This window comes from Saccharopolyspora halophila (genome assembly GCF_039531955.1).
GTDB lineage: Bacteria > Actinomycetota > Actinomycetes > Mycobacteriales > Pseudonocardiaceae > Saccharopolyspora > Saccharopolyspora halophila.
Map to the genome: position 1 here is coordinate 339,119 of NZ_BAAARA010000010.1, position 111,205 is coordinate 450,323.

Annotated in this window: 100 protein-coding genes and 1 pseudogene (1 of these 101 only partly in view); 51 read left to right on the plus strand and 50 right to left on the minus strand. The window is 70.4% G+C overall.

Annotation, left to right across the window (positions count from 1 at the left end; genetic code table 11):
- A protein-coding gene (locus ABD289_RS17290; RefSeq protein WP_344133340.1) for an acyl-CoA dehydrogenase family protein crosses the window boundary here: on the plus strand, positions 1-901 show its 3' portion. Its footprint begins 266 nt before the window's first position; only the last 901 of its 1,167 coding nucleotides appear in the window; the start codon falls outside the window, past its left edge; it ends in the stop codon at positions 899-901.
- 297 nt (positions 902-1,198) lie between these two features.
- Positions 1,199-1,411: a hypothetical protein gene (locus ABD289_RS17295; protein ID WP_344133343.1), complete on the plus strand. Its 213-nt coding sequence runs from the start codon at positions 1,199-1,201 to the stop codon at positions 1,409-1,411.
- Positions 1,412-1,517: 106 nt separating this feature from the next.
- Here ABD289_RS17295 and ABD289_RS25360 read toward each other — a convergent pair whose 3' ends face one another.
- Positions 1,518-1,883 (minus strand): zinc ribbon domain-containing protein, encoded by a 366-nt coding sequence (locus ABD289_RS25360; RefSeq protein ID WP_425564707.1) that lies wholly within the window; start codon positions 1,881-1,883, stop codon positions 1,518-1,520.
- A gap of 216 nt (positions 1,884-2,099) precedes the next feature.
- On the opposite strand from ABD289_RS25360, the gene ABD289_RS17300 reads away from it, so the two are divergent.
- Complete coding sequence (locus ABD289_RS17300; RefSeq protein WP_344133346.1) at positions 2,100-3,971, plus strand: ABC transporter ATP-binding protein; 1,872 nt, start codon at positions 2,100-2,102, stop codon at positions 3,969-3,971.
- A gap of 201 nt (positions 3,972-4,172) precedes the next feature.
- Here the strand turns inward: ABD289_RS17300 and ABD289_RS17305 are convergent, their stop codons facing one another.
- From ABD289_RS17305 to ABD289_RS17325, 5 genes are all read right to left on the minus strand, one after another.
- Positions 4,173-4,664 carry a MarR family winged helix-turn-helix transcriptional regulator gene (locus ABD289_RS17305; RefSeq protein ID WP_344133349.1) on the minus strand — a complete coding sequence of 164 codons (492 nt, stop codon included), beginning with the start codon at positions 4,662-4,664 and terminating at the stop codon, positions 4,173-4,175.
- Positions 4,665-4,691: 27 nt separating this feature from the next.
- Positions 4,692-5,678, minus strand: a complete 987-nt coding sequence (locus ABD289_RS17310; protein ID WP_344133353.1) for an NsdA family TPR-like regulatory protein — start codon at positions 5,676-5,678, stop codon at positions 4,692-4,694.
- Positions 5,679-5,871: 193 nt separating this feature from the next.
- On the minus strand, positions 5,872-6,867 hold the full coding sequence (locus ABD289_RS17315; RefSeq protein WP_344133356.1) for a PHP domain-containing protein: 996 nt from the start codon (positions 6,865-6,867) through the stop codon (positions 5,872-5,874).
- Between the two features lie 16 nt (positions 6,868-6,883).
- Positions 6,884-8,248, minus strand: a complete 1,365-nt coding sequence (locus ABD289_RS17320) for an amidase (RefSeq protein WP_344133359.1) — start codon at positions 8,246-8,248, stop codon at positions 6,884-6,886.
- Positions 8,249-8,312: 64 nt separating this feature from the next.
- Positions 8,313-8,939, minus strand: coding sequence for a hypothetical protein (locus ABD289_RS17325; protein ID WP_344133362.1), 627 nt, complete (start codon positions 8,937-8,939; stop codon positions 8,313-8,315).
- 252 nt (positions 8,940-9,191) lie between these two features.
- Here ABD289_RS17325 and ABD289_RS17330 point away from each other — a divergent pair, with 252 nt between their 5' ends.
- Entirely contained in the window at positions 9,192-9,893 is a 702-nt protein-coding gene (locus ABD289_RS17330) for a GntR family transcriptional regulator (RefSeq protein ID WP_344133365.1), read from the plus strand.
- Positions 9,894-10,059: 166 nt separating this feature from the next.
- Here ABD289_RS17330 and ABD289_RS17335 read toward each other — a convergent pair whose 3' ends face one another.
- Together ABD289_RS17335 and ABD289_RS17340 are read right to left on the minus strand one after the other, a co-directional pair.
- A complete protein-coding gene (locus ABD289_RS17335; protein WP_344133368.1) occupies positions 10,060-11,178 on the minus strand; it encodes an acyl-CoA dehydrogenase family protein in 1,119 nt (372 codons plus the stop codon).
- An 80-nt stretch (positions 11,179-11,258) separates the two neighbouring features.
- Positions 11,259-12,251: a 2-dehydropantoate 2-reductase gene (locus tag ABD289_RS17340; protein WP_344133371.1), complete on the minus strand. Its 993-nt coding sequence runs from the start codon at positions 12,249-12,251 to the stop codon at positions 11,259-11,261.
- Positions 12,252-12,584: 333 nt separating this feature from the next.
- On the opposite strand from ABD289_RS17340, the gene ABD289_RS17345 reads away from it, so the two are divergent.
- The 5 genes from ABD289_RS17345 (at position 12,585) to ABD289_RS17365 (ending at position 19,983) form a co-directional block, all read left to right on the plus strand.
- Positions 12,585-14,279: a thiamine pyrophosphate-binding protein gene (locus ABD289_RS17345; RefSeq protein ID WP_344133374.1), complete on the plus strand. Its 1,695-nt coding sequence runs from the start codon at positions 12,585-12,587 to the stop codon at positions 14,277-14,279.
- A 176-nt stretch (positions 14,280-14,455) separates the two neighbouring features.
- A complete protein-coding gene (gene frc, locus ABD289_RS17350) occupies positions 14,456-15,682 on the plus strand; it encodes a formyl-CoA transferase (RefSeq protein ID WP_344133377.1) in 1,227 nt (408 codons plus the stop codon).
- A gap of 4 nt (positions 15,683-15,686) precedes the next feature.
- Entirely contained in the window at positions 15,687-17,816 is a 2,130-nt protein-coding gene (locus tag ABD289_RS17355; RefSeq protein WP_344133380.1) for an acetate--CoA ligase family protein, read from the plus strand.
- A 332-nt stretch (positions 17,817-18,148) separates the two neighbouring features.
- Positions 18,149-19,555 carry an Nramp family divalent metal transporter gene (locus tag ABD289_RS17360; RefSeq protein ID WP_344133383.1) on the plus strand — a complete coding sequence of 469 codons (1,407 nt, stop codon included), beginning with the start codon at positions 18,149-18,151 and terminating at the stop codon, positions 19,553-19,555.
- Complete coding sequence (locus ABD289_RS17365) at positions 19,555-19,983, plus strand: hypothetical protein (RefSeq protein WP_344133386.1); 429 nt, start codon at positions 19,555-19,557, stop codon at positions 19,981-19,983. Before ABD289_RS17360 ends, ABD289_RS17365 begins: the two co-directional genes overlap by 1 nt.
- Before the next feature lie 25 nt (positions 19,984-20,008).
- On the opposite strand, the gene ABD289_RS17370 is transcribed toward ABD289_RS17365, so the two are convergent.
- Positions 20,009-20,200, minus strand: coding sequence for a hypothetical protein (locus ABD289_RS17370; protein ID WP_344133389.1), 192 nt, complete (start codon positions 20,198-20,200; stop codon positions 20,009-20,011).
- Between the two features lie 99 nt (positions 20,201-20,299).
- Here ABD289_RS17370 and ABD289_RS17375 point away from each other — a divergent pair, with 99 nt between their 5' ends.
- The 5 genes from ABD289_RS17375 (at position 20,300) to ABD289_RS17395 (ending at position 26,543) form a co-directional block, all read left to right on the plus strand.
- Positions 20,300-21,619, plus strand: coding sequence for an MFS transporter (locus ABD289_RS17375; RefSeq protein ID WP_344133392.1), 1,320 nt, complete (start codon positions 20,300-20,302; stop codon positions 21,617-21,619).
- An 83-nt stretch (positions 21,620-21,702) separates the two neighbouring features.
- Positions 21,703-23,283 (plus strand): phytoene desaturase family protein, encoded by a 1,581-nt coding sequence (locus tag ABD289_RS17380; protein ID WP_344133395.1) that lies wholly within the window; start codon positions 21,703-21,705, stop codon positions 23,281-23,283.
- A gap of 310 nt (positions 23,284-23,593) precedes the next feature.
- A complete protein-coding gene (locus ABD289_RS17385; RefSeq protein ID WP_344133398.1) occupies positions 23,594-24,112 on the plus strand; it encodes a lytic polysaccharide monooxygenase auxiliary activity family 9 protein in 519 nt (172 codons plus the stop codon).
- Between the two features lie 175 nt (positions 24,113-24,287).
- Positions 24,288-25,874: an alkaline phosphatase D family protein gene (locus tag ABD289_RS17390; protein ID WP_344133401.1), complete on the plus strand. Its 1,587-nt coding sequence runs from the start codon at positions 24,288-24,290 to the stop codon at positions 25,872-25,874.
- Positions 25,875-26,081: 207 nt separating this feature from the next.
- Complete coding sequence (locus ABD289_RS17395) at positions 26,082-26,543, plus strand: nuclear transport factor 2 family protein (RefSeq protein ID WP_344133404.1); 462 nt, start codon at positions 26,082-26,084, stop codon at positions 26,541-26,543.
- Between the two features lie 35 nt (positions 26,544-26,578).
- Here the strand turns inward: ABD289_RS17395 and ilvA are convergent, their stop codons facing one another.
- Together ilvA and ABD289_RS17405 are read right to left on the minus strand one after the other, a co-directional pair.
- Positions 26,579-27,826: a threonine ammonia-lyase IlvA gene (gene ilvA / locus ABD289_RS17400; protein WP_344133408.1), complete on the minus strand. Its 1,248-nt coding sequence runs from the start codon at positions 27,824-27,826 to the stop codon at positions 26,579-26,581.
- Positions 27,827-27,877: 51 nt separating this feature from the next.
- Positions 27,878-28,273 (minus strand): DUF5313 family protein, encoded by a 396-nt coding sequence (locus ABD289_RS17405; protein ID WP_344133411.1) that lies wholly within the window; start codon positions 28,271-28,273, stop codon positions 27,878-27,880.
- A 305-nt stretch (positions 28,274-28,578) separates the two neighbouring features.
- Here ABD289_RS17405 and ABD289_RS17410 point away from each other — a divergent pair, with 305 nt between their 5' ends.
- From ABD289_RS17410 to ABD289_RS17440, 7 genes are all read left to right on the plus strand, one after another.
- A complete protein-coding gene (locus tag ABD289_RS17410) occupies positions 28,579-29,895 on the plus strand; it encodes a nickel pincer cofactor-dependent isomerase, group 22 (RefSeq protein WP_344133414.1) in 1,317 nt (438 codons plus the stop codon).
- A gap of 202 nt (positions 29,896-30,097) precedes the next feature.
- The gene (locus tag ABD289_RS17415) at positions 30,098-30,664 is read left to right on the plus strand and encodes a GNAT family N-acetyltransferase (protein ID WP_344133417.1); all 567 of its coding nucleotides are present in this window, start codon (positions 30,098-30,100) and stop codon (positions 30,662-30,664) included.
- A gap of 135 nt (positions 30,665-30,799) precedes the next feature.
- The gene (locus ABD289_RS17420; protein ID WP_344133420.1) at positions 30,800-32,341 is read left to right on the plus strand and encodes an LCP family protein; all 1,542 of its coding nucleotides are present in this window, start codon (positions 30,800-30,802) and stop codon (positions 32,339-32,341) included.
- A 94-nt stretch (positions 32,342-32,435) separates the two neighbouring features.
- Positions 32,436-33,056, plus strand: a complete 621-nt coding sequence (locus tag ABD289_RS17425; protein WP_344133423.1) for a carbonic anhydrase — start codon at positions 32,436-32,438, stop codon at positions 33,054-33,056.
- Positions 33,057-33,211: 155 nt separating this feature from the next.
- Complete coding sequence (locus tag ABD289_RS17430) at positions 33,212-35,563, plus strand: wax ester/triacylglycerol synthase domain-containing protein (RefSeq protein WP_344133427.1); 2,352 nt, start codon at positions 33,212-33,214, stop codon at positions 35,561-35,563.
- A complete protein-coding gene (locus tag ABD289_RS17435; RefSeq protein WP_344133430.1) occupies positions 35,560-36,471 on the plus strand; it encodes a DMT family transporter in 912 nt (303 codons plus the stop codon). Before ABD289_RS17430 ends, ABD289_RS17435 begins: the two co-directional genes overlap by 4 nt.
- A complete protein-coding gene (locus tag ABD289_RS17440) occupies positions 36,462-37,196 on the plus strand; it encodes an SDR family NAD(P)-dependent oxidoreductase (RefSeq protein ID WP_425564708.1) in 735 nt (244 codons plus the stop codon). The genes ABD289_RS17435 and ABD289_RS17440 overlap by 10 nt, the downstream gene beginning before the upstream one ends.
- A 26-nt stretch (positions 37,197-37,222) precedes the next feature.
- Here ABD289_RS17440 and hpnH read toward each other — a convergent pair whose 3' ends face one another.
- From hpnH to ABD289_RS17480, 8 genes are all read right to left on the minus strand, one after another.
- Positions 37,223-38,227: an adenosyl-hopene transferase HpnH gene (gene hpnH / locus ABD289_RS17445; protein WP_344133433.1), complete on the minus strand. Its 1,005-nt coding sequence runs from the start codon at positions 38,225-38,227 to the stop codon at positions 37,223-37,225.
- A gap of 3 nt (positions 38,228-38,230) precedes the next feature.
- Entirely contained in the window at positions 38,231-38,890 is a 660-nt protein-coding gene (locus ABD289_RS17450) for a 5'-methylthioadenosine/S-adenosylhomocysteine nucleosidase family protein (RefSeq protein WP_344133435.1), read from the minus strand.
- Positions 38,887-40,815 (minus strand): squalene--hopene cyclase, encoded by a 1,929-nt coding sequence (gene shc / locus ABD289_RS17455; protein ID WP_425564709.1) that lies wholly within the window; start codon positions 40,813-40,815, stop codon positions 38,887-38,889. Before shc ends, ABD289_RS17450 begins: the two co-directional genes overlap by 4 nt.
- The gene (locus tag ABD289_RS17460) at positions 40,812-41,834 is read right to left on the minus strand and encodes a polyprenyl synthetase family protein (protein WP_344133438.1); all 1,023 of its coding nucleotides are present in this window, start codon (positions 41,832-41,834) and stop codon (positions 40,812-40,814) included. The genes shc and ABD289_RS17460 overlap by 4 nt, the downstream gene beginning before the upstream one ends.
- On the minus strand, positions 41,831-43,192 hold the full coding sequence (gene hpnE / locus ABD289_RS17465) for a hydroxysqualene dehydroxylase HpnE (RefSeq protein WP_344133441.1): 1,362 nt from the start codon (positions 43,190-43,192) through the stop codon (positions 41,831-41,833). Before hpnE ends, ABD289_RS17460 begins: the two co-directional genes overlap by 4 nt.
- Positions 43,189-44,052, minus strand: coding sequence for a presqualene diphosphate synthase HpnD (gene hpnD / locus ABD289_RS17470; protein ID WP_344133445.1), 864 nt, complete (start codon positions 44,050-44,052; stop codon positions 43,189-43,191). The genes hpnE and hpnD overlap by 4 nt, the downstream gene beginning before the upstream one ends.
- Positions 44,049-44,957, minus strand: a complete 909-nt coding sequence (gene hpnC, locus ABD289_RS17475) for a squalene synthase HpnC (protein ID WP_344133448.1) — start codon at positions 44,955-44,957, stop codon at positions 44,049-44,051. The genes hpnD and hpnC overlap by 4 nt, the downstream gene beginning before the upstream one ends.
- Before the next feature lie 768 nt (positions 44,958-45,725).
- Positions 45,726-46,913: a dipeptidase gene (locus tag ABD289_RS17480; protein WP_344133451.1), complete on the minus strand. Its 1,188-nt coding sequence runs from the start codon at positions 46,911-46,913 to the stop codon at positions 45,726-45,728.
- A 127-nt stretch (positions 46,914-47,040) separates the two neighbouring features.
- Here ABD289_RS17480 and ABD289_RS17485 point away from each other — a divergent pair, with 127 nt between their 5' ends.
- The 4 genes from ABD289_RS17485 (at position 47,041) to rox (ending at position 50,881) form a co-directional block, all read left to right on the plus strand.
- Positions 47,041-47,238: a hypothetical protein gene (locus ABD289_RS17485; RefSeq protein WP_344133454.1), complete on the plus strand. Its 198-nt coding sequence runs from the start codon at positions 47,041-47,043 to the stop codon at positions 47,236-47,238.
- 157 nt (positions 47,239-47,395) lie between these two features.
- A complete protein-coding gene (locus ABD289_RS17490; RefSeq protein ID WP_344133457.1) occupies positions 47,396-48,490 on the plus strand; it encodes a sensor histidine kinase in 1,095 nt (364 codons plus the stop codon).
- Entirely contained in the window at positions 48,487-49,140 is a 654-nt protein-coding gene (locus tag ABD289_RS17495) for a response regulator (RefSeq protein ID WP_344133460.1), read from the plus strand. Before ABD289_RS17490 ends, ABD289_RS17495 begins: the two co-directional genes overlap by 4 nt.
- A gap of 298 nt (positions 49,141-49,438) precedes the next feature.
- Entirely contained in the window at positions 49,439-50,881 is a 1,443-nt protein-coding gene (rox, locus tag ABD289_RS17500; protein ID WP_344133464.1) for a rifampin monooxygenase, read from the plus strand.
- Between the two features lie 38 nt (positions 50,882-50,919).
- Here rox and ABD289_RS17505 read toward each other — a convergent pair whose 3' ends face one another.
- From ABD289_RS17505 to ABD289_RS17510, 3 genes and pseudogenes are all read right to left on the minus strand, one after another.
- The gene (locus ABD289_RS17505) at positions 50,920-52,254 is read right to left on the minus strand and encodes a multicopper oxidase family protein (protein WP_344133467.1); all 1,335 of its coding nucleotides are present in this window, start codon (positions 52,252-52,254) and stop codon (positions 50,920-50,922) included.
- A pseudogene (locus ABD289_RS25365) lies at positions 52,212-52,553 on the minus strand (multicopper oxidase domain-containing protein); the annotation flags it as partial. The gene ABD289_RS17505 and the pseudogene ABD289_RS25365, both read right to left, overlap by 43 nt.
- Positions 52,554-52,692: 139 nt before the next feature.
- Positions 52,693-54,180 (minus strand): serine/threonine-protein kinase, encoded by a 1,488-nt coding sequence (locus ABD289_RS17510; RefSeq protein ID WP_344133676.1) that lies wholly within the window; start codon positions 54,178-54,180, stop codon positions 52,693-52,695.
- A gap of 210 nt (positions 54,181-54,390) precedes the next feature.
- Between ABD289_RS17510 and ABD289_RS17515 the strand changes: the two genes are divergently transcribed.
- Positions 54,391-55,581, plus strand: coding sequence for a cytochrome P450 (locus tag ABD289_RS17515; RefSeq protein WP_344133470.1), 1,191 nt, complete (start codon positions 54,391-54,393; stop codon positions 55,579-55,581).
- A gap of 64 nt (positions 55,582-55,645) precedes the next feature.
- Here ABD289_RS17515 and ABD289_RS17520 read toward each other — a convergent pair whose 3' ends face one another.
- Entirely contained in the window at positions 55,646-57,073 is a 1,428-nt protein-coding gene (locus ABD289_RS17520) for a glycoside hydrolase family 30 protein (protein ID WP_344133679.1), read from the minus strand.
- Positions 57,074-57,416: 343 nt separating this feature from the next.
- On the opposite strand from ABD289_RS17520, the gene ABD289_RS17525 reads away from it, so the two are divergent.
- A complete protein-coding gene (locus tag ABD289_RS17525; RefSeq protein WP_344133473.1) occupies positions 57,417-59,252 on the plus strand; it encodes a glycoside hydrolase family 3 protein in 1,836 nt (611 codons plus the stop codon).
- A gap of 44 nt (positions 59,253-59,296) precedes the next feature.
- Here the strand turns inward: ABD289_RS17525 and ABD289_RS17530 are convergent, their stop codons facing one another.
- Positions 59,297-59,878 carry a GNAT family N-acetyltransferase gene (locus ABD289_RS17530; RefSeq protein WP_344133476.1) on the minus strand — a complete coding sequence of 194 codons (582 nt, stop codon included), beginning with the start codon at positions 59,876-59,878 and terminating at the stop codon, positions 59,297-59,299.
- A gap of 555 nt (positions 59,879-60,433) precedes the next feature.
- Between ABD289_RS17530 and ABD289_RS17535 the strand changes: the two genes are divergently transcribed.
- The 3 genes from ABD289_RS17535 (at position 60,434) to ABD289_RS17545 (ending at position 64,429) form a co-directional block, all read left to right on the plus strand.
- Entirely contained in the window at positions 60,434-61,435 is a 1,002-nt protein-coding gene (locus ABD289_RS17535) for an aldo/keto reductase family protein (RefSeq protein WP_344133479.1), read from the plus strand.
- 112 nt (positions 61,436-61,547) lie between these two features.
- The gene (locus ABD289_RS17540) at positions 61,548-63,143 is read left to right on the plus strand and encodes a flavin-containing monooxygenase (RefSeq protein ID WP_344133482.1); all 1,596 of its coding nucleotides are present in this window, start codon (positions 61,548-61,550) and stop codon (positions 63,141-63,143) included.
- 35 nt (positions 63,144-63,178) lie between these two features.
- On the plus strand, positions 63,179-64,429 hold the full coding sequence (locus tag ABD289_RS17545; protein WP_425564717.1) for an APC family permease: 1,251 nt from the start codon (positions 63,179-63,181) through the stop codon (positions 64,427-64,429).
- 38 nt (positions 64,430-64,467) lie between these two features.
- Here the strand turns inward: ABD289_RS17545 and arfA are convergent, their stop codons facing one another.
- From arfA to ABD289_RS17565, 4 genes are read right to left on the minus strand one after another with little or no spacing between them, the layout of a single operon-like run.
- A complete protein-coding gene (gene arfA, locus ABD289_RS17550; protein WP_344133487.1) occupies positions 64,468-65,964 on the minus strand; it encodes an arabinosylfuranosidase ArfA in 1,497 nt (498 codons plus the stop codon).
- A gap of 14 nt (positions 65,965-65,978) precedes the next feature.
- Complete coding sequence (locus tag ABD289_RS17555) at positions 65,979-66,812, minus strand: carbohydrate ABC transporter permease (RefSeq protein ID WP_344133489.1); 834 nt, start codon at positions 66,810-66,812, stop codon at positions 65,979-65,981.
- The gene (locus tag ABD289_RS17560) at positions 66,805-67,695 is read right to left on the minus strand and encodes a carbohydrate ABC transporter permease (protein ID WP_344133491.1); all 891 of its coding nucleotides are present in this window, start codon (positions 67,693-67,695) and stop codon (positions 66,805-66,807) included. Before ABD289_RS17560 ends, ABD289_RS17555 begins: the two co-directional genes overlap by 8 nt.
- 15 nt (positions 67,696-67,710) lie before the next feature.
- On the minus strand, positions 67,711-69,060 hold the full coding sequence (locus ABD289_RS17565) for an extracellular solute-binding protein (protein ID WP_344133494.1): 1,350 nt from the start codon (positions 69,058-69,060) through the stop codon (positions 67,711-67,713).
- 274 nt (positions 69,061-69,334) lie between these two features.
- Between ABD289_RS17565 and ABD289_RS17570 the strand changes: the two genes are divergently transcribed.
- The 5 genes from ABD289_RS17570 to ABD289_RS17590 all read left to right on the plus strand — a co-directional run bounded on the left by ABD289_RS17570 (position 69,335) and on the right by ABD289_RS17590 (position 75,007).
- Positions 69,335-70,249, plus strand: a complete 915-nt coding sequence (locus ABD289_RS17570; protein ID WP_344133498.1) for a hypothetical protein — start codon at positions 69,335-69,337, stop codon at positions 70,247-70,249.
- 422 nt (positions 70,250-70,671) lie between these two features.
- A complete protein-coding gene (locus ABD289_RS17575) occupies positions 70,672-71,370 on the plus strand; it encodes a hypothetical protein (RefSeq protein ID WP_344133501.1) in 699 nt (232 codons plus the stop codon).
- A 102-nt stretch (positions 71,371-71,472) separates the two neighbouring features.
- Entirely contained in the window at positions 71,473-71,964 is a 492-nt protein-coding gene (locus ABD289_RS17580) for a hypothetical protein (protein ID WP_344133504.1), read from the plus strand.
- A gap of 13 nt (positions 71,965-71,977) precedes the next feature.
- Positions 71,978-74,026 (plus strand): hypothetical protein, encoded by a 2,049-nt coding sequence (locus tag ABD289_RS17585; RefSeq protein WP_344133507.1) that lies wholly within the window; start codon positions 71,978-71,980, stop codon positions 74,024-74,026.
- Between the two features lie 39 nt (positions 74,027-74,065).
- Positions 74,066-75,007 (plus strand): AraC family transcriptional regulator, encoded by a 942-nt coding sequence (locus ABD289_RS17590; RefSeq protein WP_344133510.1) that lies wholly within the window; start codon positions 74,066-74,068, stop codon positions 75,005-75,007.
- 11 nt (positions 75,008-75,018) lie between these two features.
- On the opposite strand, the gene ABD289_RS17595 is transcribed toward ABD289_RS17590, so the two are convergent.
- Positions 75,019-75,381: a hypothetical protein gene (locus ABD289_RS17595; RefSeq protein ID WP_344133513.1), complete on the minus strand. Its 363-nt coding sequence runs from the start codon at positions 75,379-75,381 to the stop codon at positions 75,019-75,021.
- Entirely contained in the window at positions 75,324-76,442 is a 1,119-nt protein-coding gene (locus ABD289_RS17600; RefSeq protein ID WP_344133516.1) for an APC family permease, read from the minus strand. The genes ABD289_RS17595 and ABD289_RS17600 overlap by 58 nt, the downstream gene beginning before the upstream one ends.
- A gap of 768 nt (positions 76,443-77,210) precedes the next feature.
- Between ABD289_RS17600 and ABD289_RS17605 the strand changes: the two genes are divergently transcribed.
- From ABD289_RS17605 to ABD289_RS17615, 3 genes are read left to right on the plus strand one after another with little or no spacing between them, the layout of a single operon-like run.
- Complete coding sequence (locus ABD289_RS17605) at positions 77,211-79,019, plus strand: FAD-dependent oxidoreductase (RefSeq protein ID WP_344133519.1); 1,809 nt, start codon at positions 77,211-77,213, stop codon at positions 79,017-79,019.
- The gene (locus ABD289_RS17610; protein WP_344133523.1) at positions 79,016-80,086 is read left to right on the plus strand and encodes a maleylacetate reductase; all 1,071 of its coding nucleotides are present in this window, start codon (positions 79,016-79,018) and stop codon (positions 80,084-80,086) included. Before ABD289_RS17605 ends, ABD289_RS17610 begins: the two co-directional genes overlap by 4 nt.
- A complete protein-coding gene (locus ABD289_RS17615) occupies positions 80,083-80,982 on the plus strand; it encodes a dioxygenase family protein (protein WP_344133526.1) in 900 nt (299 codons plus the stop codon). Before ABD289_RS17610 ends, ABD289_RS17615 begins: the two co-directional genes overlap by 4 nt.
- Here the strand turns inward: ABD289_RS17615 and ABD289_RS17620 are convergent.
- Positions 80,976-81,317 (minus strand): CAP domain-containing protein, encoded by a 342-nt coding sequence (locus tag ABD289_RS17620; protein WP_344133530.1) that lies wholly within the window; start codon positions 81,315-81,317, stop codon positions 80,976-80,978. The two genes, ABD289_RS17615 and ABD289_RS17620, sit on opposite strands and share 7 nt — an antisense overlap.
- Positions 81,318-81,630: 313 nt before the next feature.
- Here ABD289_RS17620 and ABD289_RS17625 point away from each other — a divergent pair, with 313 nt between their 5' ends.
- Entirely contained in the window at positions 81,631-82,086 is a 456-nt protein-coding gene (locus tag ABD289_RS17625; RefSeq protein ID WP_344133533.1) for an acyl-CoA thioesterase, read from the plus strand.
- Here the strand turns inward: ABD289_RS17625 and ABD289_RS17630 are convergent.
- The 4 genes from ABD289_RS17630 to ABD289_RS17645 form a co-directional block, all read right to left on the minus strand.
- Positions 82,052-83,287, minus strand: coding sequence for a cytochrome P450 (locus ABD289_RS17630; protein ID WP_344133536.1), 1,236 nt, complete (start codon positions 83,285-83,287; stop codon positions 82,052-82,054). The two genes, ABD289_RS17625 and ABD289_RS17630, sit on opposite strands and share 35 nt — an antisense overlap.
- A gap of 214 nt (positions 83,288-83,501) precedes the next feature.
- Positions 83,502-85,550, minus strand: a complete 2,049-nt coding sequence (locus ABD289_RS17635; RefSeq protein ID WP_344133539.1) for a HelD family protein — start codon at positions 85,548-85,550, stop codon at positions 83,502-83,504.
- A 113-nt stretch (positions 85,551-85,663) separates the two neighbouring features.
- A complete protein-coding gene (locus ABD289_RS17640; protein ID WP_344133542.1) occupies positions 85,664-86,149 on the minus strand; it encodes an SRPBCC family protein in 486 nt (161 codons plus the stop codon).
- Between the two features lie 74 nt (positions 86,150-86,223).
- A complete protein-coding gene (locus ABD289_RS17645; protein ID WP_344133545.1) occupies positions 86,224-86,688 on the minus strand; it encodes a MarR family winged helix-turn-helix transcriptional regulator in 465 nt (154 codons plus the stop codon).
- Between the two features lie 104 nt (positions 86,689-86,792).
- Here ABD289_RS17645 and ABD289_RS17650 point away from each other — a divergent pair, with 104 nt between their 5' ends.
- Positions 86,793-87,530 carry a siderophore-interacting protein gene (locus ABD289_RS17650; RefSeq protein ID WP_344133548.1) on the plus strand — a complete coding sequence of 246 codons (738 nt, stop codon included), beginning with the start codon at positions 86,793-86,795 and terminating at the stop codon, positions 87,528-87,530.
- Between the two features lie 151 nt (positions 87,531-87,681).
- A complete protein-coding gene (locus tag ABD289_RS17655) occupies positions 87,682-88,440 on the plus strand; it encodes a dienelactone hydrolase family protein (protein ID WP_344133551.1) in 759 nt (252 codons plus the stop codon).
- A gap of 18 nt (positions 88,441-88,458) precedes the next feature.
- Here the strand turns inward: ABD289_RS17655 and ABD289_RS17660 are convergent, their stop codons facing one another.
- On the minus strand, positions 88,459-88,707 hold the full coding sequence (locus tag ABD289_RS17660) for an HC3 family zinc finger protein (RefSeq protein WP_344133554.1): 249 nt from the start codon (positions 88,705-88,707) through the stop codon (positions 88,459-88,461).
- A gap of 203 nt (positions 88,708-88,910) precedes the next feature.
- Positions 88,911-89,675 (minus strand): type I methionyl aminopeptidase, encoded by a 765-nt coding sequence (map, locus tag ABD289_RS17665; RefSeq protein WP_344133557.1) that lies wholly within the window; start codon positions 89,673-89,675, stop codon positions 88,911-88,913.
- A gap of 85 nt (positions 89,676-89,760) precedes the next feature.
- Between map and ABD289_RS17670 the strand changes: the two genes are divergently transcribed.
- Complete coding sequence (locus tag ABD289_RS17670) at positions 89,761-90,027, plus strand: helix-turn-helix transcriptional regulator (RefSeq protein ID WP_344133561.1); 267 nt, start codon at positions 89,761-89,763, stop codon at positions 90,025-90,027.
- Between the two features lie 24 nt (positions 90,028-90,051).
- Here the strand turns inward: ABD289_RS17670 and ABD289_RS17675 are convergent, their stop codons facing one another.
- From ABD289_RS17675 to ABD289_RS17695, 5 genes are all read right to left on the minus strand, one after another.
- A complete protein-coding gene (locus ABD289_RS17675) occupies positions 90,052-90,660 on the minus strand; it encodes a class I SAM-dependent methyltransferase (protein WP_344133564.1) in 609 nt (202 codons plus the stop codon).
- Positions 90,661-90,676: 16 nt separating this feature from the next.
- On the minus strand, positions 90,677-91,681 hold the full coding sequence (locus ABD289_RS17680; RefSeq protein ID WP_344133567.1) for an NAD(P)/FAD-dependent oxidoreductase: 1,005 nt from the start codon (positions 91,679-91,681) through the stop codon (positions 90,677-90,679).
- Between the two features lie 119 nt (positions 91,682-91,800).
- A complete protein-coding gene (locus ABD289_RS17685) occupies positions 91,801-92,094 on the minus strand; it encodes an STAS domain-containing protein (RefSeq protein WP_344133570.1) in 294 nt (97 codons plus the stop codon).
- Between the two features lie 514 nt (positions 92,095-92,608).
- A complete protein-coding gene (locus tag ABD289_RS17690; RefSeq protein WP_344133573.1) occupies positions 92,609-93,004 on the minus strand; it encodes a VOC family protein in 396 nt (131 codons plus the stop codon).
- A gap of 113 nt (positions 93,005-93,117) precedes the next feature.
- Positions 93,118-93,600: a MarR family winged helix-turn-helix transcriptional regulator gene (locus ABD289_RS17695; protein ID WP_344133576.1), complete on the minus strand. Its 483-nt coding sequence runs from the start codon at positions 93,598-93,600 to the stop codon at positions 93,118-93,120.
- 74 nt (positions 93,601-93,674) lie between these two features.
- Here ABD289_RS17695 and ABD289_RS17700 point away from each other — a divergent pair, with 74 nt between their 5' ends.
- Positions 93,675-94,253 (plus strand): quercetin 2,3-dioxygenase, encoded by a 579-nt coding sequence (locus ABD289_RS17700; RefSeq protein ID WP_344133579.1) that lies wholly within the window; start codon positions 93,675-93,677, stop codon positions 94,251-94,253.
- Positions 94,250-95,107 (plus strand): alpha/beta hydrolase fold domain-containing protein, encoded by an 858-nt coding sequence (locus ABD289_RS17705; protein WP_344133582.1) that lies wholly within the window; start codon positions 94,250-94,252, stop codon positions 95,105-95,107. The genes ABD289_RS17700 and ABD289_RS17705 overlap by 4 nt, the downstream gene beginning before the upstream one ends.
- 52 nt (positions 95,108-95,159) lie before the next feature.
- Here ABD289_RS17705 and ABD289_RS17710 read toward each other — a convergent pair whose 3' ends face one another.
- On the minus strand, positions 95,160-95,939 hold the full coding sequence (locus ABD289_RS17710; protein ID WP_344133585.1) for an alpha/beta fold hydrolase: 780 nt from the start codon (positions 95,937-95,939) through the stop codon (positions 95,160-95,162).
- A 166-nt stretch (positions 95,940-96,105) separates the two neighbouring features.
- On the opposite strand from ABD289_RS17710, the gene ABD289_RS17715 reads away from it, so the two are divergent.
- Complete coding sequence (locus ABD289_RS17715; RefSeq protein ID WP_344133588.1) at positions 96,106-96,540, plus strand: helix-turn-helix domain-containing protein; 435 nt, start codon at positions 96,106-96,108, stop codon at positions 96,538-96,540.
- 30 nt (positions 96,541-96,570) lie between these two features.
- On the opposite strand, the gene ABD289_RS17720 is transcribed toward ABD289_RS17715, so the two are convergent.
- On the minus strand, positions 96,571-97,647 hold the full coding sequence (locus tag ABD289_RS17720; protein WP_344133591.1) for a tartrate dehydrogenase: 1,077 nt from the start codon (positions 97,645-97,647) through the stop codon (positions 96,571-96,573).
- A 94-nt stretch (positions 97,648-97,741) separates the two neighbouring features.
- Between ABD289_RS17720 and ABD289_RS17725 the strand changes: the two genes are divergently transcribed.
- From ABD289_RS17725 to ABD289_RS17735, 3 genes are all read left to right on the plus strand, one after another.
- Positions 97,742-98,236 carry an NUDIX domain-containing protein gene (locus tag ABD289_RS17725; protein WP_344133594.1) on the plus strand — a complete coding sequence of 165 codons (495 nt, stop codon included), beginning with the start codon at positions 97,742-97,744 and terminating at the stop codon, positions 98,234-98,236.
- Between the two features lie 220 nt (positions 98,237-98,456).
- Positions 98,457-99,227 carry an NPP1 family protein gene (locus ABD289_RS17730; protein WP_425564712.1) on the plus strand — a complete coding sequence of 257 codons (771 nt, stop codon included), beginning with the start codon at positions 98,457-98,459 and terminating at the stop codon, positions 99,225-99,227.
- Positions 99,228-100,524: 1,297 nt separating this feature from the next.
- Entirely contained in the window at positions 100,525-100,983 is a 459-nt protein-coding gene (locus tag ABD289_RS17735; RefSeq protein ID WP_344133597.1) for a hypothetical protein, read from the plus strand.
- Positions 100,984-101,018: 35 nt separating this feature from the next.
- Here ABD289_RS17735 and ABD289_RS17740 read toward each other — a convergent pair whose 3' ends face one another.
- The 3 genes from ABD289_RS17740 to ABD289_RS17750 all read right to left on the minus strand — a co-directional run bounded on the left by ABD289_RS17740 (position 101,019) and on the right by ABD289_RS17750 (position 104,111).
- The gene (locus ABD289_RS17740; protein WP_344133600.1) at positions 101,019-101,867 is read right to left on the minus strand and encodes an SMP-30/gluconolactonase/LRE family protein; all 849 of its coding nucleotides are present in this window, start codon (positions 101,865-101,867) and stop codon (positions 101,019-101,021) included.
- Between the two features lie 95 nt (positions 101,868-101,962).
- Positions 101,963-102,985, minus strand: a complete 1,023-nt coding sequence (locus ABD289_RS17745) for a zinc-dependent alcohol dehydrogenase (RefSeq protein ID WP_344133603.1) — start codon at positions 102,983-102,985, stop codon at positions 101,963-101,965.
- Between the two features lie 160 nt (positions 102,986-103,145).
- Positions 103,146-104,111: an iron-siderophore ABC transporter substrate-binding protein gene (locus ABD289_RS17750; protein WP_344133605.1), complete on the minus strand. Its 966-nt coding sequence runs from the start codon at positions 104,109-104,111 to the stop codon at positions 103,146-103,148.
- A 425-nt stretch (positions 104,112-104,536) separates the two neighbouring features.
- Between ABD289_RS17750 and ABD289_RS17755 the strand changes: the two genes are divergently transcribed.
- The 3 genes from ABD289_RS17755 (at position 104,537) to ABD289_RS17765 (ending at position 109,238) form a co-directional block, all read left to right on the plus strand.
- Complete coding sequence (locus ABD289_RS17755; RefSeq protein WP_344133608.1) at positions 104,537-106,141, plus strand: BCCT family transporter; 1,605 nt, start codon at positions 104,537-104,539, stop codon at positions 106,139-106,141.
- 299 nt (positions 106,142-106,440) lie between these two features.
- Positions 106,441-107,652 (plus strand): cytochrome P450, encoded by a 1,212-nt coding sequence (locus ABD289_RS17760; RefSeq protein WP_344133611.1) that lies wholly within the window; start codon positions 106,441-106,443, stop codon positions 107,650-107,652.
- On the plus strand, positions 107,646-109,238 hold the full coding sequence (locus tag ABD289_RS17765; protein WP_344133614.1) for a hypothetical protein: 1,593 nt from the start codon (positions 107,646-107,648) through the stop codon (positions 109,236-109,238). Before ABD289_RS17760 ends, ABD289_RS17765 begins: the two co-directional genes overlap by 7 nt.
- Before the next feature lie 295 nt (positions 109,239-109,533).
- On the opposite strand, the gene ABD289_RS17770 is transcribed toward ABD289_RS17765, so the two are convergent.
- Genes ABD289_RS17770 through ABD289_RS17780 form a run of 3 tightly spaced genes read right to left on the minus strand, consistent with a single transcriptional unit; the run spans position 109,534 to position 111,114 of the window.
- Entirely contained in the window at positions 109,534-109,947 is a 414-nt protein-coding gene (locus tag ABD289_RS17770; RefSeq protein WP_344133617.1) for a VOC family protein, read from the minus strand.
- A complete protein-coding gene (locus ABD289_RS17775) occupies positions 109,944-110,819 on the minus strand; it encodes an AraC family transcriptional regulator (protein WP_344133619.1) in 876 nt (291 codons plus the stop codon). Before ABD289_RS17775 ends, ABD289_RS17770 begins: the two co-directional genes overlap by 4 nt.
- A gap of 37 nt (positions 110,820-110,856) precedes the next feature.
- Complete coding sequence (locus ABD289_RS17780; RefSeq protein WP_344133621.1) at positions 110,857-111,114, minus strand: hypothetical protein; 258 nt, start codon at positions 111,112-111,114, stop codon at positions 110,857-110,859.
- Positions 111,115-111,205 lie beyond the last annotated feature (91 nt).

Below are 111,205 nucleotides of genomic sequence, written 5' to 3' on the forward strand. Positions count from 1 at the left end.
CAGCGGGGACTGGCTGACCGGGCTGTTCCCGGACGCCGCGCAGGAGGAGGTCTTCGCAGGCGGCGCGGAAACCCGGATCTGCCAGGTGCTCACTCCCAAGGCCGAGGCCGCCCAGGTCGAGGGCGGCTGGCGGGTCAGCGGCCGGTGGGCGCCGGCCTCGGGCTGCTTGCACTCGCAGTGGGCGATGCTCGGCGTGACGTTGCCCGACGACGCCGCGTTCGTGCTGGTGCCGATGGAGGAGCTCGCGGTGCACGACACGTGGTTCACCCTCGGGATGCGGGCCACCGGCAGCAACCTGCTGACCGGAGTGGACCTGTTCGTGCCCGAGCACCGCGTGCTGCGCCGGGAACCCGCGCTGCGCGGGGCGTTCCCGCGCGAGCGCAACGACTCCCCGCGCTATCGGACGGCGCTGGTACCGACCCTGATCACGTTCCTGATCGCGCCGATGCTGGCGATGGCCGAGCAAGCCCTCGAGCACGTCGTCGCGCGCTCCTCCGAACGCGGAATTCCGTTCACCACCTACCAGGAGCAGCGCAACTCCACCGCGTTCCAGCTCGCGGTGGCCGATGCCGCCACGAAGATCGATGTCGCCCGGCTGATCGCCAGGGACAACACCGCGGTGCTGGACGAGCACGCGCACGCGGGCACCCAGCCGGACACCTTGGAACGCGCGCGATTACGCAGGAACGCGGCGCACGCGGTGCAGCAGTGCCGCCAGTCCGTCGACGTGCTGGTATCCGCAGTCGGAGCCAGCGCCACCGCCGAGGCCGATCCCCTGGAGTCGCTGCTGCGCGACATCCAGACCGCCAGCAGGCACGCCATCGCACAACCGGACGCCAACGCCGAGCTCTGGGCCCGGCAACTGCTGGGGATCGAGCCCAACATCAGCCCGATGATCTAGGGAGATGCTTCAGGTTGGGGCTTGCGTGGCGGTGCGGTTGGCGGAACCTCGGACGCCGCCGGGCTGCGGGATCCGCGACTCGAGCAGCGAAGCAGCCGCCGCGTTCCGGAACAGCAACCGGCCGGAATCACCTCCGTCGAACCGCTCGACACGTGCTAGGTTCACGTCGCATCCCGCCGAATCGCCGCGGCATCGTCCGTGGCCACACGATCAAGTGACTACGGGAACCGCACCCGCCCGGCCTCGGTCTCAGCGGTGTCGTTGTCCAGAGGCGTTCGGTCGAAGGAAGGGGTCGCCGTGCCAGACATCCGAGTCCGGCTCCGTGGCGGACCGCAGGACGGTCACGAGGTCACCGTGTCCGCCGACTCATCCGGGAAGCCCGTCCCGCGCATCTCGCTGACGGCACGGGTCCCGAACCCGGAGGCCGTGCCACCGCAACTCATCTACGAACGAGCGAGCCGGAATCGGGAAGGCACCTGGGAGTTCCGCTACGTCGGAGCCGAGACGTAAACAACTCGGACCCAAAGGACCGAGCTTTTAGGCGGCTCAGTCCGTAAGTCCGGGCTTGCACTCCCGTCTCACTGCTGGCTGCGGTGAGACGGGTCGCATCGCCCGCTTATGCGGGTTGGGGCATGTTTACGAATACCCACGCCGAGCGTGCACGGTCGCGCACGTTGACCCCGGCGACGACGTCAGCGGGTCCAGCGAGACCGCACCGACGACAACAAAATTGGTCGCGAGCGGGACGGTTGGCCCGCTCGGTGTTGCCGCAACGCGGGCAGCGTTGCGACGTGTAGGCCGCGTCCACCTGCACAGCCGGTACACCGGCACGCTGCGCCTTGTAGGTGATGAACGTCCCGAGCTGGTGGAACGGCCAAGAGGATCGTGTGGCCCGCTGGTCGCGTCGAACCGTGACCCGCTCGCGGATGCCGCCGAGTTCTTCCAGGGCGATCCCGCGTTCGGTGCGTTGGGCGACGGCCACAACATCCTTGGCCGACCGCAGCGTCAAGCGTCCGCCGCGAACGCGGCTCGCTCATCGCACTCCCGGCCAGCACCGGAGCCAGCCCTGCGCGGACGGGTCAGTCACCGCGCGGGGTGATCGAGGGAACGATTGTGCGATCCCATTGACTTCCACCTAGCGCGAAGTCCGAGGATAAGGGTCCCGAACCTCACCACCACGACGACGAGGACCTTCAGGATGAACGCGAACTGGGCGACGATGCGATCCTTCGCCCGCGACGAGTCCGTCACCCGACAGCGCCTCTCGCGCGGCCTGCTGCAACGCATCGCGGGCTACGCCCGCCCGTACCTGCGCGACATCGTTCCGTTCCTGGTGCTGGTGTCGCTGACCGCGGTGCTGGGCGTGGTCACCCCGCTGCTGTTCAAGGCGATCATCGACAACGGCATCGTGCCCGGCAACATGACCCTGGTCGTGTGGCTGGCGCTGGCGGTGGCCGCGGTGGCCCTGCTCGAGGCGATCATGAGCCTGGCCCAGCGCTGGTACTCGGCGCGGCTGGGCGAGGGCCTGATCTACGACCTGCGGCGCGAGGTCTTCGACCACGTGCAGCGGATGCCGGTGGCGTTCTTCGTGCGCGCCCAGACCGGGGCGCTGGTCAGCAGGCTCAACAACGACGTCATCGGCGCGCAGCGGGCGTTGACCAGCACGCTGTCCTCGGTGGTGTCCAACGTGCTGAGCCTGGTGCTCGTGCTGGCCACCATGTTCACGCTGTCCTGGCAGATCACCCTCATCGCGCTGCTGCTGCTCCCGCTGTTCCTGCTGCCGGTGCGCTGGGTGGGACGACGGCTGCAGCGCATCACCCGCGAGCAGATGAAGCTCGACGCGGAGATGAGCTCGGTGATGACCGAGCGCTTCGGCGTCGCGGGGGCGATGCTCGCCAAGCTCTACGGCCGCGCCGACGAGGAGTCCGGTCAGTTCGCCCAGCGCGCCGAGCGGGTCCGGGACATGGGCGTGATCTCGGCGATGTACAGCCGCGTGTTCACCGTGGCGCTGACGCTGCTGGCCGCGCTGGCGACCGCGATCGTCTACGGCCTCGGAGGTGGCCTGGTGGTCTCCGGGGCCTTCCAGCTGGGCACGTTGGTGGCCCTGGCCACGCTGCTCAACCGGCTCTACGGGCCGCTGACCGCGCTGTCCAACGTGCACGTCGACGTGATGACCGCGCTGGTCAGCTTCGACCGGGTCTTCGAGGTGCTCGACCTCAAGCCGATGATCACCGAGAAGCCCGACGCGCGTCCGCTGCCCGCCGACGCCTCGGAGATCGAGTTCGATCACGTGTCGTTCCGCTACCCGGCCTCGCACGAGATCTCGCTGGCCTCCCTGGAATCGGTGGCCCGGCAGGACAACGCGCCAGCCAACCACGTGCTCCACGACATCACCTTCCGCGCGGCACGAGGCGAGACGATCGCGCTGGTCGGGCACTCCGGTGCGGGCAAGACGACCATCACCAACCTCGCGGGCCGGCTCTACGACGTCGATTCCGGCGCGGTGCGCATCGGCGGCGTGGACGTGCGCGAGGCCTCCCTCGACTCGCTCTACGACACGGTGGGCGTGGTCACCCAGGAGGCGCACCTGTTCCACGACTCCATCCGCGCCAACCTCGCCTTCGCCCGCCCCGAGGTCACCGAGGAGGAGATCCTGGAGGCGCTGCGTACCGCACAGCTGTCGCACCTGGTCGAGTCGCTGCCCGACGGGCTCGACACGGTCGTCGGCGACCGCGGGCACCGGCTCTCCGGTGGCGAGAAGCAGCGGCTGGCCATCGCGCGGCTGCTGCTGAAGGCACCGCCGATCGTGGTCCTGGACGAGGCCACCGCGCACCTGGACTCCGAGTCCGAGGCGGCCGTGCAGCGGGCGCTGTCGACCGCGCTGTCCGGGCGAACGGCGCTGGTGATCGCCCACCGGTTGGCCACCATCCGGGAAGCGGACCGGATCCTGGTGATCAACGACGGAACCATCGCCGAGTCCGGCACGCACGCGCAACTGCTCGCCCGCGACGGCCACTACGCCGAGCTCTACCGCACCCAGTTCGCCCAGCAGGCCGACGAAGCCGCCTGAGGAGAGGTTCCGTTCGCGGCGCAGCGTGCGGCTACCGCCGCGCGAGCCGCGAGTCCCGAGAACCAGGCACCTCGGCAGAGCAGCCGCTCCGCCGAGGTGGTTTCGTTCTGGACGCAGCGCTCGGAGCTGCGGGAGTGCGGCGGAGCCGCTGTTTCAGGGGTGGAACTCAGCTCGCAGCGCCGAGCTCGGCGATTCCCCGGCCTATCCGGACTCGGGTGGGGCCACCGACAACGTCCCGCCCGGGTCGACCTGGGCCAGCATCGCCGTGCACAGGTCGTCGAGGGCGTCGATCTGGTCCGCGTCGAGCCCGTCGAGCAGCAGGGCGCGCACCTGTTCGACGTGCCCGGGGGCCGAGGCCACCACCTTGCCCAACCCTTCGGCGGTGAGCTCGGCGACGCTGCCGCGCGCGTCGTCCTCGGCCCGCCTGCGCCGGACGTACCCCTGCTTCTCCAACCGGGCGACCACGTGCGAGACGCGGGACGGCGACGCGTTGGACTGGTGCGCCAGGTGGCTCATCCGCAGTTCGTGGTCGGGTGCCTCGGAGAGCATGGACAGCACCCAGTAGCCGAACATGGTCAGTCCGGCATCGCGCTGCAACTGGGCGTCGAGCTGCGCGGGCAACACCGACATCAGTGCGGCGAGCTTGCGCCACGCCCGCTGCTCGCGGTCACTAAGCCAACGGGGTTCGGTCACGCCCGAACACTAGCAGTGGTTGAACCTTCATACGGGGAGGTTGACCAGCGGTGAGACACCCCGCGCCGCGCAGAAGGCCCCGATGCGCTCGCGCAGTTCGATGGCCTCGGGGGCCGACTGGTGACGAGTGCGGTGCAGCGCGCGGACCAGCTGCCGCAACCGCCGCACCACTTCCTCGGTGCGGCGTCCCGCGGCTGCGGTGAGCACCTCGCCGATCTGCTCGCCCGCGCCGTCGAGGTCGTCCCGGGCGATGCGCACCGCCGCCAGGTCCAGCCGGGCCAAGCACAGCTCCCCGATCCGCCGCTTGTCGGCGGGTGCCCGCAGGTAGCCGCCGATGGCCTCGGCGGCGGCTCGCTCGGCACGGGCCACCCGCTCTCGCCCGCCCAGCCAGAGCTCGGTGGTCGCCGCGTAGGCCTGCTGCTTGGGCAGCGGGAACTCCAGCAGGCCGCCCGGCTCGTCGGGCCCGCCGACCTCGGCGCGGGCCACGGCGGCGCGCGCCAGTGCCTGCTCGGCCGCGGCCGCGTCACCCAGGTGCGCGTGCGCGCGGGCCTCCACGGCGGCCAGCCGGACGAGCGCGGTCCCGCTGCCGGGGACGAACCGGCGCCCGTCGGCGGCGAGGTCGACCGCGTCCTGGTAGCGCTCGTCCCAGTAGGCGATCAACGCCTCGGTGCCGCGGATCCAGCAGCGCAGCGCCTGGTCCCCGGCCAGCTCGGCGCAGCGGTGCGCGGTGCGGGCCTGGCCTTCGGCCGCGGACGACTGCCCCTGGTCGAACGCGGCGTTGGTCATCGCCGCGCAGATCAGTCCGGTGGTGTGCAACAGCTGCTGGGATCGTTCCTCAGGGTTGCGCCGCTCGAGCGCCTTCAGCGCCCGTTCCCGCAACTCCCGCAGCTGCACGAACAGCGGGAACACCGGCTGGTGCGGGTACGCCTCGATGATGCGCAGGACATCGGTGCGGAAGCCCTCGACGGTGTGCGGTCCGCCCTGGGCGGGGATGCGCGATTCGGTAGCCGGCATTGCGTGCCTCGCTCTCGATGTGACCGTGTTGCCTCGAAAGCCGAACCGGCACCCTCGTGCCGCTTCGTTGCGCCGGGGCTATGACCATCACGGTGACAACGCACTCACCGCCGCGCAACGCCGCAGCACCCGTGTTTTTCCTGCTCGCAGGCAATTCGAGACAGATGACCTAGGCGCTCGGCGACGGCTGTCGTCAGCGTCGTGCCCGCAGTCGCGCCGCCGGCCGGGTGTTGATCACGCGCTCCCGGTCGATCCCGCACTCCTCGGCGCGGGCGCACCCGTTGTCCAGCCAGTCGAGCTGGCCCGGAGCGTGCGCATCGGAGTCGATGGCGAAGTCGCAACCGAGCTCCGCGGCCAGGCGCACGAGTTCGCGGGGCGGATCGAGGCGGTCCGGACGGGAGTTGAGCTCCACGGCGACGCCGTGCTCGCGGCACGCGGTGAAGACCTCGCGGGCGTCGAAAGTGGACTGGGCGCGCTTGCGCTCGCCGATGAGCCGACCGGTGCAGTGCCCGAGCACGTCGACCTTCCCGGAACTCGCGGCCGCGACCAACCGCCGCGTCATCGGCGCCGAGGACATCCGCAGCTCGGAGTGCGCGCTGGCCACCACCAGGTCCAGCTCGCCGAGCAGCTCCGGGTCCTGGTCCAGGGCACCGTCGCCGAGGATGTCCACCTCGATGCCGGTGAGGACGCGGAACGGGGCGAGCTCCCGGTTGAGCTCGGCGACCACGCCGAGCTGTTCGCGCAACCGTTCGGCGGACAGGCCGCGCGCCACCTTCAGCCGCGGCGAGTGGTCCGTGAGCGCGACCCACTCGTGCCCGAGCGAGCGGGCGGCCTCGGCCATCTCGGCGATCGGGCTGCCGCCGTCGGACCAGTCGGAATGCGTGTGGCAGTCCCCGCGCAATGCCTCGCGCACCGCCCTGCCCCGCTCCGGCACCCGGGCTTCGGCGCGGAGCCTGGCGAGATAACCCGGGGTTTCACCGCGATGCGCCTCGGCGATGACATCTGCGGTGGTGCGGCCGATGCCCTCCAGGTCGGTGAGCGTGCCCGCCGCGACGCGCTGATCGAGGTCGGCGCGGTCGTCGACCACGGCGGCGGCCCGCCGGAACGCGCGCACCCGGTAGGTGGGGGCGTTCTGCCGCTCCAGCAGGAAGGCGATCTCGCGCAGCGTCGCGGTGACGTCTCGGCTCACCGATCCTTGGTATCGGTCACCGGCCCATCGCGCCAGCCGGTGCGGCGAGCCGGTCGGCCAGGGCGAGCAACCGGTCCTCGTGACCTGGCCTGCCCACCAGCTGCAACCCGACGGGCAGCTCCTCGCACATCCCGGCGGGAACCGTCACCGCCGGAACACCCGCGAGGTTGAAGGGACTGGTCAGGCCGATCAGCGCGGCGCGCACCCCGACGGCGGAACCGTCGATGCGCACCTCGCGCTGGCCGATCTCCGGGGCCACCACGCACGTGGTGGGCAGGGCCAGGACCTCGACCTCGTCGAGCAGTTCGGCGATCGCGGCCCGCCAGCTGTCGCGGTGGCTCAGCGCGCGCACGTACTGCCAGCCCGCGGTCTCGCCCGCCTGGCGCAGCAGGGCGAGCACGTCGTCGGTGTACAGCTGCGGCGTCTCGGTGACGCGCTCGGCATGCACCGCGTGGGCTTCGCTGAACTGGATCGCGACGAATCCGCGCCGCATGGCCTCGATGTCGCGCGGGCGCAGTTCGCGCACGTCCTCGGTGGCGAGCGCGTCGCGAGCGGTGCGCGCCACCGCCGGGCTGGTCGGGTGCAGCACATCCGGGGGAATCCAGCCGATGCGGGCATCGGCGCCGTGCTCGCGGTTGGGCATCGGACGTAGCCCGGCCAGCACCCGGTAGGCCAGGCGAGCGTCGGCCGCGGTACCCGCGAGCACTCCGACGTGATCCAGCGAGCTCGACAGCGGGAACACGCCGTCGACCGGGATCGCGCCGTAGGCGGGTTTGAATCCCGCGACACCGCACAGCGCGGCCGGGATGCGCACCGATCCGCCGGTGTCGGTCCCGAGCGCGACCGGCACCACTCCCGCCGCGACGGCGGCGCCGCTTCCCGCGCTGGAGCCGCCGGTCATCCGCCCGAGGCGGTGCGGATTGCGCGCGGCACCGTTGTGCGCGCGGTCGCCGGTGGGGCCGAAGGCGAACTCCTGGGTGGTGGTCTTGCCGACCAGCACCGCTCCCCCGTCGCGCAGCCTGCGCACGCACTCGGCGTCCGATGTGGACACGTGCTCGGCGAAGTGCGCCGATCCCATCGTGGTGGGCAGGCCCGCGACCTCGATGATGTCCTTGATCGCGACCGGGATGCCCTGCAGCGGACCGCGATCGATCCCGGCGGAGAGATCCGCATCGGCGGCGCGCGCCGCGCGAAGGGCCCCTTCACGGTCCACGCTGACGAAGGCGTTGAGCTCGCCGTCGAACCGGTCGATCGCCTGCAGGGCCGCTTCGGCGAGCTCGACCGCCGACAGGCCGCCCGTCCGCAGCCCGTCGCCGAGCTCGGCCAGGGTGCGGCCGTGGAAGTACCCGGTGGCGCGCAGGGTCCGCATCGATTCGGTCACGCGTTTCGCACCTCCGAGCCCGGCACCGGCGAGCCGTGATGATCCTCCGCGCGCCCGGGTACCGTCAACGGCGGATCCGCGCCGCCGTGATCGCGCACAACGCCAGCACCACGGCGGTCGTTCCCAGCGATAGCGCCACCACCGAAGCGTCCTGCGCGGGGGATTGCCCGACCAGTCCCGCCACCACCGACCGCGCACCGAGGAAGGCCAGCACCACCGCCAAGCCCACCCGCACGTCCGGAACGCGGGCCGCCCAGCGGTGGATGATCCGCACCAGCCACGGCACGCCGATCAGGGCGGCGAGGCTCGCACTCAGCACCGGCGGCGCGGCTCCCCCGGTGGCCGAAACGGCGAACGCGCCGAGGACCGCTCCGGCTCCCGCTGCGGCGAGGTCCACGATCCGGCCGGGTGCCCGCGTCGAGCCGCGGCCACCGAGCATGTGCCACCCGGCCAGCAGCACCAGCAACCCGAAGACGACGGAAACCAGTGACAGCCCGGCGATTCCGGTGAACGCCACGACCACGCGGCTCACCGCGGTGGCAGCCACCGCCAGCAGCACGGGGCGCCGCGCGTCGGCTGTGCGGCCGGTCAGCGCCGCCAGCACGATCACGAGGTCGATGGTGATGGCCATCGCGGCGACCCAGGCGACGAGGAAATCCACCGCGAACTGCGATAATGCGGGCACGCTCATCAGCGCCTCCGGATCGGGGAGCGATCGTTGGTCCCCGCTGGCCCCGGCTTCGGGCCGGCAACGTGGTTGTAGACCGGCGATCGCGGCGGTGTCCACCACCCGGGCGGCGATCCATCCGATCAGCCCAGCGGCCGATCGGGCGCGCGGGTTGCCCGCACTCGACCCGGTGGCCGCCCCGTCGGCGAGACGAGCCGGACAGGCTCGCATACTGTATGCTAAAGCCAACGCTGTAGGGTCAAGAGGAGTCACCGCATGTCGCTGACCTCGAAACTGTCATCGGAGGGCATCGCCGCGCGCCAGGTCGCGCGCCCTGTCCCGCTGCGCGAGACGGTCTACGAGGCCATCCTCGAGCTGATCATCACCGGCGAGCTCAAACCCGGTCAGCACCTGGTGGAGAAGGAGCTGGCCGAGGCGCTGGGCGTGTCCCGCCAGCCGGTCCGCGAGGCGTTGCAATGGCTGCAGAAGGACGAGTGGGTCGATCTGCGTCCGGGCTACGGCGCGTTCGTGCACAGCCCCACCCAGGAGGAGGCCGACCAGCTGCTCGGCGTGCGCACCCTGCTGGAGACCGAGTCCGCGCGGCTCGCGGCGCTGCACGCCACCGAGGAGGGCATCGCCGAGCTCAGGCGGATCTACGACACGGGTGTGCAGGCCCTCCACGACGACGACATCGAGGCCGTGGTCGCGGCCAACGCGCAGCTGCACGGCCAGATCACCGAGCTGTCCGGCAACAAGGTCCTCAACGAGCTCGCTGCCCAGATCAACCGCCGCGTGCGCTGGTACCACACCCCGGTCGCCAAGACCCGCGGCCAGCAGGCCTGGGACGAGCACGCCGCGCTCATCGAGGCCATCGAGCGCGGTGACGCCGACCGCGCTCAGCAGCTGATGCGCGAGCACACCGAGCAGACCCGGCAGAGCTACCTGCGGCGAACCGACGAGGAAGCCGAGCAGGATTGATCGGTCGGGCCGCGTGAAAGCCCCGAGAAAGCCGCTTCGGAAAGGATGAGGATCACCTGCCTGGAGCACGGAGAGGCTCGATTGCGGACCCGGCCGGGCAGCGCGTGGTCGTGCGTCGGCGCGGTGGAACTGGGGGTCCGTCGCGCCGGCGCCGACGTCGCCGCGATCAGCCCAGCAGCGCCGCTCCGCAGATCGCCCTGCCGAGCAGGTCGAGGGCTTCGTCGACCGGCAGCTGGCCGTAGCCCGCGGTGTGCGCGTCGCGGAAGCGGCGCTCCAGCCCCAGATCCTTGCGGAACGCGTACTGACCGCAGACCTTCATGCCGAGTTCGGCGGTCTGGATCGCGGCTTCTCCCGCGGTGGCCCGGGCCTGCAGCACTCGGTTCCGGTCGGCTTCGCCGAAGCAGCTTTCGCCGACGGCATCGGTCAGCACCAGCCGGGCCGCGTCGACCTTGGTGCGCATGCGGGCCAGGTCGGCTCGGACCTCCGGTTGCCGCGCGGGCGGGTCCTGCCAGCGCGCCCAGGACGGCTGCGGTCCGGTCACGCACTCCACCGACCGCTCCAGCACGGCTTCGGCGACCCCCACCGCAAGCCCGGCCTGCAGCGCGCAGGTCCACGGCAACGCGGTTTCGACGAGGATCTCGGCGCCGCGCCCGTCCCCTCCCAGCACCGCGGACTCCGGTATCCGCACCGGGTCGGCGGTCACGGCCGCAGCGGCACTGCCCCGCAGGCCCACGCCGTCGACCAGCGCGGGCACGCACATCCCCGGAGCTTGAGCGGGCACCAGCCACAGGCTCATCCCGCCGTCGTCCCGCGCGGGCAGGCTGGACCACACGTAGCTGTCGGCCTCACCGGCGGCCGTGACCCAGTTCTTGCGAGCCGACAGATCGACCACTCCCCCGTGCGCCCGCGCTCGCCCGGAGGGGATCAGGGGCCGGTTGCCGACCTCGGCCAGCGCCAGCGAGCTCAGGTGCTCGCCGGCGGCGATCTCCTCCAGCAGACCCGCGGGGGCGTGCCGGACGAGCACCGCGGTGGCCGCGTAGTGCCCGGCCAGCACCGCCGCCGTGGAACCGCACGCCCGCGCGATCTCGGTGACCACCTCCACCGCCTCCACCAGCCCGCGCCCGGCCCCACCGCGCCGCGAGGGCACGGTCAGCCCCAGCAGGCCGCTCCGCCCGGCCTGCCGGACGAACTCGCGGGGAAATCGGCCGTGATCGTCCGTGTCGCGGGCCGCCGGTTCGATCGCGGTGCGCAGGAGCCTGCCGACGGTGTCGCGGTGGTTGTGCATGCACGCACTCCTTCGGACCGGTGCTGGAACGGTCCGGGCCCGCAGCGCGCGAGGTGCGACGGGCCCGTGCCGTGCGGTGCTCAGCCCACCCCTGCCGGGGTAGGTTCAGCGGTGCGGCGTTCGAGCAGATCACCGAGCGAACCGACGGTGCGCAGGGTCGGCGCCTCGACGCCCGCGAGGTCGGCGAGCTCCACGACAGCGGCGAGCATCGCCGCCAGCTCCAGGGGCTTGCCCTTCTCCAGGTCCTGCAACGTCGAGGTCTTGTGCTCGCCGGTGCGCTCGGCGCCCGCGATGCGGCGTTCGACCTCGATCTCCGGGTGGCATCCCAAAGCAGCCGCCACCTCGAGGGTTTCGTTCATCATGTTGGTCACCAACCCGCGCACGCCGTCGTGCCGGCAGATACCGGCCAGCGTGGCGCCGGTGAGCGCGCTGATCGGGTTGAACGCGGTGTTGCCCATGAGCTTGATCCAGATGTCGCGCCGGACATCGGATTCCACCGGGCACTTCAGGCCACCGGCGATCATGGCGTCGCTGAACTCGCGGCAGCGCGCCGATTCGCTGCCGTCGGGTTCGCCGATGGCGAAGCGGGTGCCTTCCATGTGCCGCACCACCCCGGGCGCGGCGAGTTCGGTGGCGGGGTAAACCACGCAGCCGATGGCGCGCCGGGGCGGCAACACCCGGCTGACCGCTCCGCCCGGGTCCACCGCTTCGATGCGCTGGCCCTCGTGGGGGCCGGTCAGCCCGTGGAAGTACCACCACGGAATGCCGTTCTGCGCGGGGATGATCGAAGTGTCCTCCTTCAACAGCGGGTTCACGAGTGGTCCGCAGGTGGCGTAGGAATACGCCTTGAGCCCGAGCAGGACGTGATCCACCGGCCCGATCTCTTCGGGATCGTCGGTGGCGTGCGGCCGGGCCTGGAAATCACCGCGCGGGCTGAACACGCGCACGCCGTCGGCGCGCAGCGCGGCCAGGTTCTCCCCTCTCGCGATCAGGCTGACGTCCGCTCCCGCCCGATGCAGGCAGGCACCCACGTACGCGCCGATGGCACCGGCGCCGACAACAGCAACTCTCACTTTTCGTTCTCCGCTCTGGTCTGGCGGCCAAGCGAAGGTGTCGGTGCATCGTGTATACAGTATGTGCTCTTGGCTGGGCAAGCGCTGCCAGCTGCGGAGAACGCGGAGCGCGGCGAACGTCGCCCCGGACACCGGATCCCGCAAATCCGATCCACCGTGGACGGTCTTCCGCTCGATGAATGGGCAGTTCGCGCCTCTGGACACCCGCCCCACCACTGCGGTATTCCTGAATGAACCTCATACGGTATGCAGTATGGAGGCGACCGTAGGCACAACCGGGTTCGAGAGCGGACCGGTACAGGTACGGCTGCAAAAAAGGGGATGAGAGCGCTTATGGCCCAGACGTCACCCGAGAACGAATCCGAGCAGATCTCCGGCGGTCATCTGGTCGCCAAAGCGCTGCGAGCCGAGGGCGTGGACACCATCTTCACCCTCTGCGGTGGGCACATCATCGACATCTACGACGGCTGCGTGGACGAGGGCATCGATGTGATCGACGTGCGCCACGAGCAGGTCGCCGCGCACGCGGCCGACGGTTACGCGCGGATCACCGGCAAGCCCGGTTGCGCGGTGGTCACCGCGGGCCCCGGCACCACCGACGCGGTCACCGGCGTCGCCAACGCGTTCCGCGCCGAGAGCCCGATGCTGCTCATCGGCGGCCAGGGCGCGCTCTCGCAGCACAAGATGGGATCGCTGCAAGACCTCCCGCACGTGGACATGATGACCCCGATCACCAAGTTCGCCGCGACCGTGCCGCACACCGAACGGGTCGCCGACATGGTCTCGATGGCCTTCCGCGAAGCCCACCACGGCTCCCCCGGGCCCGCGTTCCTGGAGATCCCGCGCGACATCCTGGACGCCGACGTCCCGGCCGAGAGCGCGCGCATCCCGCGAGCGGGCGGCTACCGCGCCTCCACCCGTTCGGCCGGCGACCCGGAAACCGTTCAGAAGCTGGCCGATCTGCTGGTCGAGGCGGAGAAGCCGTGCATCCTGCTGGGCAGCCAGACCTGGACCTGCCGAGCGACCGACTCGGCGGTGAAGCTGATCCGCGAGCTCAACGTGCCCGCGTTCTGCAACGGTGCCGGGAGAGGCACGCTCGCGCCCGCGGACCCGCTGCACTTCCAGCTCGCGCGCCGCTACGCCTTCCAGAACTCCGACCTGATCATCATCCTGGGCACTCCGTTCGACTTCCGGATGGGATACGGCAAGCGGCTCTCGCCCGAGGCCACCGTGGTGCAGATCGACCTGGACTACCGCACCGTCGGCCGCAACCGCGACATCGACCTGGGCATCGTCGGCGATGCCGACGCGGTGCTGGACGCCGTCGCGCAGGCCACCAGCGGCCGCACCGACAACGGAGCCAGCGGCCGCAAGGCCTGGGTGCAGGAGCTGCGCGAGGTCGAGAACGCCGCTTACCGGAAACGCCTGCCGCGCCAGCTCTCCGACGCCTCCCCCATCGACCCCTACCGGCTGGTGCACGAGATCAACGAGTTCCTCACCGAGGATTCGATCTACATCGGCGACGGCGGCGACATCGTCACCTTCTCCGGCCAGGTCATCCAGCCCAAGTCTCCCGGGCACTGGATGGACCCGGGACCGCTGGGCACCCTCGGCGTCGGCATGCCGTTCGCGATGGCCGCCAAGCACGCGCTGCCGAACAAGGAGATCGTCTGCCTGTTCGGCGACGGCGCGCTGAGCCTGACCGGCTGGGACTTCGAGACCATGGTGCGCTTCGGTCTGCCGTTCATCGGCATCGTCGGCAACAACTCCTCGATGAACCAGATCCGCTACGGCCAGATCGCCAAGTACGGCGACGACCGCGGGCGGGTCGGCAACACCCTCGGCGACGTCGAGTACAGCAAGTTCGCGCAGATGCTGGGCGGATACGGCGAAGAGGTGCACGACCCGGCCGACATCGCGCCCGCGCTGCAGCGGGCTCGCGAGTCCGGCAAGCCGAGCCTGATCAACGTCTGGGTCGATCCCGAGGTCTACGCCCCGGGAACGATGAACCAGACCATGTACAAGTGACCGGCCCGTTTCCAGGAAACCGCCGCATTGGCGGAGCCCGGAGCCGGAAGCCGACACGTCGTCCGTCCCCGGGTTCCGCGACCCGCTCGACGTGCACGGCTGCGGCCGTCCTCCCCGGACGTGTCAGTACCCGCGGCGGTGCCGGCTACGCCGGACCATCGAAATGAGGTGTGGAAATGACTGCCCTGGAAGGAATTCGGGTCCTGGACATGACCCACGTCCAATCAGGACCTTCGGCTACCCAGATCCTGGCCTGGTTGGGCGCCGACGTGGTCAAGCTCGAGGCGCCGACCGGTGACATCACCCGCAAGCAGCTGCGCGACGTCGAGGACGCCGACAGCCTCTACTTCACGATGCTCAACTGCAACAAGCGCAGCATCACGCTGAACATGAAGTCCGACAAGGGCAAGGAGCTCTTCACCCGGCTGGTGGCCTCGTCCGACGTTCTGGTGGAGAACTTCGGTCCCGGCACGGTTGATCGGATGGGATTCACCTGGGACAAGCTGCAGGAGATCAATCCCGGGTTGATCTACGCCTCGATCAAGGGCTTCGGCGACGGTCCCTACACCCACTACAAGGCCTACGAGGTGGTCGCCCAGGCGATGGGCGGCTCGATGAGCACCACCGGGTTCGAGGACGGTCCGCCCCTTGCCACCGGGGCGCAGATCGGTGACTCCGGGACCGGAATTCACACCGTGGCCGGCATTCTCGCGGCGCTGTTGCAACGCAACAACACGGGCCAGGGACAGCGCGTGTCGGTGGCGATGCAGCACGCGGTGCTCAACCTATGCCGGGTCAAGCTGCGCGACCAGCAGCGCCTCGGACACGGCCCGCTGCGCGAGTACCCGAACGCGGAGTTCGGCGACGAGGTCCCCCGGTCGGGCAACGCCTCCGGGGGTGGCCAGCCGGGCTGGGCGGTGCGCTGCGCGCCGGGCGGCGCGAACGACTACATCTACGTGATCGTGCAGCCGCAGGGCTGGGCGCCCATCGCCCGCCTGATCGGCAGGCCCGAGCTCATCGACGATCCGGACTGGGCGACCCCGGAAGCACGGCTGTCCAAACTGGACAAGATGTTCAGCCTGATCGAGGAGTGGACGCTGGGCCTGGACAAGTGGTCCGTGCTCGCCCAGCTCAACGAGCACAACGTGCCGTGCGGTCCGATCCTGTCGACCAAGGAGATCATCGAGGACACCTCGCTGGCCGACAACGACATGATCGTCAGCGTGCAGCACCCCGACCGGGGTGAGTTCAAGACCGTCGGTTGCCCGATCAAGCTGTCCGATTCCCCCGTGCAGGTCGAAAGTTCCCCGCTGCTGGGCGAGCACACCGCCGAGGTGTTCGCCGAACGGCTGGACATCGACGAGTCCGAACTGGCCGAGCTGAAGGCGAACGGAGTGATCTGAGCAGATGGCATACGACGGTCCCCGCGTGCGAGAGGTGCTCGACGCGGTTCGTTCCGAGGGGCGGTCGGCGTTGACCGCCCCGGAGGCCAAGAAGCTGTGCGACGCCTACGGCATCCCCACCGCCGGAGAAGGGCTGGCCACCAGCGCCGATGAGGCCGCCGCCCTGGCTGCCGAGATCGGCGGCCCGGTGGCGCTGAAGATCGTCTCACCGGACATCCTGCACAAGACCGATGCCGGCTGCGTTCTGGTGAACGTCTCCGGTGCGGCCGACGTGCGCGCGGGCTACGAGCAGATCCTGACCAACGCGCACGCCGCGGCCGAGAACCCGGCGATCTCCGGGGTTCAGGTCCAGCAGATGGTCAGCGGCCAGGAGGTCATCGTAGGCGCGACCACCGATCCGAGCTTTGGCAAGGTGGCGGCCTTCGGTCTCGGTGGCGTGCTGGTCGAGGTGCTCAAGGACGTCACCTTCCGGATGGCGCCGGTCACCGGCGGCCAAGCCCGGCAGATGCTCGACGACATCGCCGCGGCCGACGTCCTGCGCGGTGCGCGCGGAGCCGAACCGATCGACGCGGAGGCGCTCGCCGACGTGCTGCACCGGACCTCCGACCTGGTCACCGACTTCCCGGAGATCAGCGAGCTCGACCTCAACCCGGTGTTCGCCACTCCCTCGGGCGCGACCGCGGCCGACGTGCGCATCGTGCTGCAGACCGAGGAGCCCGCGGCTCCCCCGCAGCACTCGCCGGAGCAGATCCTGGAGTCGATGCAGCGGTTGATGACGCCGCGTTCGGTGGCGGTGATCGGCGCGTCCAACGAGGACGGCAAGATCGGCAACTCGGTGATGAAGAACCTGGTCAACGGCGGTTACGCGGGGTCGATCTACCCGATCAACCCGAAGGCCGACGAGGTCCTGGGGCGCAAGGCGTACAAGAGCGTCGGCGACATCGACGCGGACGTCGACGTCGCGGTGTTCACCGTGCCCGCCAAGTTCGTCGCCGGCGCGCTCGAGGAGTGCGGGCGCAAGGGCGTCGGTGCCGCCGTGCTGATCCCGTCCGGGTTCGCCGAGACCGGCAACCACGAGCTCCAGGAGGAGGTCGTGGCGGTGGCCGCCGAGCACGGAATCCGCCTGCTCGGCCCGAACATCTACGGTTACTACTACACGCCGGAGAACCTCTGCGCCACGTTCTGCACGCCCTACGACGTGCGCGGCGGGGTGGCGCTGACCTCGCAGAGCGGCGGCATCGGGATGGCCATCCTCGGCTTCTCCCGCACCACCAAGATGGGTGTGTCGGCGATCGTCGGCCTCGGCAACAAGTCCGATGTGGACGAGGACGACCTGCTCACCTTCTTCGAGCACGACGACAACACGCGCTGCGTGGCGATGCACTTGGAGGACCTCAAGGACGGCCGCGCGTTCGTCAACGCCGCCCAGCGGGTCACCAAGAAGAAGCCGGTGATCGTGCTCAAGGCCGGGCGCACCGATCTGGGCGCGCGGGCCGCCAGCTCGCACACCGGGGCGCTGGCGGGCAACGACAAGGTCTACGACGACATCCTGCGCCAGTCCGGGGTGGTGCGGGCTCCCGGGCTCAACGAGATGCTCGACTACGCCCGCGGCGTACCGGTGCTGCCCACGCCGAAGGGCGAGAACGTCGTGATCATCACCGGGGCCGGCGGTTCCGGCGTGCTGCTCTCGGACGCCTGCGTGGCCAACGGTCTCGACCTGATGGACATCCCGCCGGACCTGGACGCGGAGTTCCGCCGCTACATCCCGCCGTTCGGCGCCGCGGGCAACCCGGTCGACATCACCGGGGGCGAACCTCCGAGCACCTACGAGGAGACCATCCGGCTCGGGTTGCGGGATCCGCGCATCCACTCGTTGATCCTGGGCTACTGGCACACCATCGTCACACCACCGATGGTGTTCGCGGAACTGTGCTCGCGGGTGGCCGAGGAGGCGCGCGCGGAGGGCATCGACAAGCCGATCGTGGTGTCGCTGGCAGGCGACACCGAGGTGGAGAAGGCCGCCGATTACCTGTTCGATCACGGCATCGTCGCCTTCCCGTACACCACCGAGAAGCCGGTGGCCGTGCTCGGCGCCAAGTACCAGTGGGCGCGTTCGGCGGGGTTGCTGGACTGACCGCGCCGCCGGGTGGCGTCCGAGCACGACGCGCGGGCGCCACCTGATTCCACGCCCGCGAGCCGGCCGACGACTCGTGCGGTTCGCGGTGGGCGCGCGGCCGGAGACCGCGCGCCCACCGGGTACCGCGCCTGCGAGAGGCACCCGGAAATCCCAGAAGAGACTGCCACCGTTGAAGTCCCACCCGCGCCGCCACGCACGGCGGCCACGGTGACAGGAAACGGACAAGGAGGTCCGATGTGGATGACGACAAGGCACCCGGAAGAGACCCCGAACCCGAGTTAGAAACCGAAGGCGACGGGCGGACGTGGCAAGCGGGTGGGCTCGAGCCCATGCCCATCCGCAAGTTGCCCGAAGCACCGCCGTCGATTCACCTGCTGGGTCCCACCGTGTTCCTGGTGGCGCTCGGGGTCGGCATGGGCGAGTCCTACATGTGGCCTCGCCTGGTGCTCATCTTCGGTCCTGAGATCCGCTGGCTGTTCCTGATCGGCGTCACGCTGCAGGCCATCGTCATGCTGGAGATGGCCCGCTACGCGATGGCCACCGGGGAGAGCATCTTCTCCGGTGCGGCACGCGTGGCGAAACCGCTGATGTGGTTCTTCTTCGTCACCGCGATCCTGGTCTACATCTGGCCGGGTCATCTCTCGGCGGGCGCGGCGGCTCTGGAGCAGATAACCGGCGTGCCGTGGCAGATATCGGGCTGCATCGGCCTGGTCCTGGTCGGCGTGCTGTTCACCATGGCCAAGGTCATCTACAACCTGCTGGAGAACGTGCTGTCGATCCTGATCGGCCTGCTGGTGGTCGGTACCGCGGTGGTGGCCGCCATGGTCGGCAACCTGCAGGACCTGACCAGCACGCTCACCGGCATGCTGCACTTCGGCTACTTCCCGGAACAGGCGCTGTCGGCGCAGTGGTTCCCGGTCGTGGTCGGAGCGATCGCCTTCGCCGGCCCGTCGGGCATGCAGCAGATGTGGTACACGCTGCACCTGCGCGACCGCGGCGCGGGCATGGGCGCGCACATCCCCCGCATCCGCGGGCTGCGGCACGCCGATGAGGAAGAGACGATGCCCTCGCGCGGGTTCATGTTCGACACCGATGATCCCGACGAGCTGGCCAAGTGGAAGGGATGGCGGCGCTGGGTCACCTTCGACGCCCTGCTGCTGTTCTGGGGCATCACCATGCTGGTGACGATCTCGTTCACCGTGCTGGCCCAGTCCGCGGCTCGGCAGAACCCGAACGTGGCAACGCTGATCGAAAGCGGTGAGCGGGACGCGGCGCTGAACGCGATGGCCGACTCGTTCTCGGCGGCGGGCTCGCCGATGCTGGGCTCGATCTTCCTCGGGTTCATCGCGCTGATCGGGCTCAACGCCACGCTCGGCCTGTTCGACTCGTTCTCCCGCGGTCAGGCCGACATGACCTACCACTTCGTCAAGGGCGCCCGCAGGTTCAAGATCTCGCAGCTGTACGCGGTCTTCCTGTGGGGCATCATCATCTTCGGCATCCTGATCCTGCTGTTCGGTCCGGCCGACGGACCCAGCTCGATCCTGGACACGCTGGCGTTCCTATCCACCTTCGCGATGGGCGCCTACTGCGTGGTGCTGCTGTTGGTGAACAACCGGATGCTGCCCAAGCCCATCCGGCCGAGGTGGTGGTCGAATCTGATCATCGGATTCGGCGCCTTCTTCTACCTCGGCATGCTGTTCTACAGCCTCGTCGAGTTCGGAGTGGTCGTGAGCTGATGACCGCAACCATGGAACCAGCGGTATCGGGACGGATCCTGGCACCGGGCGTGATCATCGGCGCGGTGTCCGGGCTGTTCGCCGGCGTGATCATGCTCGTCGGCGGCGCGCCCGCGTCCTGGGCGGTGACCGCGGGAACATTGCTGGCGCTGCCGCTGGCGGCAGCGGGTGCCGGGTGCAGCTTCCTGCGGTGGCGCGGCCTGCTCGGCGGCGGGCACTTCGCACCCCTCGCGCTGTACTGGGTTCTGGCGTTCCCGTTGGTCCGGCTGGTGCAGGACGTGGGCACCCGGCTGGTGCTCAGCGACACCCTGGCGCTGCCGCAGCACCTGTGGGCGTTCCTGGCCTACCAGGCGCTGATCAGCGTCGGGTTCGCGATCGGTTTCGTGTGGGTGCAAGAACGGTTGGTCCGGGGTGGTGCTCGGCGATGAGCGCACCGGGCACCACCATCCGACCTCAGCCGCGGGCGTCGACGAGTTGCCGCTCGTCGCGCTCCGGCCGTTCCCGGTCGCCACCGCGCTGAGCCCGCTGCCGGGCCGACTCGATCGCGGCGGACGTGGCCAGTCCCAGCATGCGCCCGTCCGCCGCGTACCCGCGCGGCACGCGTTCTAAATAGCGCCGAAGTGCTCCAAGAATCCGCATCGTCATCGTCACCTCCTTCCCTCATCATCGTGCATACAGTATGCAGGACTCCCGTCCACGCTATGAAGCTCCTGTGAGCAGCGACACCTCGGCAGGTGGTGCCCGATGGCTAGGACCCGGCGCGACCGCGGCTGGTCGATGATCGGGCTGCACACGCCCAAGCTCGACGTGCACGATCACCACGGCCGCCGCTACCGGGTCGGCGAACAACCGCGCGAGCTCGCCGGCCGCCCCCGCGGAGTGCTGCTGTGGGCCTGCTGGCTGCCGATGCTGCTAGCGGGAACCATGCAGTACGCCTTCGGCGCGGCGATCCCCGCGCTGACCGCCGCCGGGCACGACCTCGGGTGGCTGTGCGCGACGCTGGCCTGCTGGACGGTCTTCCAGGCGGGCGCGGGTTATCCGGTGGCGCACCTGCGGCAGCGCGACCGCCTCGACCCGCGCACCGTGCTGATCGGCGGCGGAATCCTGTGCGCCGCAGGGGTTCTCACTCTCGGCCACGTCCAGAGCCCACCGGGACTGCTGCTGGGCTACTCGGTGCTCGGCGGCACCGGCGCGGGCCTGGTCTACGCGGTGTGCACCTCCACCGCGCAGAAGTGGTTCCCGGAGAGCCCCGCCACCCGAGTCGGGTTCGTGACCGGGGCCTTCGCGTACGGTTCAGCGCCCTTCGTACTCGCGCTTGCCGCATCCGGGCAGCCGCGCGAGATCGCGCTGTTCGCGCCCGTGCTGCTGGTCGCGGTGACCGGCTGCGGGCTGCTGCTGACCGACCCCCCTCGGGACTGGTGGCCCGCGCACGTCGACCACCGCAGCTGGGCGCGGGCGAATCCCCCGGCGGCGCACGAGTTCTCGGCGACCGAGGCCCTGCGCACACCGGCGCTGCCCGCGATGGCCGCGTGCCTGTTCTGCGCGGCCACGGTGTCGTTGTTCAACGCGGTCTTCCTGGCGTTGCTCGCGGGCCCGTGGGCGGCGGCGCTGTTCGTGGCCACCAACGGCGCCGGCCGAGCGCTCGCGATGCCGCTGGCGACCCGCTTCGGGCGGCGGCGCGTGCTGCGGCGGGTCGTGGCCGTGCAAGCCGCCGGGCAGGTGCTGCTGCTCCTGGCGCTCACCCACGCCTCGCACTCGTGGCTGCTGACCGGGGCGACCGTCGCGGGCATCGGCGGCGGTGCCTTCTACCCGATCCTGGCCGCGCTGGCCAGGGAGCTCTTCGGCCAGCGGCGCAGCGCCGAGGTGCACGGCCTGATCTACAGCGCGAAGGCGGCCAGCGGCGTCGTCGGGATCGGTTTCGGGTTCCTCGTCCTCGCGCAGCAGGGCCCGGCCCTCGCACTGCTGGTCGCGACGCTGCTCTCGCTCGCCGCCGCCGCGGTGTGCGGGCTGTTCCGGCGCCCGGGTTTGCCCAAGACGCTGCCGTCCCCGCGAACCGGGACTTGATCGATCAAGCCCCAAATGGGACGATCTTTCGGCTTATGGTCGAAGCGCGGCTCGCAGTCCGCAGCACCGGAAGGGCCTGTTGGATGAGTGGCGAAGTCGATGCGGTCGTGGTCGGTTCCGGCATCAACGGACTGGTCTCGGCCGCCGAGCTGGCCCGCGCCGGGTGGTCGGTCACCGTTCTCGAGCGCAACCCGGAGATCGGCGGGTTCATCGCCTCCGGGCAACGGACGCTGCCCGGCTACGTCCACGACACCTACTCCTCGTGGCACCCGCTCTTCGTCTCCGGGCCCGCCTACGCCGCGCTGGGCGAGCTGCTGCACGAGCACGGCCTGGTCTACCGCAACACCCAGGAGTGGGCGTGCGCCAGCGTCGCCGATGACGGACGCATCGCGCGGGCACATCGGGATCCGCTGCGCACCGTCGACGAGTTCGAGCACGCCGCCGACCGCGCCGCCTACCTGTCCGTGCTGGACAAGATCGGCGACAACCTGGCCGCCATCGCCGGTTTCCTCTCCAGCGAGCCGCGCTCCTGGGCGCTGCTGCGCCACGGCGCGAAACTGATCAACACCGGTGGTGTGCGCGGCGCCGAGGGCTGGCTGCGCCAGCTGGCCACCAGCGGGCGGGGCTTCAGCCGGCGCGAGTTCCGCGGTGGCGAAGTGGACCAGATCTTCGCCCCGTGGCTGCTGCACGCGGGACTGTCCCCCGATCACGCGTCCGGCGGGCTGATGCTCGGCCTGCTGGCCTCGATCATGCACGGCGCGGGCCTGCCGGTGGTCGAGGGCGGCCAGCGCAACTTCCTCGCGGCGTTCTCCGCACTGCTGGAGTCGCTGGGCGTGCGGGTGCGCACCGATGCCGAGGTCGAGCACGTGCTGGTCGACGGCGGCAGGGCCGTCGGTGTCGTCGCGGGCGGACAGGTGCACCGAGCGCGCCGCGCGGTGCTCGCCTCGGTATCGCCGAGCGCGCTGTACCGCGAACTGCTGCCGCCGGCGGCGGTGAAAACCCATCTCGAGCAGCAGGCCGCGCAGTTTCGCCACGGCCGCGCCGCGATGCAGGTCCACGTCGCGCTGTCCGCTCCGCCGCGCTGGAGCGACCGGCGACTGTCCGAGGTGCCGATCGTGCACCTCAGCGACGGGTCCGGCAGCACCGGTATCGCGTGCGCCGAAGCAGAGGCCGGCTTGCTGCCGCGAAACCCGACGGTCGTGGTCGGCAGCCAATACCTGCTCGACCCGACCCGAGTCCCACCGGGCGCGGCCTCGTTGTGGCTGCAGCTGCAGGAGGTTCCGTTCGCGCCGACCCGCGATGCCGCCGACGAGCTCGACACCTCCCGCGGCTGGACACCGGAACTGGCGGAGGGTTTCGCCCGCCGCGCCCTGGATCGGCTGCGAGCGCACGCGCCGGGCCTCTCCGATCTGATCTGCGCGGTGGACGTGATCGCGCCGCCGCAGCTGGCCGAGCACAACCCGAACGCCATCGGCGGCGATCCCTACGGCGGCAGCGCCGAGCTGGACCAGGGCTACCTGTGGCGTCCGCTCCCGGCGGCCGGCAACCATCAGACCCCGATCCCCGGACTGTGGCACATCGGTGCGGCCACCCATCCCGGTCCGGGCCTGGGCGGGGAATCCGGCTGGATGGCCGCCAACTCGCTGATCAAGCGCAACAGGTGACCGCGAGGGCGCAACGGATTCGTCCTCGCAGCCGAATCTCCGCACCTGCCAATGCTGTTCCGGGAAAATCGTGAAACCAGCTGGGAAAACTCGACGCAACCGGCAGGCCGCGACGAAAACGCAGGTCAGCAGCGCACGAAGGCTCCTGCGGACGAGCGGATGAATGCCCGGCGGTTGACCGGCCGACACCCCCGCTCTATGGTCCAGACCACTAAGTTCAGCGAACCATCACCGCGAGTTCTTCCCCACGAGCGCATCGCTCCACCGGATCGATTCATCCGGTGCGACCTCTCGTTCAAAGGAGCAAGACATGCCCAATCGGAAGCTGACCGCCGCCGCGGTCGGGGCCGCCATCGCGCCCTTCCTGGTCGCCATCCCCGCGGGCACCGCCAGCGCCCACGGCTACGTCGACGCGCCGCCGTCCCGGCAGGCCCAGTGCGCCAACGGCACCGTCGAGTGCGGCGCGATCAAGTGGGAGCCGCAGAGCGTGGAGGGACCAAAGGGCCTCAAGAGCTGCAGCGGCGGCAACGAGCGCTTCGCCGAGCTCGACGACGACTCGAAGGCCTGGAAGGCCACTCCGATCGGCACCCACGCCACCTTCAACTGGACGCTGACCGCCCAGCACTCCACGGCCACCTGGGAGTACTACATCGGCGACGACAAGGTGGCCTCCTTCGACCAGGGCGGCGAGCAGCCGCCCAAGCAGCTCTCGCACGACGTCGACCTGTCCGGCTACAGCGGCCACCAGACGGTCCTGGCCGTCTGGAACGTCGCTGACACCGCCAACGCCTTCTACTCGTGCATCGACGTCAACATCGGCGCCAAGTAGCGCACCGCAACGCCACGCGCTGACCGCCACCCCGCTGGTCGGCGCACGGCGATCCAGGCGGGCCCGACCGACTCGACGGCCGGGCCCGCCTTCGCACGTCCAGCACCGGCAGCCGGCGATCACGGCGCCGCACGGCCGAGTTTCCTTCGCCCCGGGCGTGGTGTATCCAGGGCGGGTGACCGAGTTGGTGCTGGGCCCGCTGCTGCGCTACATCGACGCCGACACCGCGACCGTGTGGGTCGAGACCGACGGCCCCTGCGCGGTCCGAGTGCTCGACTCCGTCTCCCCCACCTTCCACGTCGCGGGCCACCACTACGGGCTGGTCGCCGTGCGCGGCCTCGACGGACCGACCCCCTACGAGGTGCACCTCGACGGCGAGAAGGTCTGGCCCGAGCCCGGAGCCGTGCCCAGCATCATCCGCCCGGTCGACGATCCGGAACGGCTGACCGCGCTGTTCGGCTCCTGCCACTTCGACCGCACCGTCAACGACGGACCGGACAAGGAGGGCCCCGACGCGCTGGTGGCCTGCGCCGCGCAGCTCGGGCGCACCCCCGAGATCGAGTACCCGGACCTGCTGATGCTGCTCGGCGACCAGGTCTACGCCGACGAGACCACCCCCTCCGTGCGACGCGAACTCGCGAAGCGCCGCGACCTGCGCAAGCCACCCGGCGGCGAGGTCGCGAACTTCGAGGAGTACACGCTGCTGTACCGCTACGCCTGGTCGGACCCGCAGCTGCGATGGCTGCTGTCCACCGTGCCCAGCATGATGATCTTCGACGACCACGACGTGCGCGACGACTGGAACACCTCCGCCGCCTGGCGCGAGCGCATGACCGCTCACCCGTGGTGGCGCGACCGGCTGCTCGGCGGCCTGATCTCCTACTGGATCTACCAGCACATCGGAAACCTCAGCCCGGATGAGCTCGAACGCGACGAGACCTACCTCGAGGTCACCCGGGTCGGCAGGCACGCCGACGCACTACCGGTGCTGCGCGACATGGCCGCCGCCGCCGACCGCGAGGAACACGGCCGCAAGGGCACGCGCTTCAGCTACGCCCGCGATCTCGGACCTGCCCGGCTGATCGTGCTGGACACCCGCTGCGGGCGGATCCTCGAAACCGGTGACCGGGCGATGCTGTCCAAGACCGACTTCGCCTGGCTGCGCGCGCTCACCGAGGTCGACCGCAGGCACCTGGTCATCGGCTGCTCGCTGCCCTGGCTGCTGCCTCCGGCCGTGCACCACCTGCAGTCCTGGAACGAAAGCGCCTGCCAGCGCGGATCCCGGCTCGCCGAGAGGATCAGGCAGGGCGCCGATCTCGAGCACTGGGCCGCCTTCCGCGACTCCTTCGACCGGCTGACCGGACTCATCGGCGACGCGGCAGCCAAGATGCACGCCCCGGCCACCATCAACGTGCTCGGCGGCGACGTCCACCACAGCTACCTCGCCGAGGCCCACTACCCGCGCCCGCTGCGATCTCGCGTCACGCAGCTGACCTGCTCACCGCTGCACAACAGGGCACCGTCCTGGCTGCGCCCACCGCTGCGACTGGCCTGGTCGCCCGGCTTGTCCCGCAGGCTGCAACGCGGCGCCGAGCGCAACGGGGTGGCACCGCTGCCGCTGCGCTGGCGCAAGACGGACGGGCCGTTCTTCGCCAACACCATCGGCGAGCTCCGCTTCGCAGGCCCTTCGGCGCGGATCCGCCTGCTGGAAGCCACCAACCGCGGAGAGCTGGCCGAGACCTGTCACCGACGCCTGCACTAGACGCCGTTGCCGAAGAGGGAGCTGACGATCGAGGTGGTCCGAGCAGCGTCGCGACGGCTGCGCGCATGACGGGCCGGGGCGGAGTCGGGCCCGGCCGCCGCTGGCTCCCCCGGACGAGCAGGAAAACCGGTTCGACCACGCCAGCGCTTTGGCGTAAACCCACACCGCGATCTGGTCAACGCACGTTCTCACCGCTGGGAGGCCACCATGCCGGACGACCGTCCGCCGTACCCGCCGTTCACGCAGCAGACGGCCCTGCAGAAGGTCCAGGCGGCCGAGGATGCGTGGAACACCCGCGACCCGCACCGGGTGGCGCTGGCCTACACGCCGGACTCGACGTGGCGGAACCGGGACGCGTTCATCTCCGGCCGCGAGGAGATCATCGCGTTCCTGACGCGGAAGTGGCAGCGCGAACTGGACTACGCGCTGCGCAAGAGCCTCTGGGGATTCCAGGAGAACCGGATCGCCGTCCGCTTCCAGTACGAGTGCCACGACGCGGAAGGCCAGTGGTGGCGCAGCTACGGAAACGAACTGTGGGAGTTCGACGAGCGCGGACTCATGCGGCGCCGCGAAGCGAGCATCAACGACGTCGTTATCACCGAAGCCGATCGGCGCATCCGCGGCCCCCGGCCCAGCGAGGAGCACGGCGTCGACATCCCGCTCCGGTAGGGCCCGACACCACGTCCCGGGATCCCGCCGGGCGCTCAGACCAGGAAGGAGAACAGCGGGGAGCCCGGCGAGACCTGCTCGATCTGCAGCGGGGACTCCTTCATGCGCCTGAGCAGGTCGTCGAAGTCCTCGGCGTCGTCGAGCTCGATGCCGACCAGGGCCGGGCCCGTCTCCCGGTTGTTCTTCTTGACGTACTCGAAGGCCACGATGTCCTCGCCGTCGACGAGCACGTCGTCGACGAAGTGCCGCAGCGCGCCCGGCTCCTGCGGGAAGGTGACCAGGAAGTAGTGCCGCAGGCCCTCGTGCAGCAACGAGCGCTCGACGACCTCGCCGTAGCGGCTCAGGTCGTTGTTGCCACCGGAGACCACGCACACCACCGGCCCCCGCGGGGCGCGTTCGAGCAGCCGAGCGGCGGCGCTGGCCAGCGCGCCCGCGGGCTCGGCGATGATGCCCTCGGTCTGGTAGAGCTCGATCATCTCGGTGCACACCGCGCCCTCGGGAACCGCGACGATCTCGTCGACCAGCTCGCGCGCCACCTCGTAGCCGAGATCACCGATCCGGCCGACCGCCGCACCGTCGACGAAGGTGTCCACCTCCGGCAGCTTCAGCGGCGCGCCGTGCTCCAGCGCGGCTCGCATGCTCGCGGCCCCGGCGGGTTCGGCGCCGACCACCCGGATCTCCGGGAAGTGCTCCTTGAGCCACAGCACCACGCCCGCGAGCAGTCCGCCGCCACCGACCGGGACGATCACGGTGTCGATCGGGCCGTCGTGCTGCTCGGCGATCTCCAAGCCCACCGTGCCCTGACCCGCGACGGTGCGCGGGTCGTCGAACGGGTGCACGTAAACGGCGCCGGTGCGCTCGGCATCTGCCTTGGAGGCCGCGCTGGCCTCGTCGAACGAGGATCCCGCGATGATCGGCTCGACCCACTCGCCACCGATGGAGGCGATGCGCTTGCGCTTCTGCCTCGGGGTGTTGGAGGGCAGGTACACCCGTCCGGGGATTTGCAGCTCACGACAGGCGAACGCCAGGCCCTGCGCGTGGTTGCCCGCGCTCGCGCACACCACGCCGTGCTCGCGCTCGCCGTCGGCGAGCCCGGAGATCAGGTTGTAGGCACCGCGGACCTTGTAGGAGCGGCAGACCTGCAGGTCCTCGCGCTTGAGCCGCACCGGTACGCCCAGCTCGCCGGAAAGGCGGCCGCTGGTCTCCAATGGCGTGCGGCGAACCACCTGCCGCAGGCGGGTGCCTGCCCGGAAGATCGCTGCGGGACTGAGCTCAACGGACATCCATCGATCCTAAATCCGCTGGTGAGCCCGGCCACGGGCGGGTAGGCAAGCTCACTGATCGGAAGGCTCGCGCCGCCACACCGCCGCGTAGCGCTCCGCGGCCGCGACGTCGCGCCGACGGCGCACCCCCGAGCCGTGCCCGGGCGGGAACCCGTGCTTCACCAGCCGCGCATCGACACCGTCCACCGAGTTCGTCAGCGCGATCCGCACCACGACCAGCACGCCCAGCAGCATCGCGCCGGCCGCGATCGGCCACGACCCGCCGAGCAGGCCCAGACCGACGAACAGCACGGCCGCCAGCGGCGCGATCTGCACCAGACCGCGGACGAGCACCCGCAGCACCCAGGTCCGGCACGTCCCGTCGTGCAGCACCCAATCCCGGTACCGCTCGGGCAGCGTCGCCCCGTACTGGTACCGCACCCACCACACCAACCCGGGACGCAACACCCACCCACCCTACGACCACCCACCCACCGGCAACCGAATTCCCTCGAAATCGGGGTACGGAATTCCCTGGAATTCCGGGTCGGGTTTTCGAGGGTTCTTGGTGGGAATGCCCGGTCGGGTGATGGTGCGGTGGTTGACGTGTCCGGCCGAGCGTCTCGGGATCGGAGCGCGGGTTCGGCGTCCGGGGATGGGTGTTCGGGGTGGATGTTCCGGGTGGATGGGTGTTCGGGGTGGATGGGTTTGCCGGGCTTGTTCGGGGTGCCACGATCCGGGCAACTCAGCTGGCCGCGTCCCGGGGCCAGCCCGTGACGGAGGATCTGGCGCTCATGTTCAACGTCGAGAAGGTCCGGTTGGCCGGAGCCGACATCGCACTCCCCAGGATGATCCCGATCGAGCAGCGGTTCGCCGCGCAGCAGGTGGACGACATCGAAAGCAGCATCCGCGACCAGGTCGCCGAGCACGACCGGCGGAGTCCGGTCGACGGCAAGCGGATCGCGGTCACCGTCGGCAGTCGCGGCATCGCCCAGCTCAACCGCATCGCGATCGCCCTGGTCGGCGCGCTGGCCGCCTGCGGCGCCAAACCGTTCGTGGTTCCCGCGATGGGCAGCCACGGCGGAGCCACCGCCGAGGGCCAACGCCAAGTGCTGGCCGAGTACGGCATCACCGAGGACAGCCTCGGCGCACCGATCCTCTCGTCGATGGACACCTCGGTCATCGCGGAGCTCGACGACGGCACCCCGATCCACTTCGACAACGAGGCCGCGCACGCCGACGGCGTGGTGGTCCTGGGGCGGGTCAAGCCGCACACCGACTTCCGCGGCAGCCACGAGAGCGGGCTGGCCAAGATGCTCGCGATCGGCCTGGGCAAGCACCGCGGCGCGGCCACCCTGCACAGCCACGGGTTCGAGAAGTTCGACACGCTCATCCCGCAGGTCGCCGACGTGCTGCTGAACCGGATGCCCATCGAGTTCGGCGTCGCCGTGGTGGAGAACGGCTACGAGGACATCGCGCTGCTGGAGCTCGTGCCCACCGACGGCATGCTCGACCGCGAGGCCGAACTGCTCATCGAGGCCAAGCGCCTGATGCCCAAGCTGCTCATGTCCGACATCGACCTGCTGGTGGTCGACCAGATCGGCAAGGACATCAGCGGAGCGGGCATGGACCCGAACATCACCGGTCGCGCCCCGGTCAACGCGGACAAGTTCCACGCCACGCCGCTCAAGCGGATCGTCGTGCTCGGGCTGACCGAGCACACCAACGGCAACGCCTGCGGGCTCGGCATGGCGGATCTGACCACTCAGCGCTGCGTCGACCAGATCGAGTTCGGCTCGTTCTACACCAACTCGCTGACCTCCGGCGTGCCCGACGGCGCCCGCATCCCGATGGCGCTGGCCAACGATCGGGACGCGATCGGGGCAGGTCTGCACCTCACCCAGGGCCCGCAGCCGACGCCGCCGAAGGTGGTGCGCATCCGCAACACCCTGAGCATGCCGCGCATCGAGGTCTCCGAGGCCTACGCCCAGGAGGTCGCCGACCACCAAGACATGACCGCCCTCGGCGAGCCGCACGACTGGGAGTTCGACGCGACCGGCCACCTATCGCCGCTGCCCGCGGTGCACTGAACCGTCCGCTGCCCGGCCGGGGAGCGGCTCCGCTTCCCGGCCGCGCGGTTCGTGTGGTCAATGGCGGATTTATTTCAGTCTACACTGAACTCACAGTCGCAATGAACGCATGGTGCTGAGCGTTCGCGATAGAATCCCGGTAGTTCCACAACTGCGCCGAGGCCGGCGAATTCCACGCCGGTGGGCGAAAGGCGAGGCAACCATGCAACCTCCGCTTACCACCGAACGGCTCGTGATCCGCGAATGGACCACCGACGACGCAGACGTGCAGGCCGCCCTCGAGCTCTACGGCCGCCCCGAGGTGACCGAGTGGCTGACACCGGTGATCTCCAACGTCGCCGACCTCGCCGCGATGCGCGCCGTGGTGCACTCCTGGACCGAGTCCCAGCCCAACCTGATCCCGCCCACCGGGCGCTTCGCCATGCACCGCCGCGACGACGACGCGGTGGTCGGCGGCCTGGTGCTGCGCATGCTGCCGCCCTACGACCACGACCTGGAGCTCACCTGGCAGCTGCGCCCGGAGGACTGGGGGCACGGCTACGCCACCGAAGCGGCCACCGCCGTGCTGCACTGGGCGTTCACCTTCGACATCGACGAGATCTTCGCGCTCACCAGGCCGGACAACTCCCGCGCGATCGCCACCGCCAAGCGCCTCGGCATGGAATGGGTCGGCGAGACCACCAAGTACTACGACACGACGTTGCAGGTCTACCGGGTTCGCCAGAGCGACCTCCCGGAATGCCCGGTCATCACCGCAACCGATGACTGACCAGTAGCGATCACTGATCGTGGCGAAAAGAAGACGCGATCGGAGTACTTGAAATTCGCCAGTAAGGCGCAGTGGGGCTGTAATCCTGGAACCGTCGTCCAGCGCCGAGCACTCGGCGCACCCGACGGAGGAAGAGTGCCACCACCCGACCGGAAGTCGGCTCGCCCACCCCAGCGGCGCCCGCCCCAGCGGCGCCCGCAAGGCCGACCGCAGCCCGCCGCGCGCCGCACGCCCATCGGCCCGCGCCTGCTGGCCACCGCGCTGTCCCTGCTGGTCCTGGTGGTGACCGGCTACGGGTGGAACAACTACCGGCAACTGCTCGACGGGCTCGCGACCAGCGAAGTCACCCAGGGCGGGGCGGACGGAGCGATCGACATCCTGCTGGTCGGCATGGACAGCCGCACCGACGCGCACGGCAATCCGCTGCCCGAGGAGGTCCTGCGGGAACTGCACGCCAGCGCCAACGAGGCGGCCCTGACCGACTCGCTGATCCTGCTGCACATCCCGAACGACGGATCCAGGGCAGTCGGGTTCTCCTTCCCCCGGGACTCCTACGTGAACATTCCGGGCCAGGGGAAGCACAAGATCAACTCGGCCTACGGTCGCGGGAAGTTCGCCGAGCAGCAGGCGCAGCGGGCCAAGGGAGTCACCGACCCGAAGGCCGTGGAGAGGGCGGGCAACGACGGCGGGCGCAAGCTGCTGGTGCGCACCATCGAGAACCTCACCGGTTCATCGATCGACAGCTACGCCGAGGTCAACCTGCTGGGCTTCGCCAAGATCACCGAGGCCGTCGGCGGCGTTCCCGTGTGCCTCAACGAGGCCACCAGCGATTCCTACTCCGGCGCGGACTTCAAGGCCGGGCCGCAGACCATCTCCGGGCCCGACGCGCTCGCGTTCGTCCGGCAGCGCCACGGACTCCCCCGCGGCGACCTGGACCGTGTGGTCCGCCAGCAGGCGTTCATGGCCGGACTGGCGCAGAAGGCGATGTCGACCGGGGTGCTGGCCAGTCCGTCCCGGCTGCGCGGGTTGATCGCCTCGGTGCAGGACTCCGTGGTGCTCGACCTCGGCGGGGACACCGACGTGCTCGAATTCGCCCAGCGGCTGCGCGGTCTGGCCGCGGGCGCGATCCAGTTCAACACGATCCCCATCGAGGACCCCGAGTACGCCACCCCCGACGACGGCACCGCGGTCAAGGTCGACCCGGAGGAGGTCAAGCAGGCCGTGCAACGGGCCTCACATCCGGCCGGGTCGCGGGCGCCGGAGAAGCCGTCGGCCACGAACGACTCCTCCGAGGTCCGGCCCCAGGTCGACGTGCTCAACGGAACCCGCATCAGCGGACTGGCCGAAGGCGTGCGCAGCGAGGTCGAGCAGCAGGGCTACGCGGTCGGCTCCATCGGCAACGCCGACGCGCGCGGCGACTCGGTGCTTCGCTACGGACCGGGCGCCTCCGAGGTGGCCGAGAAGGTCGCCGAAGAGCTCGGCGACCTTCCGACCGAGTCGCAGGATTCGCTGCCCGAGGGGCGCATCCAGGTGCTCCTCGGAACGGACTACGACGGTCCCGCGGCGCCGGGCTTCGCCCCGCCGAAGGCGGTGGCCCTCGACGGGCAGGTGCACGCGCAGGAGTCCGGCGAGGATTCAGCGCCGATCAACGCCGCCAACATCCCCTGCGTGAACTGACCGGCCACTGTGGAGTCCGCACCGGAGAGCGCGAGCGCGTGGTCTCGCCCACTCGATGTCGTGGGCGGGATCCGCACGCATTATCTTCTAGAGCATGTCCACGCCGTCCACTCCCGCTGAAGCGTTCGAGGTCCTGCTGAAGGGCAACCGCCGGTTCATCGACAGCACCTGCGAACACCCCAACCAGGACGCCGACCACCGCGCCGCGCTGGTTCCCGGGCAAGCGCCCTTCGCCGTGCTGTTCGGCTGCTCGGACTCGCGATTGGCCGCCGAGATCATCTTCGACCAGGGGCTCGGCGACCTGTTCGTGGTCCGCACGGCCGGACACGTGGCCGGACCGGAAGTGCTGGGCACGATCGAGTACGGGGTGGGGCAGCTGGGCGCTCCGCTGGTCGTGGTCCTCGGCCACGACTCCTGCGGTGCGGTCACCGCCGCCCGCCAGGCCGCCGTCGACGGCACCTCGCCGCAGGGCTACATCGGTGACCTGGTCGAGAAGGTCACGCCCAGCGTGCTGGCGGCCCGCGCGAAGGGCCTCGACGAGGTCGACGACATCGTCGACGTGCACGTCGAGCGCACCGCCGACATGCTGCTGCAGCGCTCCCCGCTGCTGGCCGGCAAGGTCGAGCGCGGCGAGTGCGCGATCGCGGGGCTGTCCTACCGGCTCACCGACGGAACGGTCCGCCGCATCACCGGGCACGGCCCGCTGGAGGTCTGACCCCCGGCACGAGCACCCGGCCCGCCGCGCGGCGGGCCGGGCCGTCGTGGTCATCGCCGAGCTGCCGGGAAGCCGATCCGTCCGGTTCGCGTTAGCCTGCACGAGCACACGTGCATGGCGAAAGGACCGGTCGCGTGAGCCCGCAGCCACGTCGAGTGCTCTTGATCAGCGCCACCATCGGTGAAGGCCACAACGCGACGGCACGCGCCGTCGAGGAGGCAGCCCGGCGAGTGTGGCCGGGCTGCGAGGTCGAGTGGCTGGACGCACTGCGCATCATGGGGCGTTGGGTCCCGAGCACGTTCAACTGGATCTATGCCACCAACGTGGAGTCCACGCCGTGGCTCTACGACTTCTTCTACGACTCGCTGTGGCGCTACCGGTGGTTCGCCAACGCGTGCCGCCGGTTCGTCGGTGCCTGGTGCGGACCGCTGATGCGCCGCGAGGTCCTCGGCGCTCACCCGGATCTGATCGTGTCCACCTACCCGCTGGGCACCGCCGGGCTGGACTGGATGCGCAGGCACGGCGATCTCGCCGGGGTCCCGGTGACCGCGATCGTCTCGGACTTCGCACCGCACCCGTTCTGGGTCTATCCCGACGCGGACCTGCACTACGTGATGAGCGAGGCCAGCCTGCGCGCGATGTACCGGGCCGAGCCCGATGCGGTCGGAGCGGTCGGCGCGCCACCGGTGCGCCGCGAGTTCCGGCCGCGCGACCGATCTGCGGCGCGCGCCGAGTTCGGCCTGCCGACTACGGGTTTCACCGCACTGATCTCCTGCGGCGCGCTCGGTTTCGGCGCCATGGAACGGGCGGCCGACGCCGCGCTGCGCGCCGATGGCGTCTCGCGCGTGCTGGTGGTGTGCGGGCGCAACGACAGGACGCGGCGCGCGCTCGCCGAGCGCGGCGATCCCCGGCTGGTGCCGATCGGCTGGACCGATGACATGCCCGGCCTGCTGGCCTGCTCGGACGTCGTGGTGACCAACGCGGGCGGCGCGACCGCGTTGGAGGCGCTCGCCTGCGGCCGGGCGGTGACGATGTTCGAACCGATCGCCGGGCACGGCCGGGCCAATGCCGAGCTGATGGCCGAGTCAGAGCTGGCCGAGCTGTGCCCGCACGCAACCGATCTGACCGGAACGCTGCGCCGCTGGACCGACGATTCCGCGGAGCTCGCCGAACGGGAGGAGCGGGCGCTCAAGCACGCCTGCACGGCCGACCTGGACGACCAGGTGGCTGCCCTGGCCGACGTGCCGCAGCATCACGGACCGCGTTCGCTGCGCCCGCAGGACGCGTTCTTCGTGCACGCGACCACGCCCGAGGTCCCGCAGCAGACCGGCGCGATCCTGCACCTGGAGGAGTCCGCCCGAACGCTGGAGGAGTGGCGCGGGCTGCTCGCCGAGCGGATTCGGAGCCGGGCCACCGAACTGCCGATGCTGTCGCGCAGGCTGGTGACCCGCCCCGGACGGCGTCCGCAGTGGATCCACGACGAGGTGCACGCCCCCGACCACGTGAGCTGCCGGGAACTGCACTCCGCCGAGGTCGACGACGAGGTGCTCGCCGAGTTCTTCGCCGACCCGGTGCGCACCGACCGGCCGCCGTGGCAGCTCCTGGTGCTGCACGACTCGATCACCGGGCGAGCGATCCTGGCCGCGAAGATGCACCACTCGCTGGGCGACGGGGTCGCGGTCACCAGCAATCTGGTGCACCTGCTGTGCGACGAGCAGCAGCCGAAACCCGCCTCGGGCAAGGTGAACCGGCCCTGGTACCGCCGCGTTCCCGAGGTGTTGCGCGGATTGACCGGACTCGCTCTCTCCGGTGCCGCACCGAGCCGGTGCTGGACCGGGACCAGCAGTCCGGAGCGCTCCTTCGGCCACCTCAGCCTCCCCGCGGCGCAGGCGCGCGCGATCGCCCGCGATCACGGGGTGACCAGCACCGGACTCATGCTCGGACTCGTCGCCGAGGCGCTGCACCGAACGCACCGGGAGCGGAATCCGGCGGCACGGTTCCGGGTGATGGTGCCGCGCACCGCCCGGACCGGACGCGGTGGCGCGGGCATGAGCGAACCGGGCAACCACACGCTGTCGATGTCGCTCGACCTGCCGATCGGGCCGATGCCCACGCCGTGGCGGGTGCGGGCGGCCGCCCGCGCGCTGCTCCAGCTGGAGACCAGCGGACAGCCGATCGCCACCGGCGCGGTCATGACCGCGATGGGCCTGCTGCCCGCGGGCCTGCACCGGTGGGTGGTCCGCCGGGTCTACCACCGGCGGTTCTTCAACGCGATCGTTTCGGTGCTGCCCGGCCAGCGCAGACCCGCGCACATCGACGGGGTGCGCATCACCGAGGTCCTGCCGGTGCTCTCGCTGGCCGACGGCGTCGGGCTCGCGGTCGGCGCGATCGGGTGGGGTGAGCACTTCGGTTTCGGCGTCACCACCGATCCGGCCCTGGCGCCGCGAGCGGAGGTCTTCACCGAGCACCTGCGCGATGCCTTCGCCGAAATGCGGGCACGCCGATGAGTTCCGCGGGCACGGTGCTGACCATCGCGGTTCCGGCCGCGGTGCTGGGCGCGGCGAGTTTCGGCCTGGCCAGCGCCATCCAGCACCGCGTCACCAAGCAAGTCCCGCAGGTGCGCACCTTCAGCCCCCGCATCCTCTGGGACCTGGTGCGCAAGCCGATCTGGGTGCTCAGCATCGGCACGGTCGTCATCGGGCTCTCGCTGCAGGTTGTGGCGCTGGCGTTCGGACCGCTGGTGCTCGTGCAACCGCTGCTGGTGACCTCCGTTCTGTTCGGTGCCGCGTTCGCCGCCTGGCTGGCCCGCCGCCCGATGGACTGGGTGCTCGCGCTCGGCGGGCTGGCCTGCGCCGGTGGTCTGGCGGCGTTCCTGATGCTGGCGCGCCCGTCCGGCCACGGCAGCCAGTTCACCGGAGCGCCGGTGCTTCCGCTGTCGCTGCTGCTCGGGCTGCTCGTGCTGCTGTCCTTGCTGGCCGCCCGCTGGCTGCGCGGTGAGCTCGTCGCGGTCGCGCTGGCGGCGGCGACCGGGATCTTCTACGGCGTCACCGCCGGGCTGATCCGGGTGGTGGCCGGCTACTTCCGCACCGGCGGGCTCCTCGAGCCGTTCACCCACTGGTCGCTGTACGTCGTGTGCGCGATCGGTCCGATCGGATTCCTGCTGAGCCAGCAGACCTTCCAACGCGGCCGGCTGATGTCTCCCGCGCTGGCGGTGATCACCACGGTGGATCCGCTCGTGTCCGCGGCGATCGGGGTGAGCTGGCTCGGCGAGCAGATCAGGTCCTCACCGGGGGTCCTTCTCGGCGAGACCATCGCGGCCGTGGCGATCGTGGGCGGCATCGTGCTGCTCGCCCGGCGCAGCGAACAGCTCCGCCGGGCGACGACCGAGCAGCAGGGTGCCGACACGTGGGGCTGATCCGGCGCGACGGCACTCGGCTGACCACCGCCCTGGTCACGGGCGCCTCCTCGGGCATCGGCGCGGCCACCGCCGCCCGGCTGGCCGCCGCGGGCTGCGCGGTGGTGCTGACGGGGCGCGACGAGCACCGGCTGGCCCGGGTCGCCGACTCGACCGGCGGGCGCGCGGTCGCCGCGGACCTGGCCGCTTCCGGCGAGCCCGAACGGGTCGCGGAAGCCGCCGCCGATGCCGACCTGGTGGTGCACAGCGCGGGTCTGGGATGGGCGGGCCCGCTCGGTGAGATGCCTCGACGATCGATCGACGATCTCGTCGAGGTGAACCTGACCGCCGCGCTTCGCCTGACCCGGGAGCTGCTGCCGGGTTTGGTCGAGCGCAACGGGCACCTGGCATTCGTGTCCTCGATCGCCGCCGTGGGCGTGCGGGACGAAGCGGTGTACTCGGCCACCAAGGCGGGCGTGCGCGCCTTCGCCGCGAGCCTGCGCTACGACGGGCTGGGCGTCACCACGATCTTCCCCGGCGCGGTGCGCACACCGTTCTTCGACGGTCGCACCTACGCGCGCCGCCACCCGCGCATGGTCGATGCCGACGAGGTCGCCGACGCGCTGCTGCGCGGCGTTCGGCGGGACAGGGCCGAAGTGTTCGTCCCCGGGTGGCTGACCCTGCCCGCGCGCATCAGCGGTGCGCTGCCCGGGGTCTTCCACCGCCTCTCCCGGCGGTTCGGATAGGCCGTTCGAGAAGCGAGCGCTGCCGATCACCCCTCCCGGACCGCGCGCAGCGACTCCTTCAACGAGCCCATCGTCGCCAGCACGGACGTGGGTTCGTAGCCGCAATGGGCCATGCAGTTGGCGCAGCGGGGGTCGTTGCCCCTGCCGTAGGCCGACCAGTCGGTGTCCTCCAAGAGCTCCCGGTAGGACTGGGCGTAGCCGTCGTTCATCAGGTAGCAGGGGCGTTGCCAGCCGTAGAGCGAGTAGGACGGAATCGCCCATGCGGTGCAGGAGAAATCGACCTTGCCCTCGAGGAAGTCCAGGAACAGCGGCGAGTGGTTGAACCGCCACTTCTTGCGCCTGCCGTCGGCGAAGACCTTCTTGAACAATTCCCGGGTCTCGCTGACTCCCAGGAAGTGCTCCTGGTCGGGCGCCTTGTCGTAGGCGTACGCGGGCGAGAGCATCATCTGGTCGACCTTGAGGTCGTTGTTCAGGAAGTCGAGCACCTCGATGACCGACTGCGGCGTGTCGGTGGTGAAGAACGTCGAGTTGGTGGTGATCCGGAAACCGCGCCGCTGCGCGTCCTTGACGTTGTCGACGGCCTGGGCGAACACGCCCTCCTTGCACACCGAGGCGTCGTGGCGCTCCTCGAGCCCGTCGATGTGCACGGCGAACGAGAAGTACGGCGACGGCGTGAACTTGTCGATCTTGCGCGGCATCAGCAGCGCGTTCGTGCACAGGTAGACGAACTTCTTGCGCTTGACGAGCTCGTCGACCAGCACCTCGATCTGCGGGTGCATCAACGGCTCACCGCCCGCGATGGAGACGACCGGTGCACCACACTCCTCGACCGCCGCGAGCGCCTGTTCGACCGGCATCCGCTGCTTGAGCACGTTTGCCGGGTGCTGGATCTTGCCGCACCCGGCGCAGGCCAGGTTGCAGGCGAACAGCGGCTCCAGCTCGAGGGTGAGCGCGAACTTCTCGCGCCGGGCCAGCTTCTGCTTGAGCAGGTAAGCGCCGACCCGAACGGCCTGGCGCACGGGAATTCCCATCAGTTACGCCTCCTCACGAGTGGTGTGGATCTCCGGCGGGATGTGCCTGCCCCAGCGGCGCAGGCAGGCGCCGACGGCGTGCAGCCGGGCGAGCGCGGTGAGGCCGCGCCGCGCGGTTCCCGGGTGCAGCAGCGGCTGGCCGACCGCGTCCACCACGACGCGGACCACGGCGACCGGCCGCTCCCCCGCCGCCTGCGCGAGCACGGCGGATTCCAGGTCTACGGCGAGCGCGCCGGTGGCGGCGAGCTCGGTGCGGCGCGAACCGTGCACCAGCCGATCGGTGCTGACGATCGGTCCCCGCCGCACCGGGAACCCGCTGCGGACCAGCTCGGCGGCGAGCGAATCCGCGGCCCCGCAGGGCACCACGTCGTTGCGGCTGCGGATCTCGCTGGCGACCACCACGTCACCACTTCCGACGTCGGGGGTGAGTCCACCCGCCAGCCCGGCGACGAGCAGCACGTCGAAGTCCGCTGCCAGCAGCCGAACCGCGCTGTGCGCGCTGCGCTTCGGCCCGTAGCCGGTGCACCGGACGGTGGTGTCGCCGTGCAAGCCGTTGCCGCGCAACATTTCCCGCCCGACCTCACGACTCCCCTGGGCCGAGCGCAGCGCGCGCGCCTCCAGTCGCATCGGCGCGCAGATGAGCATCTTCGACGACATGGTCATTCCCCGTCTCGTAGGTACCGACCGAGTGCGGTGAGCGGGAAGATCACCCGGTACAGGTGGTAGTTGAGGTAGAAGTCGCCCGGGAACCCGGTCCCGGTGAACTGCGGCTCGTCCCAGCCGCCGTCGGCGCGCTGGGTCCGCGCCAGGTACGAGATCGCACGGCGCACCGGTTCCGTGTCGCGGCGACCGGCGGCCAGCAACGCCAGCAGCGCCCAACCCGTCTGCGAGGCCGTCGAGTCGCCCCGCCCGATCCAGGCCGGGTCGTCGTAGGAGCGCAGGTCCTCGCCCCAGCCCCCGTCGGGGTTCTGGTGCTCCTCCAGCCAGCGCACCGCATCCCGCACCGCGCGGTGCCCGGGATCGACGCCCGCGGCCACCAGCGCGGGCACGGCGGCTCCGGTGCCGTAGACGTGGTTCGCGCCCCAGCGGCCGAACCAGGAACCATCGGCTTCCTGGTTGTGCAGCAGCCACTTCACCCCGCGCCACACGACCTGGTCCTGCTCGCCGAGCACGGCCAGCGCCTCCACCACGTGCGCGGTGACATCGGCCGAAGGCGGATCGATGACCTCGCCGAAGTCGCAGAAGGGCAGCTTGCGCACCAGTTCTCGGGTGTTGTCGGCGTCGAAGGCCGCCCAGCCGCCGTCGGCGGACTGCATCCCGCGCAGCCATCGCACACCGCGCCGCATCGCGCCGCGCACCGCCTCCGGGTCGTGGTGCTCGATCCGGTTGAGCGCCAGCAGGACCTCGGCGGTGTCGTCGATGTCGGGATAGCCGTCGTTCTCGAACTCGAACGCCCAGCCGCCCCCGGCAGGCAGGTCGGGGCGTTTGACCGCCCAATCGCCCTTGACCCGGATCTCCTCGGCGAGCACGTAGTCGGTCGCCCGGCGCAACGCCGGGTGGTTTCCGGGCACGCCGGCGTCGTGCAGCGCCTGCATTCCCAACACGGTGTCCCACACCGGCGACTGGCAGGCCTCCAGGCGGCGCACCACGCCGTCCGGGGTCTGCTCGCGGATGAGGAAGCCCTCCAGCCCGGCGATCCCCTTGGCGAGCACCGGGTGATCCATCGGATAACCGAGCAGGTGCAAGGCCAGGATCGAGTACACCCACGGCGGCTGGATGCCGCCCCAGGAGCCGTCCGCCTCCTGGCGGGCCACGATCCACTCCGCCGCGCGCGACATCGCGTGCCTGCGCAAGGTCTTCACCGGGCGCCGCTGGTAGCGGTGCAGGACCTCGTCCAGCGCGTGGAACCCGTATCCCCAGCTCCACTCCCGGCGCGGTGGTGCGGTGGGTCTGCCGGTGCGCAGCTCGCGCACGGTGATGCCGAGATCGCGTCGGGGCCGGAGGGTGCACACCACGGTCAGCGGCACCACGGTCTGCCGCGCCCAGCAGCCCCAGTCGGAGACATTCAGCGGGAACCACTTCGGCAGCAGCACGACCTCCGGCGGCATCGCGGGCAGGTCGTTCCAGGACCACTCGCCGAACATGGCCAGCCAGATGCGGGTGAACACCCGTGTGCGCTCCAGACCGCCGTTGGCCAGAACCCATTCGCGCGCGCGGCTCATGTGCGGCGCGTCGACGTCATCACCGGCGAGCTTGAGGGCGACGTAGGCCTCCGCGGTGGTGGACAGGTCGCCCGGACCGCCGTAGAAGTTCGCCCACGTCCCGTCGTCGCGCTGCTGCGACCGGATCCAGCGGGCCGCCTGCTCGGTCTCGGAGGCGGTGCGGATTCCGAGGAACTGCCGCAGCAGCAGGTCCTCGACGTCCATCGTCACGTTGGTCTCCAGCTCGCCCTTCCACCAGCCCTCCGGGCTCTGCAGCGAGAGCATGTGGTCGCGCGCGGCCAGGGCCGCGGTGCGGGCATCTGCTCGAGCCGCGCTCCGGGTGGGAAAGTCCGCGATGGATGGACGGGCGGCCTGCACTTCGGTCAAAGCTTCCTCCGTACGATGAATTCGGCGAGTTCGCCCATTGGTTCGGTGGAGCCCAGGGCTTCGGAGGCGAGTTGTTCCTCCGCAGCGGCGAGACGTCTGCGGCACTCCTGGCGGGTCCAGTCCTCGGAACCGGCGCGCCGCACCATCTCGGCGGCCTCGGCGAGCTGCTCCTCGGTGAGCTCTTCCGGCTGGTCGTAGAGCTCGCGCAACCGGTCGCCCTCGCGAGTTCCGGAGGTCAGGGCGTGCACCACCGGCACCGTCTTCTTGCGCGCGCGCAGGTCGGAGAGCACGGGCTTGCCGGTGACCTCCGGATCACCCCACAGGCCGAGCAGGTCGTCGATGAGCTGGAAGGCCAGGCCGAGCTCGGTGCCGTAGGCGTGCAGGCCGCGCACCGCCTCGCGCCGCGCGCCCAGGATCAACGGCCCGATGGAGCAGGCGCAGCCCAGCAGTGCCGCGGTCTTGTCGTGGGCCATGCGCAGGCATTCGTCCAGGCCGACGTCCTGGCGGCGTTCGAAGCTCAGATCGGCCGATTGCCCGGCGATGAGCACGCGTGTGGTCGCCGACAGCGAACGCACCCCGGCGGAGGCGTTCGGCGCCCCCGATTCCAGCAGCACGTCCGGGGAGAGCGACAACAGCGCGTCCCCGGCCAGCAGCGCCTCCGAACGGCCGAACACGGTCCAGGCCGTCGGGCGGTGCCTGCGCGAGGCGTCGCCGTCCATCACGTCGTCGTGCAGCAGCGAGAAGTTGTGCACCAGCTCGACGGCGGTCGCCGCAGCGGTGGCGGCCTCGCCTGCGCCGCCCGTCCGGTCGCCGACAGCGCACTCGGTGGCCACCAGCACCAGCGCGGGCCGCAGGGCCTTGCCGCCGGCGTCGGCAGGCGAACCATCGGCGTCGCTCCAGCCGAAGTGGTACTCGCCGACGCGGCGGGTGCCGGGGTCCAACCGCCGCACCGCCGTGCGCAGCGCGGGTTCCACCGACTCGCGCGCGGACAGCAGGGCCGGGGGCAGCACCGTGGTCATGCGGTCACCTCCACACTCCGTCTTGATCGCTGTTGCACGTCCACCGCTTCCGCCGCCAGCGCACCGCTGCGCACCGCGCCCTCGGTGGTGTCCGGCCACCCGGTCGCGGTCCAGGCACCCGCCAGGACCAGGCCGGGAACGCTGGTGCTCGCCGCCGGGCGCAGCGCCGCGGTGCCGGGGGCCTGCCGGAAGGTCGCGTTGGGCTCGCGGGTGACGAAGAAGTCCAGCAGCCGGGCTCGCCGCGCGGCCGGGAACAGCTCGCGCAGCGCGGGCACGAAGCTCTCGCGGATCTCCTCGGTCCGCATCTCGACCTCGCGGTGCGCCGCGGACTGCGACAGCGCGAGGTACTGGCCGCGTCCGGCCCCCGCGATCCGGGTGCGGTCGAAGACCCACTGCACCGGGGAGTCCAGGACCGCTGCCATCTCGAGATCGGCCACGCGGCGGTCGAAGTGCGCGTGCACGTTGACGATCGGTGCCGCCGACAGTCGGTGCCACTGGTCGGCACCGCTCACCGGCAGGTCCGCCACCAGCGCGGAGGCCGCCGCGTGCGGGGTGGCCACGACCACGTGATCCGCGGGAACCGCGGTTTCGCCAGCTGGTTCGCGGATCGGGATCCGGAAGCCGTCGCCGCTGCGGGTAATGGTGCGGGCCTTGCAGCGCAGCCGGATGTCGGCGCCCTTCTCGCGCAGCACCCGCAGCGCCGGTTCGCCGTGCAAAGCGCCCAGCGACAACTGCGGGATGCCGATGTCGCAGCTGTCGGCCTCGTCTAGGACGCCGGTGCGGAACACCTTGGCCGCCAGCGCCATCGAGGCGTGCTCGGGTTCGGCGTTGAGCGCGGCGACGCCGAGCAGGCCCCACAGGGCATCGACCGCGCGCGGTGATTCGCCCCGGTCGCCGAGCCAGCGCCCCAAGCTGATCTCGTCGAGCGCCGGGTCCTGCGGGTCCAAGGAGCGCATGGCCAGGGCGGTGCGGGCCAGCCGCGCCCGTTCCGCCCAGCTCAACCGGCTGTGCGCGAGCAGCGCCGGCGCCAGGTGGGCAGGTGCGGGCAGGTTCCAGCGGGTCAGCACCGCGGGTTTCGCTCCGGGTGCGAGCACCGGCACCCGGAACCGGCGCTGCAGCCGGACGCCGTGGCCGACGCCGAGCCGATCGAGCAGCCTCAGGTACGCGGTGTAGCAGCGCAGCAGGACGTGCTGACCCGTGTCGACCTGCAGACCGCCCCGGGAGAACGAGTAGGTCGCGCCGCCGAGCCTGGGCCGGGCCTCGAGCAGGCGCACCGAGAACCCCGCCTCGAGGCAGTCCAGGGCGGCGGTGATCCCCGCCAGCCCACCGCCGATCACCACCACGCGCCCGCGGCTCACGGGGTCAGTCCCGCCAGCGAACGGGCCGCCACGCTCGCCTTGTGCCAGCCCGACAACGACGTCCGCTCGTCCAGCGCGGCGTTCGGGTTGGACGCGATGCGCACCAGGAGACCGTGGTAGATCCCGGCCATCGAGGCGCAGCAGGCGCGACTGCGCCGGTCCAGCATGGGCAGCAGCCGGAAACCCTCGGTGTACCAGCGCTCGGCGCGGGCGGCCTGGAATCGCACCAGGCGGTTCCAGCACTGCGGGTCCGCCACGAAACCGCTCCCCGGTTCCAGCCGCACCCCGAAGTTCGCGAGGTCGTCGGAGGGCAGGTAGACGCGTCCGTTCTCGTGATCCTCACGGATGTCGCGCAGGATGTTGGTCAGCTGCAGCGCCACTCCCAACGAGTCGGCTCGCACTCTGGCCGCCGCGAGGTCGCTGCTGCCGAACACGCCGAGCGAGAGCCGCCCGACCGACCCGGCCACGCAGCGGCAGTAGTGCAGCAGCTCGTCGAAGGTGGTGTAGGTGGTGCCGCGAACATCGGCCTCGCAACCGTCGACGAGCTCGTCGAAGGCCTCCATCGGCACCGGCAGCCGGTTGGCCGCGTCGGCCAGCGCGGCCAGCACCGGGTCCGAGGAATCGGTGGAAGCGCCGTGGATGGACTCGCGGCACTGCTTGAGCTCGCGCAGCTTCTCCTCGCCGGGCAGGTCGCCGTCACCGATGTCGTCGATGCGGCGGGCGAAGGCGTAGACCGCCGACAGCGCGCGGCGCTTGGGGCCGGGCAGCAGCCGGATGCCGTAGGAGAAGTTGCGCGCCTGCTCGCGGGTGATCCGCTCGCACTCCGCGTAGGCGTCCCGGATCTGCGCTGGTTCGGTCACCGCGTCCCTCCCAACACGTACAGCCGCGCCCACTCGAGGAAGGTGCGCGCCTTGCCCGGGCGCACCTGCGCGGCCAGCGGATCGTGCCCGGCCGCGTTGAACGCGGCGGCTGTGGCCAGGCCACCCGCGACGTAGCCCGCGACGGCCACGCGCGCGGTGCCCTCGAGCTCTCCGACGAGCACGCCGCCGTCGCGCAGCATCCGGCGCGCGCGATCCACTTCGAACTTCACCAGCCCACGCAGGGCGGTGCTCGCCCGCGGAGCGGCCAAGTCCTCCTCGACGACCCCGAACCGGGCCATGTCCTTCTCGGGAAGGTAGATGCGCCCCTCCCGGTAGTCCTCGCCGATGTCCTGGCAGTGCTCGAGCACCTGCAGCGCCGTGCAGATCCAGTCCGACAGCGCTACCAGGCCCGTTTCCGCGCGGCCGAACACGTGCAGCACCGACGCCCCCACCGGGTTGGCCGACAGGGCGCAGTAGTCGCGCAGCTCGTCGAAGTCGGCGTAGCGGCGCACCCGCTGGTCCTGCCGGTTGGCCTCGATCAACTTCACGGCCACGTCGAACGGGATCCCGCACTCGGCGACCGTGGCCTGCAACTTCCGCAGGATCGGTGTGCGCGCGGTGCCCCGGTAGGCCCGGCGCAGGTCGTGCTCGAGGAAGTTCAGCAGCGCCTCCCGGTTGCCGGGGGCTTCGTCACCGGCGTAGTCGACCAGCCGGAAATAGCCGTACAGCGCGTGCAGGTGCCTGCGCACACCACCGGGAAGTACGCGAGCGGCCACCGGGAAGTTCTCCGAGCGCATCCGCGCGAGCACGTCGGCACTGCGCGGGAAGTCCCCCGAACGCGCGTTTCCCCCCAGTTTTTCTGGATCCTCTCCGGACAACGCGTCGTCCGGCAGCGACAAGACCATCGGTCCTCCTCCTAATCCACCGGCCAGGAGGCGCAACCGGCATCGTATGGGCGCCCCACTCGCACCGCAGGACGAGAGAGCGCACCGAAACCGACCCTTCGAGCCGGTGTTCGACGGATCGTTTCGTCCCTGGCGCCTCACCCGTTTCCATAATGGACATCAGGAGCGCGGGACTCGCGCAGAATCGCCAGCAGGTGGCCGGATCGAGTGGCCCCCCCTGACCACTTTGGACCATTCGACTACCGACCGCGATCGGAAAGCGGCTCGCCCCGACCCGAAGCAGGTCGACCCGCGCTCGCGGGAAGCGCCGACTCAGCGCGCCATCGGGCGCGCGGGCGAACCGGCGCGCCCGACGCCGATGGAACGCCTCCGGGAAGAACTCACCGAAGGCGCGGCGTCCTGAACCGGACGGCGGAGCGGGCCCCGGTGACCGGCGATGCCGACGGCGCGGGCGTGCTCGGGACCGGTCGAAAGCGGGCCGGTCGAGAACCGGTGTGCCGCGCGCTGCCGCTACCGGGAAGATCGAGAAGATGCGTGGTCCCACGCACCTGGCTTCGAGCGCGTGTTCGAATCGGGGGTCGCTTCGATACGCGACGGTAGCCGCGCGCGGTGCGGGACTCAGCCGGTACCGCCGCTGGTTTCTCAGCGGTCGTCCAGCGAGGACAGCCGTCGCGCCACCCACACCACGAGCTGAAGGCCCTGGGTAGGGCGCTACCGATCCTCGCGTTGCCCGGTCGAGAATCCCCGGAGCGGTCCTGCCCGGGCTGCTCAGCCGTCGAGCTGGTCGAGCGTGGCGATCGAAGGCGATTCCGCGCGCTGCAACTCATCGGCGACCGACTCGGAATCGCGCAGCACGCGCACCGCGTTGTGCCAGGTCAGCTTGGCGAGATCCGGCTCCGACCAGCCGCGGCGCAGCAGTTCGGCGATCAGGTTCGGGTAGCCCGCGACATCGCCGAGATCGGCGGGCAGGAATGCCGTCCCGTCGAAGTCACCGCCGATGCCGATGTGGTCGATGCCCGCCACCTCGCGCATGTGGTCGAGGTGGTCGGCGACGGTGGAGGCGGTGGCGACCGGCTGCGGGTTGCGCTCCTCGAAGGCGGCCAGCACGGCCTTGGCCGCCGCGGAGGAGTCCAGCGCGCTCAGCCCGTGCTCGACGAGCTCGGCCTGGGCATCGGTGGTCCAGCGCACCGACTCGGGCAGCACGAACTTGGTCACGAAGGTGGCCATCGCGACCCCGCCGTTGGCGGGCAGTTGCGCCAGCACGTCGTCGGGGATGTTGCGCGGGTGGTCGCAGACGGTGCGGGCCGAGGAGTGCGAGAACAGCACCGGGGCGCGGCTGGCGCGCAGCGCGCCGCGCATGGTCTCGGCGGCGACGTGCGAGAGGTCCACCAGCATCCCGAGGCGGTTCATCTCCCGGACCACCTCGACGCCGAAAGCCGTCAGCCCACCGTGCTCCGGTTCGTCGGTCGCCGAGTCCGCCCAGGGCACGTTGTCGTTGTGGGTCAACGTCAGGTAGCGCACGCCGAGCTCGTGGAGCGCGCGCAGGGTGGCCATCGAACAGTTGATGGAGTGCCCGCCCTCGGCGCCCATCAGCGAGGCGACGCGGCCCGAGGCGCGGACCGCTTCGACCTCGTCGGCCGTGCGGGCCAGCTGAAGCCGCTCCGGGTAGCGGGCGGCCAGCGCGCGCACGCAGTCGATCTGCTCCAGGGTGGCGCTCACCGCGTTGTCGCCCTGCAGGTCGGTGGAGACGTAGACGGACCAGAACTGCCCGCCGACGCCGCCCGCGGCCATCCGATCGAGGTCGGTGTGCAGTTCGGCGGACTGGTCGACTGCGATGTCCCGGCGGTCGAGGTCGTAGCCGACCTGGCGGCGCAGCGCCCAGGGCAGGTCGTTGTGACCGTCCAGCACGGGCACCTCGGTCAGCAGTTCGCGCGCACGCGCCAGCTCGTCCGCCATCGCCGTTCTCCCGTTCACCCGGTCGGTTGTTCCCGGGGAGCATATCGACTCGGGCGCGCCAGCTGGTCCGGACGCGCGCCGCCGTGATCAAATCGACGAATCGGTCAATGGGCCGCACTATCGAGGTATGGAGCGGATTCCCCGGCAGCACGACAGCGTTGACCTCCCGGCGGCACTGGCCGAGTACGGGCACCTGGCCGCGCAACTACCCGGCGCCTCCAGCAGGACGGCCGAGCAGCTGCGCGCCCGGCTGGCCGAGCTGGACGTGATCATCGACGACCACGTGGCGGCACTGGCGCAATACCACTCTGTTGTGGACAGTTGACCTGCCAGGGATGAACCATCCCGGTCAGACCGACGCGCAACACCCGAGCACCGGTGTTACGGCCGCACGAACCGCTCCCCCACTACGTCGGGTGAAGTAGTCCGGTATTCGCTTCCCGGCCGACTTCGCACCCGCCGGAATCAGCGACACTGCAGGTATGCACGCGCTCCGAGCACGCCTGCCGGACATCGCACCGGCACTGCTGGTGACCTTCATCGGCGTGATCGGCACCATCGCGGCCGCCCACCGCTTCCCCGACGCCGACCGGACGATCGATCCCATCGTGCTGGCGCTGGTGCTCGTCTCCGGGCTGTCCCTGCTGCCGCGCCGCGCCGCACCGCTGAGCGTGCTGGGTCTCGTAACGCTGCTGGTGTCGAGCTATCTGCTCCTCGGCTACGACCACGGACCGATCCTGCTCGCGCTGCTGGTCGCGGTGTACACCGTCGCCCGGCACCTCCCGATGCCCACCGCGGGCATCGCCGCCGCCCTCGCGCTGGCCGTGCTGCTGATCCCCACGTTCACCAGGGGCCCTGGTTCCGCAGGAGTCGTCCCCGCCGCGGCCTGGGTGGTGGTTCCCTTCGCCCTGGGCCTGGTGGTGCAGGTGCGGAAGGAGGCGGCCACGCGGCGCCGGGAGGAGACGCTGCGCAGGCACGTCGACGACGAGCGGTTGCGGATCGCCCAGGAGGTGCACGACGTGGTCGGGCACGGGCTGGCCGCGATCAAGATGCAGGCCGATGTCGCGCTGCACGTGCACTCCAAGAAGCCCGAGCAGGCCGCGGCCGCGCTGGACGCCATCAGCCGAACCAGCGGCGAGGCCCTCGACGAGCTGCGCTCGACCCTGGCCGTGCTGCGCGGCGGTGCGGGACGCGACGCCGCTCCCGGGCTGGCACGGGTTCCGGACCTGGTGCAACGCACCAGGGAGGCCGGTCTCGAGGTGTCCCTGCAGGTGCGGGGCGATCCTCCGGAGCTGCCTCGCGGCGTCGACCTCACCGGCTACCGGGTGCTGCAGGAATCACTGACCAACGTGCTGCGGCACGGCAGGCAGGCCCGGGCCGAGGTGACCGTGGACTACACCCCCGAAGCGGTCTTCATCGAGGTCGCGAACCCGCACACCGGCCCCGTCGGCGAGGGCGGTCTCGGCATTGCCGGGATGCGCCGGCGCGTCGAGTCCTTGGGCGGGGAGCTCACCGCGGATACCGTCGCGGATCACTTCCGGGTGCACGCCCGATTGCCGCTGGAGGACGCGCAGTGACCACCGTGCTGATCGTCGACGACCAGGATCTGGTGCGGATCGGACTGCGCACGCTCATCGACAGCGAGGACGACCTGACCTGCGTCGGCGAGGCCGCCGACGGGCTGGACGCGGTCGCCGCGGCCCGGCGGCACCACCCGGACGTGATCCTGATGGACGTGCGCATGTCCGGTGTCGACGGGCTGGAGGCCACGCGCCGCATCACCGCGGATCCGCAGCTGGCCACGAGCAAGGTGCTGGTGCTGACCACCTTCGAGATCGACGAGTACGTCTTCGGCGCGCTGCGCGCGGGTGCGAGCGGATTCCTGCTCAAGGACACCAGCCCGGCCGAGCTGCTGCGCGCGATCCGCCTGGTCGCCGAGGGCGAGGCGCTGCTGGCGCCGTCGGCCACCCGCAGGCTCGTCCGCGAGTTCGTCTCGATGTCCCCGCGCACCCGCCAACCGCACCCGCAGCTGGACACCCTCACCGAGCGGGAGCGCGAGGTGCTCTGCCTGGTCGCCGAGGGTCTCAACAACGAGGAGATCGCCGAGCGCCTGGTCGTCAGCCCGGCCACCGCGCGCACGCACGTCAGCCGCGCGATGGTCAAGCTCGGTGCGCGCGACCGCGCCCAGCTGGTGGTCTTCGCCTATCAATCGGGCCTGGCCGACTAGGTACGGCCCGGTGCGGTTCGGCCCGCCTTCATCCGGCGGTGGCGACGAGCACGTCGGCACGCGAACGACCGCGAGCGGAACCAATGGAGATTCTCCACCGATTGCGGGAGAAGAACGCGGCGAAATAGGGGCCCATTCCCTCCCATTCTCAATTTATAGCGCACCCCGGGGCTTGCGGCAAGCCCCGGATGGTGCCGCAGAATCCTGCGAACACCGGCGAGAACTGCGGAAACGGGAACTCGCGAAAACGCGTTGCGGAGTTCGGCGCAACCAGCCCCATTTTTGGAACGGAGTATTCGTGATCGATGTGATCATCGCTGGCGGCGGACCGACCGGCATGATGCTGGCAGGTGAGTTGCGGCTGCAGGGGGTGACCGCGCTCGTGCTGGACAAGGAGGTGGCACCGACCGACCACGTCCGATCGCTCGGCCTGCACGTGCGCAGCATCGAGGTGATCGACCAGCGCGGACTCCTGGAGCGGTTCCTCGCGCACGGCCGTCGATACCCGCTCAGCGAATACCCGAACAACTTCGCCGCCATCGAAGCACCGTGGCCGGGCGGGCTGGACACCGCGCACGACTACATACTCGGCATCCCGCAGCCGGTCACCGAGCGCCTGCTGACCGAGCACGCCATCGCGCTCGGCGCCGAGGTCCGGCGCGGCCGCGAGCTGGTGGGGCTCAGCCAGGACGAGGACGGCGTGACCGTCGAGCTGGCCGACGGCACCCGGCTGGCCGCTCGCTACCTCGTCGGCTGCGACGGCGGCCGCAGCACCGTCCGCGCTCTGCTCGGCATCGACTTCCCCGGTGAGCCCGCGAAGGTCGAGGCGCTGCTCGGGGAGATGGCGGTGACCGAGGATCCGGCGACGGTGGCCGCAGTGGTGACCGAGGTCCGCAAGACCCACAAGTGGTTCGGGATCGGACCGTCCGGGGACTACGTGTTCCGCGTCCTGGTACCCGCCGACGGACTGGCCGAGGACCGATCGGTCCCGCCGACGCTCGAGGAGGTCAAACGACAGCTGCGGGTCTACGCGGGCACCGACTTCGGCGTGCATTCGCCGCGCTGGTTGTCCCGCTTCGGCGACGCCACCCGGCTGGCCGAGCGATACCGGGACGGCAGGGTGCTGCTGGCCGGCGACGCGGCCCACGTCCACCCACCGCTGGGCGGGCAGGGCCTCAACCTCGGCATCCAGGACGCGTTCAACCTCGGCTGGAAGCTGGCCGCCGAGATCCGCGGCTGGGCACCGCCGGGGCTGCTGGACAGCTACCAGGCCGAACGTCGTCCGGTGGCCGCCGACGTGCTGGACAACACCCGCGCGCAGAGCGAGCTGATGTCCGCCGAACCGCGCGGGCGGGCGTTGCGCAAGCTGGTCTCGGAGCTGATGTCCTTCGAGGACGCCAACCGGCACCTGATCGAGAAGATCACCGCGATCGGGGTCCGCTACGACCTCGGCGAGGGGCACCACCTGCTCGGCAGGCGACTGCGCGACATCCGGCTGAAGCGAGGCCGCCTCTACGAGTCGATGCGCGGCGGGCGCGGGCTGCTGCTCGACCAGACCGGCCTGCTCTCGGCAGCGGGCTGGGCGGACCGGGTCGATCACGTCGTCGATGTCGCCGAGGAGCTGGACGTTCCCGCCGTGCTCCTGCGACCGGACGGCCACGTGGTCTGGGCTGGCGAGGACGAGCACGGGCTGAGCGACAGCCTGACCAAATGGTTCGGCGAGACCAGCAGGTCGGCGTGAGAGCAGGCGCGGCGCTGCGGGAGCACGCGGCGCCGCGCCTAGCGGACGTAGGAGACGAGCGAGGCCATGCCGGTGGCCACGTGGTAGGCGTTGTGGCAGTGCACGAGCCACTGACCAGGATTGTCGGCGGTGAAGTCGACGCCGACCCGCCTGCCCGGGGCGACCATCACCGTGTCCTTGCGGGTTCCCCTCGGCAGCCGCGTGGGTGCTCCGCCGGCGATGTCGGCGATCTCGCGAACGGCGAAGGTGTGCCCGTGCAGGTGCACCGGGTGGTACATGTTGCCCTGATTGACGAAGTCCAGCCGCACCGGCTCGCCCTCGCGAATGTCCAGCGGCTCGACGCTGGTGAACGGCCGGTCCGGATCGTAGGCCTTGGCGTTGATGCTCCAGCCGAACCGCATCATGTCGCCGGTGAGGTAGAGCGTGCCGGTCTTGCCCGCGGTCCCGCTCCCGGTGTCCACCTCGGCGGTGGCGCGCAGATCGGTCAGCCACAGCAGCTCGCCGCCGAGTCCTCCGGGCTGAGCAGTCGGCTGCGGAGCGCTGCCCGCCTTCGACGTGCGCACGACCGCGAACGCCTGGGCCTTCTTGCCTTCGGCGACGCCGACCAGCGGGAACACGCCGGATTTGAGGTCGGTGACGACGTCGTAGCGCTCCCCCGACCCGAGCTGGAGGGTGTCCACCTCGACCGGCTCGACCGGGAAGCCGTCGGTGTGCGTGACCGTCAGCCGGTGCTCGCCGAGCGCGACGCGGAAGACCGTCGAGCCCGATGCGTTGATCAGCCGGATGCGCGCACGCCCGTTGCCGGTGAAGGTCTGCGGGTCGGTCGGCAGCCGACCGTTGATCAGGTACGCCGGGTAGTCCACCTGTCTCTTGAGGCGAGCCTGCGGTGGCTCCGGTTCGACCCCGGCGGGCGGCTCGGCCAGCGCTTCGGGCACGTCGTACTCCCAGGTGCCCGAGCGGTCCTCGATCCGCCCTTCCTCGACGTCGGTGCGGTATCCGGGGTGCATGCCCTTCGCGGCGCGCAGCGTGCCGCGCACCTGCTCCGGTGCGGCCGCCATCCCGTCCAGCCAGTCGTCGAGCACCACGACGAACTCGGCGTCGTAATCCCCGCGCTCGTGCCGATCCTCGACGATCAGCGGCGCGTGCAACCCGTGCGCGCGCTGCACGCCCACGTGCGGGTGCGACCAGTAGGTGCCCGGGTCCGGCACGGTGAACTCGTAGGTCTTGGTCGATCCCGGCCGCACCGGGTCCTGGGTGAGGTTGGGGACGCCGTCCATGTCATTTGCGGATGGCCAGCCCGTGCCAGTGCACGGTGGGACGGATCGGGCAGCCGGTTGTCCAGCTCGACCCGCAGCCGGTCGCCCGCCGCGCAACGCAGTTCAGGGCCGGGAACCTGCCCGTTGTAGGCCAACGTGTCCACCACCCGGCCGCCGAGGTCCACCCGGGTCGGCTCGGCCCGCAGGGTCCTGGTGACCACTTCGCCGGTGCGGCTGCGCGCCTCCTCCGCGCGGGAGACCTCCTCCGCGCGTGCCAGCACCCGGCTCGGGCCTCCCGAGGCACCGGCACCGCCGGAGCTCAGCCTGGTGCGGGCCATTCCACCGATCGCCCCCGCGCCCACCGCGAGGCCCGCAGCTCCGAACAACAGGCTTCGCCTGCTCACCTCGTCAGCCATCTGCTCCGTCCCGCGCCGCCGCTGCTCGATGGGTCGCGCCGCTGCGAGGCGCGAGCGCGAGTGCGGCACCTCGAACGGCGGACCGACGAACCGAGCCCATCGAGCGAGTTCGCAGGATCCCGGAAGGCTTCCGCGACCGCTACTGCCCGATCGGGACGTACTTGCTCCAGGGCGTCGAACCGACCTTCGCACCGTCGTCCCACAGCTGGATCTGGATGCGGACCCTGCCGCTCTCCTTGAGGTTGTACCCGCAGGTCACCGGGCCACCGGCGGCGGTGTTGGTATCGCTGCACCGCACCGTCCGGCCGTAGCCGGTCTCGGCGACGGTCCGAACCGACTTGCCGTCCCCGGAGAGATCGCGCGCGGTGAGCTTGTCGCCCACGGCGTAGAAGCAGCCCGCACCGCGCGGCTCGCCCCCGACGAAGATCCTCTCGCAGATCTTCGGGGCAGGCGCCTTGCTGGTCGTGGCGGTCGCCGACGGTGTCGGAGCGGTCGAGACCTCGCTGGTCGCACCGGGCGATGCCGGGGAGGCTTCGGCATCCGGGGCCTCGACCCGCTCACCTTCCGGAGTGGGAGCGGGCACCCCGGACAGGCCGGAGGGCACCGGTGGGACCAACTGCGGATGCGAGCGAATGGGCTGCTGTTCCCCCGAGCTCGGCGCCGTGATCGGCGCGGGCCGCTCCCGCTCGGGCTGCAAGGTGGCGACTGCCGCCGTGATTCCCGCCAGCACCGCCAACGCGCCGACCCCGACCAGCACCATCGGCCACTTGGACCTGCCGGGCGCGACCTCGGCGCCAGCGTGCATCGGCAGCGTGCCGTGCAGTGCCCGGCGCGCGGCCTGCACCAGCTCCCCCACGGTGCCGAACCGGTCGGCCGGGTCCTTGGCCATCCCGGTGGCCACCACCTCGTCGAAGGCCCGCGGAACGTCCGCGCACACCTCCGAGGGACGGGGCGGCTGCCGGTGCAGGTGGGCGTAGATCAGGGCTTCCACCGCCTGATCCTCGAACGGCTTGGTCCCGGTGAGGCACTCGTGCAGCACGCACGCCAGCGAGTAGACATCGGCTCGGTGGTCGTACGGGCGCCCGCCGAACCGCTCCGGAGCCATGTAGGAGACCGTGCCGATGGTGGTGCTGCCGGAGGTGCGGTTGACCGAGTCGCGCAACGAAGCCGCGATGCCGAAGTCGACCAGGTAGGCGAAGCCGCTCTGCCCGATCAGCACGTTCGACGGTTTGACGTCGCGGTGCACCAGGCCTTCCCGGTGCGCCGCGTCGAGCGCCTGGGCCACCTGGTCGAGGACGGCGACCACATCGGCAGGCCGCATCCGCCCCCGGGCAGCCAGCAGCGCGCCGAGGTCCTGCCCCTCCACCAGCCGCATGTCCAGGTACAACCGGCCGTCGATCTCGCCGTAGCCGTGGATCGGGATGACGTGCGGCTCGCTGAGACGCCCGGCAGCGTGCGCCTCCCGCTTGAAGCGCTCGCGGAACTCCTCGTCGGCCGCCAGGTGCGGGGCGAGCAGCTTCAGCGCGACGATCCGATCGTGCCTGGTGTCGTAGGCCCGCACGATCTCGCCCATGCCGCCGCGGGCGATCAGCCCATCCACCCGGTACGGCCCGAAATCCCACTGCACGGTGCGCAACTCCCATCCCGACGTCGGTCGGTTTGGGTCATCCTATTGGGTGTGGAATTCCTTCTTGCACGGGCGTGCGACCGGGAACGGTAGCTCTGAGTGAAGTTTCGACTACGAATACCGGCGCCGGGCTGTTCGCGACGCGCCGCGAATGCTAGAGAAAGTGGATCATGCTCCTGCGCGCGGCTCCGGAAGGGAGCGATTCCACAGATGCCCCCCAGCGACGGCACGGACGCACGAAAGATCAAGCGAGGTGAGGAAGCCGGCGACGGCTGCCCGGTCAGTCGCGGCGAGGACGGCGTGTGGCGGGTCCGCGGACACGCCGCCGCGCGCGCCCTGCTGCGCCACACCGAAACCGTGCAGGCCGGGCTCGGCGTGGAGACCATCGAGAAGATGCCGGCCAAGATCCGGCGCCCGGTCCTGTACCGGGACGGTCCGGAGCATCGCGAGCACCGCAGGCAGACCGCGAAGTACTTCACGCCGCGCAAGGTCGACGACTCCTACCGCGAGCTGATGCATCGGGCCTCGCAGACCCAGCTCGCGAAGATCGCCGCACCGGGCGTCGACCTGTCCGACCTGAGCTTCGGCTTGGCGGTCGACGTGGCCAGCGCGGTCATCGGTCTCAAATCCACCCCCGGACTCGCGCATCGCCTCGAGCGCTTCTTCCCCGAGGAGTTCGGCGAGCCCGGATTCACCAGCCTGCACGGCCTCTACTGGGTGTGGCGGCAGGCGGTCAACTACGGCGGCATCTTCATCATGGACGTGCTGCCCTCGGTGCGCGCGCGCCGCAAGCAGCGCGCGGACGATGTGGTCTCGCACCTGCTCGACGAGGGCTGCTCGCCGGCCGAAATCCTCGGCGAGTGCATCACCTTCGCCGCAGCGGGCATGGTCACCACCCGCGAGTTCATCAACCTCGCCGCGTGGCACCTGTTCACCGACGAGGCGCTGCGCGAGCGGTACCTGGCCGCCGAGGAGACCGACCGGATCGCCATCCTGCACGAGCTGCTGCGGCTGGAGCCGGTGGTGTCCAACCTCAAGCGGCGCGCCACCGCGGACATCGAGCTGCCCGGTTCCGACGGCGAGAGCGTCGCGGTCGCCGCGGGCGAAACCGTCGACATCGAGGTCACCGCGACCAACCTCGACCCCGCGACCATGGGCGAGCTACCGCGGTCCATCTGCCCGGGCAGGGAGATCAACGAGGGCACGGCGCCGGGCATGTCGTTCGGCGACGGCGCGCACCGCTGCCCCGGCAACAACATCGCGATGCTGGAAACCGACGTGTTCCTCACCCGGCTGTTCGCGCTGCCGGGCGTGCGGATGGTATCCGAGCCCCGCGTGTCGTTCAACGACGCCATCGGCGGCTACGTGCTGCGGGGCCTGGTCGTGACCACCGGAAGCTGAGCACCGGCCCGCCGCGCTCGGGACGGGCGCGGCGGGCTCACCTCCCCGGTTCTCGGCACGGTCGTCACGGCTGCCACGTGAAGGTCGTGACCGCCCCGGCGGGCAGCGTGTGCTCGAAGCTCCGACCGCGGTGTCGGACCTGGAAGCTCCGCTCGGCGCCCGCGGAGTTGAGCGCCAGCAGCACGATTCCGCCGCCGGGGTTGCGGAATGCCACCGTCTCGATGTCTTCCGGGTTGCTCGTGGACTCGATCCGGGTGGCGCCCGGACGCACGAACTTCGCGACGTGGCCGAGCACGTAGTACTCGACGTTGCGGTGCACCTGGCCGGTTTCGGTGTCGACCGTGACCACGCCCCGGCAGTCGGTGCACCCGCCGTTGGTCGGGCCGTGGTTCTGGTCCAGGGCGATGTTCCAGAACGTCACGCCCTTGGCCCAGTTCCGGATGCCGCCGATGATCAGATTTCGGGTGTTCCACTCGAGGTTGTCCGCGAAATCCGGTGACCACGCACCGCCCGAGCACTCGGTCAGCCACGTCCCCTTGTCCGGGTGCTCCTGGTGGAATTCGCGCTGCGCGCCGACCGATCCGCCGTAGCAGTGGAAAGCGGCGCCCGCGGTGTGCCGCCCGGCTTCGGGGTCGTCGACGACCTGCGCCGGGTACTCCGGATGGTCCCAGTTGTGGTCCCAGGCCAGGATCTTCGTGCCCAACCCCGCCTCGGCCAGCTTCGGCCCGAGCTCGTCACCGATGATCGCGGCCTGCTGCGCGGGATCCATGTGCATCGACGGGTAACCGGCGCCGCCGTCCGGGGTTTCCGGGTGGTACGGCTCGTTCTGCACGCTCAGGTAGTCCAGCGGCAGCCCGGCGTCGGCGTAGGCCTGCGCGGTGCCGACCAGGTAGTCGGCCAGCAGCCCGTTGTTCTCCGGCCGCAGCGCACCACCGTCGAGATCTTCGTTGGTCTTCATCCAGGCCGGAGCGCTCCACGGCGTGCCGATCAGCTTGAGCTCCGGGTTGATCCGCTTGGCCTGCCGCACCAGCGGAAGGACGTCGTCCCGGTCGCGAACGACCGACAGGTCGGAGAGATCGCAGCACGTGTCGTCGTAGGTGTAGTCGCCGTCGTGGGTGAAGTCGCTGGCGCCCAACGGCTGCCGCAGCATGCTGAGCCCGATCCCGTCGGCGCCGAACAGGTCGGTCATCAGCTCGTCGCGGGCGGCCGGGGCCAGCTCGTCGTTGACCAGGTGCGCCGCGGAGTCGGTGAACGCGGCCCCGAAACCGTCGATGGTCTGGTAGCTCGTGGTCTCGTCGACGTCGATGACCGTCGCGGCCCCGCCGCCGGTGCCGAACTCCGCATCGGCTTGCCGGGCGAGCAGCACGCTCCCGTCACCCGTCGTCCGCCACACCTCAACCGTCGGAGCCGCGGCGGCTGCCTGCGCCGTCAGCGCGGACGCCAGCAGCGCTCCGGTCAGCAGCACCGCGCCACCGCGCGGGGAACCGGCCATCCGTCTCACGTGAACCACTCCTCGACGAGCGACCACTGCGGTCGTGGAAAATTCCGACGGCGCGCGGCCCGTGCTCTGCAGCACGCACGAGCCGCGAGAACGAACCGTCGATCTGTCCGTTCGCTCCCCGATGGCTGGATTCCGCCAAGGCGGCGATCACCGCTGTCACCGGTGCTAGTTTCGGCCGACCGCAGCGGGCTCCGAGCAATCTGAGAGCGCTCTCACAATATCGGTCCCGACCCGTTCGTCCGTGCCACCGGCGAGTTCTCGCCATCGAGTTCTGGCTGGTGGGACAGCGTGCGGTCACCCAACGCAGTGCATTCAACCGCAGAGGAGAAGCACCATGGCCAGATGCTTCAGCGGCCGAGCGCGCCTCCTGGTCGCAGGCCTCGCCGTCGCCTGCACCACGGCGTTCGTCCCGGCCGCGGCAGCGACCCAGCCGGAGTACTTGGACAAGAAGGCTCCGGTCGCCGATCGCGTCGACGACCTGATGTCGCGGATGACGCTCGAGGACAAGATCGGTCAGATGACCCAGGCCGAACGCGCCTCCGCCGACCCGCAGACCGCCGCCGACGCCCGCCTCGGCTCGATCCTCAGCGGCGGCGGCTCGGGTCCGGAGACCAACAACGCCAAGTCGTGGGCGGACATGTACGACGCCTACCAGAAGGCCGCGACCTCCACCCCGCTCGGGATTCCGGTCATCTACGGCGTCGACGCGGTGCACGGGCACAACAACGTGCACGGCGCGACCATCTTCCCGCACAACATCGGCCTCGGCGCCGCGAACGATCCGCAACTGGCGCAGGACATCGGCCGCGCCACCGCCGAGGAGGTCGCGGGCACCGGCATCGACTGGAACTTCGCCCCCTGCCTGTGCGTGGCCCGCGACGACCGGTGGGGACGCACCTACGAATCGTTCGGCGAGACCCCGGAACGCCCCACCGCGATGACCTCGGTGATCGACGGGTTGCAGGGACGACGGCTGGACGGGCCGGCTTCGGTGCTGGCCACCGCCAAGCACTACATCGGCGACGGCGGCACCACCGGCGGTGATGACCAGGGCAACGCCGAGATGTCCGAGCAGGAACTGCGCGAGGTCCACCTGCCGCCGTTCAAGGCCGCCATCGAGCGCGGCGCGGGTTCGGTGATGATCTCCTACAGCAGCTGGAACGGCGAGAAGCTGCACGCCAGCGACTACCTGATCAACGACGTGCTCAAGGGCGAGCTGGGCTACTCCGGCTTCGTGCTCTCGGACTACGACGCGATCGACAAGATCGACGGCCAGGAGGGCTTCACCGCCGAGGAGGTCCGCGACTCGATCAACGCGGGCATCGACATGGTCATGATCTCCTCGGAGTGGCGGAAGTTCGTGGACACCCTCAAGGGCGAGGTCGAAGCCGGCCGGGTGCCGATGGAACGCATCGACGACGCCAACCGCCGCATCCTTACCAAGAAGTTCGAGCTCGGACTGTTCGAGAAGCCCTTCACCGAGCGCAAGTACACCCGGACGGTGGGCAGCCAGGAGCACCGGGACCTCGCCCGCCAAGCGGTGCGCGAATCGCAGGTGCTGCTCAAGAACGACGGCGACGTGCTGCCGCTGGCCAAGAACGACGGCAAGCTGTTCGTGGCGGGCAAGAACGCCGACGACATCGGCAACCAGAGCGGCGGCTGGACGATGACCTGGCAGGGCGAGAGCGGCCCGATCACGCCGGGAACCACCATTCTCGAAGGCATCCGCCAGGTCGCCGGTGAGCGCACCGAGATCACCTACGACCGCCACGGCCGCGGCGTCGACGACAGCTACGACGCCGCGATCGCGGTGGTCGGCGAGACGCCCTACGCCGAGTACGAGGGCGACCGGCCCGACGGGCTCGGCCTCGACCAGGAAGACCTGGCCACGCTGTCCAGACTGGAAGCCAGCGGGGTCCCCGTGATCGCCGTGACGGTCTCAGGCCGTCCGCTGGACATCGCCGAGCACGTGTCGAACTGGGACGCGCTGGTCGCCTCCTGGCTGCCGGGCACCGAGGGAGCCGGCGTCGCCGACGTGCTCTTCGGCGACTACAACCCGACGGGCACGCTGCCGATGACCTGGATGTCGTCGTTCGACCAGCAGCCGATCAACGACGGAGACGGGCAGCGGCCGCTGTTCCCGTACGGCTTCGGGCTGCGCTACGAGTGATCCGAGGGGGCGTGCGGGGCTCCTGCAACCGCGCGCCCCTCGGGCTATCCCGCACCGCTCACCGTGCCGCGAGCGCGCTCGGCGAGCCACTCCCGGCGAGTGGTGGCGTACACGACGCCGCCGTGCTCGTCGCCTGCGACGGTGCCGTCCTGGGCGAAGGTGCGCACGTAGCGCAGTCCCGCCTTCTCCAGCACGCGTCGCGAGCCCTGGTTGATCGCCATCGCCTGCGCCCAAACACGATTCAGTCCGAGCTCGGTGAACGCCTTGCGCACCAGGGCGATCGAACCTTCCGTGGCCAGCCCTCTGCCCCAGGCACGCCTGCTGATCCGGTAACCGAGCTCGAAACTGTCCGGGGCCGACTCGTTCTCCGGGTGGAACTTGAACATGCCGAGGAACCACCCGCTCGCCCGGTCGATCGCGGCCCAGTTGCCGTGACCGCCGAAGCGCGCGTACCGGGAGAAGTACTCCAGCATCTCCGCCAGGGATTCCTCCCTGCTCAGCGGGCGACCGCCGTTGAGGTAGCGCATCACCTCGGTGTCGCTGCTGAGCCGGCGGATGTCCTCGGCGTCGTCCATGGTGATCTCGCGCAGGACGAGCCGCCGGGTCTCCAGGAAAATCCTCGACATACCGGCAATATCAGCACAAGCGTTTCCCGGCCACCACCCGATTCGCGCTTGTCGCGCGACGAGCGTGCGCGACATCTCCGGATAGCCGGGAAGTGCGCGCCGCGGGTCCGAAACCTTCCGCCGCCGAGCGGCCTGCCGAGGTGAGCGCCTGCTCAGCGCAAGAACGCGGTGCGGAGCTGTAACCAGGCGGCCCTCAAGAGCAGGCGCGCGATCCCCGCGCGTTCGTCGCCGGGGCGCTGACACCGATTGTTGCGCACTTGACCAGACCTCTTCGTTCCGGCGGACCTGCGGCCGCGCGGTTCTTACGACGCCTGGCGGGACCCCGTTGTCTCGCCAGGCCACACTCCGACAGGGGGCGTGCCCCGTGCACGGCGTGCGCTGACACTTTGGCGGTTCGCGACGCGTAACGCAAGGGACTTCTTCCCGAAACCTCGGCCGAGAACGCAAGATCGAATAGCTGACCAGCGATGATCGGATCGCGTTCGAGCTGCGGCGGGATCGGCTGGATATGCTGCGCACGGCGGCTCGCGCCACGACGATCCTGGAGGAACATCGATGCAGTACCGGCGTCTCGGCAACAGCGGCATGGTGATCAGCGAGATCACCTACGGCAACTGGCTCACGCACGGCTCCCAGGTGGCCGAGGACACCGCGGTGGAGTGCGTGCGGGCCGCGCTGGAGGCAGGCATCACCAGCTTCGACACCGCCGACGTCTACGCCCAGGGAGCCGCCGAGGAGGTGCTCGGGCGTGCGCTGGAGCCGGAGCGCCGCGAGGGGGTCGAGATCTTCACCAAGGTCTTCAACCCGATCGGGCCCGGCAAGAACGACCGCGGGCTCTCGCGCAAGCACATCATGGAGGCCATCGACAACTCGCTGCGCAGGCTGCGGACCGACTACGTCGACCTGTACCAGGCGCACCGCTACGACCCCGAGACACCGCTGGAGGAGGTCATGGAGGCCTTCGCCGACGTGGTGCGCTCCGGCAAGGCGCACTACATCGGCGTCTCGGAGTGGACCGCCGAGCAGATTCGCGCCGGGCACGCGATGGCCCGCGAGCTGCGGATCCCGCTGGTGGCCAGCCAGCCGCAGTACTCGGCGCTGTGGCGGGTCATCGAGGGCGAGGTCGTGCCCACCTGCCGCGAGCTGGGCATCGGCCAGATCGTGTTCTCCCCGATCGCCCAGGGCGTGCTGACCGGCAAGTACCTGCCGGGAACCGAGCCGCCGTCCGGCTCGCGGGCCACCGACGAGCGAGGCGCCTCGTTCGTGTCCCGATACCTGCGCGACGAGGTGCTGGAACGGGTGCAGCAGCTGCGCCCGCTGGCCGACGAGGTGGGGTTGTCGCCCGCGCAGCTGGCGGTGGCCTGGGTGCTGCAGAACGACAACGTCTCCTCGGCGATCGTCGGGGCCTCCCGCCCGGAGCAGGTCGGCGAGAACGTCCAGGCCGCCGGGGTCGAGCTGGACGCCGACTTCCTCGCGCGCATGGACGAGATCCTGGCGCCGGTGGCCGTCACCGACCCCGCCAAGACCGCCGAGAACGCCCCGAAGTCCCGCCCCTGAATGCCGGTGGCGCGAACGGCCGCTGCCGCCGTTCGTGCCATCACGTTTGCCCCATCGCCTGCCCGCGAGGCATTCTCGACTCGTCGTGCGGCCGTGCGAAGGAGTCTCGCCGATGGCAGAGGACACCGACTACGACGTCATCGTCATCGGCGCGGGATTCGCGGGCATGTACATGCTCAAGACCCTGCGCGAGAGCGGTCTGCGAGTCCGGGTCTTCGAGCGCGCCGACGACGTGGGCGGCACCTGGTACTGGAGCCGCTACCCCGGTGCTCGCTGCGATGTGGAGAGCCTGTTCTACAGCTATTCCTTCTCCGAGGAGCTGCAGCAGGAATGGCGGTGGACCGAGCGCTACGCCGCGCAGCCGGAGATCCTGGACTACGCCCGGCACGTCGCCGATCGCTTCGACCTGCGCCGCGACATCTCGTTCGAGACCGAGGTGCTGGGCGCGGATTTCGACTCCGCCGGTGACCGCTGGACGGTACGCACCACCGATGCCGCGGTGAGCGCGCGGTTCCTGATCACCGCAGTCGGGTGCCTGTCGGCGACGGCGATGCCGGAGTACCCGGGCCTGGCCGAGTTCCGCGGCGAGGCCCACCACACCGGCCACTGGCCGCACGAGCCCGTCGAGTTCGCGGGCAAGCGGGTCGCGGTCGTGGGAACCGGTTCGTCGGGCATCCAGACGATCACCGCGATCGCCGCCGAGGTCGAACACCTCACAGTTTTCCAGCGCACCCCCAACTTCAGCGTGCCCGCCCGCAACCGCCCGCTGAGCGAGCAGGAGCAGCAGCGCGTGAAGGCCGACTACGCCCGGCTGCGCGAGGAGTCGCGGCAGTCCTTCTCCGGGTTGCTGGTCGAGCGGCTGGAGCGCAACGCGCTGGACACGCCGTGCGCGGAGTTCCGCGCCGCGCTGGATCGAAACTGGCAGCGAGGAGGGCTCGGCTTCCCGGGAATCTTCCAGGACACCTTGGCGGACCCGGTGGCCAACGAGCTGTCCGCGGAATACGTGCGCGAGCGCATCCGCGAGATCGTCGACGACCCGGAGACCGCGGAACTGCTGTGCCCGAAGGACTTCCCGATCGGCACGAAGCGCCTGTGCGTGGACACCGGGTACTACGAGAGCTTCAACCGGGACAACGTGGATCTGGTCAGCGTTCGGGACCGGCCGATCGAGCGGATCACACCCGCCGGGCTGCGCCAGGGCGGGCGCGATTTCGAGTTCGACATGATCGTGTTCGCCACCGGCTACGACGCGATGACCGGGCCGCTCAACAGGATCGACATCCGCGGCACCGACGGCGCGACGCTGCGCGAGAAGTGGGCCGACGGCCCGCGGACCTACCTCGGGCTGGCCACCGCGGGCTTTCCGAACCTGTTCACCATCACGGGACCGGGCTCGCCGTCGGTGCTGAGCAACATGATGGTCTCCATCGAGCAGCACGTGGACTGGATCGCGGATCACCTCCGATACCTGCGCGAGCGCGGCATCACCCGCAGCGAAGCCGATGCGGACGCGGAGCGCGAGTGGTGCGAGCACGTCGGCGAAGTCGCGGACCTGACCCTCTTCCCCGCGGCGGCCTCCTGGTACACGGGTGCGAACGTGCCCGGCAAGCCGCAGGTGTTCATGCCCTACGTCGGCGGGGTGGGCAACTACCGGGTGCTGTGCGATCAGGTCGCCGACGCGGGTTACCGGGGATTCGTCCTGAGCTGAACGTCCGCGTGAGACGATCGCCCGAGTCCGCGGCGATGGGAGTGTCGGTGAACCAGGCGTCTTCCGGGGAGCCGCTCGCGCGGCGATTGGGCACCTTCGACGCCACGACGATCGGACTCGGGTCGATGCTCGGGGCGGGCGTGTTCGCGGTGTTCGCCCCCGCCGCGGCGGCGGCGGGCAGCGGGCTGCTGTTCGCGCTGGTCCTCGCCGCGGCGATCGCCTACTGCAACGCGGTGGCCTCGGCGCAGCTGGCCGCCGCCCATCCCACTTCGGGCGGGACCTACATCTACGGCCGGGAGCGGCTCGGCCACTGGTGGGGCTTCATCGCGGGCTGGGGCTTCGTCATCGGCAAGACCGCCAGCTGCGCCGCGATGGCCCTGACCTTCGCCGCCTACGCCGCACCCGGTTTCGAGCGCCCGGCAGCGGCGCTGGCGGTGGCCGGATTGGCTGCGGTGAACTACATCGGCATCACCCGCACGGCCGCTCTGACCAGGGTTCTGCTGGCCGTGGTGCTGGCCGTGCTGGTCTTCTTCGGCATCGCCGCGTTCCCCGCGGCCTCCGGCGACGGGCACCAGTGGCTGCCGCACGGCCCGCTGGGAGTGCTGCAGGCCGCCGGGCTGATCTTCTTCGCCTTCGCCGGCTACGCCCGGATCGCCACCCTCGGCGAGGAGGTCCGCGACCCGGCGCGCACGATCCCGCGAGCGATCCTGCTCGCGCTGCCGGTGGCCGCCACGATCTACGCCGCGGTCGGCCTGGCGGTGCTGCTGGTGCTCGGTCCGCAGCAGCTGGCCACCAGCACCGCTCCCCTGGCCGAGGCGCTCGCCGCCGCCGGGCACGGCGCGCTGACCCCGGTCGTCCGGGTCGGCGCCGCCGCGGCCAGCCTGGGGGCGCTGCTGGCGCTGATCGCGGGCATCGCGCGCACCAGCCTGGCGATGGCCCGCCACGGTGACCTCCCCCGCTACCTGGCCGCTGTGCACCCCCGGTTCCGGGTGCCGCACCGCGCCGAGCTCGTGCTCGCGGCGATCGTCATCGTGCTGGTGCTGGTCACCGATCTGCGCGGCGTCATCGGCTTCTCCAGCTTCGGGGTGCTCGTCTACTACGCGATCGCGAACGCCTCGGCGTTCACCCAGCCCGCCGGCGAACGCCGCTGGCCGCGCTGGCTCAACATCGCCGGGTTCGCCGGTTGCCTGGTGCTCGCGTGCACGCTGCCGACGACCTCGGTGCTGGCCGGACTGGCGGTGTTCGCGGTCGGGCTGGTGATCAGGGTTCTGCGCACCCAGCGCTGAACGCGTCGGGAATGCGACCGGCGGAGTTGCCCGAGCGGTCAGGCGATGCGGATGACGTTCCAGGACAGCGGTGGAAGCACTGCGGTGACCACACCGTCCTCCAGCACCACTTCGTCCAGCGCCCGCGGCTGGACCCGCCCGGGCTGCTCGCGGGTGTTGCGCGCGTGCCGATCGCGATCGGTGAGCGTGGTCGCGCCGGCCACCCGGCGGGCACCGGTGGCCCGGAGGTTGGCCGTGAGCTCCAGCGACCGATCGGTGGAGCGGTTGACCGCGAACAGGGTCACGGCACCGTCCTCGCCCCGCACCGCCGTCGAGTGCAGCAGGTCGACGGTGCCGTACTGAGCGGTGTCCTGGCGGCTCGACCGGGGCTCGACGCGCAGCACCCGCCCCCGGCCGTGCCGAGCGGCGTCGGCGAACGGGTAGAAGCTGGTCTGCCGCCACGCCGGTCCGCCCGGCTCGGTCATGATCGGGGCGATCACGTTGACCAGCTGCGCCAGGCACGCCGCGCTCACCCGATCGCAGTGCCGCAGCAGCGTCACCAGCAGGCTGCCCACCACGACCGCGTCGGTCAGCGTGTAGTTGTCCTCCAGCAGCCGCGGGGCGACCTCCCACTTCGGTTCCGCGTCGACGTCGCGCAACCGCCGGTACCAGACGTTCCACTCGTCGAAGGACAGCTGGATTCGCTTGTCGTGCCGGTGCTTGGCCCGAACGTGGTCGCAGGTCGCCACCACGGAGTCGATGAAGTGCTCCATGTCCTGCGCGGACGCCAGGAAGCTGTCGACATCGCCGTCGATCTCCTCGTAGTAGGCGTGGCAGGAGACGTAGTCCACGTGGCGGTAGGTGTGCTCGAGCACCGTGGCTTCCCACGCGCCGAAGGTGGGCATCCCGGAGTTGGAACTGCCGCAGGCCACCAGCCGCACGGAGGGATCGGTCATCCGCATCACGCGCGCCGCTTCCGCGGCCACGCGGCCGTACTCCTCGGCGGTCTTGTGGCCCATCTGCCAGGGCCCGTCGAGCTCGTTGCCCAGGCACCACAGGCTGATCCCGTGCGGATCGGGCGCTCCGTGCGAACGGCGCCAGTCCGACCACGCGGTCCCGCCCGGGTGGTTGCAGTACTCCAGCAGCTCCCGGGCCTCCTGCGGGCCGCGCGTGCCGAGGTTGATGGCCATCATCGGTTCGACGCCGGTCGCCCCGGTGAACCGCATGAACTCGTTCAGCCCGAACTCGTTGGTCTCCACCGTCGACCACGCCGGGTCCAGCCGCCGGGGGCGGTGCTCGCCGACGCCGTCCTCCCAGCGGTACCCGGACACGAAGTTCCCGCCCGGGTAGCGCACCAGCGTGACGCCCAGCTCGGCGATCAGCGCCAGCACGTCGCCGCGCAGCCCGTCCGGGGTGGCCGTGGGGTGGTCCGGCTCGTAGATCCCGCTGTAGACGCAGCGACCCAGGTGCTCCACGAACGACCCGAACAGCCGCGGGTTCACCTCCCCCACCTCGAACGCCGGATCGATGGTCAGCTCGGCCCTGGCACCTGACATCGTCGAATCTCCCCTCAACGCCCGGCCATTCCGGTGTGCGCGACGCCGCGCACGATGTGCCGCTGGAACAGCGCGAACACCAGCAGCAGCGGCAATCCCGCGATGATCACGGTCGCCATCACCTCCGCGTAGCGCACGCCGTAGCTGCCCTGCACGGTCGCCAGCCCGACCGGCAGGGTCATCGACGCGGGATCTGCGGTGACGATGAACGGCCAGAAGAAGTTGTTCCACGTGGTGATGAAGGTGAAGATCGCGACCGCGGCCAGCACCGGGCGCGACAGCGGCAGCACGATCCGCCAGTAGACGCGCCAGCGGCTCGCCCCGTCCATCAGAGCGGCTTCCTCGAGCTCGCGCGGGATCCCGTCGAAGAACACCTTGAGGATGTAAACCATCGCGGGCAGCACCACCTGCGGCAGGATGATTCCCCAGGCGGTGTCGACCAGCCCCAGGAACACCATCTCCTGGAACAGCGGAACGATCAGCACCTCGGCGGGCACCAGGATTCCCGCCAGGACGAAGACGAAGAGCACCCGCCTGCCGCGGAATTCCATCCGGGAGAAGCCGTATCCCGCCATGCTCGCCAGCAGCACGACCAGCAGCGTGACCATACCTGCGGTGAACACGCTGTTGCGCAACCAGATCCAGATGTCGCCGTTGGCCAGCACACCGCGGTAGGCGTCCAGGGTGAACTCGCTGGGCAGCCAGCGCAACGGGACGTCGGTGGTCTCGCTCTCCGGCTTCAGCGAGGTCAGCAGCGCCCACGCCAGCGGCAGCAGCCACAGCGCGGCGAGCGCGGTGGCGACCAGCGCCAGCAGTGCGGTTCCCGGGCTCGGTCTGCGGTCAGCCATGCTCGCCCCGCTCTCGACGACGGCGTTGAATGCTGAAGTGCGCCAGCGTCAGCAGCAGGATGCCGGCGAAGAACACGTACGAGACCGCGGAGGCGTAGCCGATCCGGTAGTTGGTGAAGCCGGTCTCGTAGACGTACTGCAGGATGGGCCGCGTGCTGTGCACCGGGCCGCCGTTGGTGATCAGGTAGAACTGGTCGAACACCTTCAGCGACGCCAGCACCTGCAGCACCGCGATCAGCCCGGTGGTGGGACGCAGCATCGGCAGCGTGATGTTCCACAGCTGTCGCCAGGCGCCCGCGCCGTCCAGCGCCGAGGCCTCGTAGAGATCGTCCGGGATCGCCTGCAACGCGGCCAGGTACAGCAGGAAGTTGAACCCGACGGTCCACCACACGGTCGCGAGCACGACGCCGGCCATGGCGGGCACGGTCTCGGCCAGCCAGCCCACCGGTCCGATGCCGAACCAGGCCAGGATGCCGTCGGCCAGGCCGAAACCGGGCTGCAGGACCCACACGAAGATCAGCGCGACCGCCGAGGAGGGCAGCACGTAGGGAGCGAAGAACGCCATCCGCCACAGCCACCTCGCCGGGGCGAGCCGGTGCGTCAGCAGCGCCATCACCAGACCCACCGCGATCAGCGGCGGTGCGCTCAGCGCGGTGAAGGCGAGCGTGACGCCGAACGACTGCCACACGGCCGAATCGGTGAGCGCCTCGGCGAAGTTGTCCAGCCCGACGAACTCGGCCCGGCCACCGGTCAGGCCGACGTCGGTCAGGCTGGCCGCCAGCCCCATCACCAACGGCACCACGAGGAACAGCACGTAGACGGCGAGGAAGGGCAGCACGAACAGCACACCCGAGCCGGTTCGGTCACGCGCGGACGAGAGCATGCTGGCAACCTCCGTTCATTCCACCGGGTTCGGGGTGTCCAGCAGGTCCTGCAGCACGCGGCGCATCGCCGCCACGCCCGCGCCCACCGACATCCGCTCGTCCATGACCGGGCCGAGGATCGCGGTCAGTTCCGTCCACATCCGCGAGCCCGACCCGGCGAACCACACCTCCGGGTCCAGCTGCACGTCGTCGATCACCGACCGGTACAGCGACTGCGGACGCATCCGCGTGTACTCGGGACTGCTGGTGACCGGGAGGAAGGCGGGAATGTGCCCGCCCGAGGCCCATCTCGCGCTGTTGCGCAGCAGGTGCGCGGCGAACTCGTAGATCAGCAGCTGCTGCTGCTCGGTGCGCTCCGGCTGGTGCGGCAGCACGAACGCGTGCGAATCCGCCTCGGCCAGCGGCGGCCCGAACAACCCGGGGAACCGCATCATGCTGAACGGGATCTCGGCTTCCTGGAACGTCCGCACCTCCCATTCGCCCTGCCAGAAGAAACCGCCGCGTTCGCTGGAGAACAGCGCGATGGCGCCGTCGGCGTCGAGCCCGGTCGAGGTGAGGCCTTCGGCGTGCAGCGACTGCAGGTACTCCAGGATCGAGCGCACCTTGGCCTCGTCGAACGCGGAGCGCTTCCCGTCCGGGGTGAGCAGGTTTCCGCCCGCCTGGCGGTAGAGCGTCCAGAACAGCCGCCAGGGAACGACGCCGTCACCCGCGGTCTCCAGCACCAGCCCGTGCGAGCCGGTGACGCGCTTGGTCGCGCGCAGTTGTGCGCGCAGCTCTTCCGGCCCCTTCGGCGGGCGCAGCACGTCGTCCTCGTCGAGGAGACCGGCTTCGCGGCAGATCTCGACGTTGAAGTACTGCACGAAGGGGTGGGTGTCGAGCGGGATCGCGAACAGGCGACCGTCGTGGTGGGATCGTCTCCACAGCCCCTTCGGGAAGTGCTCCGCGCCGATCCCGGCCCGCCGCAACAGGTCCGGGTCGATCGGGTCGATGAGCCCGCCCGGCGCGAAGGCGGGCAACCTGCCAAGGTGCAGCGCGGCGACGTCCGGCGCCCGTTCGGCCGCGCTGGCCATGGCGAGCTTGGTGTAGTACCGGTCGCCCCACTCCAGGGTGACATCGCGCAACCGCACCTGGGGATGCGCAGCGCGGTAGTCGGCGAGCATCGCCTTCATCGTGTCCCCGTCGCCACCGGAGAAGAGGTTCCAGTAGCGCAGTTCGCCGCGCTGCCCGCTACCGCACGCGGTAACCAGCGAGACCCCGCCGAGCACCGCGGCGCCGAGCAGGGTTCGTCTGGTCAGCGCATGTTCGCCGTCGTTGCCGAGCACGCACGCACCCCCGGAAATCGTCGTGTTCGAGATTTCGGTCATCGTTTGGTCGGTGCGAGGACACGCTAACCATCCGATCTTCGAAGGGACAAGGCTGACTTTATGGACGGAACCGAATGTCGCAATCGTGCTGCGGCGAACGGCCTCACCCCGTTCGGGAAGGCGTTCGCCCACCGAAGCCGAGACGAGTAACCGCTCCACGACGCGAACCCGCGAACGCTGCCGCTCGACGCATTTCGCCGGGACAGCGGTACGGCCGTCCCTCGGCGGGCGGGAACATCCGAGAGGTCGTTGCCGAAATCCGTTGGGGGCGAGTTTGCAGCACGGCCGCGAACATCCGAGCAGCTGCGAAAAGGCCAACGGAGACACCTGCGAATGCACCCATTGCGCAGGTGCTCAACATGGCTGGGTCGGTGCGATCCGGCTCGTCAGGCAGGCACACCAGCAGGATCTGCGGAGTTTCGAGCGGGAAGCTGACCGGATCTGGTACCTGGAGTCCGCCAGGCAGGAAGCCAGGTCGCGGAAGAATCCGAAACCGACCCTGGCGCAGCGGAAGGCGGCGATTCGTTCCGCCTGCGCCAATCTGCTCAACTGGCTTCGCGCGAAAGCCGACCGCACCGGCCCGAAGCACGCCGAAATCACCAAAGAGCTTCGGCAGAAAGACGTCGCGAACCCCGCACGCGCGCTCGCCGTCGCCCGCACCGAGGTCGACCGGGTCGAAGCGCTCGGCGAAGTGATCAAACGCGTCCCCGACGACGTCGAGGCGCGAACGGGTCCCCTCGGCAACCGCACCCGCAGAGCGATGGCGGATCACTTCTGGTGCGAACTGCTGGTGCAGCTCATCGTGCTCGTCGAAGAGGCCGACCGCGCGCTCGATTCGGTACCGGGTGAGCTGACGCGCGCTGTCACCGAGACGTGCGCCCGGCAAGGCGGGGCCGAGATCGAGCGCGCCGTCGTCGAAGCCTGCGTCGACCGGCTCTGGGAACACCTCCGCACCGCGCTGGGACTGACGGCCGTCGCCGACGCCAAGGCGTTGCTGCCCGCGTTGCGCACGCTGGCGGTCCTCATCTGCAAGTCACCGGCCCGGCATCCCGCGGTGCTCCGGCACTGCGTCGACCCCCTCGGCACCGTGCTGGTCGAGGAGACCAAGCAGCGCTTGCAGGCGACCTTCGGGGACCTCGTCCCGCAGATCGCATCCGGCCTCGCCGGTGCCGCCCCGCAGCCCCGCTAGGAATCCACGCCTGCTCGCCGGCGAGACGTCCGCCGGTGGTCGCATCCGGTGCTCACCCAGCGCGGAAGTGAGACGCGGCAACTCGCGCACCACCTCGCGGGCCCGACGGCGCCGGACGCGCCGACGAGCAGGCGCCGCTTCGCACCCGGCGCTCGCCCGCCGGCTTGCCGGCAGGTGGCCGGGCATCGGTGTGGATTCCGCTCTCGTGAAAGCAGGCTTGCGGCCGCATCCGGGCCTCGATACCGTGCACGCACGGTGTGCGCTCGGGCGCCGATCGGGCGGCGAAATCCGGTGCTGCTCCACCAAACGGGTTGCGAGCATCGGCACGGTCAAGCGCTCGCACCGATTGGTCGCCCAATCGCCACCTGTTCTTTTCCCGGCATGCATCCGCACTATCGGACTGGCCCGCACGCTCGTTGAATGTGCGCAACGTTCACGGTGCCAAGCCAGACGAACGCCTAGGCTCACCGGTCACCAGCCGGGAGCAGGACGCGGTGCGGTTGCTGCTGCTCATCGACGGCGCGGCCGAGCCGCCGTCCGAATCCGTCCACCACGACCCGGCACTCGTCACGGCCGTCGGGGTCGTGCCCGGACAACTTCGGCTGCAGAAGCTGGACTTCTGGCTGCGCAGCCCCGATTTCCTCGCCGACGAGCTGCTCAACGAGTACGAACGCTGCGCCGAGGCACGACTGCTGGAGCTGGCCGGCCGGATCCTCGATTCCGAAGAGCCCGAGGTCCGCCGGTACCCCATGCTGCGGCACCACTTCGGCGCCTACGAACCGCTCGACGACGCGCTGGCGGTGCTGCGCAGCGCGGGGCTGATCGTGCACCGCAGGCGCGGTCGAGTCGGGCACACCCGCAGGCACGACTACTACCTGCTCTCCCGCGGCCGCGAGGTCGCCCGCGATCTGGTCGCGCAGGCTCCGGCGTTCCGCTACTACGTGCAGCGGGTGCGCCTGGTGCTCGACCTCGCCGACGGGCGCGGCGGCAACCAGCTGCGCAACCGCCAGTACCTGCAATCCGAGTACGCGGGGGCGGCCCGCGGTTCCCGCATCGCCAGCATCGCCGAGCGGGTCCGCATCCGGCTCGCGCGGCTGCGAGCAGAACTCAGCGTCGCATAGGAGCTGTTCGGGAAAGCCGCGGAGCAGCTGCGCGACGTGCGGAACTCAGCCCGCACCGCCGAGCACGGCAAATCCGCAACAGAGCCCGGTAGGGGGATCCCGTTGAACGCACCGGATCTGGCCGAACGCATCGCCGCGATCACCGGAATGCCCAGCGCGGCCATCGCCCGTCTGCTCACGCGCGGCAGGCTGGCCGTGCTCGGCGCGGAAGCCGACCAGCTGTGCGGCGACTACCTCGCCGCGCAGCGTCGGCGGCAGGCAGATGAGAAGGCGCTCAACGACGTGCGCGAGAACGAAACCGCCCGCCAGCTCTTCCACGGTCTGGAACCGCACGCCTGCCCGCGTTGCGACACACCGATTTCCGAACAGCGACGCCGCGAGGAGCACGCGCACAACCGGTGCGCGATCTGCAGCAGCGAGCTCCCCGGAGCCACCGAGGGCGCCTCGGAGGCCGAGGTCGCGGCCCGGCTGCGCCTGGCGATCAGCGAGGCCGACGAGACCACCGCGCTGGCGCGGCTGCGCAACGTCCAGGTCGCGCTGGCCCGCTCGGTCGCCGAGGCCACGGCGGTGCCCGAGCAGCGTCGCCCCGACTGATCAGGAGCTCTGCTTGAGCGAGACGGAGGAACACCCGGCCCATCGAGCGCGGCGGGATCCGGCGGGCGTGCGCGGCGAGTCCGGCGCGGTGGCCGCGAGCCCGTTCGCGCCGGTGCTGGCCGCCGCGCTGGCCGACGCAGCGCGCCGGGACGCGACCGGCTGGCGCGAGGCGCTCGCGGAGTTCGTCGACGGCCTGGGCGGTCAACCCAGCCTGCTGGCGTTGACCGGCGCTCTCGACGAGCTGCTCGCCGAGCCCGTCGTGGTGCGAACCCACGGAACGCGGCTGCACGATGTCCTGCTGCGCGACCTGACCGCGGCCATCGAGCAGAATCCGCTGCTCGCGGCGGGCCGGTTGGAGGGTGCCGTGCGACTGGCGATCTCCGACGCGGTCGCCCCGTTCGGCGTGCTGGACGAGCTCACCGACTTCGGGCCCGGCACCCCGGAGGACTTCACCGAGCCCCTCCCCCGGCTGCTCGGCGCCGCGATGGACCGCTGGGCGGGCGAGGCGGCCATCACCGCCCCGCTGCGCGAGGCGCTGGACCGGCTGCGCCACGACGACGCGGCGGCGGTGGACGCGATCTTCGAGCTGGGTTGCGACGATCTGCGGGCAGCGCTGACTGCGGCGGAGATGCCCGCGGTGCTGGCCGCGCTGACCGAGGCCCGCGCGCGGTTCGCCACGGCCGACGCTGCCGAGCAGGCGCGCCACGACGCGCGCGCGCACGGTGCCGCCTGCGATGCGGTGCTGGCCTTCGCCGCGCAGGACCGGCCGCGGCTGGCCGAGGCCGCCGATCGGCTCACCGCCGCGCTCGACCAGCGGTCCGCGTGGCTGCGCGGCACCCACCAACCGCCCTGGCTGCGCCCCCGCCACGCGGCCGAACCCGCCTGGCGCCGCCTGGTCCTGATGCTGCGGTCGGCCTCCGAGCGACTGGCCGAGACGATCTGGATGGACGTCTGGGAAGCTCTCGGCGCGGTCCTGGACGCCTACACGCAGGTCCGCACGCTGCGCCCCCTCCCGGGCGAGCAGGTGGCTCCCGGATTGGCGGCGGTGGTCGAGCCGACCATCGAGAACGCCATCCTGCGGAAGCAGAGCCTGCTGGCCGCGCTGCGGCGGTCGGTGGTCGAGGCCCGCTGCGCGGAGCATCCTCCGCTGCCGCCTCGCGCGACGCAGCTGCTGCTCGAACGGATCGAGGCCCCGGACACCCGGCACCGCCGCGACCTGCCGCATACCTCCCGCACCGCGCCGGACCCCGACGAGGACGACGAGGCGCACCATCCGGGCTCCGGACGCGCGCAGCGGATCGCGCCCGCGCTGGTGCGGCTGCTCGGTCAGCGCCAGGCAGCAGGCCTGACCACCGAGCTCGGCGACGACGAGCTGCGGCTGCTCGACGGCGTCGTGCACGGCAGCGAGGTCGCGCAGTCCCGCACCGCGCATCCGGTGCTGGATCCGCTCCTGCAGCGCCTGCTCGGCGAGCTGGCGGAGTCCCCGCAGTTCATCGGCGAGGTCCGGGAGACGTTCTCGCTGCTGCTGGAGCAGACGCTGCGGTTCCTGCTCAGCCGCGCCGACCTCGCCACTCGCACCTGGGGAGCCTCCCCTGCGGACGACTACCGGCGGCGACTGAGCGCGGACGAGCCCCGCCCGCGCGAGCGGCAACTGCAGCAGGACTACCAGCAGTGGCTGGCCAGCGGCCAGCTCGGCGGGCTGCTCGCGGTCGAGGCCGCCGATCTCGCGATGGGGCGTGCCGACATGGTCACCGACTTCGGGCCGCTGCGCTACACCACCGAGATCAAACGCGAACTCCGCGACGCCTCCCGCGAGGCCATCGAGTCCCGCTACCTCCCCCAAGCCGCCGAGTACGGCAACACCAACGCCCCGTTCGGGCAACTGCTGGTCCTGGACCTCACCCCGCACCCGCACGGGGCTCCGCGCGTGGACGAGTCGATCTGGCTGGCCCGCCACCGCCCGCCCGGATCGGAAATAGACCGCTTGGTCGTCATCGGCGTCGTGACGGGAAATCGCAGCACGCCCCACGAGCTCTCGGCCCGTGCCGGACTCCGGCAATGATCAACTTCGCGGCGTCGTCGCTGCTAAGGTGGGCGGATCATGACTCGGGCCACCGCGACCGGGCCGGTGCGGCCGGTGCGCTTCTCCACGACCGGACTCCCCGCCGCCGACCGGATGGCGCTGTGGGAGCGCCACAACGCGCGGGCGCTGATCGCGCTGTCCTGCAAAACCATCGATGACGAGCCGCTGGCCGCCACCGAGCTCAACCTCGAGTTCCCGGATCTGCACTTCGCCCACGTCAGCGGCGGCCCGCACCTCATCGAGCGCGGCGCCGGGGAGATCGGCGACCACCCGACGGGCTCGGCCGTGCTCTACATCGCGGTGGCAGGCGAGGCGTTCTTCTACAGCACCCGGGCAACGCGCGTGCTGCGGCCGGGCGAGGCAGTGCTCTGCGATGCCGACCACCCGTTCGCCCGCGGCTTCTCGCAGGGCCTGCGGGAGTTCGTGCTCAAGATCCCGCACGACGTGCTCGAGGAGGCGACCGGAACGGGCACGCCGGGCGATGCCGAGCTCTTCGACCTATCCGAAGGCCCGTCCGGCGACGCCCTCCGCGCCCTCACCCGCCTGATGCGCACGAGCTTCGACGAACCGGCCGACCCGAACCGGACCCGGCGCCGGGCGCTGAACCTGCTCTCGGCGCTGCGCAACGGCGAAACCGGTGACGACCACCTGGAGCTCGCCAAGGCGATCGTCGAATCGCACCTGCGCGACCCGAATCTGTGCGCGCGCCTGATCGCCCAGCGCATCGGCATCAGCGAACGCCAGCTCTGCCGGGTGTTCAACCGCGCCGGGATGGGCGTGGCGAGCTACATCCTGGATCGTCGGCTCGAGCTGGCCCACCAGCTGCTCACCTCCCCGAATGCGGGGGGCTCCACCATCGCCGAGATCGCCGGGGACTGCGGGTTCCGCTCCCCTTCGCACTTCACCAGGACCTACAAACGCCACTACGGCACGACCCCGGCCCAGGCCCGCGTTCGCTGAAACACTCGCCGTCAGCCGGAAAGGGCCTCGGTGAGCCGCTCGTAGGAAGCCGGGCTGCGGCGGCGCACCACCGCACCCTGCGCCCAGCCGATGACCGGTAGCAGCACCACCATTCCCAGCAGCAGGAGCGAGAGCAGCCCGAACGTCGGGTTTCCGGCCGCATCGACGTCGTCGACCAGGACGGGGAAGTTCAGCACGATCGCCGCTGCGATCCCGAGCAGTCCCAGGCAGCCCAGGGCCGGCGCCACCCGGGTGTGCCAAACGCGGCGGTCGTCGTCGGGCCTGCGCGCGAACCACGCGATCACCGCGAAGCGGGTCAGCGCCATGAGCACCGCGATGGAGATGGTGCCGACGCCGGAGATCCAGGTGAACACCTGCAGGACCGGGTCCCACCCCAACGCCAGGAACACCAGCACCAGCGACGCGGCGGTAGCGCTCTGCACCAGGGAGGCAGTGCTCGGCGCCCGGTGCCGCCGCGGATGCACCCGGGCCAGCCCCGCGGGCAGCACCCTGCCGCGGCCATCGACAACTGGTATCGCGCGATGACGTTGTGGAAGCTCAGCACGCAGGCGAACATCGAGCCGACCAGCAGCACGTTCACCAGCACCTGCCCCGTAGCCCCCAGGTATTTCGCCGTGGTGCTCATCAGCAGCGAGCCGGGGTCCTGGCCGGCCACGGCGAGCACGTCGCCCACGCCCCACGACATGATCATCCCCCAGGTGGACAACGCGTGGAACACGGCGATCAGCACCACGGCCGCGTAGGTGGCTCGCGGGATCGTGCGGGACGGTTCGCGAGCTTCGTCGCGGAAGACCACGTTGCACTCGAACCCGATGAACGCGGCGGTGGCCAGCATCAGCCCCACGCCCGGCTGCCCTGACAGAACCGTCGACGGCAGGAACGGCCGCACGTTCAGCCCGGCTTCGCCCCCGGTGACGATCACCCCGGTCACGACCGCGAGCACCACCGCTATCTCCGCCACCAGCACGACACCCAGCACCTCGCTCGACAGGTCCACGTGCCGATAACCGAGCAGCCCGACCGCCGCGACCACCACCAGCGACCACGCGCCCCAATGCAGACCGAGCGCGGGAAACGCCCTGGCCAGCAGTTCGCCCACGTAGGCGTAGACCGCGAGCTGGATCGTCGTGTAGCTCAGCAGCGCCAGGTAGGCCGAGGCCAGACCGGCGCGGCGCCCCAGGCCGTAACCGACGAAGGTGAAGAACGCCCCGGGCCGCGGCACCGACCGCGCCATCGCGGACAGTCCCACGGAGAACAGCACCAGCACCGCACCGGCCACCAGGTACAACATCGGGTAGCCGGGTCCGTTGCCCAGCTGAATGCCCAGCGGCGCGGCGCCACCGACCACGGTGAGCGGCGAAGCGGCAGCCACCACCATGAACACGATCGCGACCGGCCCGAGCGAGCCGGTCAAGCCACCCGGCCTCGCGGTGTTGGAGAGGGGACCACCTCCGCTGCTGGACAGGAGCGTCGCCTCCGTTGCCGTCCGATCGATCGAGCACCGTACATTTTTTTGAACGGATGTACGATCACGGTTTCCCGCCGGTGAAAGGCGAGTTGCCGCCCCGGAGGTCATCACGGGGCTGGTGGTCGGGTACGGCATCGCGATTCCCGTTGGCGCCGTGGACGTCCGCTTGCTGGCGCTCGCCGCGCAGCTCATGATGGGCCAGCGCCCGCAGCAGCTCCCGGAGCAGCCACTGTGGACGGCGTCTGCGCGCTGGTCGCGGTGGCCGGTGTTGGCGCGCTGGTGCGGATATCGACCCGGTCGCCGAGCTGCTGCGCTGCGTGTCGGTGGTCGTTCTCTCCTGGTCGCCGACCACATCACCGCCACGGCCGCTCGCCACCCGAACGACGCACCGGAGCAGCCCGCAGCCGCTCAGCCACCCCCGGGCTAGTGGCGATGGCGGTGCTCAGCCCCACCCCCGCGGTCTACTTCGCAGCGATCGTCCCCGGCGACCGAGCAGCGGTCGTCGACAGCACGACCGAGCGCCTCGCCTCCGTTCTCGCCGGCGCTGCGGCATCGGCCAACTGGCCCTGGTGCATCGCGCTGCGGACGGCTCTTCGCTGGCTGGCTCTTGCCGATTTCCGACCGGGAGTTGACCATTTCCGCCGTGCGCGGCCCGCTCGCGACCGCGCGTGCGAGGGTCGTCGGTCACGCGGCGAGCAGGGCGGAAGGACGAGGATGGCGGAGTTCAGCGACGGGCTGGCCGAGACCGAGATGCCCACCGCGCAGGTGGTCGATACCGAAGTGCTCATCATCGGCTCGGGGCCCGCGGGCGCGGCGGCTGCTCTGTCGCTGTCGACGCTGGGCGTCGACAACATCGTCGTCACCAAATATCGCTGGACCGCCAACACGCCGCGCGCGCACATCACCAACCAGCGAACCATGGAGATCTTCCGCGATCTGGGCATCGAGGACCAGGTCCTGGCCGAGGCGACCCCGCACCACAAGATGGGCGAGACGGTCTTCTGCACTTCCATCGCGGGCGAGGAGATCGGCCGGATCCGCACCTGGGGCACCCACCCGGCCCGGCACGCGGACTACGAGCTGGCCTCGCCCTCGCTGAACTGCGACATCCCGCAGACCTACCTCGAACCGATCCTGGTCAAGAACGCCACGACGCGCGGGACCCACACCCGCTTCTCCACCGAATACCTCTGGCACGCGCAGGACGCCGAAGGCGTCACCGCGCGGGTTCGCGACCGGCTCAACGGGCACGAGTACGACATCCGCGCGCGCTATCTCATCGGGGCCGACGGGGCGCGCTCCAAGGTCGCCGACGACATCGAGCTGCCCTACGAGGGCAAGATGGACGTGGCCGGATCCATGAACATCACCTTCACCGCCGACATCGGCGAGCTCGTCGCGCACCGGCCGTCGGTGCTGTACTGGGTGATCCAGCCGGGCTCGAACATCGGCGGCATCGGCACCGGGCTGGTCCGGATGGTGCGCCCGTGGAACGAGTGGCTGATCGTGTGGGGTTACGACATCGCGGACGAGCCCCCGAAGCTCGACGACGACGCGGCCCGCCAGATCGTGCGCAACCTGCTCGGCGTGCCGGACCTGGACGTGGAGATCACCGGGTACTCGTTGTGGGGCAACAACGAGCAGTGGGCGACGCACCTGCAGTCCGGGCGCGTGTTCTGCGCCGGCGACGCGGTGCACAAGCACCCGCCATCGAACGGACTGGGATCCAACACCTCCGTCCAGGACACCTACAACCTGGCCTGGAAGCTGGCTGCCGTGCTGCGCGGATGGGCGGGACCGGACCTGCTGGAGACCTATTCGGCCGAGCGCGCTCCGGTGGCCGAGCAGATCGTGCGCCGGGCCAACAGGTCCGCCCGCGAGTTCGGCCAGTTCTTCGACGCGCTGGGCGTCGAACCCGAGGACACCGAGCAGCAGATGCGCGAGAAGATCGCCGAACGCGGCGCCAACACCTCCGCGGGTGCTGCGAAGCGGGAGGCGTTGCGGCACGCCATGGAGCTGAAGAACTACGAGTTCAACGCGCACGGCGTCGAGATGGGCCAGTTCTACACCTCCACGGCGGTCGTCTCCGACGGTTCCCCGCGCCCGGAGTCCGAGCATGACCCGGAGTTGTACTACCGGCCGAGCACGGTCCCGGGAGCCCGGCTCCCGCACGTGTGGGTCGGCGACGCGGCGCACACCTGCTCCACCCACGATCTCGCCGACGCCGACCGGTTCACGCTGTTCACGGGTATCGCGGGCGAGGCCTGGGCGAGCGGGCTGACCGAAGCCGGCGAGCGGCTGGGCGTACCTGTCCGCGCGGTCGTGATCGGTCCCGGCCGCGAGCACGCGGACCTGTACTTCGACTGGGCAAGAGCCCGGGAGGTCGAAGAGGATGGTGCCGTGCTGGTCCGTCCCGACAAGCACGTCTGCTGGCGTGCCCAACACCTGACATCGGACCCCGCCGCGGTGCTGACCGACGCGCTGGCCGGGATCCTCAGCCGCGATTCAGGAGGTATCGCGTGAGCCTGGAGTTCGACCACATCACCCTCGGACAGCGGGTGCGCTTCGGCACCGGCGAGGCCGCGGCCAACCTCGCCGCCGAGGTCGATCAGCGCGGCGCCCGCTCGGTGATGGTCATCGCGGAAGCGCGGGAGGCCGAGCTCGCCCGCCGAGTCACCGCGGACATCGACGTCGCCCTGCACCACTCGGACGTGGCCATGCACGTGCCGGTCGAAACGGCGGACAGGGCCCGCGCCGCCGCCCGGGACAACGGGATCGACCTGCTGGTCAGCATCGGGGGCGGGTCGACGACCGGGCTCGCCAAGGCGATCGCGCTGACCACCGGGTTGCCGATCGTCGCGGTGCCCACCACCTACGCGGGCTCGGAGGCCACCAACGTCTGGGGACTCACCGAGGCCGCCCGCAAGACCACTGGCGTGGACGACCGGGTGCTGCCCGCCACCGTGATCTACGACGCCGAGCTGACCTACTCGCTGCCCGCCGACCTGTCGGTGGCCTCCGGGCTCAACGGCCTGGCGCACTGCGTGGACTCGCTGTGGGCGCCGCGGGCCGATCCGATCAACGCCGCGCTGGCCACCGAGGGAATGCGCACGCTGGCGGGCGGGTTGCCGAAGGTGGTCGCCGACCCGTCCGGCGCCGAAGGCCGGGAGCAGGCGCTCTACGGTGCCTACCTCTCGGCGGTGTCGTTCGCCTCGGCGGGCGCGGCCATGCACCACAAGATCTGCCACGTGCTCGGCGGCACCTACGACCTGCCGCACGCCCAGACGCACGCGATCGTGCTCCCGCACGTGCTCGCGCACAACGCGCCGGCCGCGCCGGAGGCCGCCGCCCGCATCGCGGGTGCACTCGGTACCGGCGACGCGGTCTCCGGCCTGGTGCAGCTGCGCGATCGTCTCCGCGCCCCGACGGCCTTGCGCGAGATCGGCTTCGCCGAGGAGAACATCGGTGAGGCCGCTGAGCTCTCGGTGGCCGCGATCCCGTCGTCCAACCCGTGTCCGGTCACCACCGACGACATCCGCGCGCTGCTCGGCAACGCGTGGGCGGGTACCGCACCGGAGGTCTCGCGATGACCGAACCGCCCGACACCGACGCCGAGAAGCAGCGCCGCATCGAGCAGGACCTGATGGATGCGGTGCTGTCGAGCTTCGAGGACACCGCCGACGAACGGCTCAAGACCGTCCTGCGCTCGCTGACCACCCATCTGCACGCCTTCATCCGCGACGTGCGGCTGACCCAGCGGGAGTGGGACGCCGCCATCGCCTTCCTCACCGAGGCCGGGCACATCACCGACGACAAGCGCCAGGAGTTCATCCTGCTCTCGGACGTGCTCGGCGTCTCCATGCTGACCATCGCGGTCAACAACGAGCGCAGCGGAAATGCCACCGAAGCAACGGTCTTCGGCCCCTTCTTCACCGAGGGATCGCCGCACGCCGAACTCGGCGACGACATCAGCGGTGGTGCCCGGGGCAAGCCGTGCTGGGTGGAGGGCACCGTCACCGACACCGCGGGAAACCCCCTGCCCGGGGCCCGCCTCGAGGTGTGGGAGGCCGACGAGGACGGCTTCTACGACGTCCAGTACGACGACGATCGCACGGCCGCACGCGCGCACCTGTTCACCGACGAGCGGGGCTGGTACGGGTTCTGGGGGTTGACGCCGACGCCGTACCCGATCCCGCACGACGGTCCGGTCGGCAGGCTCCTGGAGTCCACCGGCCGCTCCCCGATGCGCGCCTCGCACCTGCACTTCATGGTCAGCGCACCGGGCAAGCGCACCCTGGTCACGCACATCTTCGTCGAGGGCGACCCGCTGCTGGAATCCGACGCGGTGTTCGGCGTCAAGGACTCCCTCGTCAAGCGGTTCGAGGACCAACCGGCCTCCGCACCGGTGCCTGGCGGGCGCGAGATCGGCGAGCAGGGCTGGACCCGCACCCGGTTCGACATCGCGCTGCCTCCGGACGATCAGTAGCCGAAGTCCTGCGTCCAGATCTCGCCGTTCGGGCCGACGCCGATTCCGATGGCTTTGAACTCGCAGTTGACGATGTTCCGATGGTGTCCCGGCGAGGCGAGCCAGTCGTCGACCACTTGACGCGCGCTGGTCTGGCCGTGCGCGATGTTCTCCGCGCCCGGCTTCGGATACCCGGCGCGGCGGATCCGTTCGCCGAAGGTCACCCCCTCGGGCGTGGTGTGCGAGAAGTAGCCCCGCCGGGACATGTCAGCGCTGTGCGCGGTGGCGGCCCGAACCAGGCGGTGGTCGACGCGCAATGGCTTGCAACCTGCCACCGCCCGCTCCGAGTTGACCATGGACAGCACCCGATCAGCTGTCGAATTCGCGTGCGCCGCACTCGGAACCACCGCGGACGCACCGATCACGAACGCTGACAGCGCGGCGCAGCGAAGACCGTTACGATTCATGCTCGGCAAGCTACGCGGTGATCGGGGGAACCGAATGATCGAATGAACGATCCGGTTTCCTTTTCACACCATCTCGGGAATCTTCGGCATCCGCCGAATCGGCGCGACGCGCTGCCGATCCCGTTTCCGGGATTGCGAAACGGATTCCGGCGGGCGTTGTTAGGCTGACCGCACCAGCCGCCACGCCTACCCGGGGGCCGCAATGGACGCCGCGCCGTTCCAGATACGCATCCAGGTGCGCATTTCCGAAGTCGATCCACAGCGCCACGCCACCGGCGCTGCCTACGTCCAGTACGCCGACCACGCCCGGTTCTCGAGCTTCCGCGCGGCGGGCATCGACGTGGATCGGATGGTGGCCAACGGCATCGGTCCGGTGAACCTGGAGACGACCATCCGCTACCAGGAGGAGCTGCACGCGGGCGACGAGATCGACGTGACCTGCAGGTTCGAGTGGGTTTCCGGCAAGACCTGCCGGGTCGAGCACGACCTGCGACGCACCGACGGAATGCTGGCCGCGCAGATCAGCAGCATCTGGGGGCTGCTCGACCTGGAATCGCGACGCCTGCTCGCCGACCCCGGCGAGCACCTGCGAAAGCTCGCCGACCGTCCCGAACTCGTCGGTCTCAGCGAAGGCGGTAGCGGATCGGCAGGTGCTTGAGGCCGCCCACGAACGTCGTCCGGACCCACTCGGGTTCACCGGTGAGTTCCACCGAACGCAGCCGCGGGACCAGTTCCGCGAAGAATGCTCGCGTTTCCATCCGGGCAAGGCTCGCGCCGAGGCAGAAATGAGCGCCGAAACCGAATGACAGGTGCTTGTTCGGGTCGCGGCCGACGTCGAATCGGAACGGGTCGTCGAAGACCTCCTCGTCCCGGTTCGCCGAGGGGTAGGACAGCAGCAACGCCTCGCCTTCTTTGATCCGCGTGCCGCGCAGCTCGTAGTCCGCCGTGGCGGTGCGCATGAACTCCTTGACCGGAGTCACCCAGCGGATCATCTCCTCGGCCGCCGTAGCCACCAGGTCCGGATCCCGCTGCAGCCGCGCCAGCTGCTCGGGGTGCTCGATCAGCGCCTGCATACCGCCCGCGATGGTGGAGCTGGTGGTGTCGTGCCCGGCGGTCGCGATGATCACGTACAGCGAGATGGTGTCGATGTCCGGCAGGTGTTCGCCGTCGAGACGGGCATTGGCGATCGCCGAGGCCAGGTCCTCGGTCGGGTTGGCCCGACGGTCGGCGGTGATCCGGTTGAAGTACTCGAAGAAGTCCAGCACCACCTGCATGAGCTCTTCGTTGGACTTCCCGCGCTGCAGTTCCGCGTCATCACCGCCGAAGAGCTCCTGGGTCAGCTGCAGGATCCGCGGGAAGTCCGACTCGGGCAGGCCCAGCAGCGACAGGATCACGTAGAGCGGGTAGCCGACCGCGATGTCCTGGGCGAAATCGCACTCGCCGCCGAACTCGGCGAGCCGGTCCGCGTAGCGCCTGGCCAGCCGGTTGATCTCGACTTCCATCTGGCGCATCGCCCTGGGGTTGAACCAGTCGGCGACCACCGGGCGCAGCCGCTTGTGCTGCGGATCGTCGACGTGGATCAGCGTGTTGAGCATGTGTCCCTGCTCGGCGATGTGCCGGTCGTGGTCGGCGTTGACCAGCAGCGGACGCGGGTTGTTGATGAACAGCTCGTGCTGGCGCTCCACCTCGAGGATGTCCGCGTGCCGGGTGACGGCCCAGAACGGGAAGGCGTCCGGCATCGGATCGACCCAGTGCACCGGGTCGGCGCCGCGCAGCACGGACAGCGCTTCGTGCAGCCGCCCTTCCTCGGCATATGCCGCGGGATCCGCCACGGTGAGCCCGGCTTCGCGCACGTCCATTCGAAAGATCCCTTCGCCGAAAGACGCCTGCACCACGGTTCATCGCCACGGTAGCCGACTGCGGCGGTTTCCCGGCACCGTCCGGACCGGCCCAGCGCGATCCTTCCGGCCGATCGCGCGTCCTCCGGGACCGCCTGCGGCAGTGGATCCCAGAACTCCTCGCGGCCAACACCCACCGCTGCGCCGGCCGACCGCACGTCCTCCTGCCGCTCGACTACAGGTCGCGCTCGCGCACGCCGGCGAGCGCGGCCGGGACCTCGTCGACGCAGACGATGCCCAGGCGCTGCGTCGCGCGGGTCATCCCCACGTAGAGGTCGTTGAGCCCGAACGTCGCCCCCTCCGCGATCGCGGCCGGATCGACGATCACGACCTCGTCGAACTCCAGGCCCTTAGCCTGTCCCGGGGTGAGCACGACGACCTCCTCGGTCAGCTCCGGCCGCGCCGGAACGTCCAGCCGCCGCGCCAGTTCCGCGAGACGCCCCGCGGGCGCGAGCACGGCGGTCTTGCCGTCGCCGCGATCGGCTACAGCGCGCTCGGCCGCCTCGGCCACCGTGCCGTCGGCGACGGTGGCCCGCCACGGCCGATGCCCGGTGGACCGCACCGATCGCGGCGGTTGCCAACCCGGACCGGCCGCCGCCAGCAGGTCGGTGGTCGCCTCCACGATCTCGCTGGGGGTCCGGTAGTTGACCGTCAGCTCGGCCAGCCGCCAGCGCTCGCCCACGTGCGCGCCCAGCACCTGCTGCCAGGAGCGCGCCCCCGCCGGCGTACCGGTCTGCGCGAGATCGCCCACGATGGTCATCGAGCGCGACGGGCAGCGGCGCATCAGCATGCGCCAGGCCATCTCGGAGAGCTCCTGGGCCTCGTCGATCACCACGTGGCCGTACGTGTCCTGCGCCGCACCCGTGCCGAGCAACGACGCCGCCTCGTCCAGCAGTGGGACATCCGCGGCGCTCCAGTCACCCGCGACGCAATCGGCGAGGTCGCCGACGAGCTCCTCCGCGGTGAGCTCCGGCCACAGCGCGTCCAGTTCGGACCGCACCCCGGTGTCGGCCAGCAGCGCAGCGCGCAGCGCGGACTTGTCGGTGTCGTCGAGCAGCACGCGCGCGTCCTCGTCGGCGTCGGCGTCAGGGTCCGCGACGATGCCCACGGCCTCCAGCGCCCGCACATCGGCGGCCCCGAGCCTGCCCTCCGCATCACCGCCGTCGAGCGCGTTGCCCGACTCGTCGTAGGCCATCGCCTCCATCCGCGCGGCGAGCTGGTCGGCCAGCGTGCCGACGACCTCCTGCTGGAACACCAGCCTCGCCTGGTTGTGCGGCAGTCCGGCAGCGCGGGCCTTGCCGACCGCTTGCTCGCACGCCTCCGGGTCCAGTGCCAGCGACTGCCCCTCGAAGTCGAGCTCGACCGACTCCTCCGGAACCCGGACGCGCTCGGCGACCGCAGTGGACAGGATCGCGGCCATCTCGGCGGAACCCTTCCGCTCCACGAGTTCCGGCGGGTCTTCCCGGGTGATCGAGACGCCGGTGCACAGCTCGGGAACGGTCGAGGAGACCACCCGGTTCTCCCCGAGTCCGGGCAGCACCTGCCCGATGTAGTCCAGGAAGATGTCGCTCGGCCCGACCACCAGGACGCCTCGGCTGCGCAGGTGCTCGTGGGTGTAGAGCAGGTAGGCCACCCGGTGCAGCGCGACCGCGGTCTTGCCGGTACCCGGGCCGCCCTGCACGACCAGCGCACCGCGCTCGTCGGAACGGATGATCGCGTCCTGCTCCGCCTGCAGGGTGGTGACGATCTCGTGCATCCGGCCGGTCCGGTTGGCCGTCACCGCCGCCATGAGCGCCGCTTCCCCGACCAGGTGCTCCTCGGTGCCGTCGGAGTCGAGCAGCTCGTCGTCGAGCGCGGTGACCGCGCGGCCGCGGGTGCTGATGCGGCGGCGCCTGCGCACGCCCTGCGGATCGGCGGAAGTCGCGGTGTAGAAGGCGCGGGCCACCGGGGCGCGCCAGTCCACCAGCAGCTCCCGGTCTTCGGCTTCCCGGAACAGTCCGATGCGGCCGACGTAGACCCGCCGATCGTCGGCCATGTCCAGCCTGCCGAAGCACAACCCCTGCTCGACGGCGTCCAACCGGGCGATCTCGGCCCGCCACACCGACAGCACGTCCGGATCGCCGCCCGCCGCCAACCGGTCGGCTGCCTGCGCGCGCAGCTGATCGACGTAGTCGTACAGCGACGCGACGTAATTCTGCTCGAATTCGAGCTCACCACTGGTCAAGACCGAAATCCCCACTTCAAGACGCCCAGTCCGCCCAGCCTGCCGGACAGATCCGGTGAATTCCAGTCTCGTCGTTGCGCGACCTCCGGCCGACCGCGCGAGTCAGCGCGGGATCATTCCGCCACCAGGGCGTCGATCCGGCCGATAGCTGCGCTGATGCCGTCGATCACGCCCATCGCGGCGTACTGCTCCTGCTGCTCGACGGAGGCGAACGTGCTCAGCAACACCATCCGGCTGGCCTCGCCGCGGGGCTCGAAGGTCACCTTGTGGTGGCTGGAGTCGATCGCCGCGTCGGGGTTGCCGTCCGCATCGGCGAATCCGTCCTCGAATTCCAGGCGGCGCGGTTCGTCGACCACGCAGATGCGCCACCACCCGTACGCGACCGCTCCGTCCGGCCCGGTGAGGTGGTACCGGCACTCACCGCTGGTGAAGAACTCGTACCGGTCGAAGGTGACCGGGTGATCGGGCGGTCCCCACCAGCGCTCGAGCAGGCGCGGATCGGCCCACACGTTCCAGACCCGCGCCACCGGGGCCGCGTACTCGGCGGTCAGGCTCAGCGTCAGCTCCTCCGGGTCTTCGTCCACGCGGATCACGGCCACGGCTGGTCCTCTCCTCGGCGACACCGGTCCGGTCCTACCCAGCCCGCGTTCCCGGCGAAACCGGACACGCGCGATTACCCCTCCTGATCACCCATCTGCTGCAACTGCTTGAGCAGCAGTCCCAGTGACGGAACCGCCGCGGCCACGTTGTCCCGATCGGCTTCCGGGATCGCCCGCAGCGCGCGAGCCAGCACCTCCTGACGTCCCCTGTTGAACGCCTCTAGCAGGTCGCGCGCGTGGTCGGTGGGCACCAGCAGAACCGAGCGGCCGTCCTGCTCGGACGGTTTGCGCTCGAGCAGGCCGCTGGAGGCCAGCTCGCGCACCAGATTGCTCACGGTGGGGCGAGCCAGGTGCAGCTCATCGGCCAGCCGCCCCGGGGTGACCGGGCCGACCGCCTCGAGCGTGCGCAACAGCAGCACCTGCGCCTCCGGCAGGTTGGGCAGCCCTTCCGCCGCGCGCACCGCTTGCACCGTCGCGCGTCGCAACGGCGGCAGCAGCCGCATCAGCGACTCGCCCGTCTCGTCGGTCGAATCCACCATTCCTTCGCGCCTCCTTGCCGAACCCCGCGCAGTCGTGACATTATGATTTTGTGCCAAAATCACCCCACGGTGGGACTCCGAGATCATCGCTCATCGAGCGAGTCATGCACGAACCCCGGCGCCGTCAACTGTATGCGGCCCGAATCCAGGAGCTCTCGCCCACGATGCGACGCGTGGTGCTCACCGGTGACGACTTGGAACCGGAGTTCCCGTTCCCCGCCCGCGCGGCCACCGATCACGTCAAGCTCGCCGTGCCCGACCCGTCCACCGGGGAGATCCCGCTGCCCGGGCCGGGCGAGAAACCGACCGGCCTGCGCGACTACACGATCCGGCACTTCGACGCGGACGCGCGCGAGCTCACCCTGGACTTCGTCACGCACGAGCACGGCGCTGTCGGACGCTGGGCGGCAGCGGCCGAGCCCGGTTCGAAGCTCGGCGTGCTCGGCCCGCGCGGATCGCAGATCTTCCCCGCGAACTGCGCGGAGTACCTGCTGGTCGCCGACGAGACGGCGCTGCCTGCCGCCGAGCGGTTCCTCGAGGAGCTCCCGTCGACGACGACCGTGCGCGTCGTGGCGATCGCGCGCGGTGCACCGCGCGAACTCGGCGGCGGCCGCGAAGCGCAGATCACCTGGCTGCCGGAGATCGACGGCACCGGGCTCGTCAAGACCGTCGCCGAGCTGCCGCTGGCCGCGAACTGCTTCGTCTTCGGCGCCGGCGAGGCCGCGATGATGGCCCCGCTGCGCAGACACCTGCGCGACGAGCGCGGCCTGCCGCCGGAACGGATGTCGGTTCGCGGCTACTGGAAGCTCGGCACCGCGGGGAACCCTCCGGCCGAGGAGTGACCGTCCGAAGTGGCCCGCGAACGCAGCGGTCCGGCAAGAACCCCGAGGTTCATCCGGCTTTCGACGACGCGCACCGGCTCACCGAAGCCTGCGGGCGAGGTGTATAGATCGGTTGAACCCGCGCGAACGAACGAGGAGGGACACTCCCGCTATGACCGCAGTACGCGGAAGCACGGTTGACGTCGCCACGCCCGACGGGGTCGCCGATGCCTACCTGGCGATGCCCGAGACCGAAGGTCCGCACCCGGGCGTGCTGTTCTACATGGACGCCTTCGGCCTGCGGCCGCACCTGTACAAGATGGCCGACCGGCTCGCGGCCGAGGGCTACACCGTGCTCGTGCCCAACGCCTTCTACCGCGCAGGCCGCACGCCGGTGTTCGACCTGCCGGAATTCATCGACCCGCATTCCCGGCCGGAGATCTTCCAGACCATCGGCCCGGTCATGCAGGCGCTCACGCCGGAGCTGGCCGTCCGCGACGCGGGCGCGTACCTGCAGTGGCTCAACGACAGCCCGGACGTCACCGACGGTCCGGTCGGCGTGACCGGCTACTGCATGGGCGCTGTCATGGCGCTGCGCACCGCGGGCGCCTATCCCGCGCGCATCGCGGCGATGGGCGGATTCCACGGCGGCGGCCTGGCCACCGAGGAACCCGACAGCCCGCACCGGGTCGCCGACCGGATCACCGCGGAGCTGTACTTCGGGCACGCCGACAACGACCAAGCGCTGCCGCCGGAGCAGATCGGGCGGCTCAACACGGCGCTGACCGAGGCCGGTGTGACCTTCCGAGCGGAGGTCTACGAGGGCGCGGCCCACGGTTACACGCAGGCCGACACCGCCTCGTACCACGCCGAGGGCGCCGAGCGGCACTGGACGAATCTGCTCGAGCTGTTCAAGCGCAACCTGCGCTGAGCTTGTCGCGCCGGGCCGCTACTCCAGTTCCAGCAGGCCCGGCGCTCCCGAGCCGATCATGGGGACATCGGCGAGGTCGTGAGCGCCTTCGTTGCACCCCGGGCAGGTCGGCCACAACCACGCGATGTCGGAGTCCTCGACGAAAACGGATCGACTGCACAGCGTGCGCACCCGGGTGCCGTGGTAGCCGTAACGGGGTTTGGCGTCGGTGGTGGCGTGCCGCTGCCCTTCTGCGGGCACCCAGCTGAACGGATGCGGACGGAACATCAGACCACCGCTTCGCCGCGCCCGCCATGAGCGGGCGGTCCGCACGACAGGCCGAGCGGAGCACGTGCGCCCTGCTGACGTCCCTCCCCCATCACGCTATGAGACGCTACCGGAGTTTCGACGCTTCTCGAACAACCCGTTCGGAGTAGTCGATCACCCCACGCACCGCAGAGACCACCCGAGACCAATACCACCCGTAACCATCAGGGGCGGGTGAGGACCTGCGGCCCGTTCTCCGTGATGGCGATCGTGTGCTCGGAGTGAGCAGTGTTGGAGCCATCCGCGGAACGGATCGTCCAGCCGTCATCATCGGTGTAGACCTCATCGGTCGTGCGGGCGAACCACGGCTCGATCGCGATCGTCAGCCCGGGACGCAGCTTGAGACCGCGACCAGCGCGGCCCCGGTTGGCCACGTGCGGGTCCTCGTGCATGGTGCGCCCGAGACCGTGCCCGCCGAACTGGGTGTTGATCGGGTAGCCATAACCGGTGGCGACGCGCTCGATGGCGTTGGAGATGTCGCCGAGCCGGGCCTCCGGCCGCGCGACGTCGATGGCCGCCTCCAGCGCTTCCTCGGTGCAGCGAACGAGAGCGCTGTCCCGCTCGTTCGCGGTCCCGACGATGACGGTGCGCGCGGAGTCGGCGACCCAGCCGTCGATGCTCACCGCCAGATCCGCGCTGAGCACGTCGCCATCGCGCAACACGTAGTCGTGCGGGAGCCCGTGCAGCACCGCGTCGTTGACCGACAGGCAGATCACGTTCCGGAACGGGCCCTCGCCGAACGAGGGCGCGTAGTCCCAGTAGCAGGAGACCGCACCGCGCTCCTCGATGTTCCTGCGCACGTGGAACTCCAGGTCCATCAGGTTGACGCCGACTTTCGCCAGATCGGCCACCTCGGAGAGCATCTGGTGCACGAACGCGCCCGCGACGCGCATCCGTTCGATCTCGGCCGACGACTTCAACTCGATCACGACAGCGCTCCCCAAGAACCAGACGGCAGGTATTTAAATACCGTACCACCTTGCCGGTATACTAATACCACCGTATTCTGCCCGCATGGTCCGCAATCCGCTCACCAGCGAGCAGCTCGCGGCCGGCGCCCGCGTCGGCAAGTTGCTGCGCGAAGCGCGCGCCGACCGCGATCTCGGCGAGATCGCCCACGCCGCGGGGATCTCGCCGGAGACGCTGCGCAAGATCGAGACCGGGCGGTTGCCGACCCCGGCGTTCGGCACGGTGGTGAGCCTGTGCGACGCCCTGGACGTTCCGGTGCGCGACGTCGCCGAGACCTGGCGCGCGACCCCGGCGCTGCGCAGAGCTTCTTGACGGGGAGGCGCGCCCAGCAGGCCCCTAGCGGAGCCGACGCGCCCGCAGCACGACGTCGTGCACGTGGTGCGCTCCGGGCGGGCCGGGATCGGCTCGTTCCCGAAGCTCGTCGGCCTCGATCCGCCAGTCCTCGCCCAGGAACCGCTTGACGTCCCCGGCCAGGAAGTAGTCGGCCGGATCGAAGCCGTGGTCGGCGGGGACATCGCGCGGATCGTGGCCGACGAACAACAGCACGCCGCCCACCGCGACCGATGCCAGCACGCCCCGCACCTGCGCCTCGCCGTGGGCGCGCTCGAGCGGCAGGTACTGCGCGCTGACCAGGTCGAAGGAGTCCTCTGGCGGGGAGCTCTCGGCGAGGTCGGCGCGCACCCACGCGATCCGCCCGGCCAGCTCGGGCGCCTCCTCGGCGACCACCTCCCGGGCCCGCTCGACCGCCACCCGCGAGATGTCCAGGGCGGTGACCCGCCAGCCGCGCCCGGCCAGCCAGATCGCGTCCGCGCCCTCCCCGCACCCGAGGTCGAGCGCCTGCCCGGGCTCGATGCCCGCGGCCTCGTCCACGAGCACGCCGTTCGCGTTTCCGCTGAAGATCCGCTCCTTCTCCTGGTACCGCGCGTCCCAGATCTCGGCGTCCATCACTTCCCGATCCTCCCTAGAGCCCGTGTCGCCCGTTGCCCATGGCGACCTCGCACGTGCGGTTCTCCGCCACCGCGGAGAACGGTTCCTTCACGGCGCGTTCGGCGTCCTCCTCGACCAGGTCGGCGTTGATCATCGCGCCGGACTCGGCCCCGGACGCGGCGGCGGCGACGACCGTCGCCTTGAGATCGGTCAGGTTCCCGGCCACCCAGACCCCGGGAATCGAGGTCCGCCCACCGGCTTCGGAGGGGATGTGGCTGCCCGCGGGATGCGGGACCGGTTCCAGCCCGAGCCGAGCCGCAGGCTCCGATCGGGCCACCATCCGCGGAGCCACTGCGACGGCGCTCGCCTCGACGAGCCGGCCGCTTCGCAGCCGCACGCCGCGCAACCGGTCGTCGGCGATCTCCAACCGGTCCACCGGTTCGGCGATCACTTGCACGCCCCGCGCCGCGAGCTTGGCCGCCTGCTCGCCGGTCGGGCGATCGATTCCGTCGAGCAGCAGGGTGATGCGGTCGCTCCACTGCCGGAACAGCAGGGCCTGGTGCGGGCTCATCGGACCGGTACCGAGCACGGCGATCGGCTCGTCGCGCACTTCCCAGCCGTGGCAGTACGGGCAGTGCAGCACGTCCCGGCCCCACCGCTCGGCCAGACCGGGCACGTCCGGCAGCTCGTCGGCCAGACCCGTGGCCAGCAACACCCGTCGAGCACGCACCTCCCGGCCGTCATCGAGCCGCAACCGGAAGCGCTCGTCGCCGCGCTCCACCTCGCGCACCTCGGCGTCGAGGACGTGCCCGCCGTACCCGGTGATCTCCCGCCTGCCCTCGGCGAGCAGCTCACCGGGCGGTGTGCCGTCGCGCGAGAAGAACCCGTGCACGTGCGCGGCCGGTGCGTTGCGCGGGCGCCCGCTGTCGATCACGAGCACGGCACGCCGGGAACGCGCCAGCACCAGCGCGGCGTTCAACCCGGCTGCTCCACCTCCGACGACGACCACGTCGTAGTCGGTCAACTGCGATTTCGACATCGCTGACCACCTCCTACGGCCAAGATGCCCGAGGCGGGAAGAAACTGGCAAAGCAATTTGCCAATCCCGCAACGCGCCCGAGTCGGAGGCCGCGAGGCACGATGCGTCCGCAGCGGCCTTCAGGCTCCGACGGCCTCCTCGGCCGAGGGGGCGTAGGTGAACCGCTCCGCGAGCCCCAGCAACCAGAGCAACCGGTCCACCGCCGGACAGGAGACCAGCACCAGGTGCTTGCCCTTGGTCTCCGCGCGATAGGCGGCCTCCAGCAGCACCCGCACCCCGGCGGTGTTCACGAAGGTCACGCCGGAAAGATCGAGGATCACCCTGCGGGCCGTACCGGCGAGCCGCTGACGCATGGGCTCGGTGAGGTAGCGCTCCCCGTCCGCGTCGAGAGCACCCGTCGCCTGCACCACCACCGCGCCACCACCGGGCCGCCGCACCCGAAGTCGTAATCGTCCATCACGCGCCGCTGGGCCGAGCGCGCTGGAAATTCCCGGGTCGGCCATTGAAACCACCCACGTCGCGAGTCGGATTCGGCCGCAACGCGCGGTCGCGAGCACTCCTGCCGCGCGGCACGAAGGCCGGCGGGCCGACCGATCGACCAGGCGCCGCGGTGACCACGGTTGAGGCTCAACCGGGGGTATCGGCCAAGCCTACCGAAGGGCTCCGATTCGCGCCGATTCGCAGGTCAGCGGACCGCAGCGCGGGGCTTTCCGGGCTCTGCGCAGGACCGCCATCGAACACCGCGACGGCGTCCGGACAGCGGCGACGATCCACACGGCAGCCCATCCCGGTGCGGCTGAACCACCGACAGCCGAGACGAATCGCACGCCGCCGCCTCGGTCCGTCCCGATCGACGGACGTCCGCGGAGCGCGGTCATCCACGTGCCCGGCACGAACCGCTCGGCGGGCTCGTCAGCGGCGAGGCGATCACGCCGGTGGCGCGAAGAACTCCAGCGCGATGTTGTCCGGGTCGCGGAACGACACGCCGGAACCGTAGTGGGCGTCGACGATGCCCCCGTGCTGGATGTCGAGCTCGTCGAGATGGGTCACCCAGGACTCCAGCTCCGCGCGGTCGCGGCAGGCGAAGGCCACGTGATCCAAACCGGGGCGGTGCTCGTCGAAGGCGCCCTTCGGGCCGCTCGGGTGGGCGTGCAGCCCGAACAGCTGGCCGCCGTCGAGGGCGAAGACGGTGTGGTGGAACCCGCCGGTCTTCTCCTCCTCGTCGAGCACCGGGTCGGCGCCGAACAGCGCCCGGTACCAGCGGGTGCTGCGCTGGAGATCGGACACGGTGACCGCTACGTGCGCGATCGGAAAACCGGCCATGACTCGCCTCCTGACGCCCGGCGGAGCTGCGCCGGAGCAGCGGGGCCGCACCGGCGCGGGTATCCATCGTGCACGCGCGGACAAGCCTGCGAAAGCCCCGATAGGGTCTCGGGCTAGCGAATGAGCGGCGGTTCGCCCCACGGGCTCCGCAGCGCCTCGCGCAGCGCCTCGAACGCCGCGACCCCGATGCGCTGGGCCAGCTCGTCCTCGATGCGCGCGATGGTGCGCAGCGCGCGCTGATGCACGCGGGCCCCCTCCTCGGTGACCCGCACCAACCGGCTGCGCGCGGAGCCCGGATCGGGGTTCTGCTCCAGCAGGCCCATCTCGATGAGCCCGTGCACCGCCTGGTGGGTCGACTGGCGCGTCGTGCCGATGCGGCGGGCGAGCTCGGAGACCGACGTGCCGTCCTCGTCGAGTGCCGCGAACACTGCCGCCTGCGCGACGGTCACGGACCGCTCCCCCGCCAGCTGCATGCTGTTGAGCAGGGCGTCGTCGAACCAGCGTTTGGCCGCGGCGAGCCGTTGCGGCGTGTTCAGCGTGTGCTCGTCCATCTCTCCCCTGCCCGTGTCGACGACACCCACGATCGCACGAATCACGTCCCGGGTGCTTGCGCCACTCCCCCGATTGTCAGGTACCTTGACAGTATCCGCCAGCTCGTCAGGAGGACGTCATGACCGCCGAGTTCGCCACGCCCCATCGGACGCGCTCGCAGATCCCCGCTTCCCCGGGTAAGCCCTACTTCATCGAGAAGGGCATGGGCGATCGCGCTCATCTCTTCGGCGACCTGTTCACCATCTACGCGGGCGGGGAGCAGACCGAGAACACCTTCAACTTCTTCACCTGCGAGGGGCCGAAAGGCGAGATCATCCCCGCGCACGTGCACCCGGACACCTACGAGGTCTTCTACATCACCGATGGCGCCGTCCGGCTGTTCGTCGAGGACACCGGCGGCGGTCAGCACGAAAAGTTGCTCGGTGAAGGTGACTTCGGCTTCGTGCCGAAGAACTGCCCGCACGCCTACCGGATCGAGCGACACCACAGCCGCGTCGTCGGCGTCGCGGCCGGCCCCGGCGGCACCTTCGAGCGCTTCTTCGAAACCCTCGGCGAACCCACCGATGCGCAGGGTCTGCCGGGCGAACCGGTGGTTCCCGAACCCGGCAAGTTCGGCACCGTCCCGCAGGAGTACGACGTCCGATTCTTACCCGACCACCAGTGGCACACCCCCGGGTCCGGGAGGCTCCCGTCATGACGACGCCACCGGGCATGATCGATCCGCTCACCGAACCGCTTCCCGCGCCCGAACCGGCGGGCACGTCCGGCCGCCTGCTGCGTGCGGCCCCCTACGCGGCGCCCAGCGGTTTCCGGCCGCTGCTGGCCGATCTCCACCTCCCAGCGACGCGGGAACCGGCGCCGGTGGTGCTCTTCGTGCACGGTGGTGGTTGGCGGCTCGGCTCGCGCACGCTTTTCTGCCCCACCTGGTCGGATTGGCTCCCGGGAGCGTTCGATCGGCTGGTGGACGCGGGATTCGCCGTGATCTCCGTCGACTACCGGCTCAGCGCCGAGGCCGTGTTCCCCGCGCAGTTCGAAGACGTCTCGGCCGCCTTGCACTGGATCCGCGCCCGCGCCGCCGACCTGGGGGTCGACGCGGAACGGATCGTGCTGTGGGGTGAGTCGGCGGGTGGCCATCTGGCCGCGTTGTTGGGTCTCGATGCCAGCCGGGCCGATGCCCGCGGCGTCGTCGGTGTGGTGGATTGGTACGGGCCAGCCGACCTCGACGCGCTGCCGTCGCGGGACGACCCGGACTCGCGGGAGGCGCTGCTGCTCGGTGCGCCCGCCACGCACGCTTCCCAGCTCGCCAGTGCGGCGAGCCCGGTTGCGCGGGTGCATTCCGACGCGCCGCCGTTCCATCTCGCCCACGGAACCGCCGACGAGTCGGTACCGCCCTCGCAGAGCGAGCTGCTCGCGAACGCGTTGCGCGAGGCCGGTGTGCCGGTGGATCTGCACCTGATACCGGGTGCCGGACACATGTGGCGCGGCGCCGAGAACGGCGAGGCGATCTTCGCCCGGGCTGTCGAGTTCGCGCGGCGCTGCACTTCCCGGTGACCGCAATGTCCCACTGACCGCAGCACGAAAGGAGCGCTCGGCGAGGAAAGGGCTACTCGTTGAGGAAGGCGGTGACGAGTTTGCTCGCGGTGGCGCGAGCTTCGTGGAAGTAGGCGTGCCGCGCGCCGGGGAACACATGCAGCCGCGCGTTCGGGATCCGCTCGGCCAGCAGATCGGCATTGCGCACCGGGGTGAGCCGGTCGTCATCACCGTGCAGGATCAGCGTCTCGGCTCGAACGCGGGGCAGCTCGTCCCATGCGTCGTGCTCGCTGCTGGCAATGCGGTGCCTGCGCATCGCGTAGGCCGGCATTCGGCGATCACCCAGCACGTTGCGGGGCCCGTCGTGGTCGGCGAGCCATTCCGGGCTGTACATCAGCTCGAGTACGACCTTGGCCAGCGCGTGCGCATCCGGCTGGACGAGCAAGCGCCGCACCTCGTCGTCGCGTTCGATGGCGTTCGCCCCACCGGGCGTGGTGCAGCCCAGCACCAGCTTGCGCACGCGTTCGGGATGGTTGATGGCCAGCCACTGCGCGATGCGCCCGCCCATGGACGTGCCGTAGACGTCGGCGGTTTCGATGCCGAGCTCGTCGAGCACGGCGATGACGTCCTCGGCGAAACCGGGTGTGGAGTAGGGCTTGTCGGGCTTTCCGCTGTCGCCGGTGCCGCGGTAGTCGACGGTGATCGTCCGGTGCGTTGCTCGGAAGTCGTAGCGCACCTCGTCCCACCACCGATGACTGTTGGCCTGACCGGCCAGCAGCACCAGCGGCAACCCGTCACCTTCGACCTGGTAGGCCAGCGAGGTTCCGTCGGGTGCCAGCGCCCGTCCCTGCATGGGTTCCCCACTCCATCGACCGCTCTTCACGGTGCGAGGCCACCCTATCCGCTCGCACCCGGAGCGTTCTCCCCCGCGCACGCCGCCCGCAGCACCTGCGCGAGGGCGAGCCGACCCGCCATGCTGACGACGCTTCATTCCCTTTCATGCCGTATGATGAACGCTAATGCAGGACGATATGTACTCAGTCGAGCAGGTGGCGGCACTGCTCGGGCTCCACGTGCGGACAGTGCGCAGCTACATCCGGTCGGGCCAGCTCAACGCGGTCCGGATCGGCAAGCAGTACCGCATCTCGCGTTCCGACCTGGAGCAGCTCACCGGCACCCAGCAGTCCCGCACGACGACCTCGGTCGAGGTTTCCAGCATCGTGCAGATCGACGGCGTGGACCGGACGGCCGCCGACCGGCTGAGCACCCTCGCCCTCGCCAGCGTCACCGCCGGCCAGACCGTCCGCATCCAGAGCGCCTACGACGAGACCCAGGACCGGCTCAAGCTGATCGTGCTCGGCCCGCCCGCCGAAACCGCAGAGGTCCTGCAACTGCTCGACTCGGTGCTCAACGGGCAGAACGCGCTGCTCACGACCGATCGAGCCGACGGCTGACCGATCTCGCCGAGCGCGAGACGCCGTCGCTCACAGGTTGCCGATGATCGAATCCACCACCTGCTCGGTGCGCGCATCTCCACCCACGTCCGGCGTCACGACGCCGGCGCCGGTCGTGGCGTCGATCGCCGCGCGCACCCGGTCGGCCTCGCCGTGATGGCCGAAGTGGTCGAGCATCAGCGCGGCACTGCCGATGGCTCCGATCGGGTTTGCCAGACCCTTGCCCGCGATGTCCGGTGCGGAACCGTGGACCGGTTCGAACATGGAGGGGAACCGGCGGTCCGGGTTGAGGTTCGCGCTGGCCGCCAGGCCGAGGCTCCCGGACAGGGCGGAGCCGAGATCGGAGAGGATGTCGGCGTGCAGGTTGGAGGCCACCACCACCGATAGGTCCTCCGGCTGCAGGACGAACTTCGCCGACATCGCGTCGACGAGGACGCTGTCGGTCTCCACATCGGGGTGGCCGGCGGCGACGCGCTCGAACACCTCGTCCCAGAGCACCATCCCGTGCTGCTGCGCGTTGCTCTTGGTCACCGACGACACCTTCTTGCGGTCCCGGGTGCGCGCCAGGTCGAACGCGAAGCGCACGACGCGCTCGCAGCCCGTCTCGGTGAACAGCGAGGTCTGCAACGCGACCTCGTTGCCCGGCCCGCGGCCGGACAGGTTGCGCCCACCGAGGCCTGCGTATTCGCCCTCGCTGTTCTCCCGCACCACGATCCAGTCCAGCGGGGTGTCATCGGCTTTGCGCAGCGGCGAGGTCACGCCGGGATGAAAGCGCACCGGTCGGATGTTGGCCCACTGATCGAAGTTCTGGCAGATCCGCAGCCGCAACCCCCACAGGCTGATGTGGTCGGGCACGCTCGGCCAGCCGACCGCCCCGAAGTAGATCGCGTCGAAGTCCTGGAGCTGTTCCAGGCCGTCCTCGGCCATCATCAGCCCGGTCTTGTCGTAGTACCCGCAACCCCACGGGAACTCGGTCCACTCAAAGGAGAACCGGCCACCGGAATCTGCCGCGAGCGCATCCAGCACGGCACGTCCCGCGGCAACGACCTCGGTGCCGACCCCGTCGGCGGGAATCGCGGCGATCCTGTGCACCCGGCCATCCGACATCGGTTCACTCCCCTGCGCACGACATCAACGCCCCGAGTCAACGACGTGGAACGGGCCGCGTCAAACCGGTCCGGCCGCAACGACCCGGCCGGCGGTGATCGACCGGGACGCCACCGGGGAGCGGCCGTCGGTGGTCGACGCCAGACTGGTCAGCGTGCATCCCGAACTCGCCAAGCTGGTAGCGCGCGATCTCGCCGAAGGCGTGCACCAGCAGATCGTGCGCGCGGTCGTCACCCGGCAGGACCGCGTCCTGCTGCTGCGCAGGCCCGCCGGAGGAGCTCGTGGTGGCGAGTGGGAGTTTCCCGGCGGCAAGGTCGAGGCTGGCGACGCCGATCTGCTGCAGGCGTTGCGACGCGAGGTCCGCGAGGAGACGGGTCTGCGGATCGCCGAGGTCACCGCCTATCTCGCCGCGCACGACTACACCACGCGAGACGGCCTGCTCGCGCGACAGCACACCTGGAGCGTCACCGCGACCGGCGATCGGGTGCGGCTCACCGAGCACGACGCCTACGTGTGGGCGAGCACTACCGCCGACGAGCTCACCCCGCTCGACCGGATGATGATCTCGCTGCGCGGCGACCTGAGCTGACCGCGCCGTTCCCGCCCGCACCGACCAGCTCGCTCGCGGGGTGAACGCGCCGCATCGCCCGCGCGGTTTTCCGGCGCAATCGGTGAAACTGGGAAATACCCGAGCGCTCATCGTTGGCATTCAGGGGTACCGAATTCGTTCAGTTCGATTTTTCCTGGCAACGAGCAGGAATCGATACCGTTCGGTTCCGTCCGCACCCGAGCCGGGAGGAATGCCAACCATGCCCACTATGGACAGCCGCATCCGGGGCTTCACGGCCGCTCTGGCGGGCGCCGGGGCCCTGATGCTCGCGCTGCCGCCCGTCGCCTTCGCCGATCCGCCGTCCGCGCTGCCGGAGAGCGCCACCGCCGCGGATGCCAAGTGGCAGCCCGCCTTCGACTACGACGGCGATGGTTGCTACCCCACGCCCGCCATCGGTTCGGACGGCACCCTGGCCCCCGGCCTGGATCTCGGCGGCGCGGTCAACGGCAACTGCCACGATCAGTCCGACCTCGACAACACCAATTCCTACTCGCGCTCGAAGTGCAACAACGGTTGGTGCGCCTACATCTACGACCTCTACTTTGAGAAGGATCAGGCCGTCGCGGGCAGCGGTCTGGGCGGCCACCGCCACGACATCGAGCACGTGATCGTGTGGGTGGAGGGCGACCAGGCCAGGTACGTCTCCACCTCGGCGCACGGCGACTACTCGACCTACCCCAGCGATGAGGTGCAGTGGGAGGGGACCCACCCGAAGATCATCTACCACAAGGACGGGATCGGCACCCACGCGTTCCGGCTCGCGGGCGCCGGGGAGCAGGCCGAGAACCACTACGGGCAGTACCAGTACCCGGCGCTGATCAGCTGGGACAACTGGCCGGACCAGGGACTGCGGGACAAGCTGACCGCCGCGGACTTCGGCAGCGCCAGTCTGTCCATCAAGGACAGCGCGTTCAACGGCAACCTGGAGAGCGGTAAGCCGGAGGGAATCCCGTTCGATCCGCACGCCTGAGCGGCTGATCGAGTGATCGACCGGTCGGCCTCGACGCCCCGGGAGTCCAGGATGCGGCGATAGCCGTGTGCGGGTGGGGTGTGGGACTCAGCCGCAACCCCACCGGTTCTCGGACGTCGTCGGCGAGGACAGCCGCAGCGCCGCGCAGGTCGCGGATCCCGCAGGCCGACGGTCTCCGAGGTTCCGCCACCGGCACCGGCACGCAAGTTTCAAACTGAAACATCTCCTAGGGGGTCGAGGCCGATTCGACTCCGAGTTCCCCGGGGTGCTCCGAGCGGGGATGTTGATCCGGTACTGGGCCGTCTTCCGGAGGTCGTCGCCGCTGCGGGACGCGGGCGAACATCCTCGCCAGTTCGGCGGTCGCCCAAGCCGACAGTCGGTCGGCGCCCGACACGATCACGCACGTGCGGTCCTTGCCCAGCTCCGGGGGCCCACAGCTCCAGCCAGGCGTCCATGTCCTGCGGCCCGGGCGGGCGGGTCCTGAACAGTCGCTCACGGCGCAGTTCCAGGCGGGCCAGCGAGACCAGGGCCGTCTTGCCGGTGCCCTGCTCGCCCACGATCACCGCGGCCAGGCCGCGCGTGAAAGCCGACCTCGCCTCCGCGAAGGCGTTGCGCCAACCGGGTGTCAGCACGATGCCCCGGGCGCGTGAAGCTGGTCGGCGCAGACCCCGGAACACCTCGCCGCGCGGCATCGGCTGCGGGTGCGACCACCGCCCTGGCCGGCATCAGCGCCGACGTGTTGCCCGCGGCGACGGGACGGCGCCGACAGCAGCTCGGAGGCGGACTCCGACCGGTCGTGAGGTTGACACCGCCGACGACGCCGCCCCCAGGGATCCAGCACCGGGCGGCGGCGGTGTAGCCGCGCAGTCCCGCGCAGAAGTGCTCGATGCCGCGCGCGAGCGGGAGAGACCGGTCCGCCAGCACCAGTCCCACCCGTTGATGCCCGCGTTCTGCTCGGCGAAGTAGCAGCCCGGAGCCAGGCGCACGCGGTCCAGCGAGCGGTTGATCGCGGCGTCCCCGAACACGCGGGCGCTCCTGCGGCGCAGGGCCGCGGTCGGCCTGGCCTCGGCAACGCACCCGAGGCACCGGTGCTGGTCGACGAGCACGGCGAGCCGAGCACCCAGGCGCAGGTCTCGGTGCGGTTTCGCTTCGCCCGCGCCATCCGCGTCTCCGCGGAGGGCGACTCGCACTTCTGCCGAGGGCCGCTGCGCACCCGCCACCCCGAACCCACCACCGACGAGCGCGAACAGGAGCACGTGCCACGAGAGCAGTCCAGGTCGTCGGCTGCCACGAGCCGATGCGGCAGACCGAGGTCCCGGCGCCGGAACCGACCGGCCCGTACGACGTGCTGGTCGAGATCGGCCTCGTCAGTGCGGGCGGTGCGACCAGCGACGGGGTGCGGATGCTGCGGCGCGGGCGACTACCGCGTGGTCGGCTACGGCGAGAACATCAACGTGCCAACCATCGACATCATCTCGAGCGAGATCAATTCCATCCGGAACCTGGTCGGTTTTTTGCGAAACCGATGGCGCTGGCCGACCGAGGCGCGGTGCGGCTGCACACAAGCAAGTACCCGCTGGAACGTTTCCAGGACGCCATCGACGATCTGAAGCGGGTCGAACCCGCGGGCGATTCTCACGCCGTGAATCCGCGCGGAGGCGATGGATTTCGCGGAATTCGGATCGTCCGGGCGGTGCCGAATTCCCGCGGGATCCCGCTCGGCGAAGCGCGCACCCGGTTGCCCACGACGGAGTGAAACGAGCCCCGGGTGCGGCGAGAATTGCGGCGGATTCAGCCGTCGTAGGCCCGGATCGGCAAGCCCCGCGCCCCCGTTGTCGCGCGGAATACCGAACCGGCCTGAGGGTATTCGTTCCGGTCGGTTTCGATCTGCGAGGTGGTGATGTGGAGCTCGTCCAGATCGGGACCGCCGAACGCGCAGGCCGTCACGCGCGGCGCCGGAACCTCGATGACATCGGTGAGCTCACCGTCCGGGGCGTAGCGCCGCACCGCGCCCCCGCCCCAAAGCGCCACCCAGACACCGCCTTCGGTGTCGAGGCACAGGCCGTCCGGCGATCCGGCGGCCGGGTCGATCTCGGCGAACGGGCGGCGGTTCCGCAGCCGCCCGCCCGCGTAGTCGAAGACATCGATGCGCTGCGTGGGCGTGTCCACGTAGTAGGCCCGCGTTCCGTCGGGGCTCCAGTTGAGGCCGTTGGAGATGGTGATGCCGTCCAGGACCCGCTCCACGCGGCCGGTCGGGTCCAGGCGGAAGAGCGAGCCCGCTCCCGGGAGTTCGTCGTAGGACATCGAACCGCAGTAGAAGCTGCCGTCCGGGGCCACCGACCCCTCGTTGAACCGCAGCTTCGCGTCGGCGAAGACCTCCGGCAGCACTTCGAGCTCGCCCAACGAGTCGTCGGCGAACGCGAAGCCGCGCTCCAGCGCCAGCACCGCACCGCCCGAACTCCGGGGACGCACGACCGCCGCGACCGCGCCGACGTGGCTGCGGCGCACCTCCCCGCTGGCCGAGTCGAGGGTCAGCACGTCCCCGGCGAGCATGTCGACCCAGCGCAGACCCGGCCAGCCGGCGAACCACACCGGGCCTTCGCCGTGGTGCGCGATGGGGCCGGTCACCTGCTCGAGCATGCGAACCTCCGTTTGGCGCTCGTCGTTGATCCGGTAGAGGCGCAGCGGCCGCGAGCAGAAGCAGGCCGGCCCTCGAGGCGTCCGCGGACGCCCTCTCAGGGATGCAGCAACACCTTGCCGGTCGGCACCCGGGGATCCGCGAGGACGTCCAGGGCGCGCTCCGCATCCTCCAACGGGTACTCGTGCGTGATCAACGGTTCCGGGTCCAGCAACCCCGCGGAGAACGCGCGGACCGCGTGCGACCAGGCCTTCGACGAAGCGCCGAAAACGGTGTGCACCGTGATCGCCGCGGCCACCAGGTCCGCGGGCGGCAGCGGCTCGGCGTCCTCGTGCGCCATGCCGGTCAGCACCACCCGGCCGCCGCGCCGGGTGAGCGCGACCGCCAGCCGGCCCGTGCCGGAGGCGCCCGCGGCTTCGACGACCACGTCGAAGCCGCCCGAAACCCGATCCGGTGTGGTGAACGCGCCCGCGCCGCACCGCTTCGCCGGTTCGGCGCGTTCCTCGCGCGGATCCACGACCGTCACCTTGGCCCCGGCGGCGGTCAGGAACTGCACGACGAGCAGGCCCAGCGTCCCGCCGCCGACGACCGCGGCCGTCTCGCCGGGCTGCACCGCGGCCTTGAGGCCTGCCGCGGCCATGCAGGAGGCGGGTTCCAGCAGCGCTGCGGCGCGCAGGTCCGCGGTGTCGTGCAGAACGTGCAGCAGGCGAGCGGGCAGCAGCAGGTGGTCGGACCACGCGCCGGGCCGGGTGAAGCCGGTCTCGTCGTAGTCGTCGGTGCACAGCGTGGTGTCGCCGTCCAAGCACGGCTGGCAGCGCCCGCAGTACCGGAAGCCCTCTCCCACGGCCTTCCGGCCGACCAGCCCGGGATCCACGTCGGGACCGACCGAGCGCACGGTTCCCGACCACTCGTGCCCCGGAACCACCGGGTACCGCGCGAATTCGGCGGGCCGCGTACCGGCGTGCAGCTCCAGGTCAGAACCGCAGATGCCCGACCAGGCGACGTCGACCAGGGCCTCTCCCGCGGCCGGCGAGGCAGGTGAGGTCGGCACCACGCGAAGTTGACCTGGCTCGTCGAGCTGGATCGCGCGCGACATGGGCAGCCTTTCATCCGGGAACACTCGTACGAGCATGGTCACCGCGAACACGAGCTGTCGAGAGGTTTCACCCATCGCCGAAACGCGACACCCCCGCTGCCCCGGATTCCGGAGCTGCGGGGGTGATCCGGCTCATCGCCCGCACTGCTCTGCGCACGAGCCAGGCGTCAGCGGACGGTTCGCATCACTTGGCCAGGGCCTCGGCGATCTGCGGCGAGACCGAGTCGACCGCGTGCATCATTCCGTGCGCGGTGCCCGCCGAGAACGCCTGCGAAAGCTGCTTGGTCAGCACGACCGAGCGGCCGGCCTCGACCGCGGGAACCGAGCGGAACAGCCGGTCGTCCTCGATGGCCCGCGCGTTGATCCCGATCGGGAACATCATCGTCAGGTCCGCGTCGAACAGGTCCATTCGCTCCGGCGAGACGTTGATGAAGAACTTCTCGCCCGCCTGTTCGCGCAGCTTCGGGGAGTTCTCGAAGCCCAGCCGCCGCATGAACTCGACGCGCTGGTCGCCGCCGACGTAGGCGCCGTAGCCCTGCGACATCTTCGCGCCGATGGCCACCGTCTTGCCCGCGAACTCGGGGTGCGCGGCCTTGGCCTCGGCGAACTTGTTCTCCACGTCCCGGCGCAGCTCCTCCGCCTCGGCGGTCTTGCCCAGCGCCTTGCCGATCACGTCGAGCTGCTGGTCCCAGGTGGTGGTGTAGGACTCGGCGCCCTTCGGGATGCTCACCACCGGCACGCCCAGCCGGGAGAGCAGGTCGTAGCGGTCCTTCTCACCGCTGGCGCGGGTGTCCAGGATCAGGTCCGGCTTGAGCGCCGCGACCTTCTCCATGCTGACCTCCATGGTCCCCAGCATCACCGGAGGCGTGGTGTAGCGCTTGTCCTTCGGCAGCCAGGACGGCACGCCGTCGCCGCCGACCGGCAGCCAGTCCGAGGCGCCCACCGGCTGCACGCCGAGCGCCAGCGCCGTCTCGGCGTCGCCCCAGCCCAGGGCCACCACCCGCTGCGGTCGTTCGGGGATGGTCACGTCCCCGAACGCGGTGTTGATCGTCGCCGGGAACGCCCCGTCGGACGAGGCGTCCCCGGGGTTCCGCTGCTCGGGCTGCGAAGCCCCGCAACCGGTCAGAGCGAGTCCCAACAGGACCGTCATGAGCACACTCAACGTCCGCGACCAGCGCATTCCACACACCTCAAAGCGTTAGTAAAGTGCGCCTAACCTAACCAACGCCGCCAGTGCGGGAACACCCACCCCGGACTACCGATGTCACACCGCCGAGTTACTGAGCGCAAACGAGCGCAGTCGTCGTTTACCTGGGATGATTAATTCACCACGCAGGGGTCATCCAACCTGGGAGACAACAGTTCCACTTGGGCGCGAGGTGCCCTCTGCCACGGAGGTCAGGTATCGAACGTATATCGGATTCGCCTAATCAAGGCCCGAAAGGATCCAACCGCGACTAGTCTTTCCGACCGCTTCCAAAATGGACGCGGCGCGACGACGGGCCGCTGGTGCAAACCGTCGAGTTAGGTGATCACGTGATCAAGAACTATCTGAGAGAGCATACGAATCCGCCGGTGTTCATCACCTCCGGGATCGTTGCTGTGGCCTTCGTGCTCTGGGGGGTGATCGCACCCGGACCGATGTCGACGGTCGCCTCCAAGGTGAACAGCTTCATCACGACGAACTTCGGCTGGTTCTACATCATCAGCGCCAGCTTCTTCCTGCTGTTCGTCGTGGTGTTGATGTTCACCCGGTGGGGTTCGGTGCGGCTCGGCCCGGACGACTCGAAGCCGGAGTACTCCAACCAGGCGTGGTTCGCGATGCTGTTCACCGCCGGCATGGGCATCGGCCTGGTGTACTACGCGGTCAGCGAGCCGGTGACGCACTACCTGGAGCCGCCGACCGGTCAGGGCGGCACCCCCCAGGCCGGCACTGAGGCCATGAATCTGACCTTCTACCACTGGGGCCTGCACCCGTGGGCCATCTACATCGTGCTGGGTCTCGCGCTGGGCTACTTCGCCTTCCGCAAGGGCCTGCCGATGCGTCCGGCCTCCGCGCTGTACCCGCTGCTCGGTGACCGCATCTACGGCTGGGTCGGCCACGTCGTCGACGTGCTGGCCGTGTTCGGCACGCTGTTCGGTCTGGCCACCTCGCTGGGCCTCGGCGGTCAGCAGGTCGGCGCGGGCCTGGAGACCCTGTTCGGCGTCTCCAACACCCCGACGCTGCAGATGCTGCTCATCCTGGGCATCACCGCGATCGCGGTCGTGTCGGTCATGCTCGGCATCGACAAGGGCATCCGGAACCTGTCGCTGATCAACCTGTGGCTGGCCTTCGCCCTGATGCTGTTCGTGTTCTTCTTCGGTCCTTCCGTCGACCTGTTGAACTCGCTGGCCAGCAACGTCGGCCACTACATCCAGCAGCTGCCGCAGACCAGCTTCGAGACCTACCCGAACGACCCGGACGCCCGCGAGTGGCAGGCTTCCTGGACGCTGTTCTACTGGGGTTGGTGGATCTCCTGGTCCCCCTTCGTCGGTATGTTCATCGCCCGGATCTCCTACGGCCGCACCATCCGGTCGTTCATCATGGGCGCGCTGTTCGCCCCGGTCGGCGCCTCGTTCGTGTGGCTGTCCATCTTCGGCAACTCCGCGCTGGGCCTGCTGAGCACCAACCCGAACAACCCGCTGGCCGAGGCGAGCTCGGACACGGCGATGTTCTCGCTGTTCAACCAGCTCCCGGTGCACGGCATCGCGACCATTCTGGCCTCGGTGCTGGCGATCGTGGTCGTGGTGCTGTTCTTCGCCACGTCCTCGGACTCCGGTTCACTGGTGGTCGACATCCTGACCAACGGCGGTGACCCGAACCCGAGGTGGCAGCAGCGGCTGTTCTGGGCCGTGCTGGAGGGCGTCATCGCGGCGGTGCTGCTGGGCGCCAGCGCGGCCAGCGGCGAGGACGCGCTGTCGGCGCTGCAGACGGCGGCGATCGTGACCGGCCTGCCGTTCTGCGTGGTGCTGCTGGTGATCTGCTTCAGCTTCACCAAGGCGCTGGTGTCGGAGCGCGTGACCGTCGACGTGGGCCCCGGCCCGCAGACGAAGCTGCGCCAGGCGGCCGCCAAGCGGACGCCCGAGGCCAAGCACCGTTCCGAGGGATCCTCGGAATCCTCGGAATCCTCCGAGTCCTGATCCAGGGCTGAACGAAAAGCGGGGCACCGGACCTGGTCCGGTGCCCCGCTTTTCGTTCCGGTGACCGCAGGGCACCGGGAAAGCACAAGGCCCTGGCTGCCTGTGTCAATCAGCCAGGGCCTTGTACGCCGACGACGGATCGGCGAGCTAGAGCCTATGAAGGTCTTGCCGCGATAGCAATATTTCGCGGCGGGAATTTGTCCGCTTCGCGAATCGCGTACGTCACCCCGGTTCCAGACCGCAGGCGTGCACGCGTAATATTTAAGTCACTTGACTGACTTAAGTGCGAGGAGCGCCCCGTGGCCCACCACAGCAGCGAAGTGCCCACCGACGCGATCGACAGGCAACGCACCGAATTCGGCCCGGCACCCGCGGTCGCTGGCGTGCGCGAAGGTGCGGGCATCGTGCGGGTCCCGACGCCGTTCGGCCCGTCCGCGTGGTTGCTGACCCGGCACCAGGACGTGCGCGAGCTGCTCGCCGACACCGAGAGCTTCGTCAACGGATGGCGACCGCAGGACCTCACCGACGGCCCGGAGCGCGATCCGCGGCAGCTCTCGGGCGATCGCAGCGGCAACCTGCTCTCGCTGGATCCACCGGAGCACAACCGGCTGCGCAGGATGCTCACCCGCGAGTTCACCGTGCGGCGGATGCGGCGCCTGGAGCCGCGCGTGGCCGAGATCGTCGAGCAGCACCTCGACGCCATGGCCGAGCACGGCCCGCCCGCCGATCTGGTGGCGCAGTACGCCCTCCCCATCCCCTCGCTGGTGATCTGCGAGCTGCTCGGCGTGCCCACGGCCGATCAGGGCGAGTTCCAGGAGCGCACCCGCCGCCAGCTGGACACCACCCTTCCGGAGCAGGACAAGGCCGAGCTCGGCCGCGAAATGCTCGCCTACATGACCGGCCTGGTCGAGCGCGCACGACGCGAACCGGGCGAGGACCTCATCGGCATGCTCATCCGCGAGCACTCCGACGAGCTCACCGACGCCGAGATCATCGGCATCGCCAACCTGCTGCTCGTCGCCGGGCACGAGACCACCTCGAACATGCTCGGTCTGGGAACCCTCGCGCTGCTCCGGCACCCGGACCAGCTGGCGATCGTGCGCGACGAGCCGGAGAAGGTGCCCGGCGCCGTCGAGGAGCTGATGCGCTGGCTGAGCGTGGTCAACAGCGGCTCGCCCCGGATGGCGGTGCGCGATGTCGAGTTCGGCGGCGCCACGATCCGGCGCGGTGATCTGGTGACGTTCGACCTGCCCGCGGCGAACCGCGATCCGGGACTGCTCGACGACCCCGAGCGCTTCGACGTGACCCGCCCCCAGTCCCCGCACCTGGGCTTCGGGCACGGCATCCACCACTGCCTGGGCGCGCCGCTGGCCCGGATGGAGATGCGCATCGCGTTCCCCGCGCTGCTGCGGCGCTTCCCCGATCTGCGCTCGGCCGTCCCGTTCGAAGAGGTCGCCTTCGCGAGCACCAAGGCGATCTACGGTCTCGAGGAGTTGCCGGTCACGTGGTGAGGTTTCCGGAGTTCGGCACGCCGACCAGCGTCCGCTGGCGGTTCGAGCGGCTCAACCGGCCGAGTCCGCTGCGGGGTTCCAACGGCGTCGTCTTCGGCCCGGACGGGCTGCTCTACGTCGCGCAGTTCCTCGCCGGGCAGATCAGCGCGGTCGACATCACCACGGGGCGGGTCGAGGTGGTGGTGCCACCCACCGGACCGGCGCGGGCACCCGACGACCTCGCCTTCGGCGCCGACGGTTCGATGTACGTCGCCGACATCACGCCGAGCAGGGTGTGGCGGCGCTCGCCCGACGGTGAGTTCTCCCTGCTGTCCGAGGAAGTTCGCGCGCCCAACGGCATCACCTGCGTCGGCGACCGGCTGTTCGTCAACGAGATGTTCCCGCGCGGACGGGTTCTGGAGCTGCCTCCCGACCGTGCTCCGGTCGTGCTGGCCGAAGGGCTGGCGCTGGGCAACGCGATGCAGCGGGGTCCGGACGGGCTGCTGTACTACCCGCACATGATCACCGGACAGGTCTGGCGGGTCGGGCTCGACGGCGGCGACGCCGAGCAGGTCGCCGCGGAAGTGCACGAGCCGGTCGCGGTCCGCTTCGACCGCGAGGGCGTGCTGCACGTGCTCTCCCGCGGCGAGGAGGGCATCGTGACCCGCATCGACCCCGACACCGGGCGTCGCGAGGTGACCCGCACCGGTGTCGCGGGGATGGACAACGCGGCGTTCGACCGGGAGAACCGGATGCTGGTGTCCAGCTTCGCCAGCGGTGGCATCACGGCGATCGAGGCGAAGCGCGCGCGAGCCGTCGTGGGACGCGGTCTCAACGGCCCCTACGGCGTGGCCGCCGACGAACGCGGCCGGGTCTACGCCGCCGACCACTTCCGCCTGGCCTTCGACGAGCTGTCCACCGATGGCCTGCTGCAACAGCGGGTCGGCGGCTCCTGCCACGACCTCGCGGTCACCGAGGGCGCCGTGCACGTGACTTCCACGCAGGGCGAGGTGCGCACCTTCGACCCGGCGACGGGCTCCGTGCGCACGCGTGCGAGCGAGCTGTCCGAACCGCTCGGCGTAGCGGTCCTCGGCGACGCTCTGGTGGTCGCCGAGTCCGGATCCGGCCGGGTGCTGCGCATCGACGCCGGCGACGAGCGGTCGGTGCTGGCCGAGCTCGTCCGGCCGGTCGGTGTGGCCACCGACGCGCAGCAGCGGTGCTACGTCACCGACGAGGGCCGCGGCGTCGTCGTCGAGGTGACCGAGAACGGCGTCGAGACCATTGTGGACGAACTCGACCGGCCGCAGGGCGTGGTCGTGGTCGATCACGAGCTCTTCGTCCTCGAGGTGGGTGCTCGGCGACTCCTGTCGGTGTCGCCGAGCACCCGCGCGAGCCGGGTCGAGGCCGAGAACCTCGCCGTCGGAACACCTCCGGGCATCGAGCGGGAAAATCCACCCCCGTCGACCTTCCCGCCCTCCCGGCCGCGCGCCTTCGCCGGTCTGGCGGCAACCCCCGAGGGCGATCTGCTGCTGTCGGCGAGCGGAGAGGGCACGGTGCAGCGCCTCTCCACCGCCGCGCAGCGCGCGCCGAGGGCTCAACGCCCGTGAGCCCACCGTTGACGTGGTAGGTGGCGCCGGTGAACACCCCGCCGCCCCGTTCGGCAGAGACCGCGGAGAGGTTGGCGATCCGGCCGAAGCCGCGATCGACCACGCCCGGCGCCACGCCTTTGGTGACCGGGTAGCTACCGCGCACGTTGACCTCGAAAACGCGCAGCGCGGAGCGTGCCCGGCGGGACGAGGGCTCGGCTGCCTCCGGCCCTGGTGGTAGCCCGCCAGGGCCGGGGGCTCCGGCTCCGTGCTCCGCGGACCGCCCGCGCCGATGCCGGAGCCCCCGAGCTCCCGATCAAGTGCCCGGTCGTGGTTCGCCGCGGTAGTAGCCGAAGGACCAGAGGTTGCCCTCCGGATCGCGGATGACGAACTCGCGGTTGCCGTAGTCCTGGTCGGCGATGTCCTGCACGATGTCCACACCGGCGTCCCGCACGCGGCGGTAGAGCGCATCCGGGTCATCGGTGACCACGTACATTCCTGCGGTGCCCGGTTTCCGCGACCAGTCCCGATCCGGGTCGTAGGAACCGAGCATGACCCCGCCGCCTTCCGGCCAGTCGAGCTGGGCGTGCGCGACGGTGTCACCGGCGGTGTGGGCGGCGGTCTTGACGAACCCCACCTTGTTCACCAGGAAATCGATCAATCCGAGCGCGTCCTCGGCCTGGAGGGTGGCCCACACCGTCGGTGCGGGCCTGTTGTTCGAGGTAGTCATGCCTGGAAGTCTTCCGCGCGCTGTCCCGCACCCGCTTGGATATTTCGGAGCTCCGCACCGATCCAGCGACGCGGGCTCTCACCGGCGTACTGCTGGAAGTCCCGGACCAGGTGCGAGTGGTCGTAGTAACCGCAGGCCTGGGCCGTGCGCGAGAGGTCCGGCCGGTCTCCCTCGCGCACGGCCAGGGCGATGCGCTGCCGGGCGTGCTCGAAGCGCATCAGCCTCGAGGCCGCCTTCGGCGACAGCCCGAACTCGGCCTTGAACACCGCGGAGAGCTGACGTTCGCCGAGGTGGACGTGCTCGGCCAGCGCGGCCATCGAGCCGGTGCCGCGGTGCCGGGCGATCCACTTCCACGCCTCGGTCACCTCGGGCCGAGGTTCCCGCCTCACCTCCGTCATGCCGTCGCGCAGGAAACCGGCCAGCACCTCGAAGCGTTCGGCCCAGCCGGCGGATTCCCCGAGACGCTCCCACAGCCGCTCGACGCCCGCACCGAGGACATCGCGCGCGTCGACGGCCCGTTCGCTCAGTTCCCCGGCGGGGACGCCGAAGAGCCTGCGCAGCGCCAGCGGGCGCACGGCCAGCTGGATGCCGCTCTGCAGCTGCGGCTGCGCGATGAACACGGGCCGGGTGTGCAGGCCACCGAGCACCAGGTGGGTGGTGTGCGCGTCCCGGCCGAAGGCCTCCTCCGGGGTGAAACCGGAGATGACGGGTTCGTCGAAGGTCAGCACCAGCGTCAACGCCGGCGATGGCAGTCCCCGGTGCAGCACGGGATGATCGAGCCTCGAGGTGTAGCCCACCGCCGAGACCACGACCTCGGGCAACAGCCGTCCGCCTTCGACGAACCGCCAATCGGCCACATCCGGTTCGACCACGTCGCCCATTGTGCGCGCGTCACCGACGACCGGCCGGTCAGTCGGTCTCCGGGAGTTCCTCGGCGAGCCGCTCGTCGAGGGTTTCGCCCTCGCGCTGCTCCCGCGGCGTCGGCCGCTCCTCGGCGGTCGTGGACCAGCCCTCCGGCGGTTCCACGCCACGCTCCAGCGGGTCGGTGCCGAGTTCGTCCTCGTCCAGGCCCTCCGCCGACTGCAGGTTGGCCGGGTCCTCCGGAGCGTCCGGATCGGGCTCGGTCTCGTTCGGCGCGGGTGTCGAAGCGTCCAGCGGATCCGACATCGTTGACCTCCTACGCGGACGTTCCGAGTCGCTGCGCGACGGTGTCGAGGAGTTCGTTCCAGGACTTCTCGAACTTGGCGACGCCTTCGCT

Excerpts from the sequence above, each read along its gene's own strand:
- ABD289_RS17300 (WP_344133346.1), top strand. The coding sequence starts at position 2,100 with ATGAACGCGAACTGGGCGACGATGCGATCCTTCGCCCGCGACGAGTCC.
- ABD289_RS17310 (WP_344133353.1), bottom strand. The coding sequence starts at position 5,678 with ATGCCGGCTACCGAATCGCGCATCCCCGCCCAGGGCGGACCGCACACC.
- ABD289_RS17325 (WP_344133362.1), bottom strand. The coding sequence starts at position 8,939 with ATGAGCGTGCCCGCATTATCGCAGTTCGCGGTGGATTTCCTCGTCGCC.
- ABD289_RS17330 (WP_344133365.1), top strand. The coding sequence starts at position 9,192 with ATGTCGCTGACCTCGAAACTGTCATCGGAGGGCATCGCCGCGCGCCAG.
- ABD289_RS17335 (WP_344133368.1), bottom strand. The coding sequence starts at position 11,178 with ATGCACAACCACCGCGACACCGTCGGCAGGCTCCTGCGCACCGCGATC.
- ABD289_RS17345 (WP_344133374.1), top strand. The coding sequence starts at position 12,585 with ATGGCCCAGACGTCACCCGAGAACGAATCCGAGCAGATCTCCGGCGGT.
- frc (WP_344133377.1), top strand. The coding sequence starts at position 14,456 with ATGACTGCCCTGGAAGGAATTCGGGTCCTGGACATGACCCACGTCCAA.
- ABD289_RS17355 (WP_344133380.1), top strand. The coding sequence starts at position 15,687 with ATGGCATACGACGGTCCCCGCGTGCGAGAGGTGCTCGACGCGGTTCGT.
- ABD289_RS17360 (WP_344133383.1), top strand. The coding sequence starts at position 18,149 with ATGCCCATCCGCAAGTTGCCCGAAGCACCGCCGTCGATTCACCTGCTG.
- ABD289_RS17365 (WP_344133386.1), top strand. The coding sequence starts at position 19,555 with ATGACCGCAACCATGGAACCAGCGGTATCGGGACGGATCCTGGCACCG.
- ABD289_RS17370 (WP_344133389.1), bottom strand. The coding sequence starts at position 20,200 with ATGACGATGCGGATTCTTGGAGCACTTCGGCGCTATTTAGAACGCGTG.
- ABD289_RS17375 (WP_344133392.1), top strand. The coding sequence starts at position 20,300 with ATGGCTAGGACCCGGCGCGACCGCGGCTGGTCGATGATCGGGCTGCAC.
- ABD289_RS17380 (WP_344133395.1), top strand. The coding sequence starts at position 21,703 with ATGAGTGGCGAAGTCGATGCGGTCGTGGTCGGTTCCGGCATCAACGGA.
- ABD289_RS17385 (WP_344133398.1), top strand. The coding sequence starts at position 23,594 with ATGCCCAATCGGAAGCTGACCGCCGCCGCGGTCGGGGCCGCCATCGCG.
- ABD289_RS17395 (WP_344133404.1), top strand. The coding sequence starts at position 26,082 with ATGCCGGACGACCGTCCGCCGTACCCGCCGTTCACGCAGCAGACGGCC.
- ilvA (WP_344133408.1), bottom strand. The coding sequence starts at position 27,826 with ATGTCCGTTGAGCTCAGTCCCGCAGCGATCTTCCGGGCAGGCACCCGC.
- ABD289_RS17415 (WP_344133417.1), top strand. The coding sequence starts at position 30,098 with ATGCAACCTCCGCTTACCACCGAACGGCTCGTGATCCGCGAATGGACC.
- ABD289_RS17425 (WP_344133423.1), top strand. The coding sequence starts at position 32,436 with ATGTCCACGCCGTCCACTCCCGCTGAAGCGTTCGAGGTCCTGCTGAAG.
- ABD289_RS17435 (WP_344133430.1), top strand. The coding sequence starts at position 35,560 with ATGAGTTCCGCGGGCACGGTGCTGACCATCGCGGTTCCGGCCGCGGTG.
- hpnH (WP_344133433.1), bottom strand. The coding sequence starts at position 38,227 with ATGGGAATTCCCGTGCGCCAGGCCGTTCGGGTCGGCGCTTACCTGCTC.
- ABD289_RS17450 (WP_344133435.1), bottom strand. The coding sequence starts at position 38,890 with ATGACCATGTCGTCGAAGATGCTCATCTGCGCGCCGATGCGACTGGAG.
- ABD289_RS17460 (WP_344133438.1), bottom strand. The coding sequence starts at position 41,834 with ATGACCACGGTGCTGCCCCCGGCCCTGCTGTCCGCGCGCGAGTCGGTG.
- hpnC (WP_344133448.1), bottom strand. The coding sequence starts at position 44,957 with ATGGTCTTGTCGCTGCCGGACGACGCGTTGTCCGGAGAGGATCCAGAA.
- ABD289_RS17480 (WP_344133451.1), bottom strand. The coding sequence starts at position 46,913 with ATGGCGGACGAGCTGGCGCGTGCGCGCGAACTGCTGACCGAGGTGCCC.
- ABD289_RS17485 (WP_344133454.1), top strand. The coding sequence starts at position 47,041 with ATGGAGCGGATTCCCCGGCAGCACGACAGCGTTGACCTCCCGGCGGCA.
- ABD289_RS17490 (WP_344133457.1), top strand. The coding sequence starts at position 47,396 with ATGCACGCGCTCCGAGCACGCCTGCCGGACATCGCACCGGCACTGCTG.
- ABD289_RS17515 (WP_344133470.1), top strand. The coding sequence starts at position 54,391 with ATGCCCCCCAGCGACGGCACGGACGCACGAAAGATCAAGCGAGGTGAG.
- ABD289_RS17520 (WP_344133679.1), bottom strand. The coding sequence starts at position 57,073 with ATGGCCGGTTCCCCGCGCGGTGGCGCGGTGCTGCTGACCGGAGCGCTG.
- ABD289_RS17525 (WP_344133473.1), top strand. The coding sequence starts at position 57,417 with ATGGCCAGATGCTTCAGCGGCCGAGCGCGCCTCCTGGTCGCAGGCCTC.
- ABD289_RS17530 (WP_344133476.1), bottom strand. The coding sequence starts at position 59,878 with ATGTCGAGGATTTTCCTGGAGACCCGGCGGCTCGTCCTGCGCGAGATC.
- ABD289_RS17535 (WP_344133479.1), top strand. The coding sequence starts at position 60,434 with ATGCAGTACCGGCGTCTCGGCAACAGCGGCATGGTGATCAGCGAGATC.
- ABD289_RS17540 (WP_344133482.1), top strand. The coding sequence starts at position 61,548 with ATGGCAGAGGACACCGACTACGACGTCATCGTCATCGGCGCGGGATTC.
- ABD289_RS17545 (WP_425564717.1), top strand. The coding sequence starts at position 63,179 with ATGGGAGTGTCGGTGAACCAGGCGTCTTCCGGGGAGCCGCTCGCGCGG.
- arfA (WP_344133487.1), bottom strand. The coding sequence starts at position 65,964 with ATGTCAGGTGCCAGGGCCGAGCTGACCATCGATCCGGCGTTCGAGGTG.
- ABD289_RS17555 (WP_344133489.1), bottom strand. The coding sequence starts at position 66,812 with ATGGCTGACCGCAGACCGAGCCCGGGAACCGCACTGCTGGCGCTGGTC.
- ABD289_RS17560 (WP_344133491.1), bottom strand. The coding sequence starts at position 67,695 with ATGCTCTCGTCCGCGCGTGACCGAACCGGCTCGGGTGTGCTGTTCGTG.
- ABD289_RS17565 (WP_344133494.1), bottom strand. The coding sequence starts at position 69,060 with ATGACCGAAATCTCGAACACGACGATTTCCGGGGGTGCGTGCGTGCTC.
- ABD289_RS17590 (WP_344133510.1), top strand. The coding sequence starts at position 74,066 with ATGACTCGGGCCACCGCGACCGGGCCGGTGCGGCCGGTGCGCTTCTCC.
- ABD289_RS17605 (WP_344133519.1), top strand. The coding sequence starts at position 77,211 with ATGGCGGAGTTCAGCGACGGGCTGGCCGAGACCGAGATGCCCACCGCG.
- ABD289_RS17615 (WP_344133526.1), top strand. The coding sequence starts at position 80,083 with ATGACCGAACCGCCCGACACCGACGCCGAGAAGCAGCGCCGCATCGAG.
- ABD289_RS17620 (WP_344133530.1), bottom strand. The coding sequence starts at position 81,317 with ATGGTCAACTCGGAGCGGGCGGTGGCAGGTTGCAAGCCATTGCGCGTC.
- ABD289_RS17625 (WP_344133533.1), top strand. The coding sequence starts at position 81,631 with ATGGACGCCGCGCCGTTCCAGATACGCATCCAGGTGCGCATTTCCGAA.
- ABD289_RS17630 (WP_344133536.1), bottom strand. The coding sequence starts at position 83,287 with ATGGACGTGCGCGAAGCCGGGCTCACCGTGGCGGATCCCGCGGCATAT.
- ABD289_RS17645 (WP_344133545.1), bottom strand. The coding sequence starts at position 86,688 with ATGGTGGATTCGACCGACGAGACGGGCGAGTCGCTGATGCGGCTGCTG.
- ABD289_RS17650 (WP_344133548.1), top strand. The coding sequence starts at position 86,793 with ATGCACGAACCCCGGCGCCGTCAACTGTATGCGGCCCGAATCCAGGAG.
- ABD289_RS17655 (WP_344133551.1), top strand. The coding sequence starts at position 87,682 with ATGACCGCAGTACGCGGAAGCACGGTTGACGTCGCCACGCCCGACGGG.
- ABD289_RS17660 (WP_344133554.1), bottom strand. The coding sequence starts at position 88,707 with ATGTTCCGTCCGCATCCGTTCAGCTGGGTGCCCGCAGAAGGGCAGCGG.
- ABD289_RS17670 (WP_344133561.1), top strand. The coding sequence starts at position 89,761 with ATGGTCCGCAATCCGCTCACCAGCGAGCAGCTCGCGGCCGGCGCCCGC.
- ABD289_RS17675 (WP_344133564.1), bottom strand. The coding sequence starts at position 90,660 with ATGGACGCCGAGATCTGGGACGCGCGGTACCAGGAGAAGGAGCGGATC.
- ABD289_RS17680 (WP_344133567.1), bottom strand. The coding sequence starts at position 91,681 with ATGTCGAAATCGCAGTTGACCGACTACGACGTGGTCGTCGTCGGAGGT.
- ABD289_RS17690 (WP_344133573.1), bottom strand. The coding sequence starts at position 93,004 with ATGGCCGGTTTTCCGATCGCGCACGTAGCGGTCACCGTGTCCGATCTC.
- ABD289_RS17700 (WP_344133579.1), top strand. The coding sequence starts at position 93,675 with ATGACCGCCGAGTTCGCCACGCCCCATCGGACGCGCTCGCAGATCCCC.
- ABD289_RS17705 (WP_344133582.1), top strand. The coding sequence starts at position 94,250 with ATGACGACGCCACCGGGCATGATCGATCCGCTCACCGAACCGCTTCCC.
- ABD289_RS17710 (WP_344133585.1), bottom strand. The coding sequence starts at position 95,939 with ATGCAGGGACGGGCGCTGGCACCCGACGGAACCTCGCTGGCCTACCAG.
- ABD289_RS17715 (WP_344133588.1), top strand. The coding sequence starts at position 96,106 with ATGCAGGACGATATGTACTCAGTCGAGCAGGTGGCGGCACTGCTCGGG.
- ABD289_RS17720 (WP_344133591.1), bottom strand. The coding sequence starts at position 97,647 with ATGTCGGATGGCCGGGTGCACAGGATCGCCGCGATTCCCGCCGACGGG.
- ABD289_RS17730 (WP_425564712.1), top strand. The coding sequence starts at position 98,457 with ATGCCCACTATGGACAGCCGCATCCGGGGCTTCACGGCCGCTCTGGCG.
- ABD289_RS17735 (WP_344133597.1), top strand. The coding sequence starts at position 100,525 with ATGCGGCAGACCGAGGTCCCGGCGCCGGAACCGACCGGCCCGTACGAC.
- ABD289_RS17740 (WP_344133600.1), bottom strand. The coding sequence starts at position 101,867 with ATGCTCGAGCAGGTGACCGGCCCCATCGCGCACCACGGCGAAGGCCCG.
- ABD289_RS17750 (WP_344133605.1), bottom strand. The coding sequence starts at position 104,111 with ATGACGGTCCTGTTGGGACTCGCTCTGACCGGTTGCGGGGCTTCGCAG.
- ABD289_RS17770 (WP_344133617.1), bottom strand. The coding sequence starts at position 109,947 with ATGACTACCTCGAACAACAGGCCCGCACCGACGGTGTGGGCCACCCTC.
- ABD289_RS17780 (WP_344133621.1), bottom strand. The coding sequence starts at position 111,114 with ATGTCGGATCCGCTGGACGCTTCGACACCCGCGCCGAACGAGACCGAG.